The organism is Rugosimonospora acidiphila, from assembly GCF_039543385.1.
Lineage (GTDB): Bacteria > Actinomycetota > Actinomycetes > Mycobacteriales > Micromonosporaceae > Rugosimonospora > Rugosimonospora acidiphila.
Genome location: NZ_BAABJQ010000003.1, coordinates 112863 through 228205, shown reverse-complemented (window position 1 = coordinate 228205; position 115343 = coordinate 112863). Strand labels below are relative to the sequence as shown.

Here is a 115343-nt window from a genome sequence, read left to right as displayed (position 1 = left end):
TGATTGGCTGATCCGACAGAGACCACACGGCGGCGATCAGACGCCTCCGGCGGATTGCCACGAGCGACTCTTCCGGCACGACAGCGACTTCAGGCCGCCACTCGTCAAATCAGGTGAGCGAGGCAATCCGGTCCACAGTAGACACCAGCCCGACCGGCTTCCATCAGCTCACACCCACCATGCCTTCGGCAGCGGCGCTGCTCGGACTCGTGGTCGCGCCCCTGCCCGTGTGCCGGAGCTCGTTGGATGGGCGCGGGCCTCGGGTGGATCGGTCGGCCGGCTGAGCCCGGAATCCGCCCGGCCCGCGCGACTGGTTCTCGATGGCTACCGTGTGTTCCGTGCAGTCGAGTCAGGAACCGCAGCGCGACCGGAACGCCGCGTCCCGCGCCCCGGAGCACCAGCCGGGCGCGAGCGTTACGCGTATTGTGGACCGGCTCATGTGGATAATCGGCGTGCCGCTGGTGGCTCTCTTCGCCCTGACCTACGGCTGGACGCAGTTGGGACCGGCGGCGCGGGCCGCTCACCGCGAGGGTAGCCTCGGCACGTTCCACGTGATCAGCAAAATCTGCCAAAAGGACTGCAGACTGCGCGGTGACTTCGTCAGCGACGACGGCACGATCACCCGTGACGGCGTGGACCTGTACGGCGGCATACCCCACGACGCCGACGCCGGCGATTCGTTGCGGGCACTGGATACCGGCGACCCGTACGGCGTCTATCCGCCATCCGGATCACGCCAGTGGGTGTGGAGCACCCTTTCAACCGCCGGCGGCGGCGCGGGCCTGCTCTGGTGGGTGTGGCGTTACCCGCTGCGCGCGCCGGGGCGGCGAAGCACCGCCGCCCTCGGCAAGAGGTCGGCGTAGTGCCTGAGACGTGTATGGCCGCGTCGCATGGCGGGATCGCGCCTATCACGGCGCGCGAGTAGCGCGGGCCAAGCCGTCGCCACCATCAGCCGTCGTCGCGGCACAGGCAGAAGGGGTGGCCAGCCGGGTCCAGGAGCACCCGGACGTTGTCCTGTGGCTGGTCGACGGCGATGGAGGCCCCCAGGGCGATCGCCTCGGCGACCGCGGAGTCCAGGTCCCCGACCTGGAAGTCGAAATGCATCATCGCGCGCTGCTGACCGTCGACGGCCGGCCACACCGGAGGCTGATATCCGGTCGCCTGCTGGAACACGACATAGATGGATCCCTCGGGAGCTGCCAGGATCGTCGTTCCCGGCTCCTCATGACCGATAGCCCATCCGAGCAGGTCAGAGTAGAACCTCGCCAGCGCGGCGGGGTCAGGCGCCTCGATCGCGGTCCCCCACCACATGCCTTCCATTCGAGATCGCACGTGTCATCCTTCCGGAGCAGGGCCGATGTCAATCTCGTCGACACCCTGAACGCCATGCCGGACATTCCACGTCCGGATTGTGCCCGGGCATGGTCCGCGTCTACGGCGCGCCCCCGTTTCCGCTGGCGCTTCGGGTCAGGGGCGTGGGGGTGGGGCGATGCCCTGACCCAGCGCCTCTAGCACCCGAGCCTGCTGCTTGGTCACCTCGACCGCGGCCAGGGAACCGTCGGCGAAGTGCAGGTCCACGCGTCGCGAGAGTGAGGTGTGCCGGATCGCCACGCTCCGAAGCCCTCCCGGCAGGATCTCGCCCAGACGTCGGATCTCATTGAGCTGCTGTCCGGGCTCGACCTCGCCGAACAGGGGCACCTTGGCGAAGACCGTGCACATCAGCAGGATCCTGCCGTCGGTGAAGACCATCAGCGCCTGTTCGTTGTCGTAGGTGTTCCGGGTGTCGGGTCCGGTGCGCACCGCGATCGCGAACTGGCCGGCCATGCTCTGCCACCCGCCCGCGAGACCGGCCCCGCGCACGGCGCGCCGGAGCCTGCGGATGATGCCGAAGTCGAGGAACTCGATGGCATCCACGGCCGAGGTGGCAGCTTCGGCGGCGTCCTGCACCGCGCCGAGTATGCCCGTCCACTGCTTGCCGGGCCGCAACTCGCGGGGCAGGACGCGGGGAATCAGGTCGCTCAGTCGCACCTCGACGATCCCGAGCAGTCGCTCGTGGGGCTGCAGCCACGGTGCGATCAGTGGCACATGGGAGCCGCCGCCGTACAGGTGCGGTTCGAAGATGGGCTGTGGCGGGCCGTCCGGGCCGGCTCTCATCCGAAGTCCTCCTCGATCCACGTCTGCGGCGCATGGTACAAGATCCTCGTTCTTGCGGCCGTCGAGCATGCCCGTCGGCTTTCCCGCTCCGACCGTCTTGAGCGATCGCTCAACTGCCGCTACGCTTCGCTTGAGCGGTCGCTCAATTGTGGGAGGTGGGCGATGGTCGCGACTCGGGACAGGCTGATCGACGGTGCCCTGCGGGTGCTCGCCGAGCAGGGCCTGACCGGCGCGTCGGCCCGGGCGATCGCGAACACGGCCGGGGTGAACCAGTCGCTGATCTTCTACCACTTCGGCAGCGTCGACGAGCTGCTCACTCAGGCGTGCCGCCGCGCCACCGAGCAGCGCGTCGCGCTCTACCGGGCCCGGTTCGCCGCCGTCACGACGTTCGCGCAGCTGCTCGCGATCGGCCGCCAGTTGCACGCGACGGAGCGAGCCGAGGGCAACGTGACGGTGCTGGCCCAGCTTCTGGCCGGAGCGCAGACCGATCCCAGGCTGGCGCCCGCCGTCGCGGAGGGGCTGAACCTGTGGTTCGGCGAGATCGAGGCGGTGCTGCACCGGCTGACCGTGGCCATGCCGATGGCCGACCTGTTCGACGTTCCGGGGCTGGCACGTGCGGTCGCCTCGGCGTTCATCGGCCTGGAGCTGTATGAGGGCGTCGACACCGTGGGCGCGGCCCGCGCGCTGGACGCCCTCGAACAGCTCTCCGTCCTGGTAGAGGTGGTCGACGGGCTCGGCCCGGTGGCCCGCCGGGCGCTGCGCGCCAAGATTCGCCGGGCGGGCGCGTCATGACCGCGGCGCGGGCCGCCGTCGCCGCGGTCTGGCTGTACGAAGGACTGTGGTGCAAGGTGGTCAGGCAGGACGCCGGCCAGGCGTCGATCGTGGCCCGCGTGCCCGGGCTGCCGGCCTCCCGCGTTACCGCCGCGATGGCCGGGATTGGTCTGGCCGAGACGGCGCTGGGCCTCTGGGTGCTCAGCGGGGTGCGACCGCGGGAAGCGGCGTGGGCGCAGACCGCCCTGCTGGTCGGGGTCAACGCAGGAGGGCTGACGCTCGCCAGCGACCGCATCGCCGCGCCCCGGAGCATGCTGATGCGCAACGCCGTGCTGCTCGGGGTGGCGTGGTCGCTGGCCAGGCGACCGGCGCGGGGATCGGCGCATGGGCGGGGGTCGGCGCATGGGCGGGGGTCGGCCCATGGGCGGGAGTCGGCGCATGGGCGGGAGTCGGTGCATGGATAGCCCCTGGCGGGCCGGGCGGCTGACGTTTGGGCGGCGGCCACAGGTCCTGTTCGGCCGGATGTACGAGGACTACGGGGCGGAGTTGGCCGTCTTCCCGCCGGCCGCCCGGGTGCTGGCCATCGCCTCGGCCGGCGACACCGCCATCGCGCTTGCCCGCGCCGGGCACCAGGTCACCGCGGTGGACATCAACCCGGTACAGCTGGCCTACGCGCGCGAGCGGGCGGCCGGCGCGCCCGCCGTGACGGGCACCGCCGAGCGGCTCATGGCGGTGGGTCGCATCGCCGCGACGACCGTGGTCGCGGCATGGCGCCCGGCGGCGATGGTCCGCTTCCTCCGCTTGGACGACCCCGACGAGCAGGCCCGCCGGTGGCGGCGCGAGCTGGATCGCCCGCGGCTGCGGGCGTTGATGGCGGCGACACTGCGTCCGGCCGGGCCACTGGCTGGGATGCTGCGCCCGGGTTTGCGGGAGGTGATCCCCGCTCGGTTCGACGCGATACTGCGCCAGCGGATCGCGGCGTGCGTCTCCCGGTATCCGAACGCCAGCAACCCGTGGATCTGGCGGCTCCTGCTCGGCAGGGAGCGGCCGGATGAGGCCGGCGCACCCGCCGCTGCGCCGGTCACCGGCGTCGAGTGGATACACGCCGACGTCATCGCGCACTTGGCGCGGGTCGAGGCCGGTCGGTACGACGCGGTGACGCTGTCCAATGTTCTCGACGGTCCTCCCCCGGCCTACGCCCGGCGGCTGCGCGAGGCGCTAGGCCACGCCGTGCGACCCGGCGGGTCGGTAGTCGTGCGCAGCTTCAACGACCGGCCGCCGCTGGCCGGTCGCCCTGTCGAGGATCGCTGCCCGCTATGGGGCACGATCACTGAGGTCGTGATCGGAGGCTGACGTGTGGCAGGTGCTGCGGCGACATCCACTCCCGATGCGTACCCGATTTGGACACTCGCTGGTGCTCACGTATGCGCTGCCACCCGACGCGCTGGCACCGCTGCTGCCGCCCGGCCTGTCCCTGGACACCTATCGCGCACCCGACGGCAGCGAGCACGCCTTCGTCGCGGTCGGCGTGGTGTCCGCGCTGGACCTGCGGCCGGCCGGGCTGCCGGCCCTGTGCGGGCGCGACTACGTGTTGACCGGCTACCGGGTCTTCACCCGGTTCCCCACCCCGGGCGGTCGCACCATGCGCGGGCTGAAAATCCTGCGCAGCGACACCGACCAGCGGGGGATGGCGCTCGCCGGCAACCTGCTCACGCATTACCACTACCGGCTGGCCCGCACGCGGCTGGAGATCGACGGGGGACGGCTGCGGGTACGAGTGGACAGCCGCGACCACCGTGCCGACCTGGCCGTCACGGCCGATCTGACCTCCCGGCCGGCGGCGCTGCCGGCCGGTTCACCGTTCGCCAGCGCCGCCCACGCGCGCCGCTTCGCCGGGCCGCTGCCCTACACCTTCGACTACGAGGCGCGCACCGGCTCGATGATCGTCGTCAAAGCGCACCGCACCCGCTGGCGGCCCGAGCCGGTCGCGGTCGAGGTGTCGACGCTGACGTTCTTCCGCCACGGACCGCTGGCCGCCACCCGGCCGGTGCTGGCCAACGCCTTCCACGTCGCGGATCTGGAGTACGGCTGGCATCGGGGATCCCGGCGCGCGTTGGACGGGACGCCGCGGTGAGGGGCCTCGGCCGAGTCGTCTTGTTCAACTGGCCCGGGTACGCCGCCATGGCGGCCGCCATCGTGGTGGCCGCCGCCGTGCCCGTGCCGGTGCCGGCACGGTACCCGCTGCGGGCCGGTGCCGCGCTCGCCGGTGCCTGGATCGCCCTTGGCCTGCTCGCCACGTGGTGCGCATACGATCGCACGCCGCTGTACCGCTGGCGCTGGATGACGGAATTGCTGCCCGCCCCGCCGACCCGGTACGCCGTGGTCAGCACCGGGCTGGACGAGGTCAGCGCCACGCTGCGGGAACTGTTTCCGGCCGGTCAGCCGGTGCTGCTGGACCTCTACGATCGCCGGCTGACCGCAGGCGGCTCGATCCGCCGGGCCCGGACGCTGGTAGCACCACCGGCCGGCGCGCAGCCCGCCCGGCCCGACCGGCTGCCGGTGCCCGACGGAACCTTCGACGCGGTGTTCCTGGTGTTCGCCGCACACGAGCTGCGCGAGGCCGGCCAGCGGCGCGCGCTGTTCGCCGAGATCGCGCGGATCCTGCGCCGCGGCGGGCGGCTCACCCTCGTGGAGCACTGCCGTGACGCGGCGAACGTCATCGCGTACGGGCCGGGCGCCTGGCACTTCTACCCGCGCGCCGAGTGGCTGCGCCTGGCCCGCGGCGCCGGGCTGACGCCGGTCACGCAGCGCACCATGACCCCGCTGGTGCACGCGCTGGTGTACCGGCGATGACCGGCGCCCTCACCCTCACCGGTCAGCTCCGGTTGGTGGGCGCCGTGCTGGTGCTGCTCGGTCTGGCTCACCTGGCCATGCCCCGCGCGCTGGCCTGGCGGCCGGAGTTCAGGACACTGAGGCCGCTGACCCGGCAGATCATGTACACGCACACCCAGTTCATCGGCCTTACCTGCGTCCTGCTGGGGCTCGCCCCGCTCATGCTCACCGCCGACCTGCTGGCTCCGGGGCGGATGCCGGCCGCGGTACTGGCCGCGGAGTGCGTGTTCTGGGGGGCGCGTTGGTGCGTCCAGTTCGTCTCGTTCCCGCCCACGCTGTGGTGGCACTCGGCGCGGTACCGGGCCGGGTACGCCGCCCTTACGCTGCTATGGACCTGGGTCGTCGTGGTGTTCGCCGCGGCTCTGGCCGCTCGTGGCTGACACTACGCGAGCCGGGCAGAGGCCGACCGCTGCCGGCATCGTACGCACCGCCACGGTGGAGGTTCCCGACCGCATCGGGTGCGGTGCGGGAAATGGGTTGCCGCCGGACATCGAGGTACGGGACGTTCCCGGTAGGCGGATGCCGGCCATCCAACTGGCCGTGTCGGTCGAGCCGGTGCGTGAACAGGAGGTCGAGGGTGGCCCGTCAGCGAGTTGGGCAGCGTCGAGGGGGCCAGTCCCGGGCGCCGTACCGCGGCCCGGGCTGGGCACGGTCGCCGACGCCGGGCGTTGACGTCGGCGGTGTGATCGTCGCCCTGGCGGACCGGGACGAGGACACCTCCTCTTTCGGCGACCGGCCGTTGCAGACGCCAGCGGTGGCAGGAGTCTTCGACGCGCTCGCCGCGCTGACCGTCGAGCCGTTCGCGGCACGGGTCCACTTGGTCTCCAGGGCCGGCTCCAAGGTGGCCGCCAACACGCGCGCCTGGCTGACCCACCACGACTTCTTCGGCCGCACCGGCGTTCCCGCCACCAATTTGCATTTCGTCCGGGAACGCCGCGACAAGGCGCCGGTGTGCCAGCGCCTGGGCATCACCCATTCCGTCGACGACCGCCTCGATGTGCTGGCCTACCTGGACGAGGTCGAGCACCGCTACCTGTTCCTGGGCGGGACCGGTGGCCGGGCTCCGGACGGGAAGGTTCCCGACTGGGCGACGGGAGTCGAGACCTGGGCACAGTTCGTGACCCTGCTCCGGGAGGCGTAGCGAGGCGGTGCCGTCAGCTTCCCGGAGCGGGGGGTCCATACGAGTCGCCCTGGCCAGCGGAGGCGTGATCCGACCGTAGGGCCGCGGGCCCTACGGCCCTGGGGCGAAGAGGGCGACTTGCGCGGTGCCCCGGCTGCCGAGCGCGGCGTCGCTAACGCGCGCCGGCTGCGAGCCGCCCTCCTCCCGACAGGACACCAGCTCAGTCGTCGATGCTCAGACGTAGATAGCCGTCACGGGTGCCAATTTGCTGGAGAGGACTACCCGGCATCGGCTCCACCCGCACGCGCAGCTCATCACCTTCCGCGACGACGACCCTGAGCGGCGCACTCCCTGTCCAGGAGATGCGCGCGCGCACCGAATGCTCCCCCGGCGTAACCGGCACGGTCACCGAACGGCCAGACTTCACGCCGCACACTTCCTCGCCGTCGATCTCGATGAAGTACGTCCGCACAAAGTCCCGGTACGTCCGGGGGCGGGTGAACGTAATCGCGGAGGCGCATGGTGGCTCAACCATGTCACATTAGCCAATCTTCCGGAGCCGCAGACCCATCAATGCGATAATGACGCCTCCGACTCGATCCATACCCACGGCGAAACGTAATCGCTCCTCGGCGTTCCGCGGTGATACCCGCGAGCACGGGGGCGAATTCCGGATGGGCGTCTGCCATTTCAACGACGTCTCCATATGCCTTCGGGCGAGCTGCCGAAAGTTGAGGGCCAGCGACAGCCCGACAAGACACAACAGGAGGCCAAGGACCAGTGGTCCAACTTTGAGTCGGCGACCGAGAGAACAGCCGATCGTGATACTGGCACGTATCGGCCGCGTTCTCAGTTATTCGCGAAGTAGCCGAACTCGTCCAGGAGCAGGTCGGTGCCTCCTGAGCTGCCGTTGTAGAGGTCTATGGCGCCGCCGTCGGACTCGGCGACAACCAGGTTGGATACCGTCGCTCCGGCCGTCCAGTCAAGAGTGGAGGCAGTGGGCCTGGCGACGCCGTCAGGGTAGGCGGTGAGATAGCCGGTCGCGGTGGTGTCAGTAACGGTCGCGTTCAGCACCCACGCCGTTGGCGTGGAGCTAGACGGCGGCGGGGGTGTCGGCCAGCTGCTGGTGGTGCCGTATGGCGGCAACGTCGCGTCGGGCCGGGTGTCCAGGATGCGGCCGGGAGTCAGTGGCACGTATGCGCTCGCACCGCTGGTGCTGTAGTAGCCGACGACGTCGGCGATGAGGTCGACGCTGCCGGAGTTGTTGTAGAGGTCGATTTTGCCGTCCGCGCCGACCGGAACGGTGACGGCGTTGGCCCGGGTCTGCCGGGGGTCGACATCGATGTTCGAGGTGAGCGGCCGCGGTGATCCTTCGGGGTAGGCGGTCACGAAGGTGGACTCGGTGACGTCGGTCGTGGTCAGATTCAACACGACGGCGTCGATGCCAGCATCAGGCAACGAGCCGTCTCCAGCTCCGGTGATCTGTAGTGCCCTCGTGGCGCCAGCACCGACGGGGCCCGCGTTGCCGCCGGCGCCGTCGCGGGTGTCAAGCAGCCGGTGAGGGGTCAACGGTGTGTACCCGTCGGCCGGCGTCTGGACGAAGTATCCGCTGACGTCGACGATCAGATCGGTGCTACCGGAGTGGTTGTAGAAGTGGACCGTCCCGTCGGTACCCATCGGAACGATGACCGCGCCAGCGGTTGTGGTTCCGGCGGGAAAGTCGAGGTTGGACACCAAGGGCCGGGGGGTGCCGCCGGGGTAGGCGGAGAAGTAACTGGCCTGCGTCGGGTTGGTCGCGGTCAGGTTCAGGACCACGGCCTTGGCCGTGCTGGGGATCGTGTTCCCCGCCGTGCCGGCTCCCGCGACCTTCAGCGCGATGTCGCCGGCTGGCCCGATCTTCGCGATCTTACCGACACCCAGGCCGGTGCGGGTGTCCATCAAGCGGGTCGGGCCGTACGCGACGTAGTCGGACCCGTCGAGTGTCACCGACGTCGCAGAGGAGCGGGTCACGTACCCGTCGCTCAGCGAGAACGAGAGGGTGTAGGTGCCGGGCTTGGTGTAGGTGTGTTCCTTGACGCTGATCTGCGGGTTCAGGCGGCTGGCGGTTATGGACTCCTGTGTGCCGTCGCCCCAGTCGAGCGTGCCCGTGTAGGTGGCGCCCCACGCTCCGTCGCCGGGATTTTCGAAGCCCACGCTCGCGGTCAGAGCGCCGAGGGGTGTGGCGCCGATGCTTGTGTTGAACGGATCACCAAACTCCCAGGCGCCGCGGTCGAAGTAGCCCACGCCCGTCCCGCTGTTGCTGACGTGCGGGTTGTCGACCCTGGGGTTGCCGAGCACGTCGGTCGGCAACTCGCCGGGCGCTTGCGCGTCGGCCGAGTCGATTCCCGGGTCGGTGTCCCAGCCTTCCTCGGGTTGACCCGCGACACCGACGTCGTGCGGCCCGAGACCGGTCGCGGCCTGAAACGCCGCGACCGTCGGATAGGTGGCACCAGCCCACTCAACGGCAGAGCCGTGGACGGGGAAGATCTCCTCGTAGTTCTGGGTGGTTCCCGCGACCGCGTCAGCCGTCACCGACTCCGCCGTCGCGGCGCACGACCCCCCGTTCTGGTTCTGCACGACGTTGTTTTCCAGGATGGTGGCGGTCGCCGCCGCGCGCACCCCGATACCGCTGGTGCACACGTCGTCGATCGTGTTGCTGACGACCGCTGTGCCTGTCGCCCCGACGACGGCTACGCCGCCGCCGACGCTATATCCAGAGATTATGTTGGTGGAGATGATGGCTCCGCTCACACCGGGATCGACCTCGACGCCGGTAGCGCCCGTAATGTCGGCATGTTGGACCGTCACCGAACCACTGCTGGCCGAGACGAGCACTCCAACATCGTCGGACAGGATCTGCCCGCCGTCGAACAGCACGTGGGAGGAGTCGACCACCGAGACCGCGGGCACGGACGATGCGGTGTCCCACACCCACACGTCCTCCACATTCACGTACTGGGCGCCACGTATGGTCAGGGCTGTTCCTGAACTCAGGTTGAGGCCCTCAACGCCAGCTACTCCGTCGGCGTGAAACCGCAGGGTAATCGGCTGAGTGGAGGTACCCGACCGGGACACGGTCACAGCCCCCGGGTAATCGCCGCGCTGCACCTCGACCGTCTGCCCAGGACCGACCACATTCACCGCGGCCTGCACAGTACAGAACGGCGCGGCCAGCGCCCCCACCCCGGAGTCTGAACAGTGGGAACCCGCGGCATTGTTCACGTAAAGCGTGGACCCGACGGGGACGGCAGCGCCAGCCGGAGTCGGCGCGAGCGCTCCGCCGGCAATGAAGCCCACGGCCATGACCACGAACGGACGCACGCGCACCTGAATCCTCCAACGAAGCCCCGAAAGTCCCGCCTACCCGAGATGTCGGAACGGGTGAGCGAGACTTCGGGCTGGAGTGTAATCCATCATGATCACGTGGGTAAACCGCTGGCCCAGCGCGCCCGCGGCGGCGCTGCCCGTCGGCGAGCGAAAGGCTGGTCATGGCGGAGTAGCCCGTCTGGCGGAGCTGCCCGGAGGCGTCCGCGGCCCGCTTGGCGCGGTTCCCGTCGTCCAGGAGCGAGTACCAGGCCTCCGCCGGGCCGGCAGATCGCCGCCCAGGGTCGCCGGAATTTTTCCCCATGCGGTGTCGATTCTCGAGGAACCCGATCGATGCACCGGTAGAGGATCGCCTGAGCGCAGCCGCAGCCACCTTTGCCGAAGCCAGCACAGGCACCCTTGATACCTGCAGTACAGCCGACACCGGGAGAGACCTTGAAGCTCACAGTTCAGACATTCCTGACCCTTGACGGGGTCATGCAGTCGCCGGGCAAGCCCGAGGAGGACCCCCGAGGTGGGTTTACGCACGGTGGCTGGCAGTTCCCGCTCGTGGACGACGACACGGTCCGCATCATCACCGGGGCGATGGCCAACGCCGACGCGTTGCTTCTCGGCCGTACGACGTATGAGATCTTCGCCGGGCACTGGCCGCACGTCACCGACGAGGGCGACGCGATCGCCGCGCGCCTCAACGCGATGCCGAAGTACGTCGTGTCCACCACGCTCAACTCGCTCGGCTGGCACAACTCAACGCTCATCAGGGACAACCTCGCCGGCGGCATCGCGGAACTGAAGGCCCAGCCGGGCAACGAGGTACAGGTGCACGGCAGCGGGAAGCTCGCCGCGAGCCTGCTGGCGTACGACCTCGTCGACGAGTACCGCCTGTGGATCCACCCGGTGGTGCTCGGCTCCGGGCAGCGGCTGTTCACCGACGCGAAGCCGTTGGGACTGCGGCTGACCGACGTCACGACCACCGGCGGCGGCGTCATCGTCGCGAGCTACCGGCCGACCGGAGCCCCGCGATACGGCTCCTTCTGAAGACGACAGGGAAGGAAGATCATGCCCGGAACCGCCAGCCCCGACTTTCTCGCGTTGCAGGTGCGCGACCTACAGCGATCGGCCGACTTCTACGAGCGGCGCCTCGGGCTCGAACGCGAGCCCGGGGCGCCGCCCGGCGTGATCGTGTTCAAATCGGCCACCATCCCGTTCGCGATCCGCGAACCGTTGCCCGGCACCGACCTCGACGCGGGGCCCGTCGGGGTCGGCATCGCGGTGTCGCTGCGGGTCGGCGACGCGCAACTGCTGCACGACAATCTCAAACGGGCCGGCGTCGCGATCCTGATGGACCCGTTCGACACCCCGTTCGGGCGCACGTTCATGTTCCAGGACCCGGACGGGTACGCGGTGGCGATCCACGGCGCACCGCCGGCCTGAGGGTTCGGGTGGGTTTCGGGCCGGGCGCGTACCCGTCGGTCAGAACGATGACGACGTGCGGCCGCGTCAGCCGATCGTGACCTGCGCCTTGTCGAAGGCGACGTAGCCGCTGAAGTCCTTGCCGACGCGGGTGATGGCCGAAGGCTTCAGCACCGGGTAGCTCCACCCGGCGTCGTGGTGGGTCCCCGACGGGGTGGTCACATCGTGGTACTGGGCGTCGCCCTTCCACGGGCAGGTGTAGGGGGTCGGGCTGTCGCCGAACGCCTCCCGGACCAGCGACGAGGGCGGAAAATACCAATTGCCCTCTATGCTGATCAGCTCGGCCTCCGGGGCCTCGGCAATGACGGTTCCATCGATCGTGGCCTTCATACGCTTCCCTTTCGTCGGTCACCCTCACCGCGTCGCGGACCGGAGTCCGAGACACCGGAGTCAGGGCTCTGAGATTCTAACTCGGGAACGCGGCACTCCATCACGACGCGGCGACCGCGCGGGTCGGGACCACCGGGGATGCCAGGAGACGCGTGCGGCCGTCGAGGCACCCGCTGATAGTTATCGATCCCTATGGTTTAGAAAGACCGGCATTCGGGCAGCTATGGTCCACCCGCTCCTCAGCTGATCGGAAAGGTAACCCCCCATGCACCTCACAATCGGCGGAATCATCATTGGCATCATCATCGGGGCCGTGATTGGTGTCCTGGGGCGGCTGGTCGTGCCCGGGCGCCAGAACATCGGGTTCCTGATGACCGTGGTGGTCGGCATCGTGGCCGCGTTCATCGGGACTCTCATCGCGGGCGCCCTCGGCGTGCGGCACACCGCAGGCATCGATTGGATCCAGTTGCTGATCCAGGTCGTCCTGGCCGCGATCGGCGTGGCACTGGTCGCGGGAATCGGTTCGAGAAGGCGCGTGTAGTACCGCGCCGGCAACGTCTGCCGATCGACGGCAGGGTTGGCGCATGGCGGCTGGGGCTCCTTCCTGACCAGGAAGGAGCCCCGGCGCAGGTTCGTCACCTGGTCGGATTCCGCAACCGCGCCGATGCGGCTCCGGGGCGAAGGATCAGGTCCGGGTTGACGGGGCCCGGCGCCGAGTGCAACATCGGCTCGTGACCACATCCGGTGACTGCTCCGTGTGCGACGGCGTCAAGCGGCTGGACGAACTGCCCGCCAGGGAGCGGGTCGCCGTGGACGAGCACTGGTGGGTGTCCCACGGGATCACCGCCGGACTGCCCGGTTGGCTCGTCCTGTCGCCGCGCCGGCACGTCAGCTGTCTCGCCGAACTCACCGACGTCGAGGCCGCCGAGCTCGGCCGCTGGCAGGTGCGGCTGTCCCGCGCCCTGCACGCCGTCACCGGCTGCGCCAAGACCTACGTCGCCCAATTCTCTGAAGCCGAGGGCTTCACACATCTGCATTTTCACGTAATTCCCCGGCCGGCCGAGCTCTCGCCGGAGAACCGTGGACCCCGGGTGTTCGGACTGTTGGGACTGCCCGAAGAGCGACGGGTGCCAGCCGAAGGGATGGACGCCCTGGCCAGGACGCTGGCGGCCCACCTTTCCGGCCTCCCCGGCTGAGCGCCTATCCAAGATCTGCCATTCGGGCGTCTTGTCCGAGCCGGCCGCACGAGCGACCCTTGCGATCGTCATTCTCCACGGGAGGGTGCGATGACGTCATCGACGCGGCTGAGCAGGTTCGGCGACTGGGCGCCGGTCGAGCCGCTATGTCAGACCGGCATGCTCACCGGGCAGCGTCCGTTCTATGCCGGCCAGCAGTACGAGGATCGGATGGCGCTGGTGCGCCGGGCGATCAGCGAGATCCGCACCGGTTGGCGGGAGTACCCGCTGTTCATGCGGGACCTGCGCGAATTGCTGGAGCGGGAGGCGCACCGCCACGCCGGCGACGACGCGACCGCCGAGGTCTCGGCACGACTGCTCAGCAGCGTCAAGGAGTGGTCGGACCGGGGTCGTGCGCCAGCGCCCGAGGACTACAGCGCCATTGAGCTGTACACCTCCGAGGCCGGGTACCGGCGCATCTTCGGTGTCATCAACTCCGCGTTTCGAAGTGACCACCTTGTCGAGGACCGGCAGGCGCTGCGCGCGGCGGCGTTCCTTGTCGAACTGCTGACCATCGACCTGTTCAACTACCGCGAAACGCATCCGGAGGCCGACAGGTTCGAGGGCATCGTGTACCGCGGTATGTGCGTCACCGGCGAGGAACTGGCCGACTTCCGGGAGGCGGCCGCCGGACCGATCACCGAGCGGTACCTGTCCATTCCGCTGGGAATGGTCTCCGCGAGCCTGGATCGGGACAACGCGACCCGGTTCGCGCTGGAGCAGGCGCGCCGCTACCCGGACCGTCACCCTCTATTGTGGAGAATCAGGGTGGTCGGCCTCGACGCGGGGCTGCTGGACGTCTACCGCACACGATTCCCGGACAGCGTCGTGACGTCGCTGTGCGCGGTGCCCATCCACGGGTTGTCGCGCTACCAGGAGGAGCGAGAGGTGCTGCTGCGCGGTCCCGCCTTCCAGTTGCTATGGCTGAGTCGAGAGCCGGATGGGCAACTCGAACGCGGCATGCACGTCATCGACGTGATGATGCTCAACACCAACCGGGACCATGGCAGCGCGATCGCCACGAATGAGGGCGCGGACCGCCGGGCTCGGGATCTGTTCCGTACCCTCGTCGCGATCCGGCGGGCCTCGATCTGTGCGGGGCTGGCCGACCAGTCCGGGCATCGAGCCGATGCCCTGGCGTACCGGTCCTCGCTGAACGCGAATCGCGAACGGCTCGACGGGTACCTGCGGTAGCGTTTCCGGCGCGGGAAGGCGACAGCATGTCCACGAGAGGTTTCCGGGCGCGAGCCGTCTACTACCCCTACTTCCACGTTCGCGACGACCGTTGGCTGAAGGTCGCGGCGCTCTACTGGCCCAGCATCGTACGCATCGTGCCGGAGGACTACCCCACCCGGGACTCGGAGACGGTCCGCGTTCTCGCGGGCGAGCTGAACTTCATTGAGCGCCAGGCGCCGGGCGCGTCGGTGGATGCCATCGAGCCGCGTTTCCTGGCTCTGGTCGCGCAGCACGGGCCGAGTCTGCGGGAGCGGCTCGGCATCGATCTGGCGCGGGCGCGTGCGGTGGGCACAGCCTTCGGCTCGGGCGATCGAGTCGGCGCGGTGCACACCGGCCAGATCGCGCCCAGGCTCACCGCGGCGCTCGTCGACGCCGGACTCGCGGTGAGCTTTCGGGTGGATCTGTCCGGCGAGACCGATCGAGACTGGATGGTGATGGACGAACGGCTCGTGTCGGCGTACGCCGGCGCACTGGCCGACGACTTCGCCCGCGCGAACCGGCTGCTGCCCACCACCGACCAACCCGCCGCGTTCGTCGTAGCGCACGACTGGACGGCGCAGCACCTGGCCGCCGCGCTGCTCGACATCCCCGGCCCACCGCCCACGCAGAGGGCCGCGCCGCTGGAGGAGGTGCTGGCCCTGCTCACCCTGCGGCTCGTGGTGCCCGCGAACCTTGACCGGGTACCCGCCTCGGCCATCGTCGAGGTGCGCCGACGCTTCGGAGCGGAGTTCCTCGCGTTCGGCGCGGAAATCGACCGCGCCGCGGCCGACCTCGCCGAACTCGCCGACATCCGCGACCGGCGAACCCTGGAGCGCTACCTTCGCGAGGAGATCGCGCACCGGTTCGAGGAACCGATGCACTCGCTACGACGTCACCTGATCGCTCTCCAGCTGAATCCGGCCACGTCGGCGATCAACGCGAAAGTACAGCTGCCGGCGGCGACCGCGCTCGGCGGCGCCTGGCTGTCCGGGCACGAGCTCATCGCCGGCGGCGCGGCCGCGCTTGTCGGCCTGCTCGCCATGCGTCAGGGGCTGCGCCAGCGGCACGCCGAGACGATGCGCGCCTCGCCGGTCGCGGCATACCTCCTGAACACCCGCGCTCAACTGGCCGAGCGCGGACTGCTCGGCCAGACGCTGGCCGGGTTCAAGCGAGTGGCCGGCTTGGCATAGGCGGCAGGGCGGGTCACCGTTTTCACCAATCGTCCGCCGACATCGCGCAACTAGCGGATAGGCGTTGTGGGTCCAGCTGCCAGCGGCGCGGATGGTTCTACGCCCTATCGTGCGCGATCGTGGCCCGGCGGGTGTAGCGGCGGTAGGCACCGTCAATCAGGCGCGATGTGGAGCAGGATCTCGGCCGATGAAGGCGATCAGGCGGTCCACGGTGGACGATTCGGCGCTGACCTCGACTTCGTAACCGAAGGTCTTGCCCGGTCCCCGGTAGGCGGGCATCAACATGCCGCGGGCTGCGTCGAGCCCCGCCTGCGCCTCCAGTTCGGTGTACGGCACCGGTTGGCCTGTCGCGACCGCGAGGTCCCAGCCGTGCCCGACGTACTCGACCACCATCATCCCGAGGACCATCGCGCCGGGCAGTTCGGACGACGTCATCCGCAACGGCCGATCGGCAGCCCCGGACCGGAACGCCGCGACCGCCCGCTCGCCCGCAGCGGCGAATTCGGCAGTCGGATCGACACCGCATCGGTATGAGTTCGGGTCGTCGTGGTAGTCCGCCCCGGCGGCCCGAGCGGCAAACATCCGCAGCCATCCGACCAGGTGGTCGGTGAGCGCCGCCACGTCATAGTCTGGACACGGCGTCGGGAGCGCACGTTGCTCGGGCCGGATCCCGGCCAGGAGCGTCGTCGTCTTGTCGATCACAGCGGCCAGATTGGCGGTGTCTGCGGGCATGAACATCCTCCTGAGAAGCGGTACTGGCAGCGATGTTAGGCGCAAGTTGGCCGGCGGGGTTGAACAAACGCGCCAATCAGGGCGGGCGCGGCCGGCCGTGGAGGATTCGCGAGGCATTCTACGTCCGCAGGAGAGCCTGAGCGCCTTCCGGCGGAGCAGATCGGCGGCGTCCGGCCCGCTCGCGGCGCACCTCGACCTGTTCTGGCATGTCGAGTGGGATCTACCGCGTGGGGTCGTCCACCACAGCGACTGCTGACGCTCCCGGCGGTCCACGTGGTGATCGAAGCGCAGGACGCCACGGTCATGGGTCACTACGGCGGACCTGGATCCGCGATCTGAGTGGCCATGGCTGGGCCCTCGGTGTCATGTTCCGGCCAGGCGCGTTCCGGGACGTGCTCGGTGCACCGGTCAGCACGCTGACCGATCGCGGTGTCCCGATCGCCGAGGTGTTCGGCCCGACTGGTGAGGGGTTCGCCGCCGTGCGGGGCGCCGTCACCGACGAGGAGCGCTTCGCCCAAGCGGCGGCGTTCTTCACGGATCGGCTGGCGGCACCATCAGCCGAGCAGGTCGCCGCGACCGCTGCGGTCGAGCGCATCATCGACGACCAGGCGATCGTCAGGGTCGCCGATCTGGCACGGGCGTGCCACTGGAGCATCCGGCAACTGCAACGGCTGTCGGCCTGTCCCCGGCTCGCTACGCCGAAGCCTGCCGTACGTCAACCCCAGGGCGTCGCTGATGAGCGGCACCTTGCCAGAGCCTCCCGGGCCCAGACCGTTGCCCGGGTTGGGTCAGGAAGGGTCGGGCGTGCCTTGGATCAGCCGGTCCAGGATGTCACGGGCAGCAGCGAGCTTCTCGATAGAGCTGGTGATTCGGGTACGTTCCTCGGCCAGGGCGTCGAGGAGTTCTGGGCAGGTGGGTGCGAGCACAGTCGTGTCGTCGGGGACGCAGGGCAGGATCTCGGCGATCGCGGTGGTCCCCAAGCCGGCGGAGAGCAGCAGTTGGATGTGCCGCACAGTGGGCACCGCTTGCCGGTCGTAGTCCCGGTAGCCGCTCGTGCGGCGGGCGGGCCTCAACAGGCCCTGCTCCTCGTAGTAACGCAGGGCGCGGGGGGTGGCGCCGGTCTGTCGGGCTAGTTCACTGATCCGCATGTGCAGAGCAGATCAGGATTTGACCTTCACGTCAACGTGAAGGTTTACCGTCACTGCCGTGACAGACAACAACGTTGAACCCGAACGTCGCCCCGCTATCGCCATCCTAGGGCTTGGCCCGATGGGTCGAGCCCTCGCCGCCGCGGCGCTCGCCGCCGGCCATCCCACGGTCGTCTGGAACCGCACGCCGGACAAGGCGGAAGCACTCGTGGCTCAGGGTGCGATGCTCGCGCCGACGGCGGCCGACGCAGTGGGTGGGGCATCGGTCACCATCGCCTGTGTGCTGAACTATGGTGCCGTGCGCGCGAGCCTGGCCGGCCTCGCCGACCCGCCCGAGGGCACGCTCGTCAACCTCAGCAGTGGCCACGCCGGAGAGGCACGCGCCCTGGCGAGCTGGGCCGCGCAGCGCGGCATCAATTATCTGGATGGCGCCATCCTGACGCCAGCGCCCACGATCGGTACAGGCGCCGCAACGATCCTCTACAGCGGACCGCAGACTCTCTTCCATCGCAGCCGCCCCCTGCTGGAGACCTTCGGCGGCACCAGCATCTACCTCGGCGAAGACATCGGCGTCGCGTCGGCATACGAGATGGCCCTGCTCGACCTGTTCGCCATGTCCGTCGGCGGACTCGCGCACGCCTTCGCCCTGGCCATCGCCGAAGGCATCGAGCCCGCCGCGTTCGCCCGCCTCGCCAAGGGAATCGGCGCCCTGCTGCCCGACCTGGCCGACCGGTTCGCCGATCAGCTTGCCGCCGGCCGCTTTCCCGCCGACGTCTCCAGTATTGCGTCCGCAGGCTCGGCTGTGGCCCACGTCAGCGACGCCGCCGCCGCTCGCGGCATCGACACCACACCGTTGCGGGCCATCCAACGAATCATCGGCCGGGCCGCCGCGGCGGGCTACGGTGGCGACAGCTACGCCCGGCTCGCCCAATTTCTCGCCGGAACCGACCACCCGGGCGTCTCGGCCGAGTCGGCCGCACCAGAGCCGTCGCAGTCCGCGTTACGGGGGGCCGGTCCTAGGTGATGTCTCCGGCGTCGTGCACGACAAGCGCGAGCTGGACCCGGTTATCCAGGTCGAGCTTGGTCAGCAGGCGCGAAACGTGCGCCTTGACCGTCGCCACGCCCATGCCGAGCTCGGCGCCGATCTGGGCATTCGACAGCCCGCGGGCGACAGCGAATGCCACCTCCCGTTCCCGGCCCGTCGCTCGATCGAGCAGGGCCACGGCCGTCGTCCGGCGGTCGTGGCTCACGGGGTCGGCCACCTGCTCGATGAGGCGCCGGGTCACGGCGGGGCTGAGGATCGGCTCCCCGGACGCGGCCCGGCGTACGGCGTCGATCAGTTCCCGGGGCGGGGCGTCCTTGAGGAGATAGCCGCTGGCGCCGACGCGCAGCGCCCGCAGGACGTAGGCGTCGGCGTGGAAGGTCGTCAGCATGACGACGTAGGGTGGCTGCGGCCGTGAGCACAGCCGTTCGGCCGCCGCCAGTCCGTCGACGCGTGGCATCCGGACGTCGAGCAGGACGACGTGCGGGTGATGGGCGTCGACCATTGCGGGAACATCGGCCCCGTCCGCCGCCTCGGCGACGACCTCGAGGTCCGGCACGCCGGCGAACAACAGCCGCAGGCCACTTCGCACGAGTGGATCGTCATCGACGACGGCGACCCGTACCGGCCGGGTCGCCGCACCATCGCCCATCACACCAGCCACGGCAGCCGCACCTCCAGCCGGAACCGGCCGGCGGCCATCCCGTGTGCCAGTCGCCCACCGGCAAGCTCGACCCGTTCGGCGAGCCCCACCAGTCCGAGTCCGCTTCCTGGCACGGATCCTGCCGCCGCGCTGGCGGATGCGGGGTTGCTCACCTCAATCCGCAGTCCGTCCCCTGGGCCGCCGTCCACCACGAGGCTGACCGGGCTGCCCGGTGCGTGCTTGCGGGCGTTGGTCAGCGCTTCCTGCACCACGCGGTAGGCGACCCGACCAGTGGCGCCCGGCGGCGACGGCACCCCCGCGTCGGCGAGGCGGTCGTCGAAGCCGACTTCGTTGCCGCACCGCCGAGCGTCCGCCACGAGATCCCCCACCTCTTCCAGCCCCGGCTGCGGCGGCTCGGGCTCGTCCCCTGCGCCGTGCCGCAGAACGCCGATGACCGCCCGCAATTCCTCCAACGCCTCGTGCGCGCCGGCCCGGATGACGCCGGCCGCGTCGTGGACGTCAGCGCTCACGGCCGGATGCAACTCCAGGGCGCCGGCGTGCAGACTGATCATCGATAGTCGGTGCGCCAGCACATCATGCATCTCACGGGCGATCTGGTCGCGCTCGTCGCGCCGGGCCCGGGCGATGCGGCCCGCCTGCTCCGCCTCGGCGCGGGCGGCGCGCTCGCCGAGGTGGCGAATCAACACCTGGCGCTCCCGGGCGTACAGCCCCCAGCCCACCGCCGCCGTCGCCAACACACCCCGCACGACGACGTCGGTCCACAGTGAGAAGCGCGGTTCCCGCTGCAGCAGCAGGTACACCGGGGCGGTGGCGAGATACCCGGCCGCGAATCCGGCAGCAACCGTGAACCGACGGCGCAGGGCCAGACCGAAGACGGCGCCCAGGATCGCCCCGCTCGCCATGATCGACACAGCGCCGAGCGGCACGACCAGCGCCGCGAGGGCGAGCGGCCACCGTCGCCGCAGCAGCAGAGCCAAGCAGGCGACGACACCCACCGCGACGTCCGCCTGCCACGGCACCAGGCCCGGTACCGGCCCGGTCGCGTCCCCCACGGACACGAGGAGCGCGCCTGCCCCCAGCGCGGCCACGACGGCGACAGCGTTCCGGACACCGTCACCTCGCCCTGGCAGATCGCTACCGGTCACTCAGCAAGCCTAGAGCGGGTAGGCCGCGCCCGGCAGCGTCCCCGGTCAGCCGCACCCCCTACCAAAGTCGGGGTGCGGCTGACTGATCGCCGACGACGGCGCCCCGGACAGCAAGCACCCTGATCGCATGACACCCACCGAGACCCCGGCCCAGCACCTCATCCTGCCCCGGCGCAGGGCCATGCTTGCCGCGGCCACGCTCCTGCTCGGGGCCGCGACGGCGTGGGCCGTCACACACTCCGAACCCGCCTTCCGCGACGTGCTGAAGCCCGCACAACTGGCCATGTCGGTGCTCGTCCCCTTCTTTGGTGTCCTCGCGGTGACCGACCTGCACCACCCAGGAACATCCGGAAACCGCCGGCTCGCGCCACGCTTGCTGCCCGTCCTCGGTCTCACCATCGGCGTCGCGTTGGCCGGCACGCTGCTGTGCGCGGCGGCCACCGTGTGGGCCGGTGGCGGATGGCCGCCCGCTGGACAAACGGCGGCGCTCGTCACGGGAGCCGTGCTGGTCCAACTGATCGCTCAGCTGACCGGAACCGGCTGGGGGATGCTACTCCGGCGCCCCGCGCTCGCCATGGCCGCGACGATCGTGGCGCCCATGAGCGCGACCGCACTGCTGAGCGCGATCGACCGCCACGGCGCCCTCGTACGGTGGCTCACCCCATACGGGAACGCCCAGGTCCTGCTCGCGGGAAGGCCCTCGCCGAGGATGTTCGTGGGACTCTGCGTGGTCACGCTGCTGTGGTGCGTCGTCCCGAACGTACTCGGAACGTGGCACCTCAACCGTGAGGCAGTTCGCTGACGGAAGCTCGGCGTCCGCCCCGGCGCAGTGGCCGCGAGAGGCTTCGGGTGGATGGACTCAACCGAGGATTCTTCATCGGTTTCCACGCGCATCCTGCCCGGGCAGGAGGAGGAAGCGGCGTATCTCTTGCATGTCGTTGCCGACCAGGTCGTACGGAGTGGAAAGGGGTTGGAGTATGGAGGCGGGCATGTCAACTCAGAGCCGCTGATCCCCGGCACCGGAATCGGGTTTCTCCTGGCCTCTCCGCATCCTACCTTGAAGAGGATTTCGATCTCTTTTACGACGACGAGGGTGGGCTCGCGCTGCAGTTCATTACCCTGATTCCCGCCACCCGCACGGAGTTCGAGCTGGTCCGCGGGCAGGCAGACGATAAGGCGCTGCGTGACCTGTGGGAGTCGTGCGGCACCGATCTGCTCGATGTCTACCGGACCCCGGCCGTCTGAAGGCACAAGTACGCCCGACTTGCCATTCGCCTGGGTAAATGCCATGGCAGCCACAGTTGCCGCTCGGCTCAGCATGGAATGCCGGGTGCCGACTGTTTTCGGCTAGGGAGTCACGTCGAGCACCGTGTCGAGCTCGGCAGCAGAGCTTCCGCCGACCCAGACGTCGACAGTTGTTGCGTCTTGGACGATGCCGCGGGTCGCCGCACTCCAGTAACTGAGTTCGTGCGCTCCGAGCGGGAAGCGAACCGTGCGAGTGTGCCCCGCCTCGACCGTGACGCGCTGGAAGCCAACAAGCTGGCGCAGGGGGCGCGAGGATGTGCCGTACCGCTGGTGGATGTAGAGCTGGACGACCTCGTCCGCATCACGCGTCGAGGCGTTACGGACGTCGACGGTGACCACCGTCGACTCCCCCACGCGGATGCGCTCGGCGTCGAGGCGCACGTTGGAGTACTCGAAGCGGGCGTATGACAGCCCGTGCCCGAACACGTAGAGCGGGGTGCTCTCCTCGTCCCAATAGCGTCGGCCCTGGTCCTCTGGCTTGAACGTGCGGTTGTGCGAGTAGATCATCGGCACGTGCCCGACATGCCGAGGCCAGGTGAACGGCAGCTTTCCGGCCGGTGCGACGTCGCCGACAATCGTGGCGGCAACTGCCTCGCCGCCTCGAGTGCCCGGGTACCAGACCTGCAGGATCGCGCTGACGTTCTTCTCCGCCCAGCGCAGGTCCACCGGCCGACCGGTCATCACGACGAGCACGACAGGCGTTCCCGTCGCGACGATTCGCTCGAGTTGCTCCGCCTGGCGGCCGGGTAGGTCGAGCGTCGAGGCAGATGCGAACTCGCCTGCCTGGTTCTGCCGCTGCCCGACCACGACGACTGCCACGTCCGACGCCGTGACCACGCCGACGGCGCGACGCAGTTCGGCATCGTCGTCGTGGTCACCCGCTGTCCTTTCCACGCTCGGGTCCTGGTTGTCGAAGAATGATGGGACCAGTCGTTCAGGAATCCCCACACCTGGCGCGTACTCGACGGCCACCGAATCACCGAGTCGCTGTCGCAGCCCCTCGAGAATCGTGACAACTTCCTCGGTGTCGTGGTCGAACACCCACGGCCCGAGGGTGTCCCTCTTGCTCGCGGCGAGTTGGCCGATCACGGCGACTGACGCGAGGCGAGTCGCGTCCAGCGGCAGGGTCCGCTGATCGTTTTTCAGGAGGACGAAGCTCTGCTCTGCCGTGACGCGTGCGAGTGTCCTGTGCTCGGCGGCGGCCAGGACTGAGCCTGAGGCGGCCTCGTCGGTGAACGGGTTCTCGAACAGACCCATCCGGAGCTTCGCGATCAGCACCCTTCGAACGGCGGTGTCGATCGCCGCCTCCGCGACGTGTCCCTCCGCGACAGCCTTGGGCAGATACCCGAACGCGGGGTCGGCCCAGCACATTTCCATGTCCAGCCCAGCTCCGAGGGCGCGAGCGCCCGCGTCGGTCAGGTCGCGGGCGAAATGCTGCGTGCGCAACGAGCGGACCGCGTCGGCGTCGGAGACGACGAATCCCTCGAAACCCAGGTGGTCACGAAGGACATCCGTGAGAAGCCAGCTGTTGCCCGAGGCCGGCACGCCGTTCAGGTCCATGTAGGCACTCATGACGTTGCCCGCACCGGCGTCGACCGCGGCTTGGAAAGGCGGAAGATACACGTTCCACAGTTCGGAGTCGGAGATCTCGGCGTCGTCGTAGTCGCGTCCGCCGCGGGCCGCGCCGTATCCGGCGAAGTGCTTGGGCCCCGCAATGACGTGTTCAGCGCTGAGGTCGCCCTGGAAGCCGCGCACCTGGGCCGCCGCGACCGCGGCACCCAGCACAGGGTCCTCGCCCGCCCCTTCGACCATCCGCCCCCACCGGGGATCGCGCGCGATGTCGACCATCGGCGCGAATGTCCAGTGGATGCCGACGGCACGAGCCTCGCGCGCGGCGACGGACTGTGCCCGCTCAATCACTTCAGGTGACCAGGTGGCCGCCAGCGCGATCGGTACTGGAAAGATCGTGCGAAGGCCATGAATGACGTCGAAGCCGAGCAGGAGCGGAATGCCCTGCCGGCTCCCTTCGATGGCAGCGCGCTGGAGGCGGTTCGCCACGCCTGCGTCGCGAATAAACAGCACAGAACCGGCACGGCCCGTCCTGATCGCGTCTTCGACGACGCGTGCCTGCTCGTCGGCAGACCCGGGGTCGGTGACATAGAAGTACTGCGTGAGCTGGCCCGCCTTCTCCTCCAGCGTGAGGCGGCGCAGGAGGTCGTCCGCTCTCTGCTCGGGGGTGAGGGCGGGGTCACGGAAGGCGGGTACGGTCACGTCTCATCCTAGGGTCTGCGGGGTCGGGCTGATGAAAGATGCGTGGGCACGGGCCCTGCGCGGCCGCCAGGTCAAGGTTACGGCACCGGCGTAGGCGTCTGGTGCATAGGCGTTGAGCGACCGCGCTGACCGCCGAGATCGCCTCCTCCCAGTCACCACGCCCTCGGCCGCCCGCACCGCATCGTCCCACCTTCCCACCACATCGGCGTGGTCGACCTCGACCGAGAAGCCACCCGGCCGGCGACGGCGACGGCTGGTGGTGTTCAGGCGGTGCCGCGTATGTGATGTCCTGGGTGGCGACATCACCGTGAGGGGGTGCGCATGGGTCAAGGTGTTCGCGTTCGCTTTCGCGGCGGTCCGCTGGATGGGGAATCTCGCTGGTTCGAGTTGCCGGAATCAGTTGAGCGCGCGACGAGGCTTTCCAGCCGTCAGGCGGCAGGCGCGCCGGGCCCCGGCTGCTCCCTGGTCTGGCGCAGCAGCCAGCCTTCGCCGGTGCGGATGAGCGCGTAGCGGCGTGGCGTGCCGCGCCCGTGCAAGGTGAACAGCAGCCGGCGCTGGTTGCGATCGTGCTCCTCCCACCAGCCCAGGTCGGCGATCGACTTGTCGGCGTCCTGGTAGGTCAGGTGCGCCAGGTCGTGGTCGGGCACCTCGATGGCCAGCCGGTGCTGGGTCGCGTCGACCGGCAGGCCGCGCGGCAGTGCGAAGGAGCGCAGCACCCCACGCTCCTCAAGCCGCAGGTCGAAATGGTGGGTCGGCCGCCGGTGTTCGTGCAGCACGAACGCCGGCCGGTCCCCGCTGGCCGGCGGCCCGGCCCCGCCACCCATCGCGTCCGTCCCGTCCGGGCCGGCACCATCTTCTGCCATGGCTCATGTCTACCAGCGGGCCGCCGCCGGCACCGGCGATCCCGGTCCCTCGGGTGCGCGCGAACCTACTGGTCTCGGCATAGGGCGGCGGTCAGGACGTCACCGTGACGGTGATGTCGTCGACGAATTCGACGCCCGATTGGGAGGCGATCCCCCACCAGTCGCCCAGCGCGATGGTGTTGAACGTGGTGAGCCCGGCCGCGGTCGCGATCTGCTGGTCATCGATGGACATGGTGACGCCGACGCCGGACGTGTAGTCCCAACGGAACTGGTGCCATCCGGTCGTCCGTGCGATCGGCGTGGCGCTGAAGGTAGCATCGATACGCAGGATGTAGTTGTTCCGGTTGATATCCGTGCGGACGCCGATGCCGCGGAAGTGTCCGGTCTCGGGGTCGTCGTCGACGCGCGTGACGAAGATGGTGTCCGTCGCGCTGGCGTCGTCGTAGAACCAGAGAGTGACAATGCCGTGGGCGGATGTGGCCTGGCGGTAAATGACGCCGGGCCCGGCTGTGTTCTTCCCTAGGCTGTGCGCACCGGTGCGGGCCTTCGCTGTCGAGACCACCAGGGTGCCCTTGTCCACGGACCACGCGCCGAGCCCGTTCTCGAAGCTCTCTGTGAAGCCGTCCCAGCTCGGCGGTGGTGGGTCGAGCGGTACGGAGGGCGGGATAGCGAGCAGGTTGGCGAGCAGCCTGCCGGCGAGCGGGTCAACGGTAGCCGAGGTCGAGGTGGTCAGCTCGGAGACGACAAGGTACCCGTTCGACTCGGGCGTCGTCTTCTTCAGGAAGATCGGGTACCCGGACCGCTCATCGAACGATGGCGTGGTGGTTGGCCGGCCCGGCGCCGTGTATATGCCGAGCCGGGCGATGTTGACGGCGTTCAGGCCGTCGAACTGCATGGCTGTGTGTGTGACGTAGGGTTTGCTGCCGTCGTCGTGTCGCCACCAGCGCATGTCCATCGGGTCCATGCCCGCGAACGGGCTGGCGTCGTCGTGGACCGGGGTCACGACCTCACCGTCGACAGTCTGGACCTCTGCTATCTCGGCCGGGAAGAGTTCGCGTGTGCGGTCGCCGCCCTCAAGGATGACCACCCGGCCGCCGGCGTCGGCGTAGTCGTGCAGGTTCGCGGCGAGAGCCGTGTCGTCGACGGCGTCCTTGCCGATGACGAGCAGGTCGGGGGGTTCCGCAGCGAGGCCGGCGAGGCTGCCGACGGTGGTGTAGCGCAGCCCTACGGTGTCCAGGGATGGCCGGGTCGCACCGGTGGGGTCGTACAGCCACACGCTGTCCGCCCCACCGGCGGAACCGGCGGCAACGTACGCGCGGGTCGCGATCACGATGTCGTACCGGTTCTCCGAGACCGTCGTGGAGCCGTCCATGACCACCAGGTGCAGGACGGCGGCGACCCGCTCGGCTGCCAGGCTCGCCGGCACGGCCAGGGTGACGTCCGCGGGCACGTTCCCGTGGTACGGCAGCGCCGGCAGCTGGACGGACCCGGCGGCAGCCAATCGCTGGCCGTTGGCGTCGAGGATGTCGCACGAGAGCGTCACGGGGCCGTAGTCGCCGTGCTCCAGGTCGTCGTTGACCACGACCACCCGGGTCTGGAACTGCTCGCCGGCGTAGAAGTGCCGGGCGGAGTCGTCGAGTGACACCAGCACCGGCTGGTAGGCGAGCCGGACCCCCTCGTTCACCGGAAACGGGGTGGGGTGTGGGTTGCTGTAGAAGTCCTGGAACCAGGTCGTGGCGGAGAACAACAGGAATCCCGCGGTGCCGCGCCCCTGGTCACGAGTGCGTCGCAGCATCTCGGCGAGCTCTTTGGTGAGCAGGGCGTGGGTGGCGAGGAAGATCTTCGGGTCGGCGTCGGAGGCATGGGCGCCCACCCAGGCCTGCGGCGAGTGCACCAGGTTCAGGTACGTGTCCTCGGGGCGGCCGGTGTGGAAGTCCGGATAGCCGGTGCCCATCTCGGCGCTGATGAACGGACGATCGGAGTCCGATTGTGAGCCGCCGTTGGTCTGCCCGGCGTCCAGGACGAAGGCTGACTGCTGGTACCAGCCGAAATAGAGATGGGCGTCGTCGACGTCGCCATCGTCGATCCCCGCCGGTTTCAGGGTCGACTCGTAGGTCGTCGGGTCGCGGATGTACTCCGAGTCGGCAACCAGTGGCCGGGTGGGGTCGGCCGCGCGGATCGCCTTGTTGAGGTCCGACAGCACGGTCCAGCTCGGCAGATCGTAGGGGCCCATTTCGTTGCCGGTAGTCCACAGCAGAATGCTCGGGTGGTTGCGCAGGCGCCGGATGACGTCGAGCATCTCCTCGGTCCAGGCCTGGACGTAGACGTCGGCCGGCGCGGGAACCCCGTCGAAGGCCCACTGGCGAATGCCCTCCATGTCCACGCCCATGCCGAGCTCGTCGGTCAGGTCGAACCAGGGTGAGGGTGCGGGGCCCATGTGCATGCGGGTCACCCGCACGTTGTCCTCTCGCAGCAGCCCGAGCCACTGGCGCATCTGCGGGATCTTGTCCCGGCCGACCATGACCGTCGGCAACTGGCCCGCGCCGCGCAGCCAGTACGGTTTGCCGTTGAGGTAGAACGCGTTGCCCCTTACCTCGAACGTCCGGAATCCAACCCGGTTGGTCACCTCGTCGAGGACTTCGCCGTCGCGCTCGACGGTCGTGGTGAGCAGGTACAGCACCGGGTCGTCGGGCGACCACAGTCGCGGCTGTACCGCTGACGCCGAGGCGCTGATCATCCCGGTGCCGCCTGCGCCTACCACGAGCGGGGCAACGTGCTCGAACAGCTTCTCGCCGCCACTGACCGCCGTCGCCACGTTCCGGACGCTCAATGTCGTGTCGGACGTCGAGTGGTTGGCGATCGTGACGTCGATGTCCGCGCCGTCGGTTCGCGGTTTGAAGAAGACGTCGTCGATCAGGATCGGCGCGGTGGCGACCAGCCGGACCGACTCCCAGATGCCGAGTGCCCGCGAGGTGGCCTCACGCCCGATCCCGGCGAACTCACCGTGTGAGTAGCGGTCGGCCTGCAGATCCATTTTCACGTACACCGAGATCGTGACGGGCTGCCCGGCCTGCAGGTGCTCGGTGATGTCCAGCCGGTGGGTGCGCCACATCCCCCACGACGATTCCAGCAGGGTTCCGTTGACGCTGATCTCCGAGTACATCGCGATACCGTCGCACTGCAACTCGACGCGCTTGCCCGCCCACGAGTCCGGGATCTCGACGGCATGCCGGTACCACCCCTCGGTGAGCGACGTCGCGTCGTAGCCGTAGCTCGCGATCCGCTCGGTCTCCTCCGGGAAGTCGGCTGGCGTGTAGATCCACCAGCCCACCGGGGCGAGGAAGTTCGGCACGGCCACCGAGTACGGGAACGTCGAGCCGTCGGTACCGAATTCCCACCTGCCCGCCAGGTCCAGCGTTTGCCGCGCCGCTGGCATCTCGGTGGCCGCCCGCGCCGGACGATCGACCGCGGCGGGCAGCGCGAGACCCACCGCCGCGGCTCCCGCACCCTTCAGCACATCGCGCCGGGTGATCTGGGATCGGTGCGTGATGCCTGACATTTCGGCTCCTTCACAGCGGCGGGTTCTCTGCAACGGGGGTTAGCCCGACCCCTTCGACCCGGGGCTTGGTGGTCACCGGGCCGGTGGGGAGCGGGCCAGCCTCGTCTGGCCCGCTCCCCTGCTACTGGGCTACCTTGCCCGGAGGCTGATCGTGCCCGGCCGGCCTGCTGGATCGGCCGGCGAGCGCCGTGCTCAGCGGCTGGCGCTGGTCGCTGATCAGGCTCCCCTACTGACGAGCAGCGTCCAGTCGTCCGTAGCGGAGGGCTCGGGCGGCAGCTGCGCGGTGGCGTGCGCGTGCGTGATGTTGAACGAGCCGGCGGCCGTGTATCGGCCGGTCCGGGGGTCGAACCACTTCATGCTGTATCGGCCAGGGGTCAGGTCGGTGAGGGTGCCGGTGTAGGGCTGGCCCGCGTCGAGCCGGTGCGGGTAATACACGACGGTGCGCGAGCGGTCCGGAGTCGTGGACGCGAACGCGAGTTGCGTGTCGGTCGGCGCGGTGTCCGCCCAGGTGATGGCGGTCGGAGCCGGTGCGAGCTGCCACCACGGCAGCGAGGTGAAGAAGGACTTCAGGTAGCCCATCTGCGTAGCGCCCGGCAGAAACAGTCCCTCGTTCCAGGGCGTGCTGCCGAAGCTCTGGCAGTTCCCATCCGGATCCTGGGCGTTCCAGCACGTCCACCAGACCCCCGCCGCGCCGTAGTCGTTACCAGCGACACCCCCGACCCGTGCCTTCCACGCGCTTTCACGTGTCTGCCAGTTCTGCACGATCGCGTTGTTCTCCCAGAAAACGTCGATGCCTTCGTAGTTCGCTTCGGCTTCTACGACCGGGCGAGTCGGTGTTTGCTGGTACTGCTTCAGCCAGTAGTCCGCGACGCCGTCGACCGTGTTGTGCCCTTCCTGAAGGGTGACGAGTCCGTACCAGGACTGGTCGCGGGGCTCGACCCCGCCGCCGGCGAAGATGGGATAGTTGTGCAGCGAGGTGGGGTGGAGATACGGATCTGTGTCGGCGAAGACCTGCGCGACCTGCTCCCAGCACTCGGCGCAGTTGCCGGGCTGGTCGAATTCCTGCGCCGTCAGCCAGACCATCGGGTAGGCCGCATAGCGGGCCACCATGTACCGCGCGAGGCGTTCGTACTCCGGGAGTTGATCCTTGGTGGCATCGGTCAGGCTGACGCCGGTCCCCATCGTTATCGCGTCCACGACGCCCTTGCCGGCGATGTAGCCGATCCGTTGGTCGATGTTGTCCCAGAACTGCGGATTGAGGGTGTGGAACGTGCCATCGATCCAGTCGGGCCCGCCCTCGTTGGAGTTGCCACCGTTGTTGGCGAAGGTTTCGTTCCAGATCACGTTGAAGCCCTGCTTGACGCGGGTGTCGACGATTCCCTTGAACTGGGATGAGAACCTCGGGTCGTTCGACTCGTTGAGCCTGGTCTGGCCGGTGAGGTTGCTCTGCTCGTTGTCACCGAGCCAGAAGAACGGCGTGCCGTCCGCGTAGGTCAGGTATCGGCCGTTCGCGCTGGTGCGAAGGAAGCCGTGCTGGTATATCGCCAGGTCGCCGGTGTATCGGCGGGCCAGGACCGTGCCGTGGTGGTTGTCGAGGCCGGCGTTGGTGGCGTCGGTGCTTGTGGTCGTGAGCTGCCATCGGCCCGGGGTGGGCGGTGCGAACCGGACGCGCCACGTGTCGCCGCCGTCCCAGAAGCCCGGCATGGTCAGGCGCTGGCCGTTCGGTCCGCTGAACGTGGCGGTCAGGTCCACGTCTCGATACGGATCCTGGTAGCTGACCGTGCTGTGCAGCGTGAACTCGACAGCCTGCCAGGTTTGCGCCGACAGCGTTGGGCCCTGCGGTGCCGATGGCGCGGCACCCGCGAGCCCGGATCCCGCGGCGTTCGCCGGAGTGTTGAGGCCGACCGCCAAGGTGATGAGGACCGCGATGGCCGCCGCGGATGCGTGACGGCGCCGATGGAGGGACATAGACTCCACCTCATTCTTTGAAATGTTTCTTGATGTGCCCTACAGACAGTCCGTGCATGACGTGTGAGGCGCCTGTGGCGCCGCATCTGTGGAGTAGAACGTTTCAACCATCGACTCCGCCGTATGCTATGTGATTCGAAGCAGTGCGTCAATGCACGCGGCACGACCGGTGCTCGGCATGGGGCGGGGCAGGGTGTCGGGGAAGCTCTTGCCTACCGTTGCGGGGCGCGCCGCCGCGGCGTGGAGGAGCGGCGCGCTCGTTTCGTAGAGTCGCGCACGACGAGCTCCGGCTGGAAGACGATCTGCTGGTGCGCGTGGGCGGCCGCGCGCTGGCCTTCCTCGATCAGGAGGTTGGTGGCGATGCGACCGAGCTCCTGCGTCGGCTGCCGGATCGTCGTGAGCGGCAGCGGACTCTGTTGAGCCAGCTCGATGTCGTCGTACCCGACGACGGAGATGTCGTCGGGAACTCGGATGCCGTGGCGCACCAGGCCGGCGATGACGCCGAACGCGAGGAGGTCGTTGCCGCAGACGACGCCGGTCACCTCGGGATGGTCGGCGACCAGCACGTCGGAGGCCGCGCGTCCTTCGGCGGCGGTACCCAGCGACCCGACCTCGACGACCTCGCACGCGTCGTCCGGTAACTCTCGCCGGGCCAGCGCGCGGCGCACGCCCGCGAGACGAATGCGGTATTGGTCAATCGCCAGCGAGGCGGTGACGAAGGCCAGCCGGCGATGGCCCAGGTCAAGAAGATGCTCCGCGGCCAGTTCGCCGCCGGTCATGTCGTCGACGCGCACGGAGCAGAAGTCGCGGCGCTCGCGCCCCAGCAGCACCACGGCCGTACCGCGGCCCCGCAGCCACTGCAGAAGGTTGTCCCGTTCGTTCACCGGACTGATCAACACCCCGTTCACCCGCTGCTCCTCCAGCACCTCCAGGTACCGCTTCTCCTTCGCGCGGTCCTCGTCGGAGCTGCAGAGGAAGAGCAAATATCCGGCGTCGCGCGCGGCGTCCTCGACTCCATGCGCGAGCTCGGTGAAGAACGGGTTGCGGACGTCGAGCGTGATGAGCCCGATCGTGCGAGCGCGCCCGCCCCGCAGCAGCGAAGCGCCGGCGTTGCGGACGAACCCCAGCCGGTCGATCGCCTCGAGCACCTTCAGCCGCGTCTCGTCGGAGACCATGTTGGGACGGTTCAAGACGTTGCTCACCGTACCGAGGCTGACCTCCGCCGCAGCCGCGACCTCCTTGATGGTCACGGACCGGCCCGGCGGCACGCCGTTGACCGAGGTTTTAGCTTTCCGAACCGCCACCGAACGCCTCCCGAACCTTGACGTGTCTAGCGCCGGAAGCTAGCGTACCGCAGCGTTGAACCATTTCAGTGCCCGCGGCGTCCGCACCGGGTGGCGCGGGATCGCCTGGAAGGAAGCACGCACGTGAGATCGCTCTGGCGCAAGACCACGCTGGTGCTGTGCGGCGTAGCACTCATCGCGGCAAGCTCGGCGTGTGCATCAAGCAAGAACGGTGACGGCGGTTCGTCGACCGGGGGCAGCTCGAACGACAGTGCCCCGGCCGGCGCGACCTACACCGCAGCCGAGGTCGCCGCGGCGACCGGTGCGTACAAGGTGCGCCCGCTGTTCGCTGTCCCGAAGAAGCTCCCCGAGCACTACCGGTTCGCCTTCCTCAACCCCAGCCTGAGCTACCCGTACTTCGCGACCTGGTCGCAAGGGATGAAGGCCGCGGCCAAGTTCTACGGGGTGAGCCTCGATCAGTCGGACCTGAACTTCAAATACGACACTGAGCTGAGCGCCTACCAGCAGATCGCCGTCAAGCAGCCCACGGTGATCGGCTCGGGCCAGATGAACGACGCGACCTACAACGCGGTCGAGCGCGACCACGCCAAGATCGTCATGATCGACGGAAGCTTCAAGAACGTGGCGCATTTCGGTGTCGACGACGAGCAGGTCGGCAAACTGGCCACCGACGCGCTGGCCGACCAGGCGAAGGCGAAGATGGCCGGCGCGTGGAAGGGCCGCACGGTCCTCGTCGCCGGCATCACATCGGCCAACTGCACTCCCTGTGACACCCGGGTCAAGGCGTCCTTCGCCGAAGCCGAGGCGAAGCTGGGCATCCCGGCGGCGAACACGACGATGCTCACACCGCCCGGTCAGGATCCGACCTCGTCGGCGGCCAGCACCTTCACGGATTTCCTCACCGCCCACCCGAAGGACGTGGTCCTGGTCGTGTCCTACGGCGACGAACCGGTCATCGGCGCGATCAACGCCGCCAAGGCCGCCGGACGCAAGGACGACATCCTCGCGGTGAGCAACGGCGGCGATTCGGCAGCGCGCATCGCGCTTCGTGACACCAGCAACGCGGGAGTTCTCGTCGCTGCCATCGACTACCAGCCGTACGCCGAGGGCTGGAACTGGATCGAGGCGGCGATCGCCACGGCGATGAACAAGCCGCTCGCCTCCTATCAGGTCAACCGGGTGCTCACGGCCGCGAACGTCGACCAGTTCTACCCGAACGACAAGTCCCAGTGAGCCTCAACGCCGAAAACGCCCAGATGCAGGAGACGAAGGTGACCTCCCCACTGTCTGGTCACGATCGCTCGACTGGAACCAGCGAGCGGCCATCGGAGTCCTTCCGGCGGCAGTCCACATCGCCGGGACGAGCGGCGAACGCCCTCGGCGTGCTCGACCCACGCGGTTGGCTTCGCCGAGGTGCGGTGGAATCCAACCGCGGCCCGGACGAGCGTGCGGGCCGGCACACCCTGGTCGACCGAGTGCTCGACCTTGGCATCTATGTCGCGCTGGTCGGCCTGGTCATCTACTTCTGGCGGGCATCGCCGTACTTCCTGTCCGAGCGCAACCTGCTCAACATCGGGTCGGCCGTCGCGGTCACCGGCGTGCTCGCTGCCGGCATGACCATCGCGCTCATAGCGGGCCAGCTCGACCTCACGGTCGGAGCCAACGTGGCGCTGACGAGCGTCATCGTCGGCATTCTCATCGAAGACGAGCACTGGTCCACCCCGCTGGCCGTCGTTGCCGGCATCGGCGTCGGCCTCCTGATCGGTCTGGCCAACAGCGCGCTGATCGTCGGCGTCGGCATCAACTCGATCATCGCCACCCTCGCGATGGGCATCGTGATCCGGGGCGTCGCACTGATCTCCACCAACGGGCAGGACAAGCCGCTGACGCACCTGGCGTTGACCAACTTCGTCAACGACCGCCCGATCGGCATTCCGACCACCGTGTGGATCTTGCTGGCCGTCTTCCTGATCGCAACGATAGTCATGACCTTCACCCGCGCCGGATGGCACGTCTACGGCGTAGGCGGCAATCCGAGCGCCGCGCTCCGTGCGGGTATACGCACCAAGCGGCTCTACACCGGAGTCTTCCTCATCACGGGGGCGCTGGCGGCGCTCGGTGGCGTCATGACCACCGGCACGTCCAGCAGCGGAGGCCCGAACTATGCAGTCGGCGCCGAGTTCGATGTCCTCACCGCCGTCCTGCTCGGCGGGATCGGGCTCGGCGGTGGCGCGGGACGGGTGGAGCGAACGCTGGCGGGCGTGCTCGTCATCGGCGTGCTCAACAACGGACTCACCTTGATGTCGGTTGATTCCTACTACCAGCAACTGGCTCGTGGAGCGGTGTTCGTCCTGGCCGTCGTCATGGGTGCGGTCGCCGAGCGACGGAGGACGCGATGACCGACAACGACCGCGCACCGATCCTGGCGGCCGAAGGCATCGGCAAGGTTTTCGGGCACGTACGTGCCCTGCGCGATGTCAGCTTCGAGCTCTACCCCGGCGAAGTCCTCGCCGTGCTGGGCGACAACGGCGCCGGGAAAAGCACCCTGATCAAGATCCTGTCCGGCGCCTACGACGCGACCGAGGGTCGCGTGCTGGTAAGGGGTCGCCCGGTCGCCTTCAGCAAGCCGGCCGACGCCACCGCCGCCGGCATCGCCACCGTGTACCAGGACCTCGCGCTTGTCGATACCCGAGACGTCGCCGCCAACCTGTTCCTCGGGCGCGAATTCCACCGGGGACCGTTCGTCGATCGCCGCCGCATCTACCGCGAGGCGGAGAAGCTGCTCTCCACGCTGACCATCAAGCTGCCGTCGGTGCGCGTCCCGGTGTACCTGCTCTCCGGTGGCCAGCGGCAGGCGGTCGCCATCGGTCGCGTCCTGGTCGGCGGCCCCGACATCGTGATCATGGACGAGCCGACCGCGGCACTGGGGGTGCAGGAATCCGAACGGGTCCTCCAGCTCGTCCGCGACCTGCGGGCCGCCGGCAAGGCGATCATTCTGATCAGTCACAACCTGCAGCAGGTCTGGCGCACCGCCGACCGCATTCTCGTCATGCACCTCGGGACCGTCGCCGGAATCCGGGAACGCGAACGCAGCACCGTAGACGAGATCGTCAAGCTCATCGTCTACGGCAACGACGATGACGCCGCTACGACGCCCCTTCCCGACCCCGGAGCCTACGCATGACCGCGCCGAACCAAGACGCCACCGACCGACCCACGTTCGCGGGCACAGATCTCCCGGCCTTCACGCCCCAGTCAGCGGATCTCCCCGCGGATCGCACTCCGCAGGTGCTCGCCTACTACTACCCGCAGTGGCACACCGACGCCACCAACGACCTGATGCACAAGCCCGGGTGGACCGAGTGGGACATCCTCCACCGGGCCACGCCCCGGTACCCGGAGCACTACCAACCGAAGGTCCCAGCGTGGGGCTATGCGGACGAGGCGGACGCGCGCGCTGCCAATCGGATCGTCGACACCGCACTGGAGCACGGCCTGACCGGTTTCGTCGTCGACTGGTACTGGTACGACAACCATCCATTCCTCAACCGGGCCCTCGACGAGGGGCTGCTGCGCGCCGAACGCCTCGGTGAACTCCGGTTCGCACTGATGTGGGCCAACCACGAGTGGGTCGACCTCTACCCGGCGAAAGACCTCACTCCACCGGTGCTGCTGCCCGCGCCCAACACCCGCTACCACGCACGCAGCGCGTTCGCCCACGTTATCGACCGGTACCTGCATCACCCGTCCTACTGGCGCCTCGACGACGCACCGTACTTCTCGCTCTACGACGTGCCGTCGTTCGTCCGGGGAATGGGCGGGATCAACGCCGCGGCAGACATGCTCGCCGAGTTCCGCGCGATGGCGAACGAAGCCGGCATCCCGCGCCTGCACCTGAATGCGGTGACGACGTTCAACATCGACGACACGCCGGCCATGGCGGCCCGGCTCGGGCTCGACACCGTCACGCACTACACCTGGTGGCACCACCCTCAGGCCGGGTTCGACACCCTTCCGACCACCGACTACCAGCGGGTCCTCCGACGGGCGCGCGAAGTGTGGGCCGAGTTCAGCACCTCGCTGCAGGGCCGCTACCTGCCGAACGTCACGATGGGCTGGGACCCGAGCCCGCGCGCCGTCGACTGGCCCATGGACCGGGAACGCGGATACCCGTTCACGAGCATCCTGGACGGCAACACCCCGGATGCCTTCGGCGTCGCCGTCCAGGACGCCGCCCTCCACGCACTCAGCCACGCTCACCACCCGGCGGTCCTGGTCAACGCCTGGAACGAGTGGACCGAGGGCAGTTATCTCGAGCCCGATGACCGGCACGGCCTTGCCTATCTGGAGGCCCTTCGCTCGGCAATCAAGAATGCGTCGGCCGGGCCGGCACACGTGCGGCAATGACGGTCATGACACCGCGAACAATCCCGAGTTGAGGCTTCAATCGCGGTGGCTCGCCTCGCCCTCGTCCCTCCGGCGGGCCGCCGCGCTGCCCGCCGCCTCGTGGCCAACGCTCACGCCGGCTTGACCCTCCCATCAACGGTGGGGGCAGCCGGCCCAGGAGGTTGCGGGTACGCGGGTGTACTGGGTGGCGCCGAAGTTAGCGGCTGAACCGCCTGGTTGCGCACCAGGCATCCGGTGCGTGGGTGGTCGGCGGTCGGTCAACCGTGAGGTTGGCGCCGCCGCCTCACATCACCGGGGGCTGCGCCGTCGTACCGGTATGACGGACACACCCGGACAAGGAGAAGGACGCGTGACTGACTTTCAGACCATCGCCGACCGCGTCGAGATCGAGGCGCTGCGCGGCGAGTTCACCGACGCCGCGATGATGCGCGACCGTGCGCGCCTCGCGTCGCTGTTCACGCCGGACGGCGCACTGCGGATGCCCAACATCCCCGCGGAACTGGTCGGCCGGGAAGAGATCCGCGCCGGGGGCGAGCGACTGCAGGCCCAGTGGGACTTCTTCGTGCAGACCACGCACCCGGGCACCATCCAGCTGGACGGCGACACCGCGTCCGGCCGCGCCTACATCCAGGAGCTCGCCCGTACCCTTGACGGCCGCCAGGGGCTGAACTACGCCATCTACCACGACCGCTACCGGCGCACCTCGGAGGGCTGGAAGTTCACCGAACGCGTCTATGAGGTCCGGTACTTCGACCCGACTCCACTGGCGGGCTCGGCGCCCCGGCCGGGTCCAGCGGCATCATGACCACGTCCGGCCGGGGCACCCACGGGTCGCCTCGTTCTACCGCAGCGAACGGAAGGCGGCGCGGACCTGCACGGACGGCATCTTCCGCACCCACACCGGCCCGCGGCGTCCATGGCGGCCCTCGATGGGAAGAAGTCGTAGCGCCCTGACCTTTCCGCAAGTGTTGGCCGGCCGTGGGTTGCGGCAGCCGGAGGGCGCTGGGACGATCGCCGGGTGCCTGTCGTGATCATTGGTCTCGTGCTCATCGCCGCCGGCGTGGGCCTCATCGCGGCCGTCGCGGTCGGCGCGCTGGCGGCCTGGCCACTGGTCATGGCCATCATCTTCGTGGTGTTCGGCCTCGCGCTCGTGGCCACCGGCCGAGAGGCGGTCCGCAGCCGACGCCGCCGGCAGTACCTGATGGTCGAAGGCCTGGCGGGTGCAGCCCGGATCGAATCGGTCGCGCAGACCAGCCTGACGGTCAACGACCAACCGGTCGTCAAGTTCGGGCTGTCGGTGGCCGTCGCCGACCGGGCCGCCTATCCTGTGACCGTGCGCGAGGCGGTGCCGCTGCTCCAGCTGGCCCGCGTGGCGGTGGGCGCTGTGCTCGCCGTGCGGGTCGACCCGGCCCGGCCCGACCAGGTGGAGATCGACTGGGACACCCCGGCGGCCGAGGTCTCGTCCGCCGCCCAGCAACCCACCATCCAGCAACCGACCGCCCAGCAACCAATCATGGAACTGCCGCCCGGCATCGTGCTTCCCCGGGTGCCCGAGCGCACCGACCGACAGCCCGCCCAGCTTCCCGAGCAGGTGCGCGCGATCGGTGCCCCGGGTCGCGCGATTGTCGACACGGTCCGGGTCAGCGATACCGATGGTTATCTGCTCGACATGTGGGTACAGCTGGACAGCGGCCCCTCGTACCGGATGGAGAACGCACCCGCCCGCGTCGACCCCCGTTACGCCGCCAAGGTCAGGCCCGGCGTCACTGTGCCGGTACGCGTCGCCCAGATCCGGCCCGGAGTTTCCATGGCGGTCCTGGAGTGGGAGAAGCTGTAGGGCGCTGTCGCAGCATCGGATCGGGCGACCGGTTGCGCCGGTGGCGAGGCCCAAGGCGCAAGGCCCAAGGCCCATGGCCCAAGGCCCGAGGTCAGATCATCAGCGCCAGTTCGGTGAACGCTGCGGCGACCCGTGGGCTGGGCGGGATCGCCGGGCCTTCGCGGGGCCCGGCGATCCAGCTACCTCGGTGCGGACGCTGGCTTGGCGCCCCTAATGATCGAGCACCAGGCCTGTCGACAACGTTGGGGACTTGTATGGCTAGCGGTGGCCGTGATGGTCCGTGACGTCAAAGACGAGGTTTTCTGGTGCCGGGCCAAACGAGGCCCATGGCACAATCTTGGTCTGGCTGACGCCACTCCGGCTGAAGTCACACACGCCGCTGCGGAAGACCTCGTGGAGCCGCTTGGCCTGGGCCGGCGTGAACGAGGCCTGGTAGTCACGTACGTTCGCCGGCTTGAGCTGGCACTTGAGGTTATCCGCCGCTACCGAGCTGCCGGCCTCGTAGCGCGGGAAGGCGTACGACGGGAACAACCGGTTGCAGGTGGTACTGGGCGTGCTACCAAAGACCTGCCGCTCCGCGACGAATCGGCTCGGATCGGCCCAACAGCCGTCAACGGCGGCGGCTGGCTTGTCGCGCACCACCTTGTTGTGTGCGGGGGCGGTCGACTTGTCCGCGACGGTCGCCTCGACCCAGGCGATGAAGGTGTCCCAGGCTCGGGCGAACGGTACGTTCCCGCGCCACATCACCTCAGTGTCCGCGTTGCCGTTGGCCTCGGCGATGCGCTCCCGCGCGGCGAAGTGGGTCCACTGGTAGTGGTAGCCCGAATCGTCGTTGTAGATGCCGGTGATGTCCATCAGCGGAATCGAGCTCATGCCACCGCTGCCGGAGAACTCAAGTCCGCTCTGGTAGGCCCGACGGATCGCTCCGGTGTCGCCGACCGCGCGATCGGCACTGTAGTTGGCGTCCTGATCGAGACCGCCGACGCCCGCGTTCAGATCAAGGAACTGATCGACCGTGATGGCGCCGGAGTTCAGCTGGGCCAGGCCGTACTGAACGCCGGTGTTGTCGAAGGTACGCAGCGCGAACCCGGTGTCAGGGTCTACGCCGTACACGTTCCGGTTGGCGTCGTAGAGGTCCGCGCGCGCGCCCGTCGGGTTGGTGATCGGGTCGTAGAGCAGCGACTGCGGCACTGCCGAGCTCACGGGAGCGGAGGCGTAGTTCGGGATCGCCGGCTCGACCCGTCCGGGCACCGGGTCGGTGCGCCCGGACTGGCGGGCGGAGTCAATCCACGCCAGGGTCCCGTCGCTACCGGAGAACTTGTACCCGGAGATCGCCACCTGCTGCTCTTTGGTGAAGCCGGTCGGGTTGGTGGCCTGGAAGTAGTGGGCCAGCAGCCGGGAGTCGGAGGCGGAGTTGGCGATTGCCAGCGGGTCGGGGAAGGTGCACTCGATCAGGGCACCGTCGAACAGGCCCGGCATGGCGTCGGCCAGCTGGATACTGCCGTAGGAGCCTCCGGAGCAGCCAGCGCTGACGGTGTACTTCGGGGCACCGTAGGTCTCGATGAAGTGCTCCTTGCTCATCATCGCCGCCTCGCCGGACACCACCGAGTTGCAGTTGTTCGTCGGGTGCTGCAGGGTGTTGGTGAAGGTCGCGTAGCCTTGGCCGAGGTGGTTCACGCTGAACAGGTCGAAGTCCCGGTCAGCGGTGGCAGGCGAGCTGCCGGTGACCGCGCCCTGGATGTACCAGCCGCCCGGGCAGCCGGCTCCCTCCACGGCGATCAGGCGATGGTTCCAGCCGGCCGGCGGGGTGAACGGACTGGGCGCCGGGTCCACCGTGGGGTCGTACAGGATCGCGCTCTGGTAGATGCCGCGGTCAATCGTGCTGGTCTCGACTCGCACGATGAACCGTACGGTCTTCCCGGTCGTGGTCGTGGTCATCGCCACGTCGCTGGGCAGCGGCCCGGTGGGCAGCGGTACCAGCGTGGTTGCGCCTTGCTTCAGGTAGAGGTAGGTCACCTTGGCGGGCGCCGCGCAGTCGGCGTTGGTCACCGGCGCGTCGGTGAGGAAGGTGCCGTCCGGCAGCTTGAAGCTCTGCGTCTGGCAGGCGAATGGCTCGATGTGTGGGCCGGAGGTGACAGGACCGGCCAGCGGGTAGTTGGTGACCGTCAGCGTGGCCCGCGAGTGGCCCTTCGTCTTGCCGCGCGCCTCCGCGACCAGCGCGTTGCGGCCCAGGTTGAGGTGGGTCACCAGGCCGACGTAGCTGCCCGCCGCGGTGCCGGGATGGAACGCCGAGGTGACGTCGCGCCCGTTGAGCGTGATCCGCGGGCGATCGCCGTGGTCGGCCATCGCGACCTGGGCCAGCACGTTACCGCCGCTTACCCGGTCCGCGCGGGTGGACAGGGTCGTGATGACGACGCTCGAATGACCAGGCGGAGCCTTGTCGCCGGTCGACGCCGACGCCTGAGCGGGGACCGAGGCGGACAGTATCAGCCCCGTGACGCCGGCCGTGGCGGCCAGCACGGTGCGTGGTCGGGTCCATCTGAACATGGCAAACGCATCCTTCCGGTGCTGGGACGGCCGAAAGCGACAGCGGCCGTCCTGGTGTGACGGGTTTGGCTCGCACGGAAAGCGACCGGACCGGCCCTCACTTGTTCGGGTGCCGGGCAGGCGATGATGGTGGTGGTGAGGCCCTGGTGGACGTTGCGCTGTGCGCTGATGCCACCCGGCCTCGACGGTCAGGCTCGTAGCCTGCCGATGTCCCAGCCGTTCGCGGTGTCGATGATCCGCAGGAAGGCGGCGGTGGCGTTCTCCAGGCCCCACGCCGGCACAAGCGCGGCGGTGTCCAGAGTGGAGTGGTAGATGACATGGTCGATGATGTGGAAGCTGGGCGCCTTCTGGTACAAGGAGCTGAGCTCGCCGCCCGGTCGCTCCTCGGGTTGTGCGTACACCGATACGCCATAGTCTCGGAGCGAGGTATACACCAGTTGCTGGAGTGCTTCGCTGCCTCCGGCGAACCAGCGCCTGGCGCTGATCGCGTTCGAGGTCATGATTCCGTCGTCGAGCAGGTAGAGAAGGGTCTGCGACGGATGCTCCGAGTTGATGATGAGCGCCGTATTGGTGAAGTCGTGGTTGTCGCGGACCCAGTGAACGCCGTACGCGCCGTGGTGGTGGTCCGGTGTGGTCAGGAAGGTCATCCTGCGCCGGCGCTTTGCTTTGGGCAGGCCCGCGTAGTGCTTGGCGATTTCCAGCATCATCGTCAGGCCGGCCGCGTTGTCCAGTGCACCCTCGAAGATGGCGTCGGTGTGCGCCATGACGAGGATCTCCTCGTCGGTTCTGCCCGGGAGGGTGCCCCACACGTTGGTCCGGAGGGCTTCGCTCGTGCCGATGTCGGCGGTCAGCCGGATCCTGACCTGTTGACCCGACCCGAGGATGTCACCGATGCCGTTACCCTCGTCTGGGCTGATGGTGAACGTCGGGGCGACCGTGCCGCCACCGCCCATGGGCTGGAACACCGCGTTGCCGGGCATACCCATCACCACAAAGACCATCGCGGCGCCAGCGGCGTTGGCGCGGTCGATCGCGCCGCGGTCGGCGCTGTGGCTTCGTCCGCCCGGCGTGAGGATGCTGTAAATGAATACCGCCTTGCCGGCGACGTCGCGGCCGGCGAAATCGGCGGTCGTCCCGAGCCCCACCCACATCGCGTCGGCGGTGACGCCGTCCGGCGATGTTCCCACCGTGCCGTCGATGGGGAAGGTCGTGTGCAGCGGCACGGAGTTGGTGCCGAGTAGGCATTCGGCCTGCCACGAGTGTGCGAACCACAGTGGCTGCACCGAGACGTCCTGCTGGTGCGCGTCATGAAGTCCGATGCGCTGGAATTGGTGGAGCACCCAGTCAAGGGTCATCCGCTCATACGGCGTGCCGGGGATGCGGCCCCAGTTCTGGACTCCGGCATCGCGCGCCTGTCGGGAAAAGCCGGTGATCTGGTCGACCACCTTCTTCATGGCGCGGCCGTCGAGATGGGCGTACGCGTGGCTGCCGTTGGGCATTGGGAAGTGGGGGTATGCCTCGTCCGGCAGGTAGAGGCTGGCCCCGTCGCGAGGCAGTCCCAGACCGGTCGGGGCGGGCAGTTCGGCGAAGGCCGCGGTGCTGGCGATGGGGTTGGCTGGGCTGGTCGGGGCGCCGCTGGCGGTGCCGGGGATGGCGGCCACCACGGCCGCACCTCCGAGGCCGCCGAGAATCGCTCTGCGGCTCACGTTCTGCGGTGTCGGGGTCATGTTGTTCCCTTCTCTCTTCGTCCGGCTGTACAGAGCCTCCGATCTCGACCGGGTCCATGCTCCGCATAGACTGGGCTGGATGGATACGATGTATACTCTGTATTTAAAACGTCGCATAGACCCATCGCCAGCTTTCTTCGTATCCTGGCAATGTTTACGTGCTCGCCCTCAGCGTCGCCCCCGAGAGGGTCCTGCTGGCCTTGATTCAGGTGAGCGGGGGGCTGTCCGGAACCGGGGCTCGGCTGGCCATGGTCCCTCTACAGTGGACAGCCGTGGGCGCCAGCTCGCGGATGCGTCCGTCCCGGGTTCGGGTTGGCCGGGCAGGCCGCCGGCCTAACCAGCGGCCCGTCCCGACTTCCGGCCCCTTCAGGCGACGCCCAGGTACGCCATGCGGATCTTCGGGTCGGCCAGCAGCGACGCGGCCTGGCCATCCATGGTGATGTGCCCGTTCTCCAGAACGTAGGCCCGTTCCGCGACGGTCAGTGCCGCATCGACGTCCTGCTCCACGACGAGGATGGCGGTACCCGAGGCGGCGATGTCCGGCAGCCGTTGCATGATCTCCTCGACCACCTTGGGTGCCAACCCGAGCGACAGCTCGTCGATCATCATCAGGGCGGGCTGGCTCATCAGGCCGCGCGCGATCGCGCACATCTGCTGCTCGCCTCCTGACATACTGCCGGCGACCTGGTTCAGCCGGCCCCTCAGGTTGGGAAACAGCTCGAGCACCGGCTCGAGGTTCTTGTCCCGGCGCCGCCACGCACCCAGTAGCAGGTTCTCCCGCACGGTCAACCCGGCGAACAACCGTCGGCCCTCGGGCACGTGCGTGACGCCACGGTACGCGATGTCCTCCACGCTACGCCCGTTGATCGGCTTGCCGTGCAGCCGCACGGTGCCCCCAGCCACTGGGATGATCCCGGACAGCGCGCGCAGCAAGGTGGTCTTGCCCGCACCGTTGGGTCCGATCAGCGCGACGATCTCGTGCCGCTGTACCTGGAGGCTGACGTCCCACAGCACCTGGACTCGGCCGTAGCCAGCGGCGAGGTTCTCCACATCCAGCATGGGTCACCGAGCCTTTCGCTGCACGTACCGCTGCCCGAGGTAGGCTTCGATCACCCGGTCGTCGGAGAGCACCGCGTGCGGTTCACCGAGGATGAGCAGGCGGCCCTGGTGCAGCACCAACACCTGGTCGCTGACCGACAGAATCGCCTTCATCAGGTGCTCCACCACGACGATCGTCATACCCTCCTCGCGCAGCCGGTGCACCAGTTCCAGACACCGGTCGATCTCCTTACCACGCAGGCCGGCCATCACCTCGTCCAGCAGAAGCAGGCGGGGGCGTAGCGCGAGGGCCTTGGCCAGTTCCAACCGGCGAGCATCGGCGACGGACAATTCGTTCGGGGTCGCGGTATGGGCGGCGGTGAAGCCGGTCCGCTCCAGCGCCTCGTCCGCGACGGCCAGCGCGGCCCGCTTGGAACGCCGCGGAGTCGGGCCGTACATGGCGCTGATCGCCACGTTCTCCCGCGCGGTCATGCCGCGGAACGGTTTGACGATCTGGAAGGTGCGCGCCACGCCGGCCGCCGCCACCCGCCACGGTCGTTTGCCGGTCAGGTCGGCGCCGTGCACGAGCACCTGCCCGGTCGACGGGCGCAGATGCCCGGTGACCAGGTTGATGAACGTGCTCTTGCCGGCGCCGTTAGGGCCGATGACACCGAGAATCTGTCCGGGCGCGAGGGTGAAGGACAGGTCGCTGAGCGCGGCGAGGCCGCCGAAGCGCCGGCTGAGGTTGCGTATCTGCAGAGCGGGGGTGGTTGGGGTGTTCATAGCCGGTACGTCCGGACGTTGTCCAGTAGCGGGAGTCGGCGGGTACGCCAGGCATCGCGAATGAAGAACACCGCGCCCTGGGGCAGGATGATCACTGCGGCGATGATGATCGCGCCGAGGATGAAGGTGTGCACCTCCGTGAAGTTGGCGCGCAGGTACTCACTGAGAGCTTGCAGGGCGGTCGCACCGATGATCGGGCCGAGCACCGTACCGCTTCCGCCGATGACCACCATCATCACCATCAGCAGCGTGATCTGGACGTCGAACAGCCGCTCCGGGTAGATGGTGACCTGCTGGAACGCGTAGACGCTGCCGACCAACCCGGTGCAGAACGCGGAGAGCACCAAGGCGGTGACCTTGGCCCGGGTGGTGTCGATGCCGGCCGCCGCGGCCGCGGCCTCGTCCTGGCGGATGGCCCGCAGCCCGTAGCCCAACCGGCTGCGGGACAGCACGCCCACCAGGACCGTGGTGGCCGCCGCCACCACGAGGAACACGATGTAGAAGGTGTCGTTGCCGAGGTATGCGGTACTGGCATGCTTACCCACGACCGGGATGGAGATGCCTGCGCCGCCCCCGGTGAGCCGGGGCACGTTGATAACGATCTCCCGTAGTCCCTCGGCCACGCCGAGGGTCGCGATCGCGAAGTAGTGCCCGCGCAGCCGGAGCAGCGGAAGCCCGATGACGGCCGCGAAGGCCGCGGCGATGACGGCACTGAGCGGCAGTGCCATCCAGTATGAGAGGCCGGCCTTGGCCATCAGCACGGCGGTGGAATAGCCGCCCAGACCGAAGAAGGCGACCTGGCCGAAGCTCGCGTACCCGGTGAAGCCGCCGAGGATGTTCCAGGATTGGGCCAGCGCGATGAACATCAGCACCGTGCTGACTGTGCGCACCTGTCCCGAGTAGAGCTGGGTCTGTAACGCGATGACCGCGAGGACGGCGATTGCGCCGATCGCCCATGGCGTGGCGGGTCTCAGCCGGCGCCACCCGTCTGGTTCGTCTGCCGGTGTTGGGGGCGCCGCGGCCGGTTTGCCGGTGACGTCCACCCGAGATTCAGCGGCCATCGCTCACACCTCCAATCGCGATTCGTAGAACGGTCGACCGAGCAGCCCGGCTGGGCGGGCCACCAGCACCAGCACCAGCAGCCCGAAGGCGACCGCGTTGACCAGGGTGCCGGACAGGTACTGGCCGGCCCACGACTCGACGAGGCCAAGCAGCAATCCGCCGGCGAGTGCCCCGTACATGTTGCCCAGCCCACCGAGAACGGCGATGACGAAACTGAACAAGGTGTATTTGCTGGCGTCGGCTGGGCTGAAGGTGCCCACCGTGGCCAGCATCGCGCCGGCCAATCCGGCCAGTGCCGCGGCGATGCCGAAGGTGAGGGCGTAGATGTGCCGGGCCCGGATGCCCATCAGCCGGGCGGCGCCGCGGTCCATCCCGGTCGCCGCGATCGCGAGCCCGGTGCGGGTGCGTTTCATGAGGCTGACGAGCAGCAGCGAGCATGCCACCGCGAGCAGGCAGCCGAGCAGCCGGCCGACGGGCACCCGCACGCCACCCAACGCCAGGCTCTTCAACGCGTAGGACGTATTGATCGCCCGGTAGTTTCCGGAGTAGATCATGATGAGTCCGTTGGTGAGCAGCAGGTCCAGCCCGAAGGTGAGCAACAGGGTGATGAACACCGGTGCGTTGACCACCAGGTTGACCAGCAGGCGCTGCACCAGGTAGCCGGTCACGAACAGGAAGGCCATTGAGCCGAACATGGCGATGAACGGGTCCAGGCCCAACCATTCGTTGAGCTGCCAGGCGACGTAGGCGCCGACCACCACGAAGGCGCCGTGCGCCAGGTTGATCACGTTCATCACTCCCCAGACCAGGGAGAAGCCGACCGCGACCAGGGCAAGAAGGCCACCCTGCAACAAACCGTATACAGTGGACTGAAGAAATGCGTTCATGTCGGCGCCTGCGCGAGGCAGAGCACGGTAGTGCTCATGCGGCACCGGGCCAGATCAGCGGCTTCTGTGCGACATCGGCCGGCCAGACCGGTACCGCCTCGCCGTGCTGGATCTGGATGACTGACATCTGCTTCGTTACGTTCTTTCCGGTCGGGTCGAATTTGATCGGACCGAAGAAGCTTGGCGTGTCGAGGGATGCGAGCGCGTCGCGGACGGCGTCGGGCTGCAGCGAATGGGCCTTTTCCACGGCCATGACCAGGGCGAGGCATGCCGCTGACGCCGAGGCGGCGTGGTATTGCGCGTCCTCACCGAACTTCGCCTTGTACGCGGTCGCGTAGTCGGCAGAGGTGCCGAACCACTTGTCGGATCCCTTGCCGGAAGACACCCACTGGCTGGAGCCGAGCACACCCTCGGCGAGTTCGTTGAGCGTCTGCGGGAAGTCTGGAGTGGGTGGGGCGACGGTCTCGCCGAAGCCCTGCGGTCGCACGCCGAGTTCCTTGCTCTGCTTGATGATCGCCACACCCTCGACGAAGTGCACCGACCCGATGATCACGTCCGGGTGCAGTGCCTTGGCCTTGGACAGGGCGGCCGAGACATCCGAGGCGCCGTTCGGGAAGAACTGGGTCGGCAGGACGGTCATGCCGAGGCCCCGGGCAGCCTTCTCCCCGCCCGTGGTGACCGACTTGGAGAAGCCATCGTCGGCGGAGAGGAAGATGACCGTCTTCGGGGTCGGCTTGGCCAGATCGTGGAGTGCCTCGACAATCGACGCGGCATACTCCGAGCCGGGGCTCAGGACGCCGAAGGTGCGCCGGTAGCCCTTCTCGAAGATGGTGTCATCGGCGCCCAGGCTGTCCACCATGACCTGTCCGTTGCGCTCGACCACGGCCGCGGCCGCCTCCGTAGCCGCGGAGCCGTACGGGCTGAGAACCAGTTTGTAGCCCTTGTCGTTGTACTGATCGATGAGCTGGGCCGCGGTGTCGGGGCTGGAGGTGTCGTCTTGGAAGACCAGGTTCAGCTTGACTTTACGATCGCCGACCGGGATGCCGCCCTTGCCGTTGATCACTTGCTGGCAGAACTCGTATCCGCTGCGGGTCAGCAGGCCCTCCCGGGCCAGCGAACCGGTCAGCGACATCGAGACGCCGATGGTGAGCTGATCTTGATCGGCACCACTGGTGGATCGACTGCCCTTCGAGCCGCAGGCTGCCAGCGACAGAGCCAGCACAGCAGTCACGGCAACGGTGGTGGTTCGAACCTTCATCGCGATCCTCCTCTCCGCCGTATGGAGACAAGCTTATGAATATCTTGTATACGCCCCATACATCGAAGAAGCAAGATCTTTGACGTGCTCTGCGTGGCCGCGCTGGATACTCAGCGTCAGCCACGCCAGGCATCGACGAGTGCGCCGGCCCTCGCTCGGGCCGCTGTCAGTGGCGATCGGTGAACAGCTCGTCCAGGCGATCCCTGGGCGCCTCGACCGCACCCATTGCCGCCACCAGCGCGCTCCGGACGTGCTCGATGTTCGCGCTGATCAGATTGGCCAGGAGTTCGCCATCGTCCGCACGTAGCGCCGCGACCTCGCCGGCGAGTTCGACACCGACCCGATCCTGAGCGCCGAGCACGTGGGCGTAGTAGCGCGAGTAGGGCTCGACCAGGTTGAGCAGCTGGGTGACCAGGCGCAGCCCGTGCCGACGGCCGGACATCTCGTAGAGCCGGCGTCGGAACACGTAGTGCAACCCGGACCACTCCTCGGGATCCGGCTTCGGGGCCTGCGCCATCCGCTGCACCAGGCCGTCCAACTCATCGATGTCCCGCGAACGGACCTGTCCGGCGACCGCGCGGGCCAACGATGGTTCCAACTGCAGCCGCAGGTCGTAGAGTTCCTCCACCTCGTGCGCGTCGAGTTCGATCACCATGGCCCCCATCCCGGGGCGTATCACGATGAGTCCCTCCCCGGACAGCGTCCGCAGCGCCTCGCGCAGCGGGATCCGGCTGACCCCGAATCTCCGGGCCAGCTCGTCCTGATTGAGCGGCTGGCCCGGCGTCAGCACCCGCTCCCGAACCGCCCTGCGGAGTAGTGCGGCGATGTCCTCTGGATGCACAGGCTCCCCCATCGATCTAGACCGCGCCGTTGATAACTCGTATACACGGTACCCGTCGTAGACGAAGACCCCGAGTTGTCTTCCTCCCCGTCTGATCTGGATGAGCCCCCGATCGGAGCTCAGCACGCATCGACAGCTCGACAAACGTCGCGCTGGCGGCCCGGATCACGCAGCTTCCGCCCGTTGTGCCACAGGAAGGCCGCGCGCAAGGCCGATCCTCCGTGAGGGCTAGACGTAGATGTCGGATCCAGCGTATACACAGTAATCACTGCATCGATTCGACCGACGTCTCCATCGAGGAGGATCATGCGTACCCCTTCCCGCAGTTCCCCACTACGCCGACTGCTCGCGCTCGGCAGCGTGGGAGTGCTCGCCGCGGTACTGGCCGTGCCCTCCGGCGCGGCCGCGGCACCGGCCGGGCCGCACGTGGTCCGGCAACACATCAAGGGCCTCGACCACCCGGTGAGCATCGACATCGACACCTGGGGCGTGCCGCACATCTTCGCCGGCAGCGTTGATGACGCGTTCTTCGCCCAGGGCTTCAACGCCGCTCGCGACCGGCTCTTCCAGATCGACCTCTGGCACCGCCGTGGACTCGGCGAACTGTCGGAGGCATTCGGCCCCAGCTACGTGGATCAGGACCGGGCTGCCCGGCTGTTCCTGTACCGCGGCGACATGAACGCCGAGTGGGCGGCCTACGGTTCGGACGCGAAGCAGATCGCCACACAGTTCACTGATGGCATCAACGCGTACATCAAGTGGCTGAAGAAGAACCCGTCCGCACTGCCACCCGAGTTCCGGATGTTCGACTACTGGCCCGACACCTGGCGCCCGGAAGACGTGGTGCGCATCCGTACCCACGCCCTGGTATCCGGGCTGTCGGAAGAGGTGGCCCGGGCCCGGCTGGTATGCGCCGGCGGCCTGGACCTCGACCCGCTGCGCACCAAGCTGCAGCCCGACCACGCCACGGAGGTGCCGCAGGGGCTCGACCCGTGCCTGCCCGATGACGTGCTGAACGTCTACAACCTCGCCACCGAATCGGTGAGCTTCACCGGCGACGCGGCCCACCCGGTAGCGCTGGTCGACTCCGGCTCCGACGCCGACGACGGCACGCCCATCGGCGGCAAAGAAGGCAGCAACAACTGGACCATCTCCGGATCGCGCACCGCCACCGGCCGGCCCATTCTCGCCAACGACCCCCACCGCACGCAGCAGGCGCCGTCACTGCGGTACATCAGCCAGATCTCCGCACCTGGCATGGACGTGATCGGTGCGGGTGAGCCTGCCCTCCCGGGCATCTCGATCGGACACAACGAGTCCATCGCGTTCGGGCTGACGGTGTTCGGCATCGATGCCCAGGACCTGTACGTCTACGACCTGGACGCGAGCAACACCAGATACCGGTACCAGGGCCGATGGGAGCGGATGCAGACCGAGCGCACGCCGATCCAGGTGCGCGACGGCAGCACCCAGGTGAAGACCTTGCAGTACACCCGGCACGGCCCGGTGATCTACATTGACGCGGCCAAGCACAAGGCGTACGCGGTGCGCAGCACCTGGTCGGAGCCCGGCACCTCGGCCTACTTCGCCAGCATCAGCTACATGCGAGCGCAGAACTGGCAACAGTTCCTCGACGCGATGGGCCGCTGGGGCGCACCTGGCGAGAACCAGGTGTACGCGGACGTGAAGGGCAACATCGGCTGGAAGCCGGGCGGTCTCGCCCCGCGCCGCAGCGGATACGACGGGCTGCTTCCCGTACCCGGCGACGGTCGGTACGAGTGGAACGGCTTCGTCCCCAGCAGCAAACTGCCACAGGTATTCAACCCGGCTCAGGGGTACTTCGCCTCGGCCAACCAGTACAACCTGCCGGCGGGGACCCCGCCCGCCAACGTGACCTCCTACGAGTGGTCCGGGCCGGACCGTTACCAACGGATCGTGAACGTGCTCGCGGCCAACTCGCGGCAGACCCTGCAGGACTCCGCACAGTTGCAGAACGACTCGACCAGTCCACGCGCGCAGGAATTGGTCGGCATGCTCAGCCGGCTACCGGCGCACGACCCCGCGGTGGCGTTCCTGCGCAACTGGAACGGCTCCGAGGCACTGGGCTCCACGCAGGCCACGTTGTACCAACGGTACTGGGAGTCGCGGATCAACACGGCAGTGCGCGACGCGCTCGTACCCCCGCAGCGCCGGTCGCTGATCAACAGCGTCGACTGGCTCGTGGTCATGGATGTCCTGCGGCATCCCACCGACTGGCTGGGCGCCCACGGCGTCGCGGCTCGTGACCAGATCCTGCTGTCGAGCCTGCAGGCGGCTTACGCCGCGGCCACCAAGGACCTGGGGCCCGACACCTCCGGCTGGGGGTACACCGGCAACGCGCGCACCATGCCACACCCGATGGCCAAGATCGACCCGTCGCTGAGTGTCGGGCCGTTCCCGATCCCAGGATCGAGCACCACGCCGATCGCCGGCGGCAATGCTTCGTACCGGCAGGTCATCGACGTCGGCAAGTGGGACCAGTCGCTGGCAATCAACACGCCGGGCCAAGCCGGGAACCCGAACAGCCCGCACTACCGTGACTTGGCATCGATGTGGTCGAAGGGTCAGTACTTCCCTCTGCTCTACAGCCGAGCTGCGGTAGAGGCGCATACCGAGACGCAGATCCAGCTGCTTCCGGGCTGATCGTCTCTGATCCGAACGGCCTGCGGGCCGGTGGCGACGGCCACCGGCCCGCACGCTGATCTACCCGAACGGCGGACCTTCCAGGTCCGTCAACATGACCGCAGCGGGCAGCCGCCTGCAAAGGGAAGACGAGCGTGTGATCGGCGCGGCCCGGATGAGCTCTTGTCAGCGCGGCCGCTTGGCCTGGACCGCCAGGCCGACCGGATACCCGGGGTCACGTCGCCGTGCCCCATAACGCCTTGGTGTAGGCCACCCGCAGGCCGCTGCGCTCCATGGCGCGGTGACTGGCTCCGCCGAACGTGGTATGCCCAACGACGAGATCGCAACCGGCTTGGCGGGCGGCGAGCATCCGGTACCGGACCAGGGCGCTCTGTACGCCCCGCCTCCGGTACTGCGGCAGGGTCGCCGCCGTGGCCAAATACCCCACGGTGTCGGCGCGGAACAGCAGTCCGACACCCGCGGTGGCACGACCCACCCGCGCCCGGAAGAAATCGACGCTCGGATGGTCGGCCAGTACCCGCATCGACTCGGCCATCGCGGCGCGATGCCTTTCCGGAAAGCCGAACCCTGCCACGTACACCTCGGCGAACTCCTCGGGATCGACTGGCGCGACATCGATCGCCGAACCCGTGCGCGTCGATTCCGGCCGGTCGATCGACGCGGTACACCCGGACGCCGGATCGAGCTCCGGGCAGTCGGCCGGCGCGAGCTCGGCGTACAAGCCGGCGTAGAAACCGGTCTGAGACAGTCCTTGGGCGACCAAGGCGGCCAGCAACTGCCGGTCGGACTGCGCCGGAGTAACGTCCACCCGCAGCGGCTTGCCGTGCCGGGCGTACCACGCGGCGAGTTCAGGCAGCTCCGCCAGCGCCCCCGCATCGAGGTTGACGACGTGGTTGAACAGCGGGTTGGGTACCGCCTCGACCAGGAACCCACAGCCGCCGCCGACCACGCGAACCTCGGCGCCGTACGGGTTACCGGGCAGCCGCGACAACGCACCGACACGTACCCGCAGATAGTCCTCGTCGACCCGCTCGACCCGAGCAGCGGCGTCCGGCGACAAGAGCACAGAGAAAGGATTCCGGCCACACCGCGCAGTGTCAATCCCAGCCGGTCAGCTCGGTGTCACGGGTACCCCGCATCGTGAGGCCGGTGCCGCCGGCGGACGCCCCGTAAGGACGGAGAAGCACTGTGATCGCGGCGACGAAGGGCGCCCGGCTCAGGACAGCAGGGCAACCTGGCGAGGAGCGGCCAGGGTGGCTCGGATCGTTCGCGGAGCTGTTCCGCCCGCAGGCCGCGGTCGGTCCGGCCCCCTCGACCGGACCCACCCGTACCTGCAAACGACCCGCTGCGGCCGTTGCGATCCGACGACTGAGGCCGTGGGCTGACCACGGACGCCGCCGCGACACCCCGCACCGGCCATCCCTGCCGCGGGGCGGGATCGTCGAGCCCCGGCGGCGTCCGTGCTCGCCGGTATCGGGAGCGGGGGCCTCCCCCCGATCACTCGAGGCCCCCGCGGTGGTAATGCCCGGTACGGCTGGATGGTCAAGCCGTCACGCCCACGCCACCGGACGTGGGGTTAAAGATCGTGCTGGCGCCGCCGCTGCGACGACGGCGCCGGTTGGCGCCGCAGCGCCGACGGGGGCGCCCGGCCAGCAAGGTGTGGTCTGGTGGGGTGACGCCGCCGGTGGCCGATGTCCACTGCTCCTCCTCGACGTGGTGTACGGCGCGGTTGCGGACAGTCGCCGGCGCGAGCCTGGGCCTCCCCCGCACCGCCGCCGTGATCGCGGTCAGGATGTTCGCCACCTATTGAGCAGCATCACGTGGCTGATCGGACGGTGATCTGGACGGTGTGGGACGGGAATGGTCAACGGTGGACACCGGCCGCGGTGGCCGATAGGGATGGGGCGGCTCTGACCGAATCCCCCGTCACTCGACGACCTGACCATCGCCAGTGACCGGATTCAATCACTGCCTGATGCCGGCCTGGCCCGTTGTGCCATGATCTGACCATGAGCGAGGAGCCCGACGAGGCCCCCTTGACGCAGCCCGGCGTCGCGACCCGGATGGATCTCGTTCATCAACTGGAGCGGTTGCGCAGGCGCGCCGCGCGCGGGCGGCACAAGACACGACTGTCCTTGGACGACATCGTCAAGGCGACCGGGATTCCCAAGAGCAGCCTTGCCAACTACCTGTCGGGCAGAACGCTCGTGCCCGCCGACCAGCTCGACGCCATCCTGCAGGCGCTCGGCGCCACCGTCCCGGAGCTGTCGTTCTGTGCGCAGCTGTGGGAACGCATCGCCGACCAGGAGCACGACGCGGCGGGCGCATCGCCGCGCCCGATCCCCCGTACCCGGCCGGCCGAGCACCCGCGCACCATCGCGTCCCGTCTGGTCGGCAGGAACGATCAGCTCACCACACTCGACACCCTGGTGACCGCGCTGGGGCGCCAGCAGGGTCAGGCCATTCTTGTCGAGGGGCCACCGGGAATCGGCAAGTCCGCGCTGATGACCGCGGTCATCGCGGCCGCGCGGGACGCTGGGTGCGCGACGCTGCGAGCCGCCTGCGAGGAACTCAGCCGCGCCTTCCCGCTGCTACCGCTGTTGGAGGCGCTGCGGCAACTGCAGCCCGACTCCCCCGACTGGGCGGTACCCGCGGGTACGCAACAGATCCTCGCCGCGCACGAGAACCCCCTCGCCGCGGCGGGTGAGCGGGTCGTCATGGCCATCGAGCGGCTCTGCACGCAGACCCCGCTGCTGCTGGTGGTCGACGATCTGCAGTGGGGCGATGACATGACCATCAGCACCCTGAGCCGGCTCGTGCGCCTGTCCCAGCGCAGACCCATCCTGGTTCTGGCCGCGGCCCGGCCGCTCCCCCGCCGCGACGACCTGGACGCCCTGCGGCGGACCATCGGCCGCGACCGGATCATGACGCTGCGACCCCTGGAGAACCGGGCCGTCACCGAGCTGCTGCGGCAGCTGACCGGCAGTCACCCCGGAGCCGCTCTGGCCACGCTCGCGGCGCGCGCCGCCGGTAACCCGTTCTACCTGGTCGAACTGGTCGGGGCCCTCGACCGGGCCCACGCGCTGACCACCCGGGCCGGCACCGTTGAGCTGACCGACCCGGCCACACCCTTGTCCCTATCCCGCGCCATCGCCGATCGGCTCGCCTACCTGACGCCACCCACCCGATCAGTCCTGCAGCACGCGGCCCTGCTCGGGCTGGAATTCCAGGCCGACGAACTGGCCACGGCCGCCGACCTCACCGTCGAGAACCTGGTATCCAGTCTCGAGGAGGCCATCGACGGCGACGTCCTGGTCGACAACGGCCGGGGCCTGGCCTTCCGGCATCCGCTCATCCGAGACGTGCTCTATGACGCCATGGCGCCGACGATACGGATGATCCGTCACCGCGCGGTCGCTCACGCGCTGCTGCGCGCCGCCGCCCCGCCCGAACGCGTCGCCCGGCAACTGCTGCCCACCGTCACCGACGCCGCAGCGGTCCCCCACCCCGATAGCTGGGTCCGGCGCTGGCTGGTCGACAGCGGCCACCGTCTGGTCGAGCGGGCACCGCGCGCCGCCGTGCCCCTACTGCGCTGGGCACTGACCGAACCCGTCAGCCACGACGAACACGGCCCACTTGCCGGTCGGCTCGCCGACGCGCTGCTGCGCACCGGGGACCCGAGCGAGGCCGCGCGCGTCGCCTCCGAGGCCCTCGCCCGCGGCGTCACCCCGGGCGAGCTGGTCGCGCTCCAGTGGACTCTGGCCGCCTCGCGATCGACCATCGGGCACGCCGATCAGGCCCTCGCCGAGGTGGAACAGACCCTGCGAGACCACGAGCTCGGCCCCAGGGAACAGGCCCGTCTGCTGGTCATGGCCGCCCGGGTGTACCGAAGCCTCGGACGCATCACGGAGGCCGGTCGCACCGCGCAAGACGCACTGGCGGCGGCCCAGGCCGCGGGCGACTCGTGGAGCATCGCCTGGGCACTGGCCGTCGTGGCGCTTGTTCGCGCGCACCTGGCCGAGCCAACCCCGGCACTGGCCCTGGTCGAACAGGCACTCACCGCGACCGCTGAGGCGGCCACCCTCAACGATCTGCGCCTGCTGCTGCACATCAACAAGGGCATGCTGTTGAACTCGCTCGACCATCACGACACCGCGATCGCGAGCATCAGGCAGGCACGCCGACTGGCGAGATCGTCGGGCAACGTTCTTCGACTCGTCCAGACCCAGGCAGCTCTCGTCGAGGTGTGCTTCGATTACGGCCGATGGGACGACGCCCTGGCCGCAGTGCGCTCACTGGACGACATCGAGGCGACCAAGGACCCGACCGCCGAGTGCATCAGCCACGCCGCGGCCGCCCTCATCGCACTGCACCGCGGCACGCCGCACGCCCACCGTCATCTTGCCCAGGCGCGCTCCTGCGCGACCCGGGTCGGTCCGCACCGGATCTTCAGCCCCTACGCGCTGGCCACCAGTCTGCAACGGGAGCAGAGCCAGGACCTGGCCGGCGCGCTGGCCGTCCTGCTCGAGGCGCTGGCCAACGGTACCGACGAACTGGACGAGGCGGTCGAACTGATGCCCGACGTCGTGCGCCTCGCGATCGCGGGCGGCGACGAGGCAACCGCCCTCGCCACCGCCGATCACGCGCGCAAGACCTTCGCCGACGCCACCTCACCACACCACCGCGCCGCGGCGCCGCACTGTCGGGGACTCTTCGCCCGCGACGCGTCATTACTGTTGCAGGCCGCCGAGTTGTACCGGGCGGCTGACCGTCCGCTACCGCGTGCCCAGGCGATGGAGGCCGCCGGCATCGTCGCCCTCGACGCCGGGAACCGGTCCGCCGCTGGCGAACACTTCGCCGTCGCGAAACGGACCTACGACGAACTTGGCTGCGCCTGGGACATCTCCCGGATCACCAGCTACCGGTGACGAGCGATCGACGAGCATCCGCGTGCCGTCCCCGACCGCCACGACGCCGCCCTGCAGAGGATCCGCCAGTCGTACCTGCCCGGCGAGGCCAACCTGGAGGGCCGCTGAGCACACACTCTCTGGCGTGGGAACTCAGCTACCATCGAATTCATGCTGCTCGCTACCGTGATCTCGTCGGGATCGGCTGCGGCTCTCGCCGCCGCCCTGGTGGCTTTCGTTCTTGTTCGGCGCCGGGCTCGGCGCAGAGACGAGTCCGCGTTGGACAGGGCAAAGCGGATGTCTCGGTTGGCGTCCGACGAGGCGCGGCGCTTCCGGGGCAAGCACCACAACACAGAGGACGCCACTTTGGACACCCCGAGCGCTTATATCACAGGCGGGGACGGCCAGTTCTGATACTCACGCCCCGCGGTGCCGCGCGGACCGACGTCCAGGGGCCAGCGACATCTGGACGGCCACCCACGGTCACGGGACATCCGCCATGCTGCCACTCGCCATCGCGGCGTTCATGGTGTGGTTGGTCATCCAGGCATGGCGGCGGCCCCGGAGCGTCCTGGCCATCCGGCGCCCGTAGCGACACGAGTACTCAGTTCGGCGAGGCAAGGTCGCCCGCGGGTCGGCCGACGCGCCGGCCGACCCGCCGTCGGATCGACTCGCCGCGGGCGGGGGCTTGCCGACCGGGCACACAGCGAGTGCGGGATTTGCTATATCTCAGGTGTGACTCAACTTGGCCCAGATCCAGTCTTCTCGCCGTCCCTCGTCGACGACATCACCGCCAGCCCGCCCGCACCGGAGGGACGACCGCGTCAGCGCGGCCTGCTGCCGCGGATCGTGGTCGCGGCGCTCGTCCTGTTGGCCGTCGCCGGCGTCGGATTCATGGGCGGTCTCCTCGTCGGCCGCCCGGCCGCGGAGACGTACACGGTCTTGGTCTATCTCAAGACCACCGCCAAGGACAATGACAAGGGCGGGGTTCGAAAGGCGCTGGAACGTCTGCACCCCGACGGCGCGATCCGGTTCGTCACCAAGCAGCAGGCGTCGGCCAAGGCGAAAAAGATGTTCAGCGACGATCCTGACGCCCTCAAATACATGACGCCGGACAACCTGCCGGAGTCGTTCGAGGCGGACCTGGTGACCCGGAGCATCAGCTGCAAGGGCATCAGCCCGATCCGGAAGATGCCGAGCGTCGACTCGCTAGTCGTCGTCCGCAAGTACCACGACGGTGTTCCTGCCGCGACGATCGGCTGTTGACGCACGCGTTGGAGCGGAGCTTTTCGTGCAGTGAGTCGTCAGCGTGGCAACTACCGTATGCCCTGGCTCTGTTGGCCCACGTCTGGTGGCCGGCCAGGTGCATGCGCTGAGAACGTGGCGTTCCCGTTCGGCCTGGCCGCCGCGCATCGCAGCTGCTGAGCCGGCTCGCCGAGCACCGCGGGCTCACCGCCCGCCAGCACGGGCAGCTGCGGAGCTGTTCAAGGTTTCCCCCGAATTCACGCCGGTGGAATCGGCCGGCGCACTCTCGGGCGCCATTCGCGATCGAGCGACGGGACGAGATCCACGGCCTCGTCGTCGCGCTCGTGACTTCCGCCCCGCGGAGTCCGCCCCGCGGAGTCCGCCTGGCGCATGACCCGCTGGCGAGGTCGGCTACCACTCCCCCGGGCCCCTGCCACGCCACGGGTCCGCGACCGCCGCAGTACGAAGTCTCATACTCCAGCCCGGAATCGTTACGTAGGTTGATCTGGATGGCTCGTGGGTTCGTAGCTGGTGGAACGGCTGTGCGGCTTGGCTAGGTCGGCATGGGTCGGCAGGTAATGGCCAGCATGGTGGGGATGGTGGCGAACCAGCGTTCGTAGTCGGTCCACTTGGGTTCGGGGTCGAGGTGTGCTGGCAGGGTCGGCGGTTCGTGTAGGCGGGTGACAGCCAGGCGGTTGGCGGCGAGTAGGTCGATGTACCAGGACAGTGGCCGGTGGTAGTGGTGATGGCCGCCGAACGAGGTGATCCATCGCTGTTCGTGGTGTAGGTATCCGGTGACCTTGCGGTACCGCTCGCCGGTGGCGGTGTCCTCTCCAGGGGTCTGGGCGAAGAAGCAGGGATGCAGGATGGAGAAGACGAAGACACCCTCGGGGGCGAGGCTGGCGCGGACGTCGGCGATCAGCGGCTGCAGTTCGGGCAGGTCCATGAGGACCATGTGGGCGACGACGCCGTGGTAGGTCTGTCGTGGTTGGGGCAGGCCGGTGGTGAGGTCGTGGGCGGCGAAGGCGACCTTGGGGTAGGTAGCGGTGGCGTGTCGCAGGAGCGCGGCGCTGCCGTCGATACCGGTCACCGTTGCTCCAGCCAGGCGTAGTTGTTCGGCCAGCCAGCCATGCCCGCAGCCCAGGTCGAGGAGGTTCTGGCCGGTGACATCTCCCAGTTCCCGCCAGAGGAATGGGCTCAGCCTCCGATAGAACGAGTCGTCCACGCCGCTGACGTGCTGGGCGTATCGGTCGGCGGCCTGATCCCATAGGTCAATATCGTGGCTGCTGGACACGTGGGACATGCTCGCACACAGCAGCTGGCTGGATGACGGCCGCCGGGCTGCCGCGGCGGAGATTTGGGCGTGGTGGCCCGCATGAGGGCAGTCGCTACGTGATGGTTAGTGACTTGTGGAGACAACTAAAGATCTTGCGGCGAGCGCTGGGGACGGCGTAGCCGCCGAGCAGTGGGCGGCCAAGTTCGACTCGGCGTGCGCCCGCATCGCAGGCCGGTTCCGTCGGGTCGAGCCTCGTCGTCAGGCCCGCGCTTACCTCCCGAGCTTGCCGTCCAATGTGGACACACTGGCGTATCGGCAGCTGGCCGAGCAGGCCGGAGACCCGACGCCGCACCGAACAACGGCTGCTCGGCGAGGCGATGTGGGACGCCGACGCCCGGCCCACTGCGCCGAGACGAGTCCGTATAGTCGCGTGGTGAACATGGATCAGGTTCGGACGGCATATACGACCGCCGCAGAGCTTTACATCGAGCTGTTCGGTACAAGCAAGCAGGTACACGCCGACGACCTCGCCTTCATCGGACGACATCTGGCGAGCCGACCTGGCACAGTGCTCGATCTGGGCTGTGGGCCTGGCCATCTCACCGATTACCTGCGCTCGCTGGGCGTCAACGCAACGGGAATCGATCTGGTCCCCGAGTTCATCGCCCACGCGCAGGCAGCTCACCCGAGCGGTAGCTACCAACTCGGGTCGTTCGAAGATCTCGCCGTTGCCCACCACTCCATCGCCGGCATCCTGGCCTGGGGCTCATTGATCCATCTACCGCCGAAAGATCTCGACGGCGTGCTCGCGGAGTTCCGGCGAGCAATGGCCCCGGCCGGAACGTTAGTGCTCGGTCTTTTCGTTGGTGACGAGGTCGCCGCCTTCGACCACAAGGTCGTGACCGCCTATCGCTGGCCCGTTGACGAATTTTCGGAGCGACTGACGCGAGCCGGCTTCACGGAAGTTGAGCGCCTGCAGCGACCCAGCGAAGGCGCCCAACGGCCACACGCCGCCATCGCGGCAGTGGCGGCCGAAGGGTGAGCTGAGTGTGGCGGGGTTTGGCGGTCGGGGCGCAACTGTTGGTTGGGCGGACGTGGGCAGAATGGGCGGATGCTTTACATCCGGTACGAGTCGGCGACCCCTAACGAGGGTGGCAGGCATGCGGGAATCTTCGGCTTGGCTAACGGGCTGGCGCGCTCCGGCGCGCTCAGCCCGACAGATTGGGCCTGGTGGCGGGAGAGTAATGATTGGCTGACCGCCGCCTACATCGACCCGGGGACAGTCGATCCATCGATCTTCGACAGAGGGGTCCATCCGCATATCTCGTGCTGGTTCAAGGAGTCGGCCACACATCTGCTTGACCGGATACCGGGGTACCTCGCCATCTTGGACCGACACGGTGTCGCGTGGGCCGAACGGAGGTCGCTCGATCCCGGCACGATCCTCTACGAGGATGCGGATCAGGTGGTCGTCGCTCCGCATGCTGTTGTTCCCGAGGGCGAGCGCTAGCGGACGTAGGTACCCCGCCTCCCCGGCGCCGCCGACCTCGGTTGGCGCTGGGCCTCGTGGTACCCGCGGCGGTCGACGCAGCACCGACCTCATCGGCGTGAACCGCCGTGTATGATCATCCGCGTAAGGTGCAGCGCCGATTGTCGGCGTGTCGGGGCTTCCGGCCAGCACGACAACCTGAGCAAGGTTGTCTGGTCTCTCAGAAGAGAGTTCCGTTGCTGTGCCCTACTTCAGTTCCAGACGCGCGTGGGTGGTCTTCGCGCTCGTCGTCGCGGCTGACGTCCTCGACCCGCTCAGTACCACCGTCACCAATGTCGCCGCGCCGGCGATCGTACGTGATCTCGGCACGGGCGAATCGCTGGCACCCTGGCTGGGTGCCGGTTACACGCTGGCCATGGGGTCGCTCGACGATGGTGTCCGGATCGAACCCGGCCCCGCGGTGCCGCTCGCGGCCGGCGTCGGCCTGCTGCTCACCGGACTTGCCGATGGGACCTGGCGGCCGCGTTCGGCCTTGTTTATCACAGCTTCGTGGCCGGGCTGCTCTTCGGTGCGCTCTTCTTCGGGACGGTCACCGGCCTGCTCTACGTCACCACGCTGCACCTGCAGCAGCGGCTCGGCCTGCCGCCGTTCGAGGCGGCGCTGATGACCGCCCCGGTGTCGGCGGGCATCGCCATCACGTCGTTTTCGGTCCGGCGGCAGGTCGTCGAAAAGGGGCCGGCGGGTGGTGACCACGGGCGTGGTCCTGCCCAGCCTCGGCGCCGAGCTCCACTGATCCGAATCCTTCGAAGGAAAGTATCGCTATGACCATCCTCGTCACGGGCGCCCGCGGCACCGTCAGCGCCGGGCTTCTGCGCCACCTCGCCGGGACCGGTGCCGACGTGCGCATCGCCTCCTCCGCTCCGCGGCCGGACCAGTCGCTGCTCGACCTGCACGACCCGGCCACGTTCAGCGCCGCCCTCGAAGGGGTGTCGCAGGTGTTCCTGTACACCAACGCGGCGACAGCGGCCGACTTCGCCTGCGCGGCCGCCGCGGCGGGGGTGCGACATGTGGTGCTGCTGTCCTCGAACGCGGTCACGACGGTCGCCGATCCGGACGTCAACCCGATGGCCGCGCCTTTCAGCGCGGCCGAAACCGCGCTGAGCGCCGGCCCGGTACCGGTGACGGTGCTGCGGCCGGGTTCGTTCGCGAGCAACGCCCGGCAGTGGGTGTACGGCATCCGTGCCGAGCGGGCAGTGGACCTGCCTTATCCGGATGCCCGCGTCGACGCCGTCGACGAGGCCGATGTCGCCGAGGTGGCGTACCGGGCACTGACCGATCCCGGGCTGTGGGGTGCCACGCTGGACCTCACCGGACCGGACGCGGTCAGCCTCGTCGAGCAGATACGCATTCTCGCCGCCGTGCTCGGCGAGGAGATCGGCGTCAACCGGGTCACCCGCGAGCAGTGGAAGCGGTCCGTGAACCGGTACATGACGAGCGAATACGCGGATGCGCTGCTGGACTATTGGCGGGCCCTTGAGATACACCCGGCCCCGGTCAGCACCGCCGTCGCGACCGTAACGGGTCGACCGGCGACCGGTTTCCGTACCTGGGTCGAACGCAACGTCGGCATGTTCCGCTAGTGACAGCCAACCCGGCTCCGCTGCAGCCAGCGGCGGAGCCGGGGTCGCCTCGCCGGGATGCCGGGGTCGGGCCCAGCAGCCGCGGCCCACGACGCGTGCCGGCGCGCCGGGCGACGGCGGCGAACGACACGGGATGCCGCTCGCGGTGCGGCCCGCGGATCGCCTCACTCACCCGGACGAGTATGGCGTCCGCCGGTCACCCGCGCTTGGGAGCGTTGGGTATGACGTACCAAAGAATGAGGTAGGCAAGGATCTGGGGGCCAGGAAGTACGCAGGACAGCACGAACAGCAGCCGCATCGTGTACGGACGCCAGCCGAAGTGTTCAGCGAGGCCGCCGCAGACGCCACCAATGACGAAATGTTCACGGGAGCGGACCAGTCTGGGCCGGGCAGGAATACCTGACGATGGCGCCTTCGGCTGTGCCACGGTAAGCCCTCTCTCTGCTCAAGGTTAGAAGATTGGATCCGGCGAATGATGACGACACTCGACCAATGTCGGCCCGGGATCAGCGGTGTGACCGGGCCGCGCGCAGCAGGTAGACGAACCCGACCACCAGGCCGACCATGATCGCGGCCACACCGGTCACGACCACCACGCCAAGGCGACCGGATGTCCGGTGATCGGCCGTCAACAGCACCAGGGCGAGGATGATGGCACCAGGCCAGATGAGCGTGCCGGCCCACTTGTGGCGAGCATTCCACCGGGGCCCATTCCACAGCAGCACCACTCCGGCGATCCATCCCAGCAGGGGAATGACGAATCCGCCGAGTAGCAGGACCAGCACCGTGGCCACGTCGTAGGCGAGTCCACCGGCGGCCGGGGCCGACGAACGGGTACCCGACTGATCGGCGGCTTCGGCGGCGATTTCCTCGGGAGCGCCCAGCTCGTCCAGGACGCGACGAACCTGTACCTCGCTGGCCGTGGCATCGACTTTCTCGGCCAGGTGCGCGCCGATGTCCTGCATCAGTTCCGCACGGGAGCCGGCGGGCAGGTCGGCACTGGCCTGTCGCAGCCGGTCCAGATAGTCGGCGATCAGCGTGTCAGGCGTGGGCATCGGCTCGCTCCTCACGATGCTCGTGACGGTCGGTGCGGACTCATGACGCTTTCTGCGTCAGCAGCTGATCCACCGCGTCGCGAAACTGTGCCCACTCGCCCCGGAAAGCCTCCAGCGAGCGACGCCCAGACGCGGTGAGTCGGTAGTACCGGCGCGGTGGCCCGGCCGGGGACTCCTGCCAGGTTGAGGCAACGAGCTTCTCCTCGCGCAGTCGCGACAACAGCGGGTAGATCGTTCCCGCCCCGGTCGCCAAGGCGCGATTTTCCGTCAATGCGCCCACTAGCTCCACCGCGTAACGCTCCCGGTCGTCCAGCAGCGCGAGCACGCAGAACGCTATGGTTCCACGTCGCAGCTCGGTCATCGGGTTCCTGGCCCGATCAGCTACCATGTCACGCATGGTACCCGGCTTGGCAAGAGACGTGCCAATCGGCATGTCGACAACCGCACGTCACATAGCTCGACCGGGTGCTTGCCGAAACCTCGTCAGCGCAGGTCACGCGACACCGTCGTATGCACGGAGAGACCTCCGCGGCGGTCACGTCCTCGGACTTCGAGACGGGCTATCGACGGGCCGCCTAATCGGCGTGATCGGCCGTTAGCCGGAGGCTGAGGTCTGCGATGATCAATGCGACGCACGCGCGGTCAGACACGCATAGAACACCCGCCGGAACCGCGACAGGTCCTGGTCGCGGTTTGGCCGGGGAGTAGGCCGACGGAGCGTTCTTGAGGTCCAACCCGCCGCAATCAGCGCTCAACCAGATCCGGACGCCCAGCTCACCGTCTGGACCAGAATGGGTCTCGGCCAATGAAGCCCAGCAGTCTGGCCTGGATATCCGCATCGCCGGGGAGACCCGGGCACCGTACTGGCCGGACGAGCGGAGGACCTGCTCCATCTGCTCCATCCCACCGAGAAGCTGGGCACAGAAGTCTGGGTCCAACCGGTCGTCCTGGCCGGTCGCCCTGGACAGATCCCAGGTATGCATGAACACGTCAGTGGTGTAGAACTGGTCGATCGCAGTCTCTAGAGGCGGGCTGCCGATGTGTGGGTTGGTGAGTTCCCGGTGCGCTGTCTCCGGGTCGTCCAGCACCGCCTGCACACCGTCGCAGTGAACCTGCCACGCGATAACAGGGTCGTCGTCCACCGACGGTCCGCGGGGCAGATCGATGCCGGCACCGGAGGCAAGAAACCCGGGGAACCACTCGGTCAGATGCCGCACGACGTCACGGGCCGCCCACTCGGCAACCGGGGATGGCCCGTCCCAGGAGCGGGCACTGCGGACCCGGTCACCGAACAGTCCGGCAACCTGCCGGTGCCGTTCCGCCGGGCGGTCAGATCACACCGCGACCTGGAGTCCAGTTACGCATCGGGGTGAACGCGGCTGTCAGCGAGCGAACTTCTCGATGGCGGCCGGGCTGACCGGGGTGAAAAAGTTGACGAGGTTTCCGTCGGGATCGCGGAACAGTAGCGACCGGTTGCCCCAGGGCATCGTGGTGGGTTCGTTGACGAAGTCGTCCACGAAGCCGGTCAGGCTCTGGTGCACGCTGTCCACGTCGTCGACGAGGAACTCGATGATCACGGAGCGGTTGCCGGCCGGGCGGGCGGCGTCGGGCGCGAACAGCGGAACGGTGCGGGTGCTGGCTATCGCGAGCGTGGCGGAGGTCGTGCTGAGTTCAGCGAAGTCCTGGTTGGACCAGTTCGCCCGCACGCCAGTCGCGCGCTCGTAGAAGTCGACAAGACGGGCGACATCGCTGGTGATGATGCGGATCGAAACAAAGTTCACGCTGATCTCCTGGTTGAGCCGGTCTGTACTCAGAGGCTAAAACGAATAGCGGACACATTCCGCCCTGTATTGAGGAGATACTTTTCAGCATGGCCCGACCTACCGCTCGCGTACTGACCCTGCTGGAGCTCCTGCAGTCGGGCGGTATCCGCACGGTGGCCGAACTCGCCGACCGGCTCGAGGTCGACGAGCGCACCGTGCGGCGGTACGTGAGCCATCTGCTCGACCTCGACGTGCCCGTCGAGTCGGTACGCGGTCGCTACGGCGGCTACCGGCTCGCGCCCGGCTACCGCATGCCTCCGCTCATGCTGAACGACGACGAGGCGCTCGCCGTGCTGCTCGGCCTGGTCTCCGGTCGCCGAGGCGGGCCGTTGACGGCCATGGGCACGGCGAGCGAGACCGCTGCGGCCAAGATTCGGCGGGTACTGCCCGAGCGCCTTGCCAGGAGACTCGACGCCGTGTTCGGATCCCTGGCCCTCACGGCTGCCCCCGACCAGCCGGCGGCACCGGAGAGCGGGGTCCTGCTCCCGATCGCCGACGCGATCCGCCACCACCGGCCGATCTCGATCAGGTACACGGCCGGAGATGGCCGGCGCAGTGCCAGGACACTTCACCCGTACGGGCTCGTCGTTCACTCCGGCCGCTGGTATGTGACCGGTTCGCAGCCCGAGATCGGCGAGGACCGGACGTTCCGCCTGGATCGCATCGCGGAGGTGAGGACCCTGGCCGGCTCGTTCGAGCCACCCGTGGGGCTGGATCCCGCACAGCGCGTCCTGTCGGGATTCGCTACGGCGTCGTACCGGCACGAAGTGACCCTACGGATCCAGGGGACGGCCGAGCAGATCCGCACCCGACTTCCCGCCAGCGTGGCGATCGTGGCACAGCAACCAGGCGCGGGCGGCGCGGATGGGTCGGCCGAACCCTGGTTGCGTGTCGAGTTGCGGGTACAACGGCTGGACTGGTTGCCCCCGGTGCTCGCGTCGCTCGACCTGCCATTCGCGATCGAGCGGCCGGACGAACTCCGCGGCCTCGTCGTCGCCCTCGCCGACCGGCTCGCCACCTCCGCCCGGCGGCCTCCGCCTGACCCATGACACCTGCCGGCGAGGTCGGCCGAGTTGGCGGCCTCCCGGGCGCGAATGTCGTTGACCTCCTCCTCACCCCTCGTGCGGTCGCTCAAGCCCCGGGAAGTGTGTGCCGCGGATAAGGCGCGCGCCCACGTCCTCAAGGAGGACGTGGGCGCGCTTGTGGTCGTAGCCGATCTCGTGACGTAAGGCTAACGCCCGCCCGCGGCCAGCGTGAAGGTGCTGGTAACGGCCGCGTGATCGCTCGTCCACGCACTCGTGCCGACGTTCGTCACCGACGGCCAGCCGGCCACGAGGGTGTTCGAGCCGACGAGCTTCAGGCTCTTGCCGGCGTACCCGACGTAGTCGATACGGTCCTGCGGTTCGGGGTTGTTCGCCGCGTCATGGAACTTCTGGAACGGGGACCAGGTATCGCCAGGGGCGACCACGGGGTTCGGGTTGGCTTCACGGTAGGAGTCGATGAGCCCCGTATCGAAGATCGCGTCCGTCGCCGGCCAGTCCGTGGCGCCGACGCCGCAATGGGCGGAGGCGGTCGCGGTCGTCCAGTCCGTACGGGATGGCGACGCGAGGTCGCCAAGGAAGATCACCGGCGTGCGGCTCGCGTTCTTCACGTCGCCCCTGATCGCTACGGCGACGGCCTTGGCTTGAGCGTAGCGGGTTGTGCCCTTCTCACCGGCGGCCAAGGCGGACGTACTCGTCACGTGCTGGAAGCAGGCCTGGTACGGGCCGTAGTCTTCCTCGTCAAGAGCGCCATCCCAGACGCGGAGGTTCCGACCGAGAACCTCGGCCGTGACGCCCGCCGCGGGTGCCTCGCTCGTCGCGTCCACGGTGTTCGATTTCGACAGCGGGAAGGCAGACACGACGCCGAGGCCCTGACCGCCCTCATAGGCGTGCCAGCCCAGTGCTTTCGCGAGCTGCGTGGCGTACTGCCCGCCGTCCTCCTGCACGCCGATCACGTCGAAGCCGTTGCTCGCGATGATCGCGAGGTCCTTCTTCAGTGCGTCTTCGCTGTGGCTTCCGGCGTCCCAGACGTTCCACGTCGCCGTCTGGATCCGTGGAGCGTCGCCGGCGCCGAGTACCTGGATTTCGACTTTGATCGTGGATGTGGTCGTACCGTCCGTCGCCCGGACGGTGACCTCAGCGGCGTCTTGCGTGCGCTGGCGCGGTGCCGTACCCGTGACGACCCCATCCTTGCCGACCTTCAGCCAGCTGTCCCCGCTCACCTTGGTGTACGAGGTCACCGCGCCGCCGTTCCAGAGACCGGAGATCGGCTGCGAGACCTGGTCGCCGGTGAGCACCGCGGCGGCATGGAACGTGTCGGTCACGAAGCCCTTGGCCACGGTGGAGCCGGCGTTGTAGGGGACGGACGTAGGCGTCTTGCGCAGCAGCGTGCCATCCGACGGCTTTGTCGCCTGGTAGTCGTTGGCGACCTGCGCCGCTGGGACCGCCTTGTCGAAGAAGGCGAGATCGTCGACGTACGCATTCGTGAAACCGTCGCCGGTGTCCGTCTCGCTGCCGCTCAGGCCGCCGATGTTGAAGGCAAGGCCGCTGGTGAAGTTCGACGTCACCGGGATCACCTTCGTGCCTTCGACGGCGCCGTCGACGTAGATGGTCTCGAGGGCCGCGCCGCGGTCGACCACGACTGCGACGTGGTGCCATGAGCCGATGATCGAGGGCGGATTGCTCGGCGAGTCGCCCGAGCCGCCGTTGAAGCAGGACTCCAGCTGGCCGGCCGTGGCGTGGTTGAACAGCGTCAGGCCCGGGTTACCGCAGGACGTGAAGCTCTGGTTACTCATGATCGGGCCGAAGCTCGTCCGTGTCTGCTCCCAGGTCCAGAACTCGTAGGAGAAGCTCGACGAGGCGTCGGTCTGTCCGGCGAGCAGCGGCAGCTCGACGTAGTTCGCGCCGTTGCTGACGGACGCCGCGAGGCCGTCGAAGCCGGTGACGTACGCGGGCGTGCCCCTCCAGGTGCCCGTGTGGCCGCCGCCGGAGTTGTCGGCGAGGTCGCCGTTGAAGTCGTAGGACAGGGTCGGCGCCACCGTGTCGCCGGTCGCGACCAGTCTGCGCCACACGGCATAGAGCGTGATCTTGTCGCCGTCGGTGCTGGTCAGATTGCCGACCTTCTGGCCGTCGGCGTATGTGGGCTGGCCGTCGGAGGTGGTTGCCCAGCCCGCGAAGCCGTAGCCGGTGCGGGCGAAAGCGTCCGCCGTGAGCGCCGCCTGCTGGTCGTAGCTGAACGTTTCCGGCGCCATCGTGCCGCTGCTGGCGCCGTTGGCGTCGAACGCGACTGTGTAATGGATCGGCGCCGAGACCGCCTTGACGACCACGTCCTGGGTCGGCATCGTGAAGCTGCCGTCCGCGCCGATCTTCAGCCCGGCGGGCGACACTACCTGCCACGAGAAGCCGTACCCGGTCGCCGGGGTCGCGATGAGCATGACGGTCGAGCCCTCGGCGGCGAATCCGGTCAGGTCGACGGATGTCCGCACCGAGACGTGGCTGTCACCAGTGGCCGTCACGAAGTGGCTGCCGGCGGGCATCCACAGGGCGTACAGGGTCGCGCTTCCGCTTGGGGCGAGGTTCTTGACCGTGCCCTGGTTCGGGTAAACGACCGGGAAGTCCTTGGTCGTGCTCCAACCGACGAACGTGTACCCGGTGCGGGTGAACCCGCCGCTGGGCAGCGTCGTCGACTGGTCGTACGTGAGCGTCTGCGAGGGCATCGAGCCGCCGTCGGCGCCGTTGCCGTCGAAGTTCACGGTGTAGCTGTTGGGGGCGTAGTTCGCCTTCACCGTCACCGGCAGGCCCGGGTTCGGTTCAGTGAAGGTGCCATCGGCGGTGATCGCCAGCGTTGGCGGGACCTCGGGCGCCCACGAGTCGAAGTGGTAGCCGGTCGCGGGCGACGAACTGAGCGTCACGGCCCCGCCTGCCGCGGGGGCGAACGGCGTGGAGAAGCCGGTGCCGTGACCGCCGCCGTCCACCGTCACCGGGTAGTGCGTCGCCGGGTTCGTCGCTGCGTAGTCGGCCGTGATCTGGCTCGCGCTGATCGCCTGGTCGTAGAAGTTCACATCGTCGTAGAGCGCGTCGACATCGTTGCTGTAGTTGACCGCACCGCTCTGGCCGAGCACGTAGGGCAGGCCGGAGCGCAGGCTGAGGGTGCTCGCGATCTTGGTCACCGCACCCGCGACGGAACCGTCGACATACCAGGTCACCGTACCCGCCGTACGGTCGATGACGGCGGCGAGCTGATGCCAGCCGCCCACGATCGGCGGGTTGCCGAGGTCGACATGCACGGCAGTCGTGCCGTAGCAGCCGGTGACCACGCCGTTGCTGCCCGAGTCGTTGTAGTAGCCGAGGGCCGCGTCGGTACAGGATCCACCCGTCTGGTTCGCGAAGATCCAGGCGTCGCCGGTGTAGGAGTTCTCCTTGATCCAGAACTCGAAGGAGTAGCTGGCGGACGCGTCCGTCTTCCCGTCGACGAAGTCGAGCTTGACGTTGTGGCCCTTGGTGACGTGGGCCGCGGAGCCGGAGACGCCCGCGCCGTACGAAGCGGGTCCGGTCCAGTTTCCGGTGTACCCGTTGCCGCTCGCATCCGTGACCGTCGTGCCGGAGTCGCGGTTGAAGTCGTACGACAGGATCGGCTTGACCGGGTCACTGGGGTCATAGGTAAGGTCACTCGACGGTACGGCCAGCGACGCGAAGTTGGCCTTGACCGCCACCGGTACGCCTGGCGCCGTGAAGCTGCCGTCGGCGCCGACAGCCAGGCCGGCGGGCGACTGCACGGTCCACGAGTCGAAGGCGTAGCCGAGTGCGGGGGTTGCCGTGAGCTTGACGGTCTGCCCCTTGGCCGGAACCGTCGATGAGGTGGTGGCGCTGCCGTGGCCGTCGGTGGTCACGTTCACCGGGTTCACGGAGGCGTAGTCCGCCGCGATCTGATCCGCACCGATGGGCTGGTCGTAGAACGCGAAGTTGTCGATGTAGGCATTGGTGTGCCCGTCACCGTAGTCCACCGCGCTGCCGCTGAAGCCGCCGATGCTGAAGGCGAGACCGCTGTCGAACGCGGTGTTCGCGGTGATCGAACCGCTGGGGTTCTGCGCGACCCGGGCGCCGTCGACGTAGAAGGTCATCGTGTTCGCCGAGCGATCGACGACGACGGCGACGTGGTGCCAGTCGCCCGTGATGGCGGACGGGTTGACGCCGTGCGCGTATTCCTTGGTGCCGCCGGCGGTCTGGCCCCAACACGCCTCGAGTACGCCCTGCGCGGCTTGGTTGTAGAGGGTCAGGCCGGGGTCGTTGCAGGAGTTGAAGTCCTGGTTGCTGACGATGGAGCCGTAGCTCGTGCGCGATTGCTCATCGATCCAGAACTCGTACGAGAAACTCGACTTCGCATCCGTCTCGCCCGCGACGAGCGGCAGCTTGACGAAGTTCGCCGAGCCGGCGGAGTCGCCGCTCGCGCTGACGTACGCCGCCTTGCCCGAGACGCCGTCGACGTACGCCGGGGTGCCGACCCAGCTTCCGTCGTAGCCGTTGCTGGACGAGTCGACGACCGTTGTGCCCGAGTCGTTGTCGAAGTCGTAGGAGACGACCGGGGCGACCGTCACCGCGGCCGCGGCCGCGGCCGGCGCGGTGTCCCCGTGAATGGCCGCGACGGAGGCGAGGCTGGTCACTAAGAGGGCCGCCGCGGCGGCGGAAACGAGACGCCAAAAGATTGGCGGGGATGCCATGAGCTTCTCCTGAGGGTGGGGCAGGCGGGCGCGGATGTTGTCCATAGGTGGTCAGGCCGTGAGCTGAGCGACTCGGCCGGCGTAGCGGTGCTGCCAGCCGGTCCCGGTGTCAGCGGTGATGACGATGTCGTAGTAGCCCTCGGAGGTCGGCCACTTCACGGTCGTCGACGCACCCGGCTTGACGTGGATCGCCTGTGGGTCGCCGGCGTAGTCGTTGGCGACCAGGATGTACTCGACGTTCTCGATCCCGTCGTTGTGCAGTTTGATCGTAACCGTCGGTTTGGCACCCGCGTTGAGGTCGACGTCGATGCGCGGCACGCCTGCGTTGTTCTGGCCGGCGGGCAGCACTGTTCCGGCGTGGGAGCGGACGAAGCCATCCGGCCCGTACACGGTGAAGGCGTACCTGCCGTCGTAGCTCTTCGCGTCCCAGGCGTACTCGGCAGGTGCCGCGGTCGTCACGGTGTGCGGCGTGTTGGACGCGGGGGCGTAAGCATCGGGGAAGACCTGCAGGCTCACACCCTTCCCCTTCGGTCCGCCGACGAGGCTCAGCCTGGCCGTCACCGTCCCGTTGACACGGTCCTCCACGAAGGTGCCGTGCGGGTGGTACGACAATGGGCGGTGCTTCAGCGGCCTTTCGAGCTCCCACTTCTCGCCCGTGTAGGTCTCGCTGAAGTTCGCGCTCGGTGCGTTGTCGGCGATCTCGATGAGGGCGCGGGTGTCGGGCAGCGACGGGGTGTCGAGCACCGGGTGCGCGAAGTCGAGCGCGCTCGTGAGGTCGCCGCTGATCGTGCGGCGCCAGTCTGTGATCATGGTGCTCTTGGCCGGCTTGCCGAGGGACGCCGTCCACACCTCGAGGAACCGGATTATCGACGTATGGTCGAAGACCTCGGAGTTCACCCAGCCACCACGCGACCACGGCGAGACCAGCAGCAGCGGGGTGCGCGGGCCGTAGCCGATCGGGGTACCCGCGGGGTTCAGCTTGCCGCCGCTGGTGAACTCGTCCTTGGTACCGGGTTCGGGGCGCGGCGGCAGCGCGTGGTCGAAGGTGCCGTCGTTCTCGTCGAACGCCAAGACGAGCAGCGTGTGGTTCCAGATCTCGGGGTTGCTCTGGAGCGCCGTGATGACGCGGTTGGTGAAGTGGGCGCCGTGCTCGGGATTGGCTGCCGGGTGCTCGCTCCACAGGTACGGAGCGACGATCCACGAGACCTCGGGCAGCGGGAACTGCGCGCCCGGCTCGCAGGCGGCGATGAAGTCGTCGAGCACGCCGTCGAGGTTCTCGTCCGAGTCGTTGTTGGGCAGGCCGTGATCCTTGTACGGCTCCGAGGCCGCGCGCCACACGAGGCCGGTGCCCGGGGCGTTCTTCACCGGGTCGTTCCGGTTCGCGAGGTCCGTCGGGGTGGTGCCGCTCGACGTGAAGGTGGCGAAGCCGCGGATGGGGTTGTCGGTGTAGTCGCCGTACCACTCGCTGCCGTTCGTGGTGTTGTCGACGTAGTTCCGCCAGGTCACACCGGCGGCCTGCAGTTTCTCGGGGAAGGTCTCCCACGCGCGCAGGCCGTTGGACTCGCCGCCGTTGTCGGTGACGCCGTTGGAGCTGCCGGTCCAATGGTAGAGGCGGTTGGGCGTGGTCGGGCCGGCCACCGAGCAGTAGTTCTGGTCGCAGATCGTGTACGCGGTCGCGAGCGAGTACTGGTAGGGCAGCTCCTCCCCGGTCATATAGATCATGCAGGAGGTGCCCTTGGCGCCGACCCAGTTGTTGTACAGGCCGTTGTTCCAGGCGGAGATACCCGTGCCGTACCCGTGGTCGTTGCCGATGGACATGCCGCTGACCGAAAGTTGGTGCTGGGGGCTGAGCGTCGAGGTACCGTGCGGCTGCTGGAAGACGGTGGTGCCGTTCTGGAACCTCAGCGCCTGCTTGTCGTCGAGGCCACGCACGCCGGGTAGCGCGCCGTAGTACTGGTCCAAGGAGCGGTTCTCCTGCACGAGGATCACGACGTGTTTCAGATCAGCCATCGTGCCCGCGAACCCGGTGGGCAGCACGTACTCCACCGGCGCGCACGCCGCGGTGCCACCGCCAACCGCTGCGAGGCCGCCCATCATGCCAAGCGCCTTGAGCATCCCGCGACGCGAGAGCCCAGAGTTGAGAATTGAATCCGGCACGATCCGCTCGCGGACCTGATCGTACCGATCGGGAGTGACGTGGCTCGGCTCGTTGGCCATGGTGCTGGGCTCCTCGAAAGGGTGGGAGAGATTGTTGCCCCAGGTGGCTGCGGCATTGCCATGCCGCCCGCGCCGAATGGCGGGGCATTGATTCGTATGGGCACTACGCGGTTTCAGGCGGCGTGACGCCGGGATTCCGCGAGCTGAGGAAATCAGCCTCTGTGCCCATCGATGCTCCTGAGAATCGAACCTGAACACGAGATGCATCGATCACTTATTCGGTGATCTCACAAACAAGAATGTCTGGGTCCGACGAACTGTTGGCGTCGGAAGAACGCCCGTTCACCGACGCCTCTGCGGCAAGATCGATAACGCCCGGTAAACGTCCCCGGCGCCGCTGGGCATCCCGCGCCCTGAACGTCCGCGCACGCGGCGACCGGACCCTCGCGGCGTGCGATCCTCGCCATCTCCCGCAGCCCCGCCACCGGGTGATTCATGAGATGCACCGCGTGGGCCGCATAGCGGGCGAGTCGTGGGCCATGCGCCGCATCACCGGGCTGAACTAAAGGCAATCCCCGCTCTCCGCCGAAGCGGGGAAAATCAAGCGTGCACGTCCGCGTCCGGGAAAACGGTCGCTGAGGGTAACCGCGACGCGGCTCGCTCGTGAGCGAAGGGGCCCCGGCCCGCGCGGCCGCAGCCGTCAGCGGTGAGCCTCCGCCGGGTGACCGTGCCGGACGCGGCGGCACCTGATACGCCGCGAGGCTTCCGCACGACAGTGGTCGCCCGCCCGATCCAACCGAGCGACCGCGACCCGCACCCCTCCCCCACCCCCGTGATCAGCAGAGGTTCGGGATCACCCGCCAGAGCGGCACTGCGCTGTTTCGGGTACGGCGACCGCTCATTCTGCTTAACGTCGAGGGCAACGGGTCGTCTGCTCGCCTGTCGCGAGGGGCGCTCCGGTTCTCGTACGGCCGCCGAGCGCGACGGGGGGCGGCGGATCGATGGCAACTGCGGATCCGCCTCAGTTGCTCCGTCGATCCGACGTGCCCAAGCGGGTAAGCCTCCTGGAACTCCTCTACGACGTCGTCTACGTGGCCGCCTTCGCGTTGATATCGACGCGACTCGCCACGCACGTCACCTGGATAGCGGCGGCCCAGACTCTGGTCGTGCTCCTGGCGGTCTGGTGGACCTGGTCATCCACCGTGCTGCTCACCAACTTCTACAACCCCGAGCGGATGACGATCCAGGCCATCATCACGGTCACGATGCTCGGCGTGATCCTGATGGCGGTCGCGGCACCGTCCGCGTTCGCGAACCACGCCGGGATCTTCGCGGGTGCGTACGTGGGCATTCACGTCGTCAAGGGGATCCTGCTGATCAGCGCACTGCGCTACGCGGAGCAGGCACACGCACGGGCGCGGGCGGCGCGGTTCCTGTTCTGGTTCCTGGTCTCCGGGATCGGGTGGATCGCCGGCGTCTTCGTCGACGCTCCGACCCGGCTCGTGGTGTGGGCCGCCGCGGCGGCGGTCGACTGCGGCGCCGCGGCGGCACGATACCCCACGCCCTTACCCCGGCCCGGTCGGATACCAACCGGGCACTACGAAAAGGCGGGTGAGCATTTCGTCGAGCGGTACCGGCAGATAGTCATCCTGGCGATCGGCGATCTCATTCTGGCGCCGGCGTTGAGGCTCAGGGGCACCAGGTTCGACCTGGTGCGACTCGCCGTGTTCCTGGTGGCATTCGTCATCGCGCTGCTGCTGTGGCGGCTTTTCGTACACACGACGGCCGCGGTCTCGGTGGCGGCGGCGGGGCCGCGTTCGGGGCGCGGCCCCCGTCTGGCGCCCTACACCCACTTCGGCATGGTGGCCGGCGCGGTCATCACGACCGCCGGCGTCGAACTCGTCGTGAGGCGGCCAATCGGGGCCACGCCGGGCAGCTGGGTGCTGATGATTCTCGGCGGCCCGGCGCTGTTCATATTGAGCCGAACGATCTTCGAATACCTGGTGCTCGCCACGATGTCGAGAATGAAAGTGGGCGGGTTTATCGCGCTGCTCGCGGTGAGTCCGGCGATGGTCCTGCCGCCGCCCGTGTTCGTGACCCTGGTTGCCACCGCCGTCGTGCTGGGCATCGACCTGACGGAAGGACTGCGATCCGGTTGGCGGCTGCCGTGGCGGCGCCGCCACCCGCCGCAGGAGCGCGGCTGGTCGGTGACAGGTGCCGACGCGGATCGGTTGCTTCGTGATCGCCGTACGCCGACGCGGGCGACGCTGCTGGAACTGATCTTCGACCTTGTCTACGTGGCCGCGTTCGCGCTGCTGTCGATCCGACTCGCGGACCACGCCACCTGGAGCGGCGCGGGCCAGACCCTGGTGCTGCTGCTGGCGATCTGGTGGACCTGGTCGATCACCACGTTGCTCACGGACTTCTACAACCCTCAGCAGACGCCGATCCGGGCCGCCGTCACGGCCACGATGCTCGGTGCCGTCCTGATGACGATCGCGATTCCGTCGGCGTTCGCGAGGCATGCCTGGGTCTTCGCGGGCGCGTACGTGGGCATCCACGTCGTACGGGGTGGCCTGCTGGTCAGCGCGCTGCGCGGTCACCGGGCGCAGGTTCGGGCGGGACGGTTCCTCTTCTGGTTCGGGCTGTCGGGGATCGTCTGGATCGGCGGCGTCCTGGTCGGGAACCCGGCACGCGGTGTGCTCTGGGCCTGCGCCCTGGCGATCGACCTTCTCTCCGCGGCCGTCCGCTACCCCACCCCCAGGTACGGCCGGGTGCCGCTCGAACAGTATGACCGGACGAGCGAGCATATCGCCGAGCGGTACCAGCAGGTGATGATCTTGACGCTCGGCCAGCTCGTCCTGGTGGCCGCGTTGACGTTCAGCGGGATCAGGTTCGATCTGGCCCGGGCCATCGCCCTCCTGGCGGTGTTCGCCGTGATGCTGCTGCTGTGGCAGATCTACGCGTACTCGGGCGGGGTCATCTCGGTTCTGGTATCCGAGCGGAAGCCGAGCAGGGGACCCCGCGTGACGCCCTACACGCACTTCCTGATGGTCGCCGGCGTGGTGGCCACGGCTGCGGGCGGCAGACTTGTCATCACCCGGCCCACCGGGCCCGTGCCGACCGTCTGGGTGTGCGCCGTCCTCGGCGGCCCCGCCCTGTTCCTGATCGGCCGGACGATTTTCGAGTACGCGTTCGTCGGCGCGCTGTCGCGGACCCGGTTGGGCTGGTTGGTCGTGCTGGTCGCCGTGACGCCGCCGGCCACCCTCCTACCGCCCGTGTTCATCAGCGCCGTCGCGGTCGCCGTGCTGACCGGGGTGGTCGGTACGGATCACCTGCGTACCGGCGGGAGGCTGCCGCGCTGGCTCGAGCCCGTGACGCGGGAGGGATGATCGCCCTGGTCAGACATCCCGCGTCGAGGTGCCAGCGGACACGTAACCGGGCGGGCGCCTGGTCTGCGAGGACCACACGTCCGCCCGGATACCGGAGGGTCAGCTGATGATTGTGTACTGGAGGAGCCCGGAGTACGAGCCGGCCGCCGCGTTGGCCGGCACCGTCAAAGTGATGGTCGAGTCGCTGTGGGTGAACTGGCCCCGCGTGGTGCCGGAGCCGGTCGCGACGGTGAGCGGCGGGGAGAGCGTCGTGCCGGGGGTGGTGTCTGTCCCGGACCCGAAAGTACCGGCGGTGCCCGGCGTGATCACCCCGGTCGCATCGTGGCCCGGGGTGTCCACCCGGCCGGGGTCAAAGCTCAGCGCCGTCCACGGCAGCGTCGATGAACCGTCGACCATGTCCGTCGCGGAGACCGTCACCGACCACGGAGCCGAGCCGTCCAGCGTGTTCGTGTAGCTCAGGTCGCCGACGGGAACCGGCGCGGTCGCCGTGCCGGCCTGCACGCTGCCGAAGGTGACGTTCGGTTGCAGCGCCTCCAGCTGCAGCACGCCAGGAGCGCGTGTGACCGTGGCGGTGGTGTTCTGCGTCGCCGCGGAGTTGCCGACGTCAGCCGTGGTGTTGCTGATCACCTCGACCGTGTTGGAGAACGCCATGCCGACGACGATGTCGAGCTTGTTCGGGTCGCCGGATTTAGTCATCGTGCCAAACGCGACACTCGTCGGCCCGCTGTCGGGAGCTACCGCCGGGACGGTCGTCTCCTGCCAACTGCCGTCAGAGTTCTTCAGGAAGACACTGGTGCTGCCGGTGTAGTCGCTCTGTGCGGGGTTGGTGACCGCGATTCCTGGGCGCCCGCTCCCACCGAGGTTGCCGATGGCGACCTTCGCTCCGAACGGCGAGGTGTTGATGCCGTCAGCGAGGAACGTCCTGGTGAAGGTGTTGTCCGGCTGATGGAGCAGAACGGTCACGCCGCGGAACTTGACGGGGCCGCCGTTGCCGATGGCGATGTCGTCACCCGCGCCCGGGCCACCGAGGTCACCGGCGGCGATCGACATGTCGTCAAACCCAGGGTCGATCGTCGCTGGGGTGGTGAACGTCGGTTGCGCCGCGTCCCCGCTGTTCTGGAGGTAGAGCTGGAGCGTCTCGTCGCCGTTGACCACGGCGAGATCCCGCCTGTGCCCGCTGCCCTGGAAGTCGCCGATCGCGATACCTGCGGGGCCGGTGCCCTGGAAGGCGTCGCCGAGGTGGCCGTAGTCGATCGTCGTCGGCGCGAACGTGCCGTCGCCGTTGTTCATGGCCAAGGTGATCGTGCCCGAGTCGCCGGGATCGGGGACCCCGCCCGCCCCGGCGGCGTTGGTGACCGCGACGTCATTGTGACCGTCACCGTTGAGATCGCCGATGGCCAACGCGTCGGGGCGTGCCCCGACAGGCACGCGTACCGTCCGGTACCCGCCCGATCCGTCTCGAATGAGCATGACCAGGTTGCCGGTGGGCGGTGTCGGCGAAGAGGTCCCCTCGTTGAGCACCGCGATGTCTTCGCCCGGGCCGGAGCCGCCGAGGTCCCCGATCGCGATCGCGTCGACGACCGTACCGACCGAGCCGATCCTCTTCTCGGTGAAGTGACCGGAACCGTCGTTGATCAGGCCATCCACCTCCCCCGCCGCACCGTCGAGCACCGCCACGTCATGCGGACCGTTGCCGCTCAGATCCCCCACCGCGACAAATCCCGAGTCGTGGTCGAGCAGATCGCCCTGCATGGCAACGGAACTCGCCTGTGCGGCGAAGGGCGGGTTGGTGACGTCGGCCGAGGCCGCCGTGGGGAGTCCGAGCCCGGCCACCACCATGCCCAGCGACGCCGCTACGCCGCCCGCGATTCGACCCCGCCGGCTCATTCCGTTTCTCGCTTAACGCGATGTGAACACAACTGTCCAACCTCCGCTAATGCGTTTAAGGGACACGGCCATCGGCCGCTTCCCTATCTGGTAGCAACAGTGTTGCTACAGAACGCTAACAGCTCATCCTGACCAAGCCAATACAGAAAATAATTACGGCGGCCGTCTCCGTTGTCCGGCGTCGGCGCCGCATCGCCGCGCCATTTTTCCGTGCTAAGCTCCGGTTCCGCGCGGTAGCTCCATTGATGCTATTACACCCTTCAGTACAGGATGCCGGTGCGAATCGTGTTAATCCGCAGGTCCGCCCGAGTTCGTCGGTTCGTGGCGGCGTGCGGCGCTGCGCTCGCGATGGGGCTGGCGCTACTACCTGGCCTGCCCGGCCCGGCGGCCTGGGCCAAGGACCCGACCCCGAGTCCGAGCAGTTCGTCTGCCCCGGCTCTGCCCTTCGGCGTGCAAGCCGGGCTCTACGGCCTGACCACGTTGCCCGGCGGGCACTTCAGCTACTCGCTCAAGGCCGGCGCTCGTGTCGACGATTCGGCAATCATCTACAACCAGAGCGCCGGGCCGCTCACCTTCCAGGTGTACGGCGCGGACGTGTCGATGGCACGGGGCGGCGGCCTCGCCCCAGCCCAGCAGACACAGCACATGACGCAGGTCGGCGCCTGGCTCATGCTGCACACTCCGGCATCCGTTACAGTCCCGGCGCACGGTCAGACGACGATCGGGTTCTCGCTGGCCGTGCCCCCGGGCACGCCACCGGGCACCTACGTAGGAGCATTCGTCACTTCCCTTCGTGGCGCCCATGTCGACAACGGACTGAGCACGGAGACCCGGATCGCTCGACTGGTCCAGCTCACCGTGCCTGGCAGGGCCGACCTGGAGTTGAGCCTGTCCACCCTGCAGAGCCGGCGCGCCGGCTCCGGCGAAACCTTCACCGTCACCGTGCACAACACGGGGAATGTCCTGTTCGCCATGGATGGCAAGCTGCGCGTGTCGGGTGGCAAACCGTCCTCCGTGACCCTGGCACCCGCGGGGCTCTACGTCATCCCCGGCGGTACCGCCACCCTCAGAGGGACGCTGTCCGGCCTGCCGCGGCTCGGCCGACGCGGCGTCACCGCGGAGATCACGGCCACGGTACCCAACGGTCCGAAACGGGTGGTACGGAGCAACACCGTCCGGCTGTCATTCTTCCCTTGGGTCGCGACGGGCTCCGTGGCGGTCGTCGTGGTCGGTGCCATCGTCGCTCTGGTGCTCACCCGGCGGCGTTGGCGATCCTGGCTGGTCCGCCGACGCCAGGAAAGGGTTGCGGTCAGGGCGCTTCGCGCGCAAATGCGCAGCGGCACGGCGCCGCCCACGGCACCGTCTGACCCTGGCGAGGGTTCCGAATCGCCGTGAGAGCGTCCCCGACCTCCGGCCTGCCGTGGCCAGCCCAAGCCAGGCATCCAGCCCGTTCCGACGTGGTGACCTCGACGGCCCCTGTCAGCCTGCGAGCCGGGCCATCCAGATCTCCCGACTGGGCCATTGCCGGGCGAAGTCGGTCGGAACCGCCAGGAACAAGAATCCGGGCGGCCTCGGGAATCCACAGGTACGGATCGCACCACAACGCGGCACCGTACTCGCTGATCGCGAAGCCGAACGCATCGTCCTCGTAGGGGACTGCCTCAGCAATGCCCAGGACAAGGGGGAATTCGATGCCGAACTCTATCTGCATGGTGCGAGCAGTAGCGAGCTGCTTCTCCGAGACGTCGATCTCGACCGGGTAGGCCCCCGCCCTGGCAAGGCAGCCCCCACCTGATCAAGATGAAATGGGCCGGCTATGGGAAACTCCGGGCGGACGGGCGGCGCGGGCCGGACAACCGCGATTCGATGATCGCGACGGCGCGGTGTCGACCATGCATCGCTGAGGACAGGGACGGCGGCACCCGGGCGTGAAGGAGAGAAGTCAGTGACGATGTCGATCGATGTATCGGAGGAGGCGGCGAGCGTGATCCGGGTAACGGTCGCCGGGGAACTCACCACGGTGACCGTGAACGGCCTACGCACTGCCGTGGCCGGGGCGATAGGCGGTCGCCCGCGGGCGGTGATCGTTGACCTCGACCGGGTAACCTTCCTCGACTCCTCCGGGATCGGGAGCCTGATCGCCGGCCGGCATCTCGCAGACGCTCACGCTCTGGAGTACCGCGTCGTCAACGCTCGCGACCACGTCCGGTGGGTGCTGAACGTCTCCGGCGTGTGGTCATACCTTGCTGGCGACGACCCGGACTGAGGTCGCCGTTCACCTGTGGTGGTGGGTCGACCGCGGGGCGGACGTGCCCGATCTGGCCCGGCTCGCCGGTCAGCAGCGGACGACCGCCGCCGACCGCGGCCCAAGTTCGACGGCGCTGCGGATCAGGACCAACTCCGGACCGGTGGCCAGCAGTACCTCGCGGGGCCACGCGTCCAGCCCGATGCGGCAGTTGCGCTCGGCGAAGTTGGCCAGCACCACGTACGCCCCACGCCGGATCATCAGGAACCGGTCGCCGTGGCGCACCTCGACCCGGTCCAGCCGCGGGTCCGACAGGCCCGGGTGCGCCTTGCGCAGTGCGATCAGCCGCCGGTAGAACGCCAGCATCTCGGCGTGGCATGGCCGACCCAACTCCGACCAGTCCAGCTTGGAACGGGCGAAGGTCTGCGGGTCCTGCGGATCCGGCACGTCCACGTCTGCCCAGCCGTGCCCGGCGAACTCCGCCCGCCGGCCGCCGGCCACGGCAGCGGCCAGCTCGGGCTCGGGGTGGCTGGTGAAAAACTGCCACGGCGTGCCGGCCGCCCACTCCTCACCCATGAACAGCATCGGAGTGAACGGGCTGGTCATCAGCAGCGTCGCGGCCACCCGCAGCAGCGGATCGGGCACCGAAGCGGACAGCCGGTCGCCGGCAGCCCGGTTGCCGACCTGGTCGTGGTTCTGCAGATACGCGACGAAGCGGTGCCCGGCGGAGCGCCGCCGGTCGACCGGTCGGCCGTGCGTGCGGGCGCGGAACGACGACCAGGTTCCGGCGTGGAAGTAGGCGGAGCCCAACACGTCGGACAGGCATTCCACGGAGCCGAAGTCGCCGTAGTAGCCCTGCCGCTCCCCGGTGACCAGCGCGTGCAGGGCATGGTGCACGTCGTCGTCCCACTGGGCGTGCAGTCCATACCCGTGCGCCTCCCGCGGGGTGATCAGGCGCGGATCGTTGAGGTCGGACTCGGCGATCAGCGACAGCGGTCGGCCCAGATGGGTGGACAGCGACTCCACCTCCACGGCCAGCTCCTCCAGCAGGTGCGTGGCGCGATGATCGACGAGCGCGTGCACCGCGTCCAGCCGCAGGCCGTCCACGTGGTAGTCACGCAGCCACATCAGCACGCTGTCGATCACATACCGGCGCACCTCGTCGGAGTGGGGTCCGTCGAGGTTGAGCGAACGCCCCCAGGTGTTGCTGCTGGCGGCCAGGTACGGGCCGAACCGCGGCGCGTATGCCCCGGAAGGGCCGAAATGGTTGTAGACGACGTCGAGGACCACCCCCAGACCGCGCCGGTGGCACGCGTCGATCAGCCGTTTGAGGCCGTCGGGGCCACCGTAGGGTTCGTGCGGCGCGTACCAGCAGACACCGTCGTACCCCCAGTTGTGCTCGCCGTTGAACGCGTTGACCGGCAGCAGCTCCACGAGGTCGACGCCGAGGTCCACGAGGTGATCCAGCCGGCCGATCGCGGCGTCGAAGGTGCCTTCCGGCGTGAAGGTGCCGATGTGCAGCTCGTAGAGCACGGCGCCGGGCAGCTGCCGGCCGGTCCACGCGTGGTCGGTCCAGCCGAACGCGCCGTGATCGTAGAGCCGGCTGGGCCCGTGCACGCCCTGCGGCTGCCATCGTGAGCACGGGTCGGGCAGCGGGGATTCGTCGTCGTCCAGCAGGTACGCGTAATCGGTGCCCGGCCCGGCGTGCGCAACCTCGGCGCGCCACCAACCGCCGTCGCCCCTGGTCATGGGCTGGGGCGAGCCGGCCAGACTCAGCCGCACCCGGTCGGAGTCCGGCGCCCAGACGGTGAATGTGGTCATGTCTCCACCAGAAGTGCGACGGGATAGGTGGACAGGAGGTCGGCGACGCGCAGCCGTGGCGGCGCGAACGACCCCCCGGTCAGTATGTCGGTCACCCGGGGTCCGTGCAGCGCGAGCGTGGTGTCATCCCATCCACCGGCGGCGCCCAGGGTGCGGGGCAGCCGGGTGGCGACGGCCACCACCCCGCCCCGATCGAATGCGATCACATGACCGGCCGCGGCTCCCGTCGCCCGCACCGGCCGGTACCCGGAAAACAGCTGCGGTCGGTCCCGCCGCAGCCGCAGCACCCGGCTGACCAGCAGCAGCTTCGCCGCGCCCGTCCCGTCCACCGGCGGCAGCCAGCCCTCGTCGAGCCGGGTCAGCAGGGTGCGGCGCGCGGCGAAGTCCACCGGGCGCCGGTTGTCGGGATCGACCAGCGAGTTGTCCCACAGCTCGGTGCCCTGGTACGTGTCCGGCACCCCGGGCATGGTCAGCTGCACCAGCTTCTGCCCCAGCGCGTTGCTCCACCCGTCGGAAGCGATCGAGGCCGCGAAGTCCGCCACCTCGCCGGCCCGTACCGGGTCGTCGAAGCAGGCGTCGACCAGCGCCCGTACCGCGTCCTCGAACGCCGGCTGCGGGGCGTCCCACCGGGTGTGTGTGGCCGCCTCGCGGGCCGCCTTGCGGGCGTAGTCGCGCAGTCGCTCGCGCTCGATCGGCCAGGCGCCGACGACGGTCTGCCACAGCAGGTCGGCGAGGTCCGGATCGGGCAGCGGCGCGGCCGCCGACCAGGAGGCCACCCGGGCGCGCCACTGCGCGGGCATCTCCGACAGCACCGCCAGCCTGGCGCGGACATCCTCCGAGCGCTTCGTGTCGTGCGTGGACAGCGTCGTCATCGTGGCCGGCCAGTGCTCCTGCCGCGCGGTGGCCGCCCGGTGGAACTCCTCGACGGTCATCCCGAACCGTTGCGGCGAGCCGCCGACCTCGTTCAGCGCGACGAACCGGTTCCACCGGTACCCGGCGGTGTCCTCCACGCCCTTGGCCATCACCGCACCCGTCAGCTGCTGAAAGCGCAGCGCGAGCTCGTCGCCCGGATCGGACAGCCGCGGCCACAACGCGTCCAGGGCAGGGCGCACCGTCGGGTCGGCCGCGTCCCGAGCGTCCCGCAGCCGCCCGGCACCGGCCGGCAGGTACGAGCGGTAGACCGGGAAGCGGGCGGCCAGCTCGACCAGCGCCGGGGCGGCATCCGGTACCTCGGGCGCCAACCGGGCGATCCGGGCCACCTCGGCGGCCAGCAGGGTCGTCGCGACCTCGCGCTTGCCCAGGTACGCGGCCCGCTGCCAGGGCTGTTCGGCCGGAAAGTCCGCCTCCGCAGCCGGATCCACGAACAGGCCGGACACCTCGCCGAGCGCGTCGTAGCCGGTGGTGCCGGCCACCGGCCAGTCGAGCGGGAGCCGTTCGCCGACTCCCAGGATCTTCTCCACCAGCAGCCACGCGTCCGGAGCGCGCTCGGCGAGCCGGCGCAGGTATCCGGCGGGGTCGCGCAGCCCGTCCGGGTGGTCGACGCGCAGGCCATCCACCGCACCGGCGGCATACCAGCGCAGGATCTCCGCGTGCGTGGCGTCGAACACCGCCGGGTCCTCGACCCGCACCGCGGCCAGCTCGGAGACGGCGAAGAACCGCCGGTAGTTCAGTTCGCTGTTGCCGCGCCGCCAGTTGACCAGCCGGTAGTGCTGCCGTTCATGCACCTGCCGCGGGTCGCCGCCACCGGTGCCCGGCGCCAGCGGGTACCGGTGGTCGTGGTAGCGCAGTTCGTCGCCGATCACTCGCAGGGCATCCAGGGCGTCGGGCTCGTCGCCGAGTACCGGCAGGATCAGCGGCCGGTCCCAGTCGATGTCGAACCACGCCGCGTACGGCGAGTCGCGGCCCTCGCGCAACACGCTCCACCAGGCCGGGTTGGCCTCGGGCACGGCCACTCCCAGATGGTTGGGCACGATGTCGAGCACCAGCCCCATCCCGGCGGCCCGCAGCCGTTGGACCAGCCGGTCGAGGGCCCGCGGGCCACCGAGCTGCGGGTTGATCCGGGTCGGATCGACGACGTCGTAGCCATGCGCCGAGCCGGGTGCGGCGCCCAGCAGCGGCGCGCTGTAGAGGTGCGTGACGCCCAGCGCGGCCAGGTAGTCCACCAGCTCGGCGGCCGCCGTGAGGTCGAGGTCCGGCCGGATCTGCAGCCGGTAGGTGCTCGCCGGTACCACCTAGACCACCCGGCTCAGCACGATCAGCGACCGCTGCGCCACCGGGATGCGTGCGCCGGCGGCAACGGTGACCGTTTCGCCGCCCGAGGCCTGGCCGGTGGGCTGCGTCGTGTCGATGACCACCTGCCACTTGTCGCCGTACTCGGCGGGCGGCAGCACGAACTCCAGCATGATCTCCGAGCCGTTGAACAGCAGCAGGAACGAGTCGTCGGCGTAGCGCTCACCGATCGGGCTGCGGTCGGAGATGCCCTCGCCGTTGAGGAACAGCCCGATCGACCGGCCGAAATCGACGTGCCAGTCCTCCTCGGTCATCAGCCGAGCGTCGAAGGTGAACCATTCCATGTCCGGCAGCGGTGTGCCCTCGGCGCGGCGCGCCGGTAGGCCGGTGAAGAAACGGCGCCGTTGGAACACCCGATGACCGCCGCGCAGCTCGATCAGGCGGCGGGTGAACTCCAGCAGCGGCTCGTCGGCGCCGTCCCAGTCCATCCAGGACAGTTCGCTGTCCTGGCAGTAGGCGTTGTTGTTGCCGTGCTGCGTGCGGCCCAGCTCATCGCCATGAGCGATCATCGGTACGCCCTGGGACAGCAGCAGGGTGGCCAGAAAGTTGCGTCGCTGCAAGGCCCGCAGCGCCAGCACGCCGCCGTCGTCGGTAGGCCCCTCCGCACCGCAGTTCCACGACCGGTTGTAACTCTCACCGTCCCGGTTGTCCTCGCCGTTGGCCTCATTGTGCTTCTCGTTGAAGGAGACCAGATCCGACAGGGTGAACCCGTCGTGCGCCGTGACGAAGTTGATGCTGGCCATGGGGCGGCGTCCGTCATCCTGGTAGAGGTCGGCGGAGCCGCAGATCCGGCTGGCGAACTCGGCCAGAGTCGACGGTTCGCCGCGCCAGAAGTCGCGCACCGTGTCCCGGTACCGGCCGTTCCACTCCGTCCACAGCGGCGGGAAGTTACCCACCTGGTACCCGCCGGGCCCCAGATCCCACGGCTCCGCGATCAGCTTCACCTCGCTGATCACCGGATCCTGCTGCACCACCTCGAAGAACGTGGCCAGCCGATCCACCTCGTAGAAGTCGCGTGCCAGGCTGGCGGCCAGATCGAACCGGAACCCGTCGACGTGCATCTCCTGCACCCAGTACCGCAACGAGTCCATGATCAGCTGAAGCGTCTGCGGGCTGCCCGCGTTGACGCTGTTGCCACAGCCCGTCGTGTCGTAGTACTGGCTCGGGTCCTCCGCGACCAACCGGTAGTACTGCCGATTGTCGATGCCGCGCAGGCTCAGCGTGGCACCCAGGTGGTTACCCTCGGCGGTGTGGTTGTAGACCACATCCAGCAATACCTCGATGCCGGCCGCGTGCAGCGCCCGCACCATCGAACGGAACTCCTGGACCTGCTGGCCGGGTTGGGCCTGGGCCGCGTAGCCCGAGTACGGCGCGAAGAAGCCGATGGTGTTGTAGCCCCAGTAGTTGGACAGGCCCAGCTTGACCAGCCGCTCGTCGTGAACGAAGTGGTGCACCGGCATCAGCTCGATCGCGGTGACCCCCAGCCGTCGCAGATGGTCCACCATCGCCGGGTGGCCGATGCCCGCGTAGGTGCCGCGCAGATTCGGCGGGATGCCCGGGTGGCGCATGGTCAGCCCCTTGACGTGCGCCTCGTAGATGACCGAGTGGTGGTAGGGGGTGTTGGGGCGCCGGTCGTCGGCCCAGTCGAAGTACGGGTTGACGACCACGCTCTTGGGCAGGAACGGCGCCGAATCGTCGGTCGACATCCGATCCGGGGCGTCCCAGTCGTAGCCGTACAGGGCACGGTCCCAGCGCACGTCCCCGTCGATCGCCCTGGCGTACGGGTCGATCAGCAGCTTGTTCGGGTTGCAGCGCAGCCCTCGCCCCGGAACGTACGGCCCGTGCACCCGGAACCCGTACCGCTGCCCGGGCCCGACCGCGGGCAGGAATCCGTGCCAGACGAACGCATCCACCTCATACAGCTCGTGGCGCCGCTCACCACCGTCCTCGTCGAACAGGCACAGCTCCACACCCTCGGCCGCCTCGGAGAAAATCGCGAAGTTCGTACCCGTTCCGTCGTAGGTCGCACCCAGCGGAGACCGCTGCCCCGGCCACAACTCCATCTCAGCTCCAGTCCCGTGCTCTGGGCCAAGCAAGTGCCCGTCCGGGGCGCAAACTAATCCCGCCCTCGGCGGTTGGTACGACCGCGGCCGAACTCCCCCTCGTCACCGGTGTTGCCGCGGTTTCCGATGATGCCTAACCGGCCAGCCGCTTGGCCGCGTCGTACCCGAAGTGTAGGAAGTCGGCGCCCGCGACGGCGCTGGCAACGCCCATCGCGAACCGGGTCAGCCTCGGCGCGAGCACCAACCCGGCCGCCAGACCGCTGGCCACCCACACCGCCGTGCAGAACGGACAGGTCAGCAGCTCACCCAGGGCATGGCGGGCGCGACCGTGATCGGGGGCGCTTCAGCCGGCGAGTTGGTTGATCCGCTCGGTGACGAAGGTCTGCTCGGCGGCCGTCAGCGGAAGTCGCAACGCGGTCCGGTAGGCGTCGATCGCTTCGGGAGCGCGGGCGAGTCGGCGCAGCAGATCAGCTCGGGCGATGTGCAGGTGCGGCCAGTCGCGCAACTGCGGGTGGCCGCGCAGCCTGTCGAGGATTTCCAGTCCGGTGGAGGGGTTGTCGCTCATCGCGACGGCGATCGCCCGGTTGGCCTCCACGACGGGATTGGGCTCGTAGCGCAGCAGTTCTCCGTAGAGCAGTACGATCTGCCGCCAGTCCGTGTCCTCAGCGCGAGGGGCCGTGGAGTGACAAGCGGCGATGGCGGCGTGGAGTTGGTAGGGTCCGGGCCGCCCGCTGCGCAGGGCCTGTTCCAGCAGCCGCTCCCCCTCACGGATCATGTTCTTGTTCCACCGCGTACGGTCCTGGTCCTCGAGCAGCACCAGGCGTCCGACGTCGTCGGTGCGGGCAACTCGCCTCGCGTCGACAAGCAGCAGGAGCGCGACCAGGCCGGCGACTTCCGGTTCGGCCGGCAGCAGGCGGGCCAGGCCCCGGGCCAGGTCGATGCCCAGGTCACAGAGTTGTCCGCGCACCAGCTGGGTCCCGGTGCTGGCCTTGTGTCCCTCGGTGAAGACGAGGTAGATGACGCGCAAGACTCCTGCCAGGCGCTCACCCAGCAACTCCGGCTCGGGTACCCGCAGCCGGATACCGGTATCGCGAATCTTGCGTTTGGCCCGGGTCAACCGCTTGGCCATGGTCGCCTCGGGCACCAGGAACAGCGCCGCGATCTCCGTACTGGACAGCCCGCACAGCGACCGCAGCGTCAGCGCCACCTGACTCGGCAGGTCCAGGGCCGGGTGAGCGCACATGAAGATGAGCCCGAGTTGGTCATGGTCCGTCATCGGGTCGGCCGACGACGAGCTGCCAGGCGCCGGCCCCACGGTTATGGCCGCGGCGGACTCCTTCTCGCGGCGGCGCACGTCACGTCGAATCGTGTCCAACGCCTTGTGCCGTGCCACACCGATCAACCAGGCCCGCGGGTTGGCTGGCGCCCCCTGCGCCGGCCACTGCACGGCCGCGGCCAGGTACGCCTCCTGCACCGCGTCCTCGGCGGTGGCGAGGTCACCCACCAAGCGGGTCACGCTCGCCACCGCCGGCCACCAGTGGGCGCGGAAATGCTGCTCGATCAGGCCGGCATCGACACGGGAACAACCGGACGAATCTCCACCCAACCGCTCGACGCCGCGGGGATCGTCGACGCCCACTTCAACGCCTCATCAAGATCGGCACACTCCAGCAGCGTATAGCCACCGACCTGCTCCTTGATCTCCGCGGCCGGACCGTCCGTAACCAAGGTACGGCCCCCACGCACCCGAACCGTGGTCGCGGACGCGACCGGCTGCAGCGGCGCGCAGTCCAACAGCACTCCCGCGGCCGCCATCGCCGCATTCGCCTCGGCGTAGGCCGCGAATGTGTCCGCGTACTCCTGACTCGCCTGATCCACGGGCGCCCCGCTCGGCGAGTGCAGCAGCAACAGATACTTCATGATCCACCTTTCCTGTCCGTCGGCGTCCACCACCGACTTCACTGGTAGTCGTTCGAATCAAACCGGAAAGGACGGGAACTCAAGAAAATTTTCCCACCCGGCAAAGGCGGCTCCACCTGACTCGAGCTGGGTCAGGCTCCGACCAAGCGGCGCCCCGCCCCGCGCGGCGTAACTCCCACCCAGGAGAAGGTCTTTCGGCAGCGTCGCCGGAGATTCCATCCAACACGAGACAAGCCGGGAGGAGGCAGAATGACGAACCTACCGGTTCGGCGTGTCATCACCGACGTGCTCGGGGTGGCCTACCACGAGGCAGGACCCGCCGACGGACAGCCGATCATCCTCCTGCACGGATACCCGTACGACATTCACAGCTACGTCGAGGTAGCGCCCCTGCTGGCAAAGTCCGGATACCGGGTGCCGGTGGCCGGCCGCTTTTCGACCCCTTTCTGCGCCGCCTGGCCGGGCTGCGATCGTGCCACCAGCAAAGAAAGTAGCCGAGATGAGGGTTTCCCCGGAGAAACCCCGGAACTATCACCTCAGGGTACTCTCTCGGGTGATACCCCGGTTTAGAGTGCTTGGGTGAATGTCCCCACGACCCTCCTCGGCCTGCTCGAACCCGAGCCGAGCCACGGCTACGAACTCAAGCGCTCCTACGACACGCTGTTCGCCGACAACGGGCGGCCGCTGTCCTTCGGCCAGCTCTACGGCACGCTCAACCGACTGGAACGCGACGGGCAGATCCAGGTGCTCGGCGCTACCCCGGGCGGCGGTCCCGACCGCAAGCAGTACATGATCACCGATACCGGCGTCGCCCACGTCGAGACGTGGTTGTCCGAGCCCGAGCGGCCAGAGCCGATGCTGCAGGCCACCCTCTTCGTCAAGGTCGTCCTGGCCCTGCTGTCCGACCGTCCGGCCGCACGGTACCTGGACCTCCAGCGCGACGCGCACCTCGAGCGGATGCGCGAACTCACCGCGATGCGCAAGGCCGGCCCGCTGAGCCGGACCATGCTGGCCGACTACGGCCTCTTCCACCTCGAAGCCGACCTGCGCTGGATCGACATGACCGCGGCCCGGCTCGACCAACTCCGAGACGAGGTCAGCCGATGACCATCCTGTCCGCGGACAACCTCACCAAGACCTTTGGCGCCACGGTCGCGCTCCATGGCGCCAGCATGTCCCTCGAGCCTGGCGAGATTCTCGCCGTGATGGGGCCGAGCGGATCCGGCAAGTCGACGTTGTTGCACTGCCTGGCCGGCATCTTCGCGCCGGACAGCGGCACCGTGACGTTCGACGCACGACGATTGGACACCCTGCCCGACCGGGAGCGCACCCGGCTGCGCCGGACCGACTTCGGGTTCGTGTTCCAGTTCGGCCAGCTCGTACCGGAACTGACCGCGGTCGACAACGTCGCGCTGCCGTTACTGCTGGCCGGAGTGCGCCGAGGTACCGCCTATGAGCGGGCCAGGTCGTGGTTCCCGCGCCTGGAACTGGCCGGACTCGAGGATCGGCGCACCGGTGAGCTGTCCGGCGGCCAGGCGCAGCGGGTCGCCGTGGGCCGGGCGCTGGTCACCGGGCCGAAGGTGCTGTTCGCCGACGAACCGACCGGCGCGCTCGACTCGCTGACCGGTGAAAAGGTGATGGACCTGATGGTGGACACGGTCCGGGCAGAAGGCACGGCGGTCGTCCTCGTCACCCATGACGCGCGGGTCGCGTCGCACGCCGACCGGCAGATCACGGTCCGCGACGGGCAGGTCATCGCAACGGGGGCACGGGTCTGATGATCCGCTTCGGACTGCACATGACGCTGCGCAGCGGCCGGGAGGCGTTCACCCGCCTGGTGGTCACCGCGCTATCGGTAGCCGTCGGCGTCGGGCTGCTGCTATCGGTGCTGGCGATGTATCACGCCTACCGGGACGCCATCGGCAAGCCGTGCTGGCAGTGCACCAGCACAACAGACGCGCACGGCTCGCTGCTGTGGAACTACAGCGAGGACGAGTACGACGGCGCGACTATGCACCGGCTGGACGTCGCGATCGTAGGCGCGCACGCGCCGGTGGTGCCGGGTCTGTCGGCGATGCCGGCGCCGGGGCAGTACTACGTCTCTCCCGAGTTGGCCACACTGTTGCGCACCACGCCCGGGGACGAACTCGGTGACCGCTTTCCCGGCGCCCCGGCCGGAATCATCGGTCCGGCCGGCCTGCAGAGCCCGGACGATCTCGTCATCGTGATCGGGCACCGGGCCTCCGACCTGACGAACCTGCCGCACACGATGCGGGTCGGGCGGGTCCAGACCGCACCGCACGGCCTGTCCACCTCTCAGTTCTACCAGTTCGGCTTCGCGATGGGCGCGGTCGCGCTACTCATCCCGATGCTCGTGCTGATCGGCAACGCGACGCGGATGGCGGCGGCCCGCCGTGAGCAACGGTACGCGGCGATGCGGCTGGTCGGCGCGGAACGCTCGCAGATCAACGTGGTCGCCTCGGTGGACGCGGTGGCCGGCGCGGTCCTCGGCGCGGCACTGGGTACCGGGCTCTATACCGTCCTCCGTCCCGCGCTCAAAGACATTCCGCTGCTGGGATACCGCTTTTTCGACGACACGATCACTCCCACCGGATGGGGATTCGTGGGCATCCTCGTGGCCGTCCCGGTGACGGCCGCGATCAGCTGCCTACTTTCCCTGCGCCGGGTGCAGATCTCGCCGCTCGGTGTCACCCGGCGAGCCACGCCGGCCGCACCCCGTTCGTGGCGCGTCATCCCGCTGTTGATCGGCCTGGCGATCTTCATCATTCCGGTCCTCACCTCGCCCAGCGGCTCCCGCGGGACCCCGGATCTGGCCGTACTCGCCCTGATCCTCGTCATGACCGGACTCATGATCTCCGGACCGTGGCTGACCATGATGGCGTCTCGGCTGCTGGCTCGGTGGACCTTCGGTGGGTCCAGCCTGCTGGCCGCGCGCCGGCTGGCCGACAATCCGCGCGCCTCGTTCCGGGCCGTCAGTGGGCTGATGCTCGCGGTCATGGTCGGCACCGCGCTGGCCGCGCTGGTACCAGCGGCAATCGACTCGCAGGACACCACGCACACCAGTCCGCTGCGCGACGTCCTGCGGGTCGGGTTCCTTCAGGGCGATCAGCTCAAACCGGGCCCGGGCACGATCGAAGGGCTCACGCCGTCCCAAGCTGGCCCGCTGCTTGCCAAACTGGCCGCGATTCCCGGCACGGTCTCCGTCCCCCTCTACCATCCGTCCCAGGCCGACGACGCCGTACTGCTGCCGAACGAAGGGCCGATGTCGGGGCCTGGCGGCCAGCTGGTCGTGCGGTGCGCCGACGCGCAGCGGCTGCCGGCGCTAGGCGTGTGCCCGGCGGGCGCACGCGCGGTCCTGATGGACGGGAGCGCGATGTACACGGACAACCTACGCGCGCTCAACGACTACCTGCCGTTCATCACGTCGAACAGCCATGCGGCATCCGAGGACGGAACGCAGCAACTGGTCAGCGACCTGATGGTCAAGGTGGACAGCCAGGCAACCCTGGAACGGGTCCGCACCGTACTCAGTGGCTACCGCGAGGATATTTCGCCCTACGAGACGCCGGTGACGTTCGGTGAGGTCGGCGATGTGCGCGCCAAGCTGTATCTGGAGATCCAGCGGATAGTCACCATCCTCGCCGGCGTCACGCTGCTGGTCGCCGGTTGCGGGCTCGCGGTGGCCATCGCCGGAGGCCTGGTGGAGCGCAAGCGGCCGTTCACGCTGCTGCGCGTCACCGGTACCGGGATAGGCACTCTCTATCGCACCGTCCTGTTGGAGACCGTGATGCCACTGATCGCGGCGACCGTGCTCGCGGCCGGCGTCGGGATGTCGGTTGCCTACCCGATCGCCCGGGCACTCGCGCCCGAACGCCATGGCGTCGTACTGCCGCACCCGAGCTACGCGCTGACTCTATGCGGCGGATTGCTGATCTCGGTCGCGATCATCGCGGCGTGTCTGCCGATCCTGAGCCGGATCACCGCAACCCAGAATGCCCGGTTCGAGTAACGCTATGTGACCGAACAAGATCCGCCGCCTGTTCGCCGAACTCTTCACCACCACCAACCACACCATCGACCACTGGCTGGCCTGGTCTCGATGGCGGCGCATCCACTGTCGTCATGAACCAGCAGGGTCGCTTCGAACCGCCGCGGGTTTGAGGACGAGGTCGTGCACGAGGTCGCGCCGATACCAGGTGCCTGGCTTACCGCCGAGGTGGGCCGGGTCGGCCGGGCCGACGGCGACGAACCCGGCTTTGGTCAGTACCTTCTGGGACGCGACATTCTGGCTGGCGGCGGCCGCCCGCAGCGTGCGCAGCCCGTGCTGGGCCGCCGCCAGCCGGCACAGCTCCCGGACCGTCGCCGTCGCCACGCCACGGCCGGCCACATGCTGCGCGACCCGGTAGCCAAGTTCCCCGGTGTGGTCTTCGATGTTCACCAGGTTGAACCGGCCGAGTACCGAGCCGTCCTCGTCGACGAGCACGTAGAAGGCGCGCATGCCGGTCTCCTGCTCGGCCAGCAGGGCGTGGTACCCGTCGGTGAACCGGGCGAAGAAGTCGTCGCCGCGGTCGGAGATCGAGGCGGCGAAGTAGGCGCGGTTGGCCAACTCGAAGGCCAGGACCGCCGGGGCATGGCCGGCGTGCAGCCGCTTCAGCTCGGGCATCGCCCGACCGTACCCAGGTGGTACGCCGAGGTCATCTGGTTTTCGCCAGCGACAGCCAGGTCGGCAGTGAGGACGGCGCCCCGAGGACGAGCCACTGATCGAGCGTCACATCACCGGCGAGACGCGCGGCACCAGTTCCAAGGCCGTGCGGCGCATCGCCAAGCGCGCGGACGGCTGGCTGCCGCTGCTCACCACACCCCGGCCAGCCGGAGCCGCGGAACTGCGCGCGAGCTGGGACCGTGGATCTGAATCTCCAGGCCTGGTTCACCAGCACTCGGCAGATGCTTGAGAAGGCGGTGGAGATCCGCGAACGGGTCGCAGCGTCATGACCGATGTCGCCAAGGCCGGAGACGGCGGCAGCGCTTCTACCCCGGCTGAGGCGAAACAGGAACTCCCACCGGGTGCCGGCGTGTGGCACGAGGATTTTTGCGGCCGGCCCGCCCTGTTCGGGCGGGCCGGCTGGATTTCCTGAGGGGCTACGGGGTGACCCGTTGCCAGTTCTGGTTGGTGGCGTAGGGGACGTACGACCAGACCTGGTCTCCACCGGCGGTCGTGACGGTGACCTGTACCGTGGCTCCGCTGACCTTCGCACCCTTGATGGCGGTGACTCCGTTGGTGCCCGACCGCAGTACCTGGTAGCCCAGCGGGTAGTCGCCGTCGTGCGCGAAGTGCTGGAGGGTCTGCGACGTCTTGCCGTCGGACGACCTCATCGTGAGGATGGCGAACGTGGCCTCGCCGTCGCTGGCGTTGACGAAGGAGACGGAGCCGATGGTGAAGGTGTAGTGGGTGGTGCCGCCGCTGGCGCTGCCGCTGTTGTACACATTGGACTCACCGACGCCGTTGGCCATCGGTACGCAGTACTCCGTACCGCCTCCGTCATTGTCCTCGATGCCGATCAGCAGGCCGGTGTTGCGGAAGTCGACCTGGTGGTAGTCCTTGGAGGGCTTGTGGAAGCTAGTCGGCCCACTCACCTGGCGGAAGGCACCGTTGCGGAAGGCGTAGCCCCGAACCTGCCGGTCGCAGGGTTGCCACCCGTTCGTCTGATACGGGCCGTAGGCGGTGAGCCGCACGACGCCGTCGTCGACCGTGATGCTCTCGCGGGAGAATGTCGCGCTCAGGTTGGCGGCGTCCGTCGAGTTGACCACGTACCCCATCGGGGTCAGCGCGCCGTCCGCGGCGACCTTCAGGGCCAGCAGTTGAGTGACGTTGAGCGACTCCTCGGTCTGGCATCGAATGGTGGTGAGTTCCTCGCCGCCGGGGACGCCGTCGAGGTTGGCCCGGATCGGCGTCAACTCCCCGACAACGAGTTTCACGCTGCCGGACAGCTTCGCCGTACCGTCGACGAAGGTCTTCTTGCCCTTCGCCTTGCACGCGGTCTCCTCGCCGGGGAACGCCGGGAGTTGAAGCGTGGCGTTGCGCACGTCCGCCGGCGCCACGGCGACCGCCGAAGAGGTGGCCGACGACGTACCCGTCGACGCGGCCGACGGAGTGGCCGACGGGGTGGGGCTGGCCGGGGTGGGGCTGGCCGAGGCCGTCGGGCTCGGCGAGACTCCCGTGGCGGGCGGCGAGTTGTTGCCCCGTGGGTTGGCGGCGTACGCCGCGATCGGGGCGGCGACCAGCAACGCTCCGACCACCGAGAATACGGTGAGACGGACTCTGCGCTGACGGGCCACCGTCTGTCGTACCGCCGCGGTGCCCGGCAGCGGCAGGTAGGCGGAGCGCTCGGCGGCGTCGAATTCGGCGAACGCGCCCTGAACCAGTTCGTCCAAGTTGTCAGTCATTACCAATCCTTCCCAGTCATCCCTTCAGGTGCTCGGCCAGGGCGCTTCTCCCCCGGCTGAGCCAGCTTTTGACGGTTCCCTCGGCCACACTCTCCTGCTCAGCGATCTCCGCGACGGACAGCTGCCCCAGGTAGTGCAGGACGATCGCCTTACGGAGCTGGGCCGGTATCTTCGACAAGGCCGCGACCAGCGCCACGCGATCCGGTGACGGCCCGTCGAAATGTTCTCCGCGTTCGCGGTGCAGGAACTTTCGGGTCGTCTCCAGCCGGCGGAGCCTGCTGGTGGCAAGATTCCAGGCGACCCGACGCACCCAGGAATAGGGGTCTTCGTACCTGCGGATCCGTTCCCATCTGCTGTACGCCCGGCAGAACGCCTCCTGGACCACATCCTGCGCCTCGGCCCGATCACCCAGGTACGCGAAGAGCTGCGACCTGAGAACGTCGAACTTGGCCGCGTAGAACTCGTCGAAGTCGCCCTGTCCATCCGCCGCGGTCGACGCGCGAGGCGCGGCCGCCTGTGGTGTTTTCACTGCGGTCACGATTTCCTTCCTCGGTCATGCCGCCCTCATGGGCGGGCATGTCGAACACGTACGGGCGGCGCCGTCGGTTGCGAATTTATTTCCGAGGCGCTGTCGCGCTGCCGACAGGCTGCGTGACGACGAACTCGTGTACCACGTCGACGACTCGCTGCCGGTCATCGTTCGGACACTATGGACGCTCTCGTAATCGGAGCCGACCGCGTTCGCGCCGAGATCGATCAAGCTGACGAACAGACCGAACGAAGTCTCGCGAAAACGAAGCGCCGGTTCTCGTGGCTTGGCCGCACCTGGGTAGGGTGATCTCTGAGATCCGATGACAGACGACGGGCGGCCAATTGTGAAGCAGGCATTGAGCGTCGCGGTGGCGCAGCCGAGGTGCGTGGCCCACGCTGTGGCGGCCAACGCCGCGGCCCATGCGCAAGCCGTTCGCGCGGCGGACGCGCGTGTGGTGGTGTTCCCCGAGATGTCGTTGACCGGATACGAGCTGAACGCCGCGCCGATCGCACCCGATGACGAGCGGTTGGCTCCGATTGTCGCTGCGTGCGCCGAGACTGGAACGATTGCCCTGGTGGGCGCGCCCGTACCAGGTCCCGGCATAGGGGTGCTGGCGATGGATGGCGGAGGCGCACGCGTGGTCTACGCGAAGGTGTACCTGCATGGCGACGAGGCCGACCGCTTCGTGCCTGGCGAACCCGCGGTGATCGAGGTGGACGGCTGGCGACTCGGGCTTGCCGTCTGCCGCGACACAGGAGTTCCTGAACATGCGGTCAAGACCGCCGCCCTGGGCATGGACGGATATGTCGCCGGAGTCGTCCACGCCGACCATGAGGCCGACGTTCACGGCGAACGCGCCCGCCGGGTTGCCGCCGACCACGGGGTGTGGGTGGCCACGGCCGCCTTCGCGGGTCCCACCGGTGGTGGCTTCGACCGTACCTCCGGTCGTTCGGGCATCTGGTCCGCGGAAGGCGAACTCATCGCCGAGGCAGGTACCGCCCCCGACGACCTCGCACGGGCTGTTTTCACCCTGTAAGGCCGCGCGGCGCGGACCATCGGGTAGGAACACAACCCGCCTACCGCGTGTTCCGAAGTCCCTGAACGGGGACTTCATGACACGGGTAGACCGTCACCCGTTGTCGCGGGCCACCGCGTCGCGCCAGCGGGTCGCGGCCCGGGTCATGTCCTGACAGGCCATGCCGAGGAACTGGCCCACCGCGGCGAGCCGCCCGCCGGCCGGGGTGCCGGTGCCCAATACGGTTGCGCCGCGCCGGGCCGCCTCGGCCAGCGCCGCGTTGCGTCGCGCACTGGCCAGGAACGCGCGGTACCAGATGTCGTCGTCGACCAGGTACCGCTCGCGGCGGCCGCGGCGGTCTCGGCGCACCCACGCCTGGTCTTCGAGGTAGCGGATCGAGGTGGATATCGAGGCTGGGCTGACGCTCAGGCGCCGTACCAGGTCGGCGGCGGTGAGGCTGCCGCTGTCTGCGGTGTACAGGCAGACCAGTACGCGCGCCGCCATCCGCGGGAGGCCGGTGCCGACCAGCAGCGCGGTGAACCCATCCGCGAACTCCCGCACAGTCTGGGGATCCCGGCCGTACGCGTCGACCCCGGCCGGTGCCGCCGCCGCGCGGGCAGGACGGGGCCGCCGGGCGCGCCGCTCGGCGGCGAGCTGCGCCGCGTCGGCTTGATAACCCGCGGGTCCGCCGTTGCGGAGCACCTCGCGGCTGACCGTCGAGGCGGGCCGGCCCAGGTCCCGGGCGATCTCGGTGTAGCTGGCGCCGCCGGCCAGCCCCGCGGCGATGTAGTGCCGCTGGTCGTGGGTGAGCCTGCCGCCGGGCACCGCACCCCTCCTTGCGTTCGCTCGCACCATCATTGCAAAACAGATTTATAACACCTGGTCAGAGGCATGTCAGCAAGGCGTCCCAGTTGAGGCTTACCTGAACGCAAAATAGCGTTCGGGGCGATCCGGGAGACCTGAGAAAAGGAACGAGATGACCGACACCATCGCCACACACGCCGGGGTTCAGAACGTGCTCGACGCGACCGTGGCCGCCGGGGTGGCGCCCGGCTACGCCGCCGCGGTGCGGCAGGGCAACACCACCTGGTTCGGCGCGGCCGGCGTGTCCGACACCGACATCCGCGCGCCGCGCCGTCCAGAACAGCGGTTCCGCATCGGCAGCACCACCAAGACGTTCACCGCCACCGTGCTGCTCACGCTGGTCGGCGAGGGCGCCCTGGGCCTCGACGACCCGGTCGAAAGCTGGCTGCCCGGCATCCTCGACGGCACCGGCGTCACCATCCGCCACCTGCTCCAACAGACCAGCGGGCTGTTCAACTACGTACTCGACGAGAAGCTGCTCGCCGATTACGTCGGGCCGGCGTTCCTGGCTCACCGCGACGACACGTTCACGCCGGAGCGGCTGGTCGGAATCGCGCTGGCGCACCCGCCGCTGTTCGCGCCCGGCGCCGGCTGGTCGTACTCCAACACCAACTACATCCTCGCCGGTATGATCATCGAACGGGTCACCGGGCACGCCTACGCAGCGGAGGTCGCCGACCGCATCGCCGGCCCGCTCGGCCTGACCAGCACCTACGTGCCCGGCGACGAAACCGGCATCGACGGCCCGCACCCGAGGCTCTACTCCAAGCTGATGCTGCCCGGACCAGACGCGCCGGTGCACGACGTGACCGAACTCAACCCCAGCCATGGCTGGGCCGCCGGCGGCATGATCTCCACCCTGGAGGACCTCAACCAGTTCTTCGCCGCACTGCTCGGCGGCCTGCTGCTGCCGCCCGACCTGCACCGCGAGATGTTCACCGGCATCTCGACCGATGGCGGCGGTTGGATCCCCGACACGACGTACGGGCTCGGTGTCTACTCGCAGCGCCTGCCGAGCGGCACCACCGTGTGGGGGCACGGCGGAGCCATCCACGGCTCCTGGTCGTACGTGATGGGCAGCATCGGCGGCAGCCACCTGCTCGCCCAGAGCATCAACGGCGACTGGACCACCCTCGACGTGTTCGCCCGCGCGTTGGACGCCGAATTCGGCTCCTTGACCTGAACAGCTGGTACCAGAAAGGCAGTGCGCGCAGGTCACCCCTAAGCGATGTCCGGCCCCGGCGGGCGAGATCTCCTCTCCCCGCCGGGGCCGGAGGTTCTGCGGATTCGAGCACCGTTTTCACGGTGCCGCACTGGTTCCGGCCACCGCGCATCCGCTGGCGACCTCTGCTACGGGTCGGCGCGGCGGCCACCGAGGCTCGAAGACGCCGTGGGCCACTGGACCAGAGCCCTCGTCGACCAGCACCCACCCGCGCCGATCTATCGCAGCATGCTTACCGCGGAGCGGGCCTTGCTGAGCCCGGCCGGGCAGTCGGTGAACTGAATGGATCTACCTGGTAACATCCGCGTCAGTCCCGGGACCGGTCCGGGTTCGCGGCGCCGCAACGGGTGAGGTAGGCGGCCCGCCCGCATCAAACCCTTCGACCGTCCGGAGACCGAACGGCCATGGCCAGAAGATCCACCATGCGATCCGGTACCGCGAAGAGCCTGACATACTCGGTGCTCTGCACGCTGTTCGGTGTGCTCTTTGTCGTCGGCGGCGTGTTCACCTGGAAACACCCCGCTGACTGCGGCGGGCAGACGATGCAGCAGGGCGACACCTGCGAGGTCACGCAGAACGGCTCCACCGACAACAAGAACCTGTCGCAGCAGGAGTCATCCAACCACCGCGAGGCCATCGTCATGTTCGTCCTCGGCCCGCTGATGATCCTCGGCGGTGCAGCCTGGCTCGGCGGCGAGATCCGCATCCGCCAGCGGCGCAACGCTTCCGCTCAGCGCGGCGCGGCGATCGCCGGAGCCGGCCCCTTTTTCGGGCCGGGTCAGGCTCCGCCGCAGATGTACAACCCGGCGCAGGCAATGGGCCAGCACCCGTACGCCGCCTCGGCCCAGCAGCAGTACGGCACCCCTCAGCCCCAACAACCCCAGGCCTACGGCGCGCCGCCGCAGCAGGGCTGGCCGGGACAACAAGCGCCGCAGGGGTGGCCAGGGCAGCAAGGGCAGCCGCCGCAGCAGGGCTGGCCGGGACAACAAGCGCCGCAGGGGTGGCCAGGGCAGCAAGGGCAGCAGCCGCAGCAGAGCGGCTGGAAGGGGAACTGATCCCGCTAGATGGGACAACCGGCGTTGCGATGATCGGCTTCGGTGCGCGGCTCGCGTTCGAGGGGCAATAAGGATTCACTGACATCGGCACGTCCGCACGCCGGCGCCACCGCACGCCCGTCACGCATCGTCCCCCGGGCAGGCGGCAGATCCGGTCGTCTCACTGCCGGGGCATCAACGCCCGTGAACGCGACGGCAGTGGAACCTTCTTCTGGATAGATTAGGTGGGTGCGGCCGCAAGCGCCCAGGGGTCACCGGGGCTTACCACGGGCCGGCAGCGGGTACCGCACTGGATCGTCACCGAGCGGCGGAAGGCGGATCGTCATGGCAGGCACGCGGCAGATCCTGTTCATCCAGGGCGGCGGCGCGGGCGCCCACGACGAATGGGACGCCAAGCTGGTCGACAGCCTGAAGCGGCAGCTCGGAGACGGGTACGAGGTCCGCTACCCACGCATGCCCGAGGAGGACGACCCGAGCTACGCCAGGTGGAGCACGGCCATCCGACGGGAGATGACGGACCTGGACGACGGCGCGGTCGTCGCCGCCCATTCGGTGGGCGCGACGATCCTCATCAACCTACTCGCTGATCGGCCACCGGAACCGGAGCTCAGCGCGATAGTGCTGATCGCCGCTCCGTTCGTCGGCGCGGGCGGCTGGCCCGGCACCGAGTTCGAGCTGCCACCCGACCTCGGCGCGAGGCTCCCGCAAGGCATGCCGGTGCACGTGTTCCATGGACTCCAGGACCAGATTGCCCCACCGTCGCATGCTGACCTGTACGCCCGCGCCATCCCGCAGGCATGGGTGCACCGGCTGCCCGGACGCGATCACCAACTGGGCAACGACCTGACCGAGGTGGCGAAGACGATCAGTCTTGACGAGCTCGGACCCACCCGCGGATAGCTGACCACCCACAGCCCTCCCGATCGAGTCATCGGCGTTATGCGCGCGTCTGGACGAACGGGCGCATCCGCCCGCACCTCGACGTCAGTCCGCTCAGCTGGACGCGTGGGCCTGGGCGAGGTGCGCCCGCCACGCCCGGGCGACCGGCTTCGACGCGCCGGCGCGGCTGCGGATCATGCCGATCGGTGGATGCTCCGGCGGACGCGCCAGCTGACGGACCTGGACCAACGGGCCCGGTGCCCCGGCGTTCGATGCGGACAGCAGCGCTACGCCCAGGCCGGCCGAGACCAGCTCACGGATGCTGGCCGGACTGTATGTCTCGAACTGAACGCGCGGTTCGAACCCGGCATCGGCCGCGGCGGCGAGCAGGATGGTGTGCAGGCCGCTGCCGGCACTCAGACACACGAACGGCTCGTCGCGCACCTGCTCCAGCGAAGCGGCCGGGCCACCCGGTAGTGACCAGCCCGGCGGCGTGATCAATACTATCTCCTCGGTCACCAGGGGCTCGGCGACGAAGCCGGGCGCCAGGTCGGCGTGAATCGGTCCGAGAACGACGTCGAGTTCACCGCAGTCCAGCTCTTTCAGCAGTTGGTCGATCAGGCCGGTGCGCAAGGCCAGCGTCACGCCCGGATAGCGCCGGTGAAACTGGGCGAGCAGCCCGGGCAGGTCCAGCGACGCGAGCCCTTGGGTGGCGCCCACCCGCAGATGCCCGCGCATCACGCTGGCCAGTTCGTCGAGGTCGGCGCGGGCGTGCTCGATCTCGGCCAGCACTGTCCGGGCGCGGGCGAGGAACAGCTGGCCGGCGTGGGTGAGCGTGACCCGCCGGGTGGTGCGTTCCAGCAGCGGCGTTCCCAGTTCCGCCTCCAGCCGTCGGATCTGTGCCGACACCGCCGGCTGGGCGACGTGCAGGCGTTCGGCCGCGCGACTGAAACCGGCGTGCCGGACGACCGCTTCGAAGTACACGAGCTGGCGTAGTTCCACCGATTCATAGTGAATGCTTCTAGGTGGCATCACAAACGCGTCTTTGACTTATGGTTCGTCGCTGTTGAAGGTGGGAGTCATGGAACGACGACACCTCGGCAGGCAAGGGCTGGTCACGTCGGCGATCGGCTTCGGTTGCATGGGACTGTCCCAGGGGTACGGCCCCGTGGACGACGACGAGTCCGTGCGGGTGCTGCGTGCGGCCCTCGACCTCGGCGTGACCATGCTCGACACCGCGATGAGCTACGGCGGCGGCCACAACGAGCGGCTGCTCGCCCGCGTCCTTGCCGGCCGCCGTGAACAGGCGGTGGTCGCCACCAAATTCGGGATCGTCCGCGACGCCGGCGGAGTGCGCCTCGACGGGCACCCGGACCACGTCCGGGGCTACGCCGAGGCGTCCCTGGCCCGGCTGGGGATCGACGTCATCGACCTGTACTACTTGCACCGGGCCGACCCGCAGGTGCCGATCGCCGAGACCGTGGGGGCCATGGCCGAACTGGTTCGCGCCGGGCTGGTGCGTCACATCGGTCTGTCCGAGGTCACCGTCGAGCAGTTGGAGCTGGCCTGCGCGGTGCACCCGGTCGCCGCTGTGCAGTTCGAGTGGTCCCTGCTGTGGCGCGATCCCGAGGACGACGTGGTGCCGGCCGCTCGCCGGCTGGGCGTCGGGCTCGTGCCGTACAGCCCGTTGGGACGTGGTCTGCTCAGCTCGACGCTCGCCGTCGACGAGATCGACAGCAGCGACTTCCGCCGCGGCGACCCGCGCTTCCACGGAATCGACCTGACTCGGAATCTTGCCCAGATCACGGCACTGACCAGTATCGCGGCCGACATGGGCATCACGACCGGTCAGCTCGCGTTGGCGTGGCTGCTCGCGCGAGGACCGGACGTGGTGCCGATCCCGGGCACGCGCCGGCTCGACCGAGTCGAAGAGAACTCCGCGGGGGCGGCCCTTGGGATCGACGAGGCCGACCTGCGGCGACTGGAGCAGTTGGTGCCTCGGTCCGGTTGGTCGGGCGACCGCCAATCTTTCGCGGTACCGGTAACAGCCCGGGCTACGGACCGAACGGGTCAACCCGCCCGCCGTCGCCACCACCGCGGTTACCGCTGATCCGAACCGCTACGACTGGCAGTTGCCCCCGTCCAGTAGCAGACCGAGCTCTTCGACCCGAAGTCGCCGCTCACAAAATTGATGCCCGACCCTATGTTGGAACTGATCTGCGACCGAATGTGATGATCGGGAGGCGCGGACAGTGGCTCGGGTCATGGCATGAACCTGCGGATTCAGTTGTTCGGCGAGGTATGCGCGTGGCGCGACAACGAACCAGTCCGCCTCGGCCCGGCTCAGCAGCGCGCGGTGTTCGCGCTGCTGGTGTTGGCGGGTGGTCGGCCGTTGTCGCGCGACGCCCTGGTCTCGGCGTTGTGGGGTGATGACCCGCCGCGGCACGCTGCGAACGTCATCCAGACCTACATCATGCATCTGCGGCGGTCGCTGGATCCGGAGCGGGTCGCGCGGGCGCCGAGTGGGGTGCTCACGCGTTCTGGTGATGGGTACCTGCTGCGGCTGGTCGATGACGAGGTCGACGTGTTGCGGTTCCGCCGGCTTGTGGCGGTGGCGCGGGAGGCGCACCGGTCCGGTGGCCATGATGCGTGCGCCGCGGCGGCGGAGGAGGCGCTGCGGCTGTGGCAGGCCACGCCGGTGGCGGACGTGCCGCTGTTGGCCAGTCACCCGCTGGTCGCCGCGTTGGTCGAGGAGCGGTGGGCGGTGGTGGCGTGGTTCGCGGACGCGGCCTTGTGTCGCGGTACTCCCGGCGACGCCCTCGCTGTCGTCGAGGAGGGCGTCGCGGCCCGGACCCTTGACGAGCCATTGCACGGCTGGCCGATTCGGTTGTATGCCGCGCTGGGTCGCCGGGCCGACGCGTTGGGCTGCTACGAGCGGTTGCGACGCCGGTTGGTTGACGAGTTGGGTGTAGATCCCACACCGCAACTGCGTGAGCTGCGGCACGCGGTGCTGAGCGATGAGGCTCCGCGCCGGGTGCCCGCGGCGCGGAGCCTGCCGCCCGACGCGTCGCCAGCAGGCCCGTCGCATCAGGTGCCCAGGCAGCTGCCCGCCCCGCCTCAGCTATTCACCGGTCGGGCCATGGAACTGGCCGACCTGGGGAAGATCCACGATGCGTCCACGGTAGTGATTACCGCTATCGACGGAATGGCCGGCGTGGGCAAGACCGCCCTGGCAGTGCATGCCGCACACCAGATGGTCGACCGGTACCCTGACGGGCAGTTGTTCATCGATCTGCACGGCTACACCGATGGTGTGGCGCCGGTCGAGCCGGGCGAGGCGCTGGACCAGATGCTTCGCGCGCTCGGGATGGCCGGAGACCGGATCCCCGCCAACCTCGACCAACGTGCCGGGTTGTACCGCAGCCGGCTGGCCGATCAACGCATGGTGATCGTGCTGGACAACGCCGCGACCGAAAGCCAGGTGACCCCACTGCTACCCGGCGCGCCTGGTTGCGTGGTGCTGGTCACCAGCCGCCGCCGGCTGGCCGGGCTCGACCACACCCACACCCTGTCGCTGGACACCCTGCCACTGCCCGACGCCATCACCCTGCTGCGCCAAACCGCCGGTGAAAGCCGGCTGTTCGGTCAGTCACCGGACGTGGCGGCCGAGTTGGTCGAGCTGTGCGGCCGGCTGCCGCTGGCGATCCGGATAGCCGCGGCCCGGTTACGCTCCCACCCCACCTGGACCCTGGACCATCTCGTACAGCGGCTGCGCGATGAGCGGCACCGGCTGGTCGAGTTGGAGGCCGGGCGGCGCAGCGTCACCGCCGCGCTCGACCTGTCCTACCGTGACCTCAGCGACGATCTGCGACGCGGGTACCGGCTGGTGGGTCTGCACCCCGGTCCAGACATCGACGCGTACGCCGCGGCCGCGCTGCTCGATGGCACCCTCCGGGAGGGGGGCCGGGTACTTGAGCAGCTGCTGGAGGCCCACCTCCTGCAGGAACCCGCCCCGGGCCGATACCGGTTCCACGACCTGACCCGCGCCCACGCCGCCCACACCGCGACCCGGGACGAAACCGAACACAGCCGGCGCATGGCCCTGGACGGCCTCCTCGGCTACTACCGGCATACCGCCGCGGCGGCCATGGACGCCGCCTACCCGTACGAGCGTGAACACCGTCCGCGGGTTCCACCCGCGCGCACCCCCAGCCCCACCCTGCCCCACCCGGCGGCGGCGCTTGGCTGGTTGGACAGCGAGCTGCCCAACCAGCTGGCCACCGCGAGACACGCGGTCGAACACGGCAGGCCGGCACACCTGCTGCACGTATCGGCCATCCTGCACCGCCACCTGCGCACCCGCGGCCGACTCCATGCCGCCGAAACCCTGCAACAGCAGGCGCTGAGCACCGCACGCGCCACCGGCGACCAGGCAGCCGAGCTGGACGCGTTGACCGGCCTCGGCCACGTCCACCGGCTACAGGGCCGGTACGACCATGCCATCGACCACTACCAGCAGGCGCTGGAGCTCGCCCCCACCATCGGCCACCAGACGGCCGAACTGGACGCACTCGCGGGTCTCGGCCAGGTCCATCTCTTGCAGTGCCGGTACGAACAAGCCACCGATCACCTGGAGCGGGCTCTGCGGCTCGCCCCCACCATGAGCCACCATCCCGGGCGAACTGCAGGCGCTGAACGGCCTCGGCGTAGTCCGCCGCGCCCAGGGCAGGTATGGGCAAGCCAGCGACCACCACCTGCGGGCGCTGCACCTGGCACGCGTCACCGGCCACCTCAGTGCCGAGCAGACCGCACTGGCCGGCCTCGGCGTAATCCACCGGGTGCAGGGTCGTTTCGAGCAAGCCACCGACTACTACTGGCAGGCGCTGCGCCTCGCCCGCGTTCATGGACACCACCTCGGCGAGCTGCTGGCGCTGATCGGCCTCGCCGGTATTCACCTGGCACAGGGCCGGTACCAGCAGGCCACCGAGCACTACCAACAGCTGCTCGGCATCGCCCAGCAATGCGGCCATCGCACCTGGCAGTTCGAAGCATGGCAAGGACTCGGCCGACTACAGCACGCAACCGGTAACCCGGAGACCGCCCTCACCCATCACCACCAGGCGCTGGTGCTCGCCACCGAACTGGGCCAGCCCAACGACCAGGCCCGCGCCCATGACGGGCTCGCCCGCGCCCACCTGGCGCTGCGCCAACCTGAACAGGCCCGCACACACTGGCAACACGCCCTCGATATCCTCACCCGTCTTGGCGTCGACCACGCCGAAGAAACCACCGTCGCGGCCATCCGTAACAACCTCGCCAACCTTGGCGTCGCTGAGTGAGGGCTCTGCCGGCTCCGATTCTGGACTCAACCGGCTGTCGGGCTCAGGCCATGAAGGACGCGCTGACCGTGTCGGCGAGCTTTTCGGCCGTGTCAGTGGCGAAGTCGAGCAGCGTCATGGCGTCGTGCTCGGGGCCGCCCAGAGGTGCCATATAGATCACCAGCCGGTGCCCCTCGGTACGGTTGAGAGTCAGCACCTCATGGCTGAGCGTCATGGTACCGACGACGGGGTGGCGGAAGGTCTTCGAGCCGTCACCGATGGCACGCACCTCGTACCGTTCCCACAGCCGGTTGAAGTCCGGACTCTTGACGATCAGCTCACCGACGAGTGCCGCGAGGTCCGGCGCGTCCGGGTCGGTGCCCGCGACGGCCCGTAGCTGCGCGACGCACCCCTTGGCCTTTCGCTCCCAGTCAGGAAACAGGTCGCGGGCGGCTGGGTGCAGGAACGTATACCTGATCGTGTTGCGCTGCCGCGGCGGCCAGTCAGCCATGCCGTGCAGCAGGCGTATGCCGCCGGGATTGGCGGCGAGAAGGTCGTTCGTGCGGCTGACGACGTAGGCCGGGTTGGGTCGCAGCGTCTCCAGGAGCAATTCCATCGTGGGCCGGACGGTGCGCGAGGGTTGCGGCCGCGGTTGCGGGGCTCGGCGGGCGGCCTGGATGGCGAGTTCGCGTAGGTACCCGTGCTCCTCGTCGTCCAAGCGCAGTGCGTTGGCCAGGGCATCGACAACGGCGGGGCTGGGGCGGGTCTCTTTGCCGCGCTCCAGGCGGGTGTAGTAGTCGATGCTCACGCCAGCGAGCGCGGCCAGCTCCTCCCGGCGTAGTCCCGGGGTGCGGCGGTATCCGGTCCCGGTCGGTAGACCGACGTCGTCGGGCCGGATTCGGCTCCGGCGGGCCCGCAGGAACCGACCCAGCTCGGTCTGTTCGCTCATGCGCCCATTCTGCCTCGTCGAAGATCCGATCTGCACCGGCGAGGGGGGCCCTGTCACACCCCGGAAGATCGCGGTCTGCCTCAGGTCACGGGAGCGCACGAGGGTGTCTGTGCACGCTCATTCGGCTGAGAGGATCCCGATGACCACGACCACCGTCAGACCGGCCGGTCGCCCGACCCGCGCTCCCGCGCCCCCGGTCCGGTCCGGCGTCGTCCTGTTCGCGGCCCTGCTGGGCTTTTTCATGATTGGTCTGGACGCGTCTGCGGTAAATGTCGCGTTACCCCGCATCGGCGAGGCCCTCGGCGGCTCGACCACGGGCCTGCAATGGATCGTGGACGCGTACACCCTGATGTTCGCGGCGCTGCTACTGTCCGCGGGCGCGCTGTCCGACCGGCTCGGCGCCAACCGGGTCTTCGCCGCCGGGATCGCCGTGTTCACGGTGGCATCGGCGGCCTGTGGCCTCGCGGGCAACACCGGCGTGCTGATCGGCGCTCGGCTGCTGCAGGGCAGCGCCGCGGCGGTCGTGCTGCCGTCATCGCTGGCGTTGGTGCGCTGGGCCTTTCCCGACGCGGCCGAACGTGGCCGGGCGATCGCGATGTGGACGGTCGGTGGGGCTGTGTCCACCGCGGCCGGGCCCGTGGTCGGTGGGGCGCTGACCAGCTCACTGGGGTGGCGCACGATCTTCTTCCTCAACCTGCCGGTCGGGTTGCTGACCCTGGCGATGCTGACCAAGGTACCGGGTGCACCGCGAAGGGCCGCGCAGCTGGACCCGCTGGGGCAGCTCCTGGCCGTTCTCGCACTGGGCGGCCTGATCTATGGGGTGATCCAGGCCGGGGCGTCCGGATTCAGCACGCCATCCACCCTGATCGGCCTGCTGGTCGCGGCCGTGGCGGGGGCTGCTTTCCTGGTGACCGAGGCACGGGTCGGCGATCCGATGGTGCCGCTGAGCCTGCTGCGGTCCCGTACCACCGCGATCTGCCTGACAGTCGGCTTCGCGGTCAACGCGGCGTTCTACGGGGTCATCTTCGCGCTGAGCCTGTTCTTCCAACAGGTTCTCGGCCAGTCCGCGATCGCGGCCGGCGTGATGTTCCTGCCCATGACCGCGCTGGTCGCCCTCGCGAACATGAGCTCCGCGCGGGCGGCGGTTCGATTTGGGTACCGCATGCCGATCGCCGCGGGACAGCTCGTCTGCGCGCTGGGATTGCTCGCCCTGCTCGGGGTCGGCATCGGCGCGGGGACGAGCCGCCCGCTACTCGCGGTCCTGCTCATCCCGACGGGTATCGGCCTGGGCTTCGCCGTACCATCGCTGACCGCTGCCATGCTCAGCGACCTCCCCGCCGAGCGGGCGGGCCTCGCCGGGGGCATCTTCAACGCCGGTCGTCAGATGGGCGGAGCGCTGGCCGTCGCCGTCTTCGGAGCGCTGGTCTCCCACCCCGGCTCCTTCGTTCCCGGGCTACGGCTCAGCCTGCTGTCCGCCGCGGTGCTCCTGCTCGTGACGTTCGTGGCGACGGTCTTCCTGCCAGGCAGAAACAGCAGGCGATGAACGCATCGCGCCAAACGCCATGGGAAGGCGGTGTCATCGCGGTCGACGAACGCTGGCTACCCGGGAGTCCTTGGTGGCAGGTCGCCCGGCGGATGGCTCAGCGGGGCGCGACGGACACGAGGCGCCGCAGGGTCGGATCGTCGGTTGCCCGGCGGTACGCCTCGGCCGCGACTGGATCCTTCTCGGGATCCGGCCGGTTCCTCGGGTGCGTGCCCGCTCGAAATACACCCCCGAGCGTGCGGTCCCAGGCGATCACGGCGTCCGCATTCGATAGCCCGAAGCGACTGACGAGCAGCCGCTGGATCGTCGGCGCCGGCGCGCCGTTGAGCTTCTCGCCCAGCACGCAATCGACGATCTCCGCCGCATCGTGGCCGGGGATGGCCAGGTCGTCGGTTGGCCCTTCGTCCGGCTGAACGGGCCGTACCCTGGCGAGCCAGGCCGCGGCGACATCACCGGCGAGTACCGCGTCGACGCGCAGTGCTGGTGTCATCAGTGGGTACCTGCGGCCGAACGTCCATCGACGCGGATCGGTCGCGGGGTCGAGCACGACTACCCGTTCGCCATCGAGCAGCGGGATGTAGGCGGGCATGTGCTCCACCGGCCGGCCGTAGGCGTCGGCCATGTCGAACTGACCGATGATGCCGCCCGGAAGGTTCCAGTCCCCGCTTCCGTCGGCGGCAGCCAGCATCGCCGCGGTCGGTGGTTCGCCCGGCAACCATCCCGCGTCTGGGTCACCGATCAACCGCGCGGCGAGCAGGGTGTGCAGTTGTCTGCTGTCTCCGACGCCGTCAATAACCACGCGGAAGCCACGGCCGGACGGCCGGTGCAATACGAGCACCGGCGCTTCGTCGAGCACGAGCAGGAGTCCGTACAGAAATTCCGCATTGTCGAAGTCGTCGCCGATCGCTTCAATCGCCCGCAGCAGCCGTTCCCGCTCGGGCATTGCCGCACGGACCTCGGCGCGCTGCGACAACATCAGCGCCGGCCGCACCCACGCGTTCCCGTAGAACCACGCCTCCGCCAGACCGACAGGGTCACTGGTTCGCGCGCCCGCCGCCTTGAAGCGCTCCACCGTCGCGCTGAAGGCCGACTGGTCCGTTGACGACGGCGGCTCACCGAGCACGTCGTTGTAGAGGCTTCGGAACTCCGCGGCCGACTCCATGGCCTGGCACGCGCGCGTCACGAACATGCCCAGAAACGGAGACACATCGCTGAGCCCGAAGGCCATGACGGCGGCGGTATCAGCCAGCGCCGACGCCCGGCCGAGCTCGACCTCCGCGAGCACTGGCGCCAGGCAGACGAGACCTCGCTCGACCTCCTCCGCCGACGCCGCTCGACATGCTGCGATAAGGGCGCGACCGGCCGCGTTGTAGGCGGCGTGGTCCCAGGACTGGAGTGCCGAAACCACACCCGCAGCCGCCTCGTCCGGCGTCATCACCGGCAGATCGTACCCCTGTGGTGCCCGGCGTCGATCAACAGTCGGAGGACGGAACCTCACACGGGCGCGTCGAGTGCTCGCGCGAGCGCGTGTGGACCGGTCCGGCCGCTCGGTGCCTCGGCATCCGCGACCGAGCCCGGATTTGCCGCCGCGTCACCCGCTACGGTGCTCGGCATGGACGACACCATATGGCGTAGGAACTTCGCGACCCCCGTGATCCGCACCGACTTCGCCCACCAGGACGAGTGGACGCGGATACAGGCGGCGATCGACGAACCGCAGACCGAGCACGCGTTCCAGGCCTACGTCGACTTCGTGGACGACAAGGCATACGAGGGCCTGACCGCGTCAGGGCTGCTGCGGATCGTGCCTGACGACTCGGACGCGAGGTTCGTGTTCCTCGTCGACACGCAGGCGCTCACTCATCCCGACCGGCCGATTCTCGTGGTGAACCTCTACGACTGGGTCGAGGGCCTCGAGGACCAGGGCAGGGGACCCCAGTACGGCGCCACCTTCCGGGTCGTGCCATCGGCGATGTGGTCGGTACAGAACAACCTGTTTCTGGCGAACATGGACTGGGAGGAGTTCGCGGGCAGCGTCGATGACGACGGCATCTTCCGCGGCTTCGAGTAGCGGCAGCCAGTTCTCCGTGCGGCCAGGTCGCCGGCACGTGGGGCCGGCGACCCGCTGGGCTGCGGCGCGGCCTCGACGATGCGGCAGGCCGGTCCTTCGCGCGTGCCCGCCAGGGACCATAGATCCGAGTTGCCGAGACACCACACAATCGTGGGATGGCGTGGTGGCGACAGGTCGACTGCCCGGTGCGGTCGGTCGAGCAGGGCTGGATCGAGCGTTCGATGGACTGGTTCGTCAGCCAGTTCGGCACCCGGCGGCTGCACGGCGACGTGGTGCTGCCGACCGACGACTACTTTCCCGGCACGTACCGGGGCACGCGGGAGGACATCCGTGCGGTGCTGGAGCGGCTCTGTACTCACATGGACATCGACCCCGCCCGGGTGGACCTGGAGTACGACGCGGCCGAGGACCACACCGAACTGGCGGCGTACATCCCGGTCAACTCGAGGTCGACGGGCGCGGCCGGGCATCACCGCATCCGCGACGGCCGTTCGGTCATCGGCATCCGCGATGACCAGGCCGAGCACCCGATGGCACTGGTGGCGACCGTCGCTCACGAACTGGGCCACGTTCTGTTACTGGGTGATGGCCGGATCTCCGCCCAGCAGGAGGACCACGAGCCACTGACTGACCTGTTGACAATCTTCTTCGGCCTGGGCATCTTCAGCGCCAACGCCGCGTTCGATTACTCGCGAACAGTTCGAGGCGCGTACAGCTACGCCCGCGCCAGCCGATCCGGTTATCTGACCGAGCCCATGTATGGCTACGGCTTGGCCCGGCACGCGTGGCTGCGCAATGAGGCGGACCCGGGATGGGCACGGTACCTCGACACCAATCCGCGCGCCTTCCTCAGACGCGGCCTGCGGTACCTCGCCCACGCCGAACAAGTCGGGTAACGCCCGCAGCCATAGTCCGTCACCGTGACTTCCCACCTGAGCCCCGGCGCATCGGGCGCCATCCGTAGATTCGCCGGTTGGGTCGCCCGCGGATCGGTGGGCCATCGGATGTTGGAGGGGATCAATTACTCAGGTACTGCACTGGCGGACTTCCCCCCGGCGAAGCCGACCTGCAGGCCGGGGAGTGCGAACTCTTCTGAGGCAGGCCTTGGCAGAGCGGAACCGGATGAGCCCTCGTCCGCCGGTGTCCGGATCTGCCGCCGAACGACCCTGAATCAGGGCCACCGCGAACCGCTCAAGCCAGCCATCCGATAGGCGATGAGCTGTCGCGACGGAACCAGATGTGGTTCAGCTGGTAATCAGGACGGCGACCGTGTCGGCGGAGGTGACCGTGCGCCCCGTCGTGCGCTCGTATCGCCGGATCAGGTCCCGGCGGCGTGACCGCTGCCCGACCCGCCGTTCGGCGCGCAGCAGCAGGTTGCGCCTCGGTGGCGGATAGGCGATGGCGAGGTCGGCTAGGAGGGCGCGGGTGTCGGCGCCCGCGCCGCTGAGCACCCACGCGGCGCCGGGATCGAGCGCGACGAGGGACAGCGCGAGGTGTTCTGGCCGGTGTTCGCGGTCTCTGCGGGCGAGGGCGAGTCGGAGCGATGCTTCGTAGGTTGCCTGGACGTCGAGACCGAGCGGCGGGTTCAACCGGGCGCATCGCCGTCGTGCCTTGGCGGCTCCGAACGGCAGCAGCGGCTCGGGTTTGGTTGGCCGGTCCAGCGTTGCCGGCCTCAGCCGGGAGAAGAACCCGTCCACGTCGATGCCGAGAGGTACAAGGGATTCGCGGTCGGCGGCGGCCCCGGCGCCCAGGGGTGCGGCGTGGCGCACCGCCTCCTGGACGACCGCCTCGGTCGCGCCGTGCCGGCCGAGCACGGCGGCGACGGCGCCACCCGCCGCGGTGAGGGCGAGCAGGACGTGCTCACTGCCGGTGCGGGGATGTCCGAAATCGCGGGCTGTGACCATGGCGCTGTGCACGACACGGCGAAGATCGGGGTGATCACCTCGGAACATCAGACCTCCTCGTTGTGGCGGTACTTCCGGTGAACGGTCTGCTTAGTGACGCCCAGCCGTGCGGCGATGTCCTGCCAGGACCAACCCGCTCGTCGTGCGGCAATGACCTGTTCGGCCTCTAGTTGTTCCATCAGGCGGCGGAGCCGGGCGATCGCGCGCAGCGCGGCGTCGTGGTCGCTGCCGTTCGCGGCGCGGTCGAGGTCAACGATCATCGACATGACGTCAGCATATGCTGACGAGGCACACCCGTCAACATATGCTGACGGACGGATCGTTGCGACGCGCGCTCATAGCCGCTGGCGAGCCGGGGACCTGCCGATGACACTCGTGAAGTCTCGGACCAGGTGGGACTGATCGCTGTAGCCGAGTTCGTCGGCGAGCACTGAGCGGAGTCGGCCCGCTGGGGCTCCCCGAGCAACGTGCCAGCGTTCGTGGTGACCTTCCATCAGGAGAACGAGCTTGCCCCGCACGCGGCCGCCCTCGCTGACCCGGTGCGCGTCGGCGCGCCCCGCGAGCGCGCTTCTTCCAGTCGCTGAGGCTGACGCCGGCCGCGCGCACCACGATCCGGACTTGCCCCGGCCCGGGATGCGTCGGGGGCGTACCGGACGGGAAGGTGGGTTTCAGGCGGCCATGCGCAGGGTGGTGTCGAGCAGGCGGTTCGCGAAGCCGGTCTCGTTGTCGTACCAGCCGTAGATCTTGGCCTGGGTGCCGCCGACGACCTTGGTAAGGCTGGCGTCGAAGATGCAGGACGCCGGGCTGCCAACGATGTCGCTCGAGACGATCGGGTCCTCGGTGTACTCCAGGATGCCGCGTAGCGGGCCGTCCGCAGCCGCCCGGAATGCGGCGTTGATCTCGTCCGGCGTGGCTTCGTGGCCGAGTTCGGCGGTCAGATCAGTGAGCGAGCCGACGGGCACCGGCACGCGGATCGAGTAGCCGTCCAGCTTGCCGCTGAGCCGAGGCAGGACCAGGCCGATCGCCTTCGCCGCGCCCGTCGTGGTCGGGATCAGGTTCAGCGCCGCCGCGCGCGCCCGCCGAGGGTCGCGATGCGGTCCGTCCTGCAAATTCTGATCTTGCGTGTACGCGTGAATCGTGGTCATCGCGCCCCGCTCGATCCCGAACGTGTCGTCGAGGACCTTCGCCATGGGGGCGAGACAGTTAGTCGTGCACGAAGCGTTCGAGACGATCGTGTGGCGTTGCGGGTCGTACAGGTCGTCGTTGATGCCGATCGCCAACGTCAGGTCCTCGTTCTTCGCGGGCGCGGAGATCAGCACCCGCTTCGCGCCGGCGTCGAGGTGCGCGCGGGCCTGGTGCGCGTCGGTGAACCGGCCGGTCGACTCGACGACGAGGTCCACGCCCAGCTCCTTCCACGGCAGCCGCGCCGGATCCCGCTCGGCCAGAACGGCGATCTTCGTACCGTTCACCTCGATCGCGTCGTCGCCGCCGGTGACGCTGGCGGGCAGCGTGCCGGCGGTCGTGTCGTACTTCAACAGGTGCGCGAGCGTCCGCGCATCGGTGAGGTCGTTCACGGCGACGATCTCGACGTCCGCCCGGCGCCCCAACTGGGCCCGGAGCAGGGCGCGGCCGATGCGGCCGAAGCCGTTGATGCCCACACGCACGGTCATGGCGAACAACCCCCATCGTGTAACCAGTCTGTCAGGTTACATGATGGGGGGCCCGGTGAAACCGGTCAAGCTGGTTACCATGGCGTTGTGGAGTTCAACTTCTTCGGCGGCGACCTCGCCCTCGACCTGACCGGCACCCTCGGCAGGCGTTACGGCGGCACCCCCGTGGAATTCCTCCACTCCCCCGCCGACCTGCACCGCTGGTTCACGGCCGCCGGCATCGCCGACCCCTCGGCCACCCCGGACGACGACGACCTCGCCACCGCCAAAAACCTTCGAGAGGCCATATACCGCCTCGCCTACGCCGCCATGGCCGCCCACTCCAGCCGCCACATCATGGCCAACGACACCGCCACAGCCGCCGTCATCGCCGCCCCGGACCCCGCTGTCGCGGCGCACGGCGCTGTCGCGGCGAATCGCTTTGATGTGGCGGACCGCGCCGGTGTGACGGACGGTGCTGTTGTCGCCGGCCGTGCTGGGGTCGCTACGCCCCTCGACCGCGCCGTTCCCGCTGGCGCCGTCGCCTTGTTCGATCCGGCCGACCGAGCCATCGTGAACCAGGCGGCCGCGATCGCGCCCCCACTCGTACGCATCGACGACACCGGTGCGTTGGTCCGCACGGGATCCGCCCAAGCGTCCCTCTCGCTCGTCGCCCGCGCCGCCATCGCGCTCGTCACCGGTCCGTCCGCGGCCCAGCTGCACGAATGCGAAGGCCCCGCCTGCACCCGGATGTTCCTCGACAACTCGGCCCGCGGGACCCGCCGCTGGTGCGACATGAGCCGCTGCGGCAACCGTGCCAAGGTCGCCAAGTTCCGCGCCCGTCAGACCACCTAGAGCCCGTCAGGTCGGATAGCCACACACCGGCGATCTCGCGTAGAAGCCGGCGGCGCATCGGTGGTGCCGATCCTGGCCGGCCCGATCGCGCCGCTGCGCCCCTTGCCGCCCATTATCGGGATCCGGACGGCCACCACGGCGAACCGGCCGGCAAAGTCGGCGAAACGGCATGGACCGCAACGCCTCCGTCGCCGGGGCGGGCGGTCCGGGACAGTGTGCGCCGGCAGGCGGATGACACTATGGCCAGTCGAGCCATGGAAGGTCCAGAATGCGGCCACCAGCCAGTCGGGTGCGGAGCATCTGCGCGGTCGTCTTCATCACCATCGCACTGGTCCTGCTGTGGGGTGCGGTGGCCATCGCCGGCCATCAGCGCGCCGCCGAACAGCAACGGCGCGCCACCCAGCGCAGCATCGGCCAGGTGACCCAGGTGTACGCCGGCAAGCCTGAGCCCGTCGAGGTGACCTGGCTGGACCGTGACGAAACCTCCCACGTAGCCGTGTTTCATGCGGTCTCCGGCCAACGGATCGCCTTGGGCGACCCCTTCACCGTGCGCTATGACCCGCAGCACCCGCAGCGTGCCTACGCACTGACCACCGAGAGCAGGACAACGCGCTTCGACATCCTCCTGCTGGTGGTGCTCGCCGGCACCGTGGTGCTGCTGTGTTGGCTGGTTCGGCTGAGCCGGTGGTGGTGGGGGGCCCGGCGCGGCGAGGTCGGATTCGCGGTGGCTCACATCCAGCCCACGCCCGCCTGGCGCCGCAAGGCCGGGCGGATCTGGGTGAGGCTGACCGACGAGCAGGGGCTGGTGCGCTACCAGCAGGTCCTGTGGGAGCCCTGGCTGGCGGACTTCCCGCGAGGCGGGCGGGTCGCCATCAGGCGCTGCCCGCCTCCGGGCGAGTCGTACATCATCGAGGTACCGAGTCGGGGACGCCTGTGGCCCGCCGGGGCGACCGATGATGAGGCCCCGTCCGCCGAGGCGCACGCCCGCCTGGTCCGGGACCCGGCCACCACCGTCCTGTTCTACGTCGCATTGGTCATGATCATTCTGCTGTGGACGTTCGTCTTGGCCAGCCTGTTCATCCCGGTCTACTTCCTACTGCTGGCGTTCGCGGCCTGGCACTGGTTCGCGTTCGCCCCGCCCGGCCTGGTCTTCGAGAAGGCGCGGTAGCGACTTCGGCAACCGACCAGTTCGCGTTGATAGGAAGTCCGCTGCGGAAGACACCCCGCAACGCGTTCCAGTAG

Annotated in this window: 97 protein-coding genes and 5 pseudogenes; 52 read left to right on the top strand and 50 right to left on the bottom strand. The window is 68.8% G+C overall.

Features of this window, described 5'->3' with window-relative positions:
- Positions 1-338: 338 nt before the first annotated feature.
- Positions 339-863, top strand: a complete 525-nt coding sequence (locus ABEA87_RS06280) for a hypothetical protein (protein WP_345626917.1) — start codon at positions 339-341, stop codon at positions 861-863.
- Positions 864-948: 85 nt separating this feature from the next.
- Here the strand turns inward: ABEA87_RS06280 and ABEA87_RS06275 are convergent, their stop codons facing one another.
- Together ABEA87_RS06275 and ABEA87_RS06270 are read right to left on the bottom strand one after the other, a co-directional pair.
- A complete protein-coding gene (locus ABEA87_RS06275) occupies positions 949-1320 on the bottom strand; it encodes a VOC family protein (protein WP_425570785.1) in 372 nt (123 codons plus the stop codon).
- A 147-nt stretch (positions 1321-1467) separates the two neighbouring features.
- Positions 1468-2154 (bottom strand): hypothetical protein, encoded by a 687-nt coding sequence (locus tag ABEA87_RS06270; protein ID WP_345626915.1) that lies wholly within the window; start codon positions 2152-2154, stop codon positions 1468-1470.
- A 162-nt stretch (positions 2155-2316) separates the two neighbouring features.
- On the opposite strand from ABEA87_RS06270, the gene ABEA87_RS06265 reads away from it, so the two are divergent.
- The 7 genes from ABEA87_RS06265 (at position 2317) to ABEA87_RS06235 (ending at position 6958) form a co-directional block, all read left to right on the top strand.
- Positions 2317-2946, top strand: coding sequence for a TetR/AcrR family transcriptional regulator (locus tag ABEA87_RS06265; protein ID WP_345626913.1), 630 nt, complete (start codon positions 2317-2319; stop codon positions 2944-2946).
- Positions 2943-3389: a DoxX-like family protein gene (locus tag ABEA87_RS06260; protein ID WP_345626912.1), complete on the top strand. Its 447-nt coding sequence runs from the start codon at positions 2943-2945 to the stop codon at positions 3387-3389. The genes ABEA87_RS06265 and ABEA87_RS06260 overlap by 4 nt, the downstream gene beginning before the upstream one ends.
- Positions 3382-4278 carry a methyltransferase domain-containing protein gene (locus ABEA87_RS06255; RefSeq protein ID WP_345626910.1) on the top strand — a complete coding sequence of 299 codons (897 nt, stop codon included), beginning with the start codon at positions 3382-3384 and terminating at the stop codon, positions 4276-4278. Before ABEA87_RS06260 ends, ABEA87_RS06255 begins: the two co-directional genes overlap by 8 nt.
- Positions 4279-4312: 34 nt before the next feature.
- Positions 4313-5059 (top strand): DUF2071 domain-containing protein, encoded by a 747-nt coding sequence (locus tag ABEA87_RS06250; protein WP_345626908.1) that lies wholly within the window; start codon positions 4313-4315, stop codon positions 5057-5059.
- Between the two features lie 20 nt (positions 5060-5079).
- On the top strand, positions 5080-5778 hold the full coding sequence (locus tag ABEA87_RS06245; RefSeq protein WP_345626906.1) for a class I SAM-dependent methyltransferase: 699 nt from the start codon (positions 5080-5082) through the stop codon (positions 5776-5778).
- Positions 5775-6197 carry a hypothetical protein gene (locus ABEA87_RS06240; RefSeq protein WP_345626904.1) on the top strand — a complete coding sequence of 141 codons (423 nt, stop codon included), beginning with the start codon at positions 5775-5777 and terminating at the stop codon, positions 6195-6197. The genes ABEA87_RS06245 and ABEA87_RS06240 overlap by 4 nt, the downstream gene beginning before the upstream one ends.
- Before the next feature lie 197 nt (positions 6198-6394).
- Positions 6395-6958: a hypothetical protein gene (locus tag ABEA87_RS06235; RefSeq protein ID WP_345626902.1), complete on the top strand. Its 564-nt coding sequence runs from the start codon at positions 6395-6397 to the stop codon at positions 6956-6958.
- Between the two features lie 199 nt (positions 6959-7157).
- Here the strand turns inward: ABEA87_RS06235 and ABEA87_RS06230 are convergent, their stop codons facing one another.
- Together ABEA87_RS06230 and ABEA87_RS06225 are read right to left on the bottom strand one after the other, a co-directional pair.
- Positions 7158-7409 carry a hypothetical protein gene (locus tag ABEA87_RS06230; RefSeq protein ID WP_345626900.1) on the bottom strand — a complete coding sequence of 84 codons (252 nt, stop codon included), beginning with the start codon at positions 7407-7409 and terminating at the stop codon, positions 7158-7160.
- A 377-nt stretch (positions 7410-7786) separates the two neighbouring features.
- Entirely contained in the window at positions 7787-9928 is a 2142-nt protein-coding gene (locus ABEA87_RS06225) for a right-handed parallel beta-helix repeat-containing protein (RefSeq protein WP_345626898.1), read from the bottom strand.
- Between the two features lie 807 nt (positions 9929-10735).
- Here ABEA87_RS06225 and ABEA87_RS06220 point away from each other — a divergent pair.
- Both ABEA87_RS06220 and ABEA87_RS06215 read left to right on the top strand, forming a co-directional pair.
- Positions 10736-11338, top strand: coding sequence for a dihydrofolate reductase family protein (locus ABEA87_RS06220; RefSeq protein ID WP_345626896.1), 603 nt, complete (start codon positions 10736-10738; stop codon positions 11336-11338).
- Positions 11339-11359: 21 nt separating this feature from the next.
- Positions 11360-11734: a VOC family protein gene (locus tag ABEA87_RS06215; protein ID WP_345626894.1), complete on the top strand. Its 375-nt coding sequence runs from the start codon at positions 11360-11362 to the stop codon at positions 11732-11734.
- Between the two features lie 66 nt (positions 11735-11800).
- Here the strand turns inward: ABEA87_RS06215 and ABEA87_RS06210 are convergent, their stop codons facing one another.
- Positions 11801-12103, bottom strand: coding sequence for a DUF427 domain-containing protein (locus tag ABEA87_RS06210; protein WP_345626893.1), 303 nt, complete (start codon positions 12101-12103; stop codon positions 11801-11803).
- Between the two features lie 265 nt (positions 12104-12368).
- On the opposite strand from ABEA87_RS06210, the gene ABEA87_RS06205 reads away from it, so the two are divergent.
- From ABEA87_RS06205 to ABEA87_RS06190, 4 genes are all read left to right on the top strand, one after another.
- Entirely contained in the window at positions 12369-12644 is a 276-nt protein-coding gene (locus ABEA87_RS06205) for a GlsB/YeaQ/YmgE family stress response membrane protein (RefSeq protein ID WP_345626891.1), read from the top strand.
- Between the two features lie 190 nt (positions 12645-12834).
- On the top strand, positions 12835-13299 hold the full coding sequence (locus ABEA87_RS06200; protein ID WP_345626889.1) for an HIT family protein: 465 nt from the start codon (positions 12835-12837) through the stop codon (positions 13297-13299).
- Between the two features lie 90 nt (positions 13300-13389).
- Positions 13390-14532 carry a hypothetical protein gene (locus ABEA87_RS06195; protein WP_345626888.1) on the top strand — a complete coding sequence of 381 codons (1143 nt, stop codon included), beginning with the start codon at positions 13390-13392 and terminating at the stop codon, positions 14530-14532.
- Between the two features lie 26 nt (positions 14533-14558).
- Complete coding sequence (locus ABEA87_RS06190) at positions 14559-15743, top strand: DUF6236 family protein (protein WP_345626886.1); 1185 nt, start codon at positions 14559-14561, stop codon at positions 15741-15743.
- Positions 15744-15899: 156 nt separating this feature from the next.
- On the opposite strand, the gene ABEA87_RS06185 is transcribed toward ABEA87_RS06190, so the two are convergent.
- Positions 15900-16475 (bottom strand): TIGR03086 family metal-binding protein, encoded by a 576-nt coding sequence (locus tag ABEA87_RS06185; protein ID WP_345626884.1) that lies wholly within the window; start codon positions 16473-16475, stop codon positions 15900-15902.
- 206 nt (positions 16476-16681) lie between these two features.
- Here ABEA87_RS06185 and ABEA87_RS42570 point away from each other — a divergent pair.
- Positions 16682-16900 (top strand): annotated as a pseudogene (locus ABEA87_RS42570) (DUF6597 domain-containing transcriptional factor); the annotation flags it as partial.
- Positions 16901-17263: 363 nt separating this feature from the next.
- Here ABEA87_RS42570 and ABEA87_RS06180 read toward each other — a convergent pair.
- On the bottom strand, positions 17264-17623 hold the full coding sequence (locus ABEA87_RS06180) for a MerR family transcriptional regulator (RefSeq protein WP_345626882.1): 360 nt from the start codon (positions 17621-17623) through the stop codon (positions 17264-17266).
- Between the two features lie 58 nt (positions 17624-17681).
- Between ABEA87_RS06180 and ABEA87_RS06175 the strand changes: the two genes are divergently transcribed.
- Complete coding sequence (locus ABEA87_RS06175; RefSeq protein ID WP_345626880.1) at positions 17682-18647, top strand: NAD(P)-dependent oxidoreductase; 966 nt, start codon at positions 17682-17684, stop codon at positions 18645-18647.
- Here the strand turns inward: ABEA87_RS06175 and ABEA87_RS06170 are convergent.
- On the bottom strand, positions 18640-19317 hold the full coding sequence (locus ABEA87_RS06170) for a response regulator transcription factor (RefSeq protein WP_345627355.1): 678 nt from the start codon (positions 19315-19317) through the stop codon (positions 18640-18642). The genes ABEA87_RS06175 and ABEA87_RS06170 overlap by 8 nt on opposite strands.
- Positions 19317-20387: a sensor histidine kinase gene (locus tag ABEA87_RS06165; RefSeq protein WP_345626878.1), complete on the bottom strand. Its 1071-nt coding sequence runs from the start codon at positions 20385-20387 to the stop codon at positions 19317-19319. Before ABEA87_RS06165 ends, ABEA87_RS06170 begins: the two co-directional genes overlap by 1 nt.
- A 214-nt stretch (positions 20388-20601) precedes the next feature.
- Here ABEA87_RS06165 and ABEA87_RS06160 point away from each other — a divergent pair, with 214 nt between their 5' ends.
- Positions 20602-21276, top strand: coding sequence for a hypothetical protein (locus ABEA87_RS06160; RefSeq protein ID WP_345626876.1), 675 nt, complete (start codon positions 20602-20604; stop codon positions 21274-21276).
- Positions 21277-21821: 545 nt separating this feature from the next.
- On the opposite strand, the gene ABEA87_RS06155 is transcribed toward ABEA87_RS06160, so the two are convergent.
- From ABEA87_RS06155 to ABEA87_RS06135, 5 genes are all read right to left on the bottom strand, one after another.
- The gene (locus ABEA87_RS06155) at positions 21822-24050 is read right to left on the bottom strand and encodes a glycoside hydrolase family 3 N-terminal domain-containing protein (RefSeq protein ID WP_345626874.1); all 2229 of its coding nucleotides are present in this window, start codon (positions 24048-24050) and stop codon (positions 21822-21824) included.
- A 428-nt stretch (positions 24051-24478) separates the two neighbouring features.
- Positions 24479-24913, bottom strand: a complete 435-nt coding sequence (locus ABEA87_RS06150; protein WP_345626872.1) for a DNA polymerase ligase N-terminal domain-containing protein — start codon at positions 24911-24913, stop codon at positions 24479-24481.
- A gap of 91 nt (positions 24914-25004) precedes the next feature.
- Entirely contained in the window at positions 25005-28472 is a 3468-nt protein-coding gene (locus ABEA87_RS06145; RefSeq protein WP_345626871.1) for a glycoside hydrolase family 2 protein, read from the bottom strand.
- A 216-nt stretch (positions 28473-28688) separates the two neighbouring features.
- Positions 28689-30440 (bottom strand): apiosidase-like domain-containing protein, encoded by a 1752-nt coding sequence (locus tag ABEA87_RS06140; RefSeq protein ID WP_345626870.1) that lies wholly within the window; start codon positions 30438-30440, stop codon positions 28689-28691.
- Positions 30441-30652: 212 nt separating this feature from the next.
- Positions 30653-31690, bottom strand: coding sequence for a LacI family DNA-binding transcriptional regulator (locus tag ABEA87_RS06135; protein WP_345627353.1), 1038 nt, complete (start codon positions 31688-31690; stop codon positions 30653-30655).
- Between the two features lie 177 nt (positions 31691-31867).
- On the opposite strand from ABEA87_RS06135, the gene ABEA87_RS06130 reads away from it, so the two are divergent.
- The 6 genes from ABEA87_RS06130 (at position 31868) to ABEA87_RS06105 (ending at position 37988) form a co-directional block, all read left to right on the top strand.
- Positions 31868-32977: a sugar ABC transporter substrate-binding protein gene (locus tag ABEA87_RS06130; protein WP_345626868.1), complete on the top strand. Its 1110-nt coding sequence runs from the start codon at positions 31868-31870 to the stop codon at positions 32975-32977.
- Between the two features lie 185 nt (positions 32978-33162).
- Positions 33163-34143: an ABC transporter permease gene (locus tag ABEA87_RS06125; protein ID WP_345626866.1), complete on the top strand. Its 981-nt coding sequence runs from the start codon at positions 33163-33165 to the stop codon at positions 34141-34143.
- Complete coding sequence (locus ABEA87_RS06120; RefSeq protein ID WP_345626864.1) at positions 34140-34928, top strand: ATP-binding cassette domain-containing protein; 789 nt, start codon at positions 34140-34142, stop codon at positions 34926-34928. The genes ABEA87_RS06125 and ABEA87_RS06120 overlap by 4 nt, the downstream gene beginning before the upstream one ends.
- Positions 34925-36151, top strand: coding sequence for a glycoside hydrolase family 99-like domain-containing protein (locus ABEA87_RS06115; RefSeq protein WP_345626862.1), 1227 nt, complete (start codon positions 34925-34927; stop codon positions 36149-36151). The genes ABEA87_RS06120 and ABEA87_RS06115 overlap by 4 nt, the downstream gene beginning before the upstream one ends.
- Positions 36152-36500: 349 nt before the next feature.
- A complete protein-coding gene (locus ABEA87_RS06110; RefSeq protein ID WP_345626860.1) occupies positions 36501-36956 on the top strand; it encodes a nuclear transport factor 2 family protein in 456 nt (151 codons plus the stop codon).
- 213 nt (positions 36957-37169) lie between these two features.
- Complete coding sequence (locus tag ABEA87_RS06105; protein ID WP_345626859.1) at positions 37170-37988, top strand: DUF3592 domain-containing protein; 819 nt, start codon at positions 37170-37172, stop codon at positions 37986-37988.
- A gap of 258 nt (positions 37989-38246) precedes the next feature.
- On the opposite strand, the gene ABEA87_RS06100 is transcribed toward ABEA87_RS06105, so the two are convergent.
- The 8 genes from ABEA87_RS06100 to ABEA87_RS06065 form a co-directional block, all read right to left on the bottom strand.
- Entirely contained in the window at positions 38247-40535 is a 2289-nt protein-coding gene (locus tag ABEA87_RS06100; protein ID WP_345626858.1) for a DUF6351 family protein, read from the bottom strand.
- Positions 40536-40723: 188 nt separating this feature from the next.
- Positions 40724-42199, bottom strand: coding sequence for a M28 family peptidase (locus ABEA87_RS06095; protein ID WP_345626857.1), 1476 nt, complete (start codon positions 42197-42199; stop codon positions 40724-40726).
- 429 nt (positions 42200-42628) lie between these two features.
- Positions 42629-43321 carry an ABC transporter ATP-binding protein gene (locus ABEA87_RS06090; protein ID WP_345626856.1) on the bottom strand — a complete coding sequence of 231 codons (693 nt, stop codon included), beginning with the start codon at positions 43319-43321 and terminating at the stop codon, positions 42629-42631.
- Between the two features lie 3 nt (positions 43322-43324).
- The gene (locus ABEA87_RS06085; RefSeq protein ID WP_345626855.1) at positions 43325-44083 is read right to left on the bottom strand and encodes an ABC transporter ATP-binding protein; all 759 of its coding nucleotides are present in this window, start codon (positions 44081-44083) and stop codon (positions 43325-43327) included.
- A complete protein-coding gene (locus tag ABEA87_RS06080; protein ID WP_345626853.1) occupies positions 44080-45144 on the bottom strand; it encodes a branched-chain amino acid ABC transporter permease in 1065 nt (354 codons plus the stop codon). The genes ABEA87_RS06085 and ABEA87_RS06080 overlap by 4 nt, the downstream gene beginning before the upstream one ends.
- A gap of 3 nt (positions 45145-45147) precedes the next feature.
- Positions 45148-46032, bottom strand: coding sequence for a branched-chain amino acid ABC transporter permease (locus tag ABEA87_RS06075; protein ID WP_345626851.1), 885 nt, complete (start codon positions 46030-46032; stop codon positions 45148-45150).
- 34 nt (positions 46033-46066) lie between these two features.
- The gene (locus tag ABEA87_RS06070; RefSeq protein ID WP_345626849.1) at positions 46067-47290 is read right to left on the bottom strand and encodes an amino acid ABC transporter substrate-binding protein; all 1224 of its coding nucleotides are present in this window, start codon (positions 47288-47290) and stop codon (positions 46067-46069) included.
- A gap of 166 nt (positions 47291-47456) precedes the next feature.
- Positions 47457-48131 (bottom strand): GntR family transcriptional regulator, encoded by a 675-nt coding sequence (locus ABEA87_RS06065; RefSeq protein WP_345626847.1) that lies wholly within the window; start codon positions 48129-48131, stop codon positions 47457-47459.
- 306 nt (positions 48132-48437) lie between these two features.
- Between ABEA87_RS06065 and ABEA87_RS06060 the strand changes: the two genes are divergently transcribed.
- Positions 48438-50813, top strand: coding sequence for a penicillin acylase family protein (locus ABEA87_RS06060; protein WP_345626845.1), 2376 nt, complete (start codon positions 48438-48440; stop codon positions 50811-50813).
- 214 nt (positions 50814-51027) lie between these two features.
- Here the strand turns inward: ABEA87_RS06060 and ABEA87_RS06055 are convergent, their stop codons facing one another.
- Both ABEA87_RS06055 and ABEA87_RS06050 read right to left on the bottom strand, forming a co-directional pair.
- Positions 51028-51879, bottom strand: coding sequence for a GNAT family N-acetyltransferase (locus tag ABEA87_RS06055; RefSeq protein ID WP_345626843.1), 852 nt, complete (start codon positions 51877-51879; stop codon positions 51028-51030).
- A 476-nt stretch (positions 51880-52355) separates the two neighbouring features.
- The gene (locus ABEA87_RS06050) at positions 52356-52616 is read right to left on the bottom strand and encodes a hypothetical protein (protein ID WP_345626841.1); all 261 of its coding nucleotides are present in this window, start codon (positions 52614-52616) and stop codon (positions 52356-52358) included.
- A 206-nt stretch (positions 52617-52822) separates the two neighbouring features.
- Between ABEA87_RS06050 and ABEA87_RS06045 the strand changes: the two genes are divergently transcribed.
- Both ABEA87_RS06045 and ABEA87_RS06040 read left to right on the top strand, forming a co-directional pair.
- Positions 52823-55741 (top strand): AAA family ATPase, encoded by a 2919-nt coding sequence (locus ABEA87_RS06045; RefSeq protein ID WP_345626839.1) that lies wholly within the window; start codon positions 52823-52825, stop codon positions 55739-55741.
- Positions 55742-56569: 828 nt separating this feature from the next.
- Complete coding sequence (locus ABEA87_RS06040; protein WP_345626837.1) at positions 56570-56986, top strand: permease-like cell division protein FtsX; 417 nt, start codon at positions 56570-56572, stop codon at positions 56984-56986.
- A 532-nt stretch (positions 56987-57518) separates the two neighbouring features.
- Here the strand turns inward: ABEA87_RS06040 and ABEA87_RS06035 are convergent.
- The gene (locus ABEA87_RS06035; protein WP_345626835.1) at positions 57519-58259 is read right to left on the bottom strand and encodes a class I SAM-dependent DNA methyltransferase; all 741 of its coding nucleotides are present in this window, start codon (positions 58257-58259) and stop codon (positions 57519-57521) included.
- A gap of 205 nt (positions 58260-58464) precedes the next feature.
- Between ABEA87_RS06035 and ABEA87_RS42565 the strand changes: the two are divergent.
- The 5 genes and pseudogenes from ABEA87_RS42565 to ABEA87_RS06015 form a co-directional block, all read left to right on the top strand.
- Positions 58465-58633: pseudogene (locus ABEA87_RS42565) on the top strand (IS701 family transposase); the annotation flags it as partial.
- A gap of 41 nt (positions 58634-58674) precedes the next feature.
- A complete protein-coding gene (locus ABEA87_RS06030; RefSeq protein WP_345626834.1) occupies positions 58675-59283 on the top strand; it encodes a class I SAM-dependent methyltransferase in 609 nt (202 codons plus the stop codon).
- 69 nt (positions 59284-59352) lie between these two features.
- Positions 59353-59751, top strand: coding sequence for a hypothetical protein (locus ABEA87_RS06025; RefSeq protein ID WP_345626832.1), 399 nt, complete (start codon positions 59353-59355; stop codon positions 59749-59751).
- 528 nt (positions 59752-60279) lie between these two features.
- The gene (locus tag ABEA87_RS06020; RefSeq protein WP_345626830.1) at positions 60280-60555 is read left to right on the top strand and encodes a hypothetical protein; all 276 of its coding nucleotides are present in this window, start codon (positions 60280-60282) and stop codon (positions 60553-60555) included.
- Positions 60552-61370: an SDR family oxidoreductase gene (locus ABEA87_RS06015; RefSeq protein ID WP_345626828.1), complete on the top strand. Its 819-nt coding sequence runs from the start codon at positions 60552-60554 to the stop codon at positions 61368-61370. Before ABEA87_RS06020 ends, ABEA87_RS06015 begins: the two co-directional genes overlap by 4 nt.
- A gap of 196 nt (positions 61371-61566) precedes the next feature.
- On the opposite strand, the gene ABEA87_RS06010 is transcribed toward ABEA87_RS06015, so the two are convergent.
- The 5 genes from ABEA87_RS06010 to ABEA87_RS05990 all read right to left on the bottom strand — a co-directional run bounded on the left by ABEA87_RS06010 (position 61567) and on the right by ABEA87_RS05990 (position 64206).
- A complete protein-coding gene (locus tag ABEA87_RS06010) occupies positions 61567-61797 on the bottom strand; it encodes a PspC domain-containing protein (RefSeq protein WP_345626826.1) in 231 nt (76 codons plus the stop codon).
- A gap of 79 nt (positions 61798-61876) precedes the next feature.
- Complete coding sequence (locus ABEA87_RS06005; protein ID WP_345626824.1) at positions 61877-62425, bottom strand: HAAS signaling domain-containing protein; 549 nt, start codon at positions 62423-62425, stop codon at positions 61877-61879.
- A 40-nt stretch (positions 62426-62465) separates the two neighbouring features.
- Entirely contained in the window at positions 62466-62813 is a 348-nt protein-coding gene (locus ABEA87_RS06000; RefSeq protein WP_345626822.1) for a PadR family transcriptional regulator, read from the bottom strand.
- Positions 62814-63000: 187 nt separating this feature from the next.
- Positions 63001-63642, bottom strand: a complete 642-nt coding sequence (locus ABEA87_RS05995) for a DinB family protein (RefSeq protein ID WP_345626820.1) — start codon at positions 63640-63642, stop codon at positions 63001-63003.
- A gap of 165 nt (positions 63643-63807) precedes the next feature.
- A complete protein-coding gene (locus ABEA87_RS05990) occupies positions 63808-64206 on the bottom strand; it encodes a VOC family protein (protein WP_345626818.1) in 399 nt (132 codons plus the stop codon).
- A gap of 89 nt (positions 64207-64295) precedes the next feature.
- On the opposite strand from ABEA87_RS05990, the gene ABEA87_RS05985 reads away from it, so the two are divergent.
- Positions 64296-65297, top strand: a complete 1002-nt coding sequence (locus tag ABEA87_RS05985; protein WP_345626816.1) for a helix-turn-helix transcriptional regulator — start codon at positions 64296-64298, stop codon at positions 65295-65297.
- Between the two features lie 182 nt (positions 65298-65479).
- On the opposite strand, the gene ABEA87_RS05980 is transcribed toward ABEA87_RS05985, so the two are convergent.
- Positions 65480-70006 (bottom strand): LamG-like jellyroll fold domain-containing protein, encoded by a 4527-nt coding sequence (locus ABEA87_RS05980; protein WP_345626814.1) that lies wholly within the window; start codon positions 70004-70006, stop codon positions 65480-65482.
- A gap of 51 nt (positions 70007-70057) precedes the next feature.
- On the bottom strand, positions 70058-72223 hold the full coding sequence (locus ABEA87_RS05975; RefSeq protein WP_345626812.1) for an alkaline phosphatase family protein: 2166 nt from the start codon (positions 72221-72223) through the stop codon (positions 70058-70060).
- 983 nt (positions 72224-73206) lie between these two features.
- Between ABEA87_RS05975 and ABEA87_RS05970 the strand changes: the two genes are divergently transcribed.
- On the top strand, positions 73207-75555 hold the full coding sequence (locus tag ABEA87_RS05970; RefSeq protein WP_345626810.1) for a low temperature requirement protein A: 2349 nt from the start codon (positions 73207-73209) through the stop codon (positions 75553-75555).
- A gap of 99 nt (positions 75556-75654) precedes the next feature.
- On the opposite strand, the gene ABEA87_RS05965 is transcribed toward ABEA87_RS05970, so the two are convergent.
- Complete coding sequence (locus ABEA87_RS05965; protein WP_345626808.1) at positions 75655-77442, bottom strand: FG-GAP-like repeat-containing protein; 1788 nt, start codon at positions 77440-77442, stop codon at positions 75655-75657.
- A 276-nt stretch (positions 77443-77718) separates the two neighbouring features.
- Here ABEA87_RS05965 and ABEA87_RS05960 point away from each other — a divergent pair, with 276 nt between their 5' ends.
- Positions 77719-78837: a COG1470 family protein gene (locus ABEA87_RS05960; RefSeq protein WP_345626806.1), complete on the top strand. Its 1119-nt coding sequence runs from the start codon at positions 77719-77721 to the stop codon at positions 78835-78837.
- Here the strand turns inward: ABEA87_RS05960 and ABEA87_RS42560 are convergent.
- Positions 78752-79210 (bottom strand): annotated as a pseudogene (locus ABEA87_RS42560) (class I SAM-dependent methyltransferase); the annotation flags it as partial. The gene ABEA87_RS05960 and the pseudogene ABEA87_RS42560 sit on opposite strands and share 86 nt — an antisense overlap.
- A 183-nt stretch (positions 79211-79393) precedes the next feature.
- Between ABEA87_RS42560 and ABEA87_RS05955 the strand changes: the two are divergent.
- Positions 79394-79708: an STAS domain-containing protein gene (locus ABEA87_RS05955; protein WP_345626804.1), complete on the top strand. Its 315-nt coding sequence runs from the start codon at positions 79394-79396 to the stop codon at positions 79706-79708.
- A gap of 69 nt (positions 79709-79777) precedes the next feature.
- Here ABEA87_RS05955 and treZ read toward each other — a convergent pair whose 3' ends face one another.
- From treZ to ABEA87_RS05925, 6 genes and pseudogenes are all read right to left on the bottom strand, one after another.
- Positions 79778-81508, bottom strand: a complete 1731-nt coding sequence (gene treZ, locus ABEA87_RS05950) for a malto-oligosyltrehalose trehalohydrolase (RefSeq protein WP_345626803.1) — start codon at positions 81506-81508, stop codon at positions 79778-79780.
- Positions 81505-83739, bottom strand: coding sequence for a malto-oligosyltrehalose synthase (gene treY, locus ABEA87_RS05945; protein ID WP_345626802.1), 2235 nt, complete (start codon positions 83737-83739; stop codon positions 81505-81507). The genes treZ and treY overlap by 4 nt, the downstream gene beginning before the upstream one ends.
- Entirely contained in the window at positions 83740-85860 is a 2121-nt protein-coding gene (gene glgX / locus ABEA87_RS05940; RefSeq protein ID WP_345626800.1) for a glycogen debranching protein GlgX, read from the bottom strand. It abuts the gene before it with no gap.
- A gap of 133 nt (positions 85861-85993) precedes the next feature.
- Positions 85994-86179: pseudogene (locus ABEA87_RS05935) on the bottom strand (DUF1360 domain-containing protein); the annotation flags it as partial.
- 24 nt (positions 86180-86203) lie between these two features.
- Positions 86204-87466 (bottom strand): RNA polymerase sigma factor, encoded by a 1263-nt coding sequence (locus ABEA87_RS05930; RefSeq protein ID WP_345627351.1) that lies wholly within the window; start codon positions 87464-87466, stop codon positions 86204-86206.
- Entirely contained in the window at positions 87421-87822 is a 402-nt protein-coding gene (locus ABEA87_RS05925; protein WP_345626798.1) for a YciI family protein, read from the bottom strand. Before ABEA87_RS05925 ends, ABEA87_RS05930 begins: the two co-directional genes overlap by 46 nt.
- 207 nt (positions 87823-88029) lie before the next feature.
- Here ABEA87_RS05925 and ABEA87_RS05920 point away from each other — a divergent pair, with 207 nt between their 5' ends.
- From ABEA87_RS05920 to ABEA87_RS05905, 4 genes are read left to right on the top strand one after another with little or no spacing between them, the layout of a single operon-like run.
- A complete protein-coding gene (locus ABEA87_RS05920) occupies positions 88030-88350 on the top strand; it encodes an alpha/beta hydrolase (protein ID WP_345626796.1) in 321 nt (106 codons plus the stop codon).
- 9 nt (positions 88351-88359) lie between these two features.
- Positions 88360-88887: a PadR family transcriptional regulator gene (locus ABEA87_RS05915; RefSeq protein WP_345626794.1), complete on the top strand. Its 528-nt coding sequence runs from the start codon at positions 88360-88362 to the stop codon at positions 88885-88887.
- Positions 88884-89558: an ABC transporter ATP-binding protein gene (locus ABEA87_RS05910; protein WP_345626792.1), complete on the top strand. Its 675-nt coding sequence runs from the start codon at positions 88884-88886 to the stop codon at positions 89556-89558. The genes ABEA87_RS05915 and ABEA87_RS05910 overlap by 4 nt, the downstream gene beginning before the upstream one ends.
- Positions 89558-91810 carry an FtsX-like permease family protein gene (locus ABEA87_RS05905; RefSeq protein WP_345626791.1) on the top strand — a complete coding sequence of 751 codons (2253 nt, stop codon included), beginning with the start codon at positions 89558-89560 and terminating at the stop codon, positions 91808-91810. Before ABEA87_RS05910 ends, ABEA87_RS05905 begins: the two co-directional genes overlap by 1 nt.
- A 111-nt stretch (positions 91811-91921) precedes the next feature.
- Here ABEA87_RS05905 and ABEA87_RS05900 read toward each other — a convergent pair whose 3' ends face one another.
- The 3 genes from ABEA87_RS05900 to ABEA87_RS05890 form a co-directional block, all read right to left on the bottom strand.
- Positions 91922-92464 (bottom strand): GNAT family N-acetyltransferase, encoded by a 543-nt coding sequence (locus ABEA87_RS05900; protein ID WP_345626790.1) that lies wholly within the window; start codon positions 92462-92464, stop codon positions 91922-91924.
- Positions 92465-92940: 476 nt separating this feature from the next.
- Entirely contained in the window at positions 92941-94245 is a 1305-nt protein-coding gene (locus ABEA87_RS05895; RefSeq protein WP_345626788.1) for a hypothetical protein, read from the bottom strand.
- A gap of 16 nt (positions 94246-94261) precedes the next feature.
- The gene (locus ABEA87_RS05890; RefSeq protein WP_345627350.1) at positions 94262-94774 is read right to left on the bottom strand and encodes a SigE family RNA polymerase sigma factor; all 513 of its coding nucleotides are present in this window, start codon (positions 94772-94774) and stop codon (positions 94262-94264) included.
- Positions 94775-95096: 322 nt separating this feature from the next.
- Between ABEA87_RS05890 and ABEA87_RS05885 the strand changes: the two genes are divergently transcribed.
- Positions 95097-95813, top strand: coding sequence for a carbon-nitrogen hydrolase family protein (locus ABEA87_RS05885; protein ID WP_425570775.1), 717 nt, complete (start codon positions 95097-95099; stop codon positions 95811-95813).
- A gap of 93 nt (positions 95814-95906) precedes the next feature.
- Here ABEA87_RS05885 and ABEA87_RS05880 read toward each other — a convergent pair whose 3' ends face one another.
- On the bottom strand, positions 95907-96617 hold the full coding sequence (locus tag ABEA87_RS05880; RefSeq protein WP_345626786.1) for a GbsR/MarR family transcriptional regulator: 711 nt from the start codon (positions 96615-96617) through the stop codon (positions 95907-95909).
- A 151-nt stretch (positions 96618-96768) separates the two neighbouring features.
- Between ABEA87_RS05880 and ABEA87_RS05875 the strand changes: the two genes are divergently transcribed.
- The 3 genes from ABEA87_RS05875 (at position 96769) to ABEA87_RS05865 (ending at position 99833) form a co-directional block, all read left to right on the top strand.
- Positions 96769-97839, top strand: a complete 1071-nt coding sequence (locus ABEA87_RS05875) for a serine hydrolase domain-containing protein (protein WP_345626784.1) — start codon at positions 96769-96771, stop codon at positions 97837-97839.
- A 461-nt stretch (positions 97840-98300) separates the two neighbouring features.
- On the top strand, positions 98301-98933 hold the full coding sequence (locus tag ABEA87_RS05870; RefSeq protein ID WP_345626782.1) for a hypothetical protein: 633 nt from the start codon (positions 98301-98303) through the stop codon (positions 98931-98933).
- A gap of 324 nt (positions 98934-99257) precedes the next feature.
- A complete protein-coding gene (locus ABEA87_RS05865) occupies positions 99258-99833 on the top strand; it encodes an alpha/beta fold hydrolase (RefSeq protein WP_345626780.1) in 576 nt (191 codons plus the stop codon).
- Between the two features lie 93 nt (positions 99834-99926).
- Here the strand turns inward: ABEA87_RS05865 and ABEA87_RS05860 are convergent, their stop codons facing one another.
- Positions 99927-100814 (bottom strand): LysR family transcriptional regulator, encoded by an 888-nt coding sequence (locus ABEA87_RS05860; protein WP_345626778.1) that lies wholly within the window; start codon positions 100812-100814, stop codon positions 99927-99929.
- Between the two features lie 79 nt (positions 100815-100893).
- Here ABEA87_RS05860 and ABEA87_RS05855 point away from each other — a divergent pair, with 79 nt between their 5' ends.
- The 3 genes and pseudogenes from ABEA87_RS05855 to ABEA87_RS42555 all read left to right on the top strand — a co-directional run bounded on the left by ABEA87_RS05855 (position 100894) and on the right by ABEA87_RS42555 (position 105151).
- The gene (locus ABEA87_RS05855) at positions 100894-101922 is read left to right on the top strand and encodes an aldo/keto reductase (RefSeq protein WP_345626776.1); all 1029 of its coding nucleotides are present in this window, start codon (positions 100894-100896) and stop codon (positions 101920-101922) included.
- 159 nt (positions 101923-102081) lie between these two features.
- Positions 102082-104460, top strand: a pseudogene (locus ABEA87_RS05850) (AfsR/SARP family transcriptional regulator); the annotation flags it as partial.
- 22 nt (positions 104461-104482) lie between these two features.
- Positions 104483-105151, top strand: a complete 669-nt coding sequence (locus ABEA87_RS42555; RefSeq protein ID WP_425570784.1) for a tetratricopeptide repeat protein — start codon at positions 104483-104485, stop codon at positions 105149-105151.
- A gap of 43 nt (positions 105152-105194) precedes the next feature.
- Here ABEA87_RS42555 and ABEA87_RS05840 read toward each other — a convergent pair whose 3' ends face one another.
- Positions 105195-106079 (bottom strand): helix-turn-helix transcriptional regulator, encoded by an 885-nt coding sequence (locus ABEA87_RS05840; protein WP_345626772.1) that lies wholly within the window; start codon positions 106077-106079, stop codon positions 105195-105197.
- Positions 106080-106218: 139 nt separating this feature from the next.
- Here ABEA87_RS05840 and ABEA87_RS05835 point away from each other — a divergent pair, with 139 nt between their 5' ends.
- Entirely contained in the window at positions 106219-107622 is a 1404-nt protein-coding gene (locus ABEA87_RS05835; RefSeq protein WP_345626771.1) for an MFS transporter, read from the top strand.
- Positions 107623-107719: 97 nt separating this feature from the next.
- Here the strand turns inward: ABEA87_RS05835 and ABEA87_RS05830 are convergent, their stop codons facing one another.
- Positions 107720-109060 carry a hypothetical protein gene (locus ABEA87_RS05830; protein WP_345626769.1) on the bottom strand — a complete coding sequence of 447 codons (1341 nt, stop codon included), beginning with the start codon at positions 109058-109060 and terminating at the stop codon, positions 107720-107722.
- A gap of 174 nt (positions 109061-109234) precedes the next feature.
- Here ABEA87_RS05830 and ABEA87_RS05825 point away from each other — a divergent pair, with 174 nt between their 5' ends.
- From ABEA87_RS05825 to ABEA87_RS42550, 3 genes are all read left to right on the top strand, one after another.
- Positions 109235-109693 carry a DUF6924 domain-containing protein gene (locus ABEA87_RS05825; RefSeq protein ID WP_345626768.1) on the top strand — a complete coding sequence of 153 codons (459 nt, stop codon included), beginning with the start codon at positions 109235-109237 and terminating at the stop codon, positions 109691-109693.
- 155 nt (positions 109694-109848) lie between these two features.
- Entirely contained in the window at positions 109849-110589 is a 741-nt protein-coding gene (locus ABEA87_RS05820; RefSeq protein ID WP_345626766.1) for a hypothetical protein, read from the top strand.
- Positions 110590-110613: 24 nt separating this feature from the next.
- The gene (locus ABEA87_RS42550) at positions 110614-110904 is read left to right on the top strand and encodes a DUF7677 family protein (RefSeq protein ID WP_425570773.1); all 291 of its coding nucleotides are present in this window, start codon (positions 110614-110616) and stop codon (positions 110902-110904) included.
- A 33-nt stretch (positions 110905-110937) separates the two neighbouring features.
- Here ABEA87_RS42550 and ABEA87_RS05815 read toward each other — a convergent pair whose 3' ends face one another.
- The 3 genes from ABEA87_RS05815 to gap all read right to left on the bottom strand — a co-directional run bounded on the left by ABEA87_RS05815 (position 110938) and on the right by gap (position 113267).
- A complete protein-coding gene (locus ABEA87_RS05815) occupies positions 110938-111645 on the bottom strand; it encodes a Clp protease N-terminal domain-containing protein (protein WP_345626764.1) in 708 nt (235 codons plus the stop codon).
- Positions 111645-111863 (bottom strand): helix-turn-helix domain-containing protein, encoded by a 219-nt coding sequence (locus tag ABEA87_RS05810; protein ID WP_345626762.1) that lies wholly within the window; start codon positions 111861-111863, stop codon positions 111645-111647. Before ABEA87_RS05810 ends, ABEA87_RS05815 begins: the two co-directional genes overlap by 1 nt.
- Positions 111864-112265: 402 nt before the next feature.
- Positions 112266-113267: a type I glyceraldehyde-3-phosphate dehydrogenase gene (gene gap / locus ABEA87_RS05805; RefSeq protein ID WP_345626760.1), complete on the bottom strand. Its 1002-nt coding sequence runs from the start codon at positions 113265-113267 to the stop codon at positions 112266-112268.
- An 87-nt stretch (positions 113268-113354) separates the two neighbouring features.
- Between gap and ABEA87_RS05800 the strand changes: the two genes are divergently transcribed.
- Both ABEA87_RS05800 and ABEA87_RS05795 read left to right on the top strand, forming a co-directional pair.
- A complete protein-coding gene (locus tag ABEA87_RS05800; protein WP_345626758.1) occupies positions 113355-114101 on the top strand; it encodes a CGNR zinc finger domain-containing protein in 747 nt (248 codons plus the stop codon).
- 268 nt (positions 114102-114369) lie between these two features.
- Positions 114370-115269 (top strand): DUF3592 domain-containing protein, encoded by a 900-nt coding sequence (locus ABEA87_RS05795; RefSeq protein WP_345626756.1) that lies wholly within the window; start codon positions 114370-114372, stop codon positions 115267-115269.
- Positions 115270-115343 lie beyond the last annotated feature (74 nt).

Coding starts and splice junctions, on each gene's coding strand:
- ABEA87_RS06250 (WP_345626908.1), top strand. CDS start 4,313: ATGCGTACCCGATTTGGACACTCGCTGGTGCTCACGTATGCGCTGCCA.
- ABEA87_RS05985 (WP_345626816.1), top strand. CDS start 64,296: ATGGCCCGACCTACCGCTCGCGTACTGACCCTGCTGGAGCTCCTGCAG.
- ABEA87_RS05815 (WP_345626764.1), bottom strand. CDS start 111,645: ATGTTCCGAGGTGATCACCCCGATCTTCGCCGTGTCGTGCACAGCGCC.
- ABEA87_RS05875 (WP_345626784.1), top strand. CDS start 96,769: ATGACCGACACCATCGCCACACACGCCGGGGTTCAGAACGTGCTCGAC.
- ABEA87_RS06205 (WP_345626891.1), top strand. CDS start 12,369: ATGCACCTCACAATCGGCGGAATCATCATTGGCATCATCATCGGGGCC.
- ABEA87_RS05820 (WP_345626766.1), top strand. CDS start 109,849: ATGGCGTGGTGGCGACAGGTCGACTGCCCGGTGCGGTCGGTCGAGCAG.
- ABEA87_RS06160 (WP_345626876.1), top strand. CDS start 20,602: ATGACACCCACCGAGACCCCGGCCCAGCACCTCATCCTGCCCCGGCGC.
- glgX (WP_345626800.1), bottom strand. CDS start 85,860: ATGGAGTTGTGGCCGGGGCAGCGGTCTCCGCTGGGTGCGACCTACGAC.
- ABEA87_RS06275 (WP_425570785.1), bottom strand. CDS start 1,320: ATGGAAGGCATGTGGTGGGGGACCGCGATCGAGGCGCCTGACCCCGCC.
- treZ (WP_345626803.1), bottom strand. CDS start 81,508: ATGACCACATTCACCGTCTGGGCGCCGGACTCCGACCGGGTGCGGCTG.
- ABEA87_RS06185 (WP_345626884.1), bottom strand. CDS start 16,475: ATGCCCGCAGACACCGCCAATCTGGCCGCTGTGATCGACAAGACGACG.
- ABEA87_RS05865 (WP_345626780.1), top strand. CDS start 99,258: ATGGCAGGCACGCGGCAGATCCTGTTCATCCAGGGCGGCGGCGCGGGC.
- ABEA87_RS05810 (WP_345626762.1), bottom strand. CDS start 111,863: ATGTCGATGATCGTTGACCTCGACCGCGCCGCGAACGGCAGCGACCAC.
- ABEA87_RS05920 (WP_345626796.1), top strand. CDS start 88,030: ATGACGAACCTACCGGTTCGGCGTGTCATCACCGACGTGCTCGGGGTG.
- ABEA87_RS05955 (WP_345626804.1), top strand. CDS start 79,394: ATGTCGATCGATGTATCGGAGGAGGCGGCGAGCGTGATCCGGGTAACG.
- ABEA87_RS05980 (WP_345626814.1), bottom strand. CDS start 70,006: ATGGCATCCCCGCCAATCTTTTGGCGTCTCGTTTCCGCCGCCGCGGCG.
- ABEA87_RS06060 (WP_345626845.1), top strand. CDS start 48,438: ATGCGTACCCCTTCCCGCAGTTCCCCACTACGCCGACTGCTCGCGCTC.
- ABEA87_RS06240 (WP_345626904.1), top strand. CDS start 5,775: ATGACCGGCGCCCTCACCCTCACCGGTCAGCTCCGGTTGGTGGGCGCC.
- ABEA87_RS06090 (WP_345626856.1), bottom strand. CDS start 43,321: ATGCTGGATGTGGAGAACCTCGCCGCTGGCTACGGCCGAGTCCAGGTG.
- ABEA87_RS06255 (WP_345626910.1), top strand. CDS start 3,382: ATGGATAGCCCCTGGCGGGCCGGGCGGCTGACGTTTGGGCGGCGGCCA.
- ABEA87_RS05840 (WP_345626772.1), bottom strand. CDS start 106,079: ATGAGCGAACAGACCGAGCTGGGTCGGTTCCTGCGGGCCCGCCGGAGC.
- ABEA87_RS05895 (WP_345626788.1), bottom strand. CDS start 94,245: ATGACTGACAACTTGGACGAACTGGTTCAGGGCGCGTTCGCCGAATTC.
- ABEA87_RS06115 (WP_345626862.1), top strand. CDS start 34,925: ATGACCGCGCCGAACCAAGACGCCACCGACCGACCCACGTTCGCGGGC.
- ABEA87_RS06265 (WP_345626913.1), top strand. CDS start 2,317: ATGGTCGCGACTCGGGACAGGCTGATCGACGGTGCCCTGCGGGTGCTC.
- ABEA87_RS06210 (WP_345626893.1), bottom strand. CDS start 12,103: ATGAAGGCCACGATCGATGGAACCGTCATTGCCGAGGCCCCGGAGGCC.
- ABEA87_RS05825 (WP_345626768.1), top strand. CDS start 109,235: ATGGACGACACCATATGGCGTAGGAACTTCGCGACCCCCGTGATCCGC.
- ABEA87_RS05905 (WP_345626791.1), top strand. CDS start 89,558: ATGATCCGCTTCGGACTGCACATGACGCTGCGCAGCGGCCGGGAGGCG.
- ABEA87_RS05900 (WP_345626790.1), bottom strand. CDS start 92,464: ATGCCCGAGCTGAAGCGGCTGCACGCCGGCCATGCCCCGGCGGTCCTG.
- ABEA87_RS06025 (WP_345626832.1), top strand. CDS start 59,353: ATGCTTTACATCCGGTACGAGTCGGCGACCCCTAACGAGGGTGGCAGG.
- ABEA87_RS05870 (WP_345626782.1), top strand. CDS start 98,301: ATGCGATCCGGTACCGCGAAGAGCCTGACATACTCGGTGCTCTGCACG.
- ABEA87_RS05855 (WP_345626776.1), top strand. CDS start 100,894: ATGGAACGACGACACCTCGGCAGGCAAGGGCTGGTCACGTCGGCGATC.
- ABEA87_RS06000 (WP_345626822.1), bottom strand. CDS start 62,813: ATGGTAGCTGATCGGGCCAGGAACCCGATGACCGAGCTGCGACGTGGA.
- ABEA87_RS06145 (WP_345626871.1), bottom strand. CDS start 28,472: ATGTCAGGCATCACGCACCGATCCCAGATCACCCGGCGCGATGTGCTG.
- ABEA87_RS06080 (WP_345626853.1), bottom strand. CDS start 45,144: ATGGCCGCTGAATCTCGGGTGGACGTCACCGGCAAACCGGCCGCGGCG.
- ABEA87_RS06190 (WP_345626886.1), top strand. CDS start 14,559: ATGTCCACGAGAGGTTTCCGGGCGCGAGCCGTCTACTACCCCTACTTC.
- ABEA87_RS05835 (WP_345626771.1), top strand. CDS start 106,219: ATGACCACGACCACCGTCAGACCGGCCGGTCGCCCGACCCGCGCTCCC.
- ABEA87_RS06270 (WP_345626915.1), bottom strand. CDS start 2,154: ATGAGAGCCGGCCCGGACGGCCCGCCACAGCCCATCTTCGAACCGCAC.
- ABEA87_RS06045 (WP_345626839.1), top strand. CDS start 52,823: ATGAGCGAGGAGCCCGACGAGGCCCCCTTGACGCAGCCCGGCGTCGCG.
- ABEA87_RS06100 (WP_345626858.1), bottom strand. CDS start 40,535: ATGTTCAGATGGACCCGACCACGCACCGTGCTGGCCGCCACGGCCGGC.
- gap (WP_345626760.1), bottom strand. CDS start 113,267: ATGACCGTGCGTGTGGGCATCAACGGCTTCGGCCGCATCGGCCGCGCC.
- ABEA87_RS06180 (WP_345626882.1), bottom strand. CDS start 17,623: ATGCGGATCAGTGAACTAGCCCGACAGACCGGCGCCACCCCCCGCGCC.
- ABEA87_RS05975 (WP_345626812.1), bottom strand. CDS start 72,223: ATGGCCAACGAGCCGAGCCACGTCACTCCCGATCGGTACGATCAGGTC.
- ABEA87_RS06195 (WP_345626888.1), top strand. CDS start 13,390: ATGACGTCATCGACGCGGCTGAGCAGGTTCGGCGACTGGGCGCCGGTC.
- ABEA87_RS06215 (WP_345626894.1), top strand. CDS start 11,360: ATGCCCGGAACCGCCAGCCCCGACTTTCTCGCGTTGCAGGTGCGCGAC.
- ABEA87_RS06170 (WP_345627355.1), bottom strand. CDS start 19,317: ATGGGCGATGGTGCGGCGACCCGGCCGGTACGGGTCGCCGTCGTCGAT.
- ABEA87_RS06085 (WP_345626855.1), bottom strand. CDS start 44,083: ATGAACACCCCAACCACCCCCGCTCTGCAGATACGCAACCTCAGCCGG.
- ABEA87_RS05965 (WP_345626808.1), bottom strand. CDS start 77,442: ATGAGCCGGCGGGGTCGAATCGCGGGCGGCGTAGCGGCGTCGCTGGGC.
- ABEA87_RS06120 (WP_345626864.1), top strand. CDS start 34,140: ATGACCGACAACGACCGCGCACCGATCCTGGCGGCCGAAGGCATCGGC.
- ABEA87_RS06075 (WP_345626851.1), bottom strand. CDS start 46,032: ATGAACGCATTTCTTCAGTCCACTGTATACGGTTTGTTGCAGGGTGGC.
- ABEA87_RS06140 (WP_345626870.1), bottom strand. CDS start 30,440: ATGTCCCTCCATCGGCGCCGTCACGCATCCGCGGCGGCCATCGCGGTC.
- ABEA87_RS05910 (WP_345626792.1), top strand. CDS start 88,884: ATGACCATCCTGTCCGCGGACAACCTCACCAAGACCTTTGGCGCCACG.
- ABEA87_RS06070 (WP_345626849.1), bottom strand. CDS start 47,290: ATGAAGGTTCGAACCACCACCGTTGCCGTGACTGCTGTGCTGGCTCTG.
- ABEA87_RS06015 (WP_345626828.1), top strand. CDS start 60,552: ATGACCATCCTCGTCACGGGCGCCCGCGGCACCGTCAGCGCCGGGCTT.
- ABEA87_RS06005 (WP_345626824.1), bottom strand. CDS start 62,425: ATGCCCACGCCTGACACGCTGATCGCCGACTATCTGGACCGGCTGCGA.
- ABEA87_RS06150 (WP_345626872.1), bottom strand. CDS start 24,913: ATGGCAGAAGATGGTGCCGGCCCGGACGGGACGGACGCGATGGGTGGC.
- ABEA87_RS05885 (WP_425570775.1), top strand. CDS start 95,097: ATGACAGACGACGGGCGGCCAATTGTGAAGCAGGCATTGAGCGTCGCG.
- ABEA87_RS06260 (WP_345626912.1), top strand. CDS start 2,943: ATGACCGCGGCGCGGGCCGCCGTCGCCGCGGTCTGGCTGTACGAAGGA.
- ABEA87_RS05795 (WP_345626756.1), top strand. CDS start 114,370: ATGCGGCCACCAGCCAGTCGGGTGCGGAGCATCTGCGCGGTCGTCTTC.